Below are 113,576 nucleotides of genomic sequence, written 5' to 3'. Positions count from 1 at the left end.
CCGGCAGCTACGCACCTCCGCGCGGGTCATGTCGTTGCTGGCCAGCGGCCGGCACTACCATCGCGGGTGATCTGCGCGCCGAAACGAAATCTGCGCGGCGCTTCGGTTCTGCTGTGGTAGTGCCGGCCGCTGGCCGGCATCACATCCAGGCTGACCACGGCCGAAGCGCGCACGCGGCGCTGAACAACGAATGGCCGTGCCGAACATTGATTGGTAGTGCCGGCCGCTGGCCGGCATCACATCCAGGCCGACCACGCCCAAAGCGCGCGCAAGCGCCGCTGAACAGCGAATGGCCGCGCTGAACACTGAATGGCAGCGCCGGCCGCTGGCCGGCAGCTACGCATCTCCTCGCGGGTTCCTGCGGTTGCCGGCCAGCGGCCGGCACTACCCTTACGGATGCTCTGTGCACCGGAACGGGATCTGCGCTGTGGTAGTGTCGGCCGCTGGCCGGCATCACCCCCAGGCCGACCACGCATACGGATACTCGCCAATCTGCCCAGCAAGACCGGCGCGTACCGGATTCCCCAGGATGTACAGCGCCTGCCGCGCCAGCGACTCTTCGGTCCTCACTGCATGATCGAAGTAGCCGGGCTGCCACACCGTACATCGACGGCCCGCCAGGCGATTCAGGGAAAGGGCGCTTGACGATTTCATCCGGCGCGCGATGTCGGGAAGGTCAGCTGCACGTAGCTCGAACATCCAGTGGACGTGATCCGGCATGACGACCCATGCGTGTGACCGTACGAGCCCGCGCTGTTCGATGTAGTGGAACTGGTCGATTACACATGCTGCTGCAGCTTCGCTTTCAAGGAGCCGGCTGCGCTGGTGTGTCGTGGTTGTCAGAACGTAGACCTGGCCGATGATCGAGTGACGGCCCAGGCGAAGGCGATGGCTGCTCATGCCCCATGGTGGGTCGATCACTGCGCGTTGGCTGTCGGGCCATGGCTCGACAGTGGTTGGGAGATGTCTGAAGGTGAATGAGGTTGCCGGCCAGCGGCCGGCACTACCGGGGCTGTGGGTTGCCGGCCAGCGGCCGGCACTACCACTGCCGGCCCGCGGCCGTCGGGGCTCAGCCGCGCAGGGTGGCGCCACCGTCCACGTACAGGTCGCTCATCGCTACGTGCCCGGCCTGCTCGGAGAGCAGGAACATCACCGACTGCGCGATGTCTTCCGGCGTAGCGAGTTTGCGCAGTGGAATGCCGGCCTTGTAGGTCTCAAGGCTGCCGACGATCACCCGTTCGGCGCCGTGCTCGTCCTGCCACATGCCGGTCTGCATCGGGGTCAGCGTGGACCCCGGGGCGACGATGTTGCAGCGGATGCCCAACGGCGCCAGCTCCAGCCCGAGGCAGCGGGTGAACATCGTGGCGGCGGCCTTGGACGCGGCATACGCCGCCATGCCGTGCCGCGGCACGCCAGCCGCATTCGAGCTGACGGTAACGATTGCGCCCTGCCGGCGCGGTGACATCACCCGCGCCAGCGCACGACCGACATGGAACACGCCATCGGCATTGACCGCGAATACACGGCGCCAGTCGTCGTCGCCCGTCTCGGTGACACCGCCCACATGTAGTACGCCGGCCACGCTGGCGGCCAACATGATCGGTCCGATGCTGGACTCGACCTGGTCCACCAGGGCGTCCACCGCGGCGCTGTCGGTTACATCGAGTGCAAACGACGTCACCCGGGTATCTGACACGCGCGGCGCGTCGCGATCGGTCGCCACCACGGTGCAACCGGCCACGGCCAGAAACCGTACCAGTGCCTTGCCGATGCCGCCGGCAGCACCGGTCACCAACGCCACGCGGCCTTCAAAACCGGTCAACTGCATGTTGCAATCTCCTGCTGCTCGTCCCATTGGCGCAACCGCGCCGACAACCACGGCGCCAGCTGCGCCACCGCATCGCGGCCGGTCAGTTCTGCATGCAGAAACGGCAGTTCCAACGACTGCACCCTGCGCGCGTGTGCCCGCCACAACGCCGACTGCAACTGTGGCCGCGCCTGGTGATCCCGGCCCGCACGCACATGCACCAGCGTGCCATCGAACGGCCGGTGGATATGTTCACGGATCAGTCGATTGGTGCCGGTCACGGCGCGCACCACGCCATCGAGCACCACATCCGGCAAGCTGCCGAGTGCACTGCCACCACGTCGCAGGAACGCGAGAATGCGTTCCCGGCTGTCCAGTTCCGGATGCGCATCCGGGTCATGACCGGCAATCGCCAGCAGTGCCCGCAATGCAGCGATGGCATCGGGTTCCGGCTCGGCCCGCCAGCACTCGCTGGGATAGGCGTCCAGCAGCACCAGCTCTCCGACGTCGCGGCCGATCTCATGCAGCCGCACCGCCATCGCCTGGGCCAGGATGCCGCCCACCGACCAGCCCAGCAGATGCACCGGCCCCTTCGGCTGTAGTGCGACCACGCGCTGTACGTAATCGTTGGCCATCGCCTCGATGCTGCTCGGCAGTGGCAGCCGCGCGTCCAGTGCCGGCGACTGCAGGCCATACACCGGGCGGGCTGGTTGCAGTGCCCGGGCCAGGGTGCGGTAGTTCCAGGCGATGCCACCGGCCGGGTGCAGCACGAACAGCGGCGTGGACCCGGCCGCTTCGGTCGCGGCCAGCGCGATTACCGGCCCCAGTGCGTGATCGGCCAGCGCGGGCGGCTCGGCAATGCGAACTGCCAGCGCGGCCACGGTGGGCTGGGCAAACAAGGCACCCAGACCCAGATCACAGCGCCAGCGCTGCTCGATGGCCAGCAGCAGGTGCACCGCCGACAGCGAGTCACCGCCGAGACTGAAGAAGTCCGCATCCACCACCACCGGCGCCTCACGCCCAAGCGCCTGTGCGAACAGCAACGCCAGCTCCTCTTCCAACGGCGTGCGCGGCGCCAAGCCGGCAACTTCAAGTTGCGGTGGCTTCGGCAATGCGTTGCGGTCGAGCTTGCCGTTGGCGGTCACCGGCCAGTAGTCCACGCCGACAAACGCCGAAGGCACCATGTAATCCGGCACGCGCGTGGCCAGGTGGCTGCGCAGCATGACGGGGTCGGCAAGCGCGCTTGGCACATAGGCCACCAGCCGGGCATCGCCGGGCGCGTCCTGGCGCAGCAGTACTTCCACGCGCTCCATGCCAGGCAGCTCGCGCAGTGCCGCCTCGATCTCGCCCAGCTCGATGCGCAGGCCGCGCAGTTTCACCTGATGGTCGCTGCGGCCCAGGTACTCGACCGCGCCATCGGCGCGCCAGCGCGCCACGTCGCCGGTGCGATAGATGCGTTCGCCAGGCAGGAACGGATCGGCGAGGAAGCGCTCGGCGGTCAGGTCCTCGCGACCGAGATAGCCGCGCGCCAGCTGCACACCGCCCAGATAAAGGTCACCGGCCACACCGACCGGCACCGGCTGCATCCGCGCGTCCAGCACGTACAGGCGGGTGTTCCAGACCGGGAACCCGATCGGCACCGGCCGCGAACGATCCTGCGCCGACGCCGGCCAGTAGCTGACGTCCACCGCAGCTTCGGTCGGGCCATACAGGTTGTGCAGCTCGGCGTGCACACGCGCGTGGAAGCGGTCGCGGGACGAAGCATCCAGCGCCTCGCCACTGGTGAACACCCGTCGCAGCTGCAGCCCTTCGGAGGCCGGTGCAGCGAGGAAGGCATCCAACATCGATGGCACGAAATGCGCCGTGGTGATGCCATGCTCGCGGATCAGCCGCGCCAGTTCAGTGGGATCGCGATGCGCGTCCGGCCCGGCGACCACCAGCGTGGCCCCGCACAGCAGCGGCAGGAAGAACTCCCAGACCGAGACGTCGAAGGTGGCCGGGGTCTTCTGCAGCACGCGGTCATCGGCGCGGATGTCGTAGTGCTCGCGCATCCACAGCAGGCGGTTGACGATGGCACGGTGTTCGATGACCACGCCCTTGGGCTCGCCGGTCGAGCCGGAGGTATAGATCACGTAGGCCGCATCGTCAGGTGCCGGATCGGCCCACGGTGCGGCAAAACTCAGCGCAGTCCACTGCTCCGGCGCGAGCACCGGTACGCCGGCCACGCGCGCCGATACGTCCGCCGCAGCCAGTACGCACACCGGCTGTGCCGAGGCGAGAATACGCGCCAGGCGCTCGTCCGGATGAGCAAGGTCCAACGGCAGGTAGGCCGCGCCTGCGCGCAGCACCGCGACCAGCGCGGTCACCAGCTCCAGCGAGCGCGGCAATGCCACCGCCACCACGCTGCCCGGGCCGACATCCATCGCCCGCAGCTGTGCCGCCAGCGCGAAACTGCGCGCTTCCAGCGCTACGTAGTCCAGCGTAGTGTCGCCGAACACCAGCGCAGGCGCGTGCGGGTCCCGATCCATGCCCTGCTGCAGCAGTTCAACCAGTGTGGTCTCAGGAAGCGCGTGCGCGGTGGCATTGAATTCCTGCAGCACCTGCTGCGCCTCCTCGGGCGTTGCCAGAGGCACGGCTGCGATATCGTCAGCCTGCAGTGCCGCCGACACGAAATGCAGCAACCGTGCCGCGTGTGCCTCGACATCCTCGCGACTGTACAGCGCGGGATTGGCCTCGATCTCCAGATCCAGCAGACGCTGGCCATCGCCACGGAAGCCCAGCGTCAGGTCATCCACCGGCCCGGTGCAGAGCACCTCCAGCGTCGCCTGCACGCCCGTCAGCGCCAGCGGCTTGTAGAACGGCTGCACATTCACCATGGGACCGTGCAGGCGCTGCTGCGCGCCCACCAGGCCCAGATCCCGGCGCAGTTGCTCGCCTCGGTAACGGCCGTGCTTGCGCCCTTGGCTGAGCTGCCGGCCCAGGCTGCGGGTAAAGGATTCGACGCTGCCCTCGCCGGCGGCCACGCGCAGCGGCAACACATTCATCACCATCGCCGGTACCCGTGCCGACGCGTTGCCGAGCCGGCCCATGTAGGGCACGCCCAGCACCACTTCATCGGCCGCGCTCATCCGCCGCAGGTACTCGGCCGACAACGCGGCCAGCACGTCTGGCCAGGGCTGCAACCAACGTACCGATGCCTGCAGCAACTGCTCACGGAATGCCGCATCGAGCGGCTGCACCCAGCGCAGCGCGTCGTCACTGGCCGCGAGCGTACCGGCCAGGCCCATGCCCGCCGGTGCACCCTGCATGTGCTCGCGCCACCATTGCCCGGCCTGCGTGCGGCGCGGGTCGGCACGATAAGCAGCATCGTCGGCCAGCACCCCCGCCAGCCCCGGCAGAGGCTCACCCGTACGACCGGCATACAACGCGCACACGCGATCAGTGAACAGCGCCATGCCGTAACCATCGGCCGCCAGGTGATGCACGCGCAGGTACCAGACCCAACGCTGCCCGCCCAGTTCAAGCAGCACCTGCTGGCTGATCCGGTCCCGGGTGGGATCGACCGGGCTCAGCCGGTCGGCGTGCATCAGGTTGCGTGCCGCAGCGGCGGGATCCGCCTCGGTAGAAACATCGCGCACCGAAAGCAACGGCACGTGTGCCGTGTCATGCCACTGCAGCGGCTGGCCATCGGCACCTTCGGCAAAGCGCAATGCGAAGGCCTCGGCCTCGCAGGCAGCCTGGTCTGCGGCTGCGACGAACGCGGCCACGTCCAGCGGGCCGTCGATCCATACCGCGTGCGCGGTATTGAATGACGGATTGTCCGGTGCCAGCCGCTGTGCGAACCACAGCCCGGCCTGGGCCTCGGTCAACGCCACCGGCGTGGCCAGCGCTGCGGCGTTCATGCGTTCTGCGCGGCCTGCAGTTGCTGCACCACACCCCACCACTGGCGCAGCGTGGTGTGCTCGGCCAACTGCGAGAACTCGAGCGGAAGGCCGGTGTTGCCCCAGGCCAGGACCAGGCCGAGCATGCGCATTGAATCCAGGTCCAGGTCGATCAGGTTGTCGTCGTCACCGATCTCGGCCGGCGTGCACTCCAGCACGCGCGCTACGTCGGCGCGCATCCGCTCCAGATCCAGCGCCTCACCCATGGCAGCCATCACAGCACCTCCAGCAGCTGATCGGTGGTCATCGGCACACCACAGGTGCGCGCGATCCAGTGCAGCGCCTGATCGTGATCGGCACGCGAGAAGTCCGCCACCGCATCGGCGGCGATGAAGGCCTCGATGTCACGCTGGAAGGCCTCGACCACGGTCGCGGTGCAGCCGATATGGGCGTACACGCCCGTCACCAGCAGCTGGTCACGGCCGCGCACCCGCATCAGCGTTTCAAGGTTGCTGCGCTGGAACGCGCTGTAGCGGTGCTTCACCAGCACGTGCTCCCCTGGCTGCGGTGCCAGTGCTTCGATGATGGGTTCGTGATCGGCGCTGCGGCGCATGCCCGGCCCCCACAGGTCAGCCTGAAGGCCACGGTCACGGCGGTCCTGGTCGCCATGCTGAGCGGTGTAGAACACCGGAATGCCGTGCGCGCGGCAATGCGCCAGCAGGCGTGCGATGTTGTCCACGGCCGGCCGCAGCGGCGCCTTGCCGGCGTCGAATGCGGCCAGGAAGTAACGCTGCATGTCGTGCACCAGCAGCGCGACACGATCGCGCCGGGGGCGCCAGGGGCCACGCGCCTGCGGCAGTTCAGCGGCAGTCGGCAAGGGGTAATCGGTGATACGGGGCAGCGCCATCAGCGCGTTCCTCCTGTCTGTTGCAGATGACGCGCACGCAGCTGCGCGCGCAGTTCGCGGCGGCTGATCTTGCCGACCGCGGTGGTATCGAAACTGTCGACGAACACGACCTGGTCGGGCACCTTGAACGCCGCCAGGCCGCGCCCGCGCATCCAGGCCTTCAGTGCCGGGGCCTTGAGCGGCTCGCCCTGCGCGATCACGAACGCACAGCTGCGCTCGCCCAGATACTCATCGGGAATGGAGACCACGGCGGCGTCAAATACGCCGGGGTGCGCCAGCAGATGATCTTCGATCTCTTCGGCAGAGATCTTCTCGCCCGCCCGGTTGATGTGGTCACCCGCACGCCCCTGTACCACCAGGTAGCCACCGGGCAGCTGCTGCACACGGTCGCCGGTACGATAGAAGCCGTCGTCGGTGAACGAGCGCGCATTGGCCACCGCATCGTTGTGGTAGCCGCGGATGGTGTACGGGCCACGGGTGAGCAGATGCCCTACCTCGCCTTCGGCCACCGGCTGGTCATGGTCATCGACCACGCGCACTTCATCATCCGGACTGATCGGCCGGCCCTGGCAGGCGACGATCAGTTCCTCCGGGTCATCCAGCCGTGTGTAGTTGACCAGGCCTTCGGCCATGCCGAACACCTGCTGCAGCGTGCAGCCAAGGCCGTCGATCACCCGTCGTGCGGCTTCCGGCACCAGTTTGGCGCCGCCCACCTGCAGTACCCGCAGGCTGGACAGGTCATGCCTGCTGGTGGCGGCGGCCTGCGCCCACAGCAACGCCAGCGGCGGCACCAGCCCACAGCAGGTCACCCGCTCCCGTGCGATCAGCGGGAAGGCCGCATCCGGGCCGGGGCCCGGGCTGAGCACCACGCGGGCGCCGGCGTACAACGCGCCGAAGAAACCGGGCGAGCTCATCGGGAAATTGTGCGCGGCCGGCAGCGCGACCAGATAGACGCTGTCGCGGTCGATGCCGCAGATTTGATTGCTGGCACGGAACGAATAGATGTAGTCGTCGTGCGTGCGTGGAATCAGCTTGGACAGCCCAGTGCTGCCTCCGGAAATCTGCAGGAACGCCACCGACTGCGGGTCCGGATCGGACGGCAGCTGGCTGCGATCGCCCTGCAGTGCCTCCAGCGCGATGAACTCCGCCGCATCGCCGTCGATCACCACATGGCGAACCGCCGGCACTTCGGCCTGCAGCGCCCTTGCCAACCCGCGATGATCGAAGCCATCGTGCAGTGCGCTGGTGATGTAGGCACTGGCTTCGGCCTTGTTGGCGAAGTGCACCAGCTCGGTGATGCGGTGCGCCGGCAACGCATACACCGGCACCAGCCCGGCACGGAACAGGCCGCAGACCGTGGCGATGAAGCCTGCCGTGTTGCCCAGCTGCACCAGCACCCGCCCCCCTGGCTGCAGGCCCAGCGCCAACAGGCCGGCGCCGATCCGCCCGGCCTCGTGCCACAGCTGTGCATAGCTCAGGCGGACGTCGCCGGCGACCACCGCGATGTCATCGGCATAGCGTTCTGCACGCTCGCGCAGGAAACCCGGGAAGGTCTCGCCACGCCAGTGACCGGCTTCGCGATAGCGCGCCACCAGCGTGTCGGGCCACACCTGCTGCAGCGGCAGGCGGGAAGCGTCAGTGGAGGTACTCATGCGGCAGGCTCGATGGCGGGCGCGGATTCATGGACACCCAGCGCGTTCAACAGGGCAGCGAACTTCGCTGCGGTTTCGGCCACCTCGGCCTCGGGGTGTGACTCGGCGACGATGCCGGCACCGGCATACAGGCGCAGCTGCGTGCCCTGCAGGCGCGCGCAGCGGATCGCCACGTACCAGTCGCCGTCACCCTGCGCGTCCAACCAACCCACGGCGCCGGCATAGAAGCCACGCGGCACCGGTTCCAGCTCGCGGATGCGCTGCAGCGCCGCCAACCGCGGCGTACCGCAGACCGCCGGCGTAGGGTGCAGCTGCGCCAGCAGTTCGGCGGCTGACGTCTGCGGATCCTTCAGCGTGGCGTGGATGCGGGTGCCGAGGTGCCACATGCTGGCGGTGGCATGCAGCACCGGGCGCGGCTGTGCATCGATGTGGCTGCAGTACGGTGCCAGGCCTTCGACGATGGCTTCGACCACGTGGCGGTGCTCGTCGTGGTCCTTGGTCGAGGCCAGCAGCGCCTGCGCCGCATGCTCGTCCTCGGCGGCATCGGCACTGCGCCGCGCGGAACCGGCCAGCGGATGCGACAACAGTTCGGCGCCTCGCTTGCGCAGCAGCAGTTCCGGCGTCGCGCCCACCAGCCAGGCCGGCGCCTGGCCCAGCTCCACCGGAAGCGGCACCGCGTAGGTCGCCACCGACGGATCCGCGCCCAGGCGTGCCAGCAGCACGTCCGGAGAAAGCGCCTGGCGGGTGCGTGCCAGCAGGCTGCGCGCCAGCACCACCTTGTGCAGGTTCTGCTCGGGCGCACGCAAGGCCTGCACTGCCGCAGCGACTGCAGCGGCATAGTCCTGCGGCACAGGTTCGGCCCGCAGGGCGCCGTCCAGCGGCGGTGCGGCCTGCGGCTGCAGTGCCAGCGCCGGCAGCAGGCGCTCGGGCTGGTACAGCGCATCGTCGGCACGCGGCTCGAACGGCACCGCGCCAACCAGCAGGCCCGGGCCGCCACGCTGCTGGGCAAAGAACGCCGAAACGCGTTCTGCCAACGTCGCCAGTGCACCGGCTGGCAACGTGGCGCGGCAACCGCGGGCGTGCACGTGCTGGCCGGCATGCTGCAGCAGGAACAGCGACGCGTCGTCGGTGCTCTGCTGTGGTGCTGGCGCAGCCTCCGGCCACGCGCCCTGCATCAGGGAATCGTTCATGGGGTCTCCTTCATCCGATGCGCTGCAGCCAGCGCGCACAGCAACAGCAGCAGCGCGCCCACCAGCAGGTAAGGCAGGCTTGGCCCGCCGCGATACAACAGCGTGCCGAGCATCGGCCCGGCCACCATGCCCAGCCCTTGCGCGGCCGCCACGGTGCCTGCGGCGGCGCCCTGCTCGTGCGCCTCTACCGCATCGGCGGCCAGCGCCTGGAACGAGGGGAATACGAAGCCCATGCCGAACGCAGCCAGCGCATACGCCGCAGGCAATTGCCAGGCCTGCTGCACGCCCGCCACCGAAGTGAAGCCGATGCCGGAAATGAGAGCGCCGAGGACGATCCAGCGACGTGGATGCACCTCCAGCTTCATCACCAGCGCCTGCGCCAGGATCAGGCCGACGCCAACGGCGGTGAGTGCAATGCCGGCCATGCGCGCGCCGGTCGCCGCATCCAGACCCAGGCGATCAATTGCGAAGAAGCCGACCGTGACCTGCGCGATGGTCACCGAGACCATGGCGATGAACGCTGCCAGCTGCGGCAGGCACAGGCGCGCGTCGAGGCGGCTCATCGGCGTGCGGCGCTGTGCGGACGCGCCCACCACGGGCGGTGTAGCCGGCAGGCGCCAGGCCAGCAATGCCAGTGCCAGCAACGGAAGCAGCGCGGCCACGTACAGCGCCAGCGACAGGTTCGTATAGGCCAGCCAGCCCGCGGCGGCCGGGCCGAGCACCATGCCCAGCGCGTTGGCACTGCCCAGGCGGGCGAGGAATTTTGCACGCTGTCCGGTGGGTGCCCTGTCGGCGATCAGCGCCGCTGCGGTAGGAGGCACAGCCGCGTAGAACAGGCCGATCAGGCCACGCGCACCGACCAGCACCAGCACTGACACCAGCACCGGCGGCACTGCCTGCAGGGCGACATCGATGAACACCGCCAGCGCGATATAGACCACGGTGTAGGCGCTCATCGCCAGCATCAGCACGCGTTTGCGGCCGATGCGGTCGCTGAGCTGGCCCCAGGGGCGCGCGGCCAGCATCCACAACACGCCCGCGGCGGTGACCGACAGTCCGGCATGCCACTCGGACAGCCCGAGCATGCGGACCACCGGACCGATCACAGCGACGAAGGACATCATCGCCATGGTGCCGATCAGGGCAGCCAACACCAGCGCCGGCAAGCCGGGAACGACGGGACGTGCGTGCATGAAACACCAGCCGTAACAGGAAAGGATTGGCCGGGCGCGTCTGCACGCCCCGCCCGGCACCCGCCCCACTCAGGACCGGATGCCACCCTCAAATGATAACGGCTCGTATTTGCATTTGATACCCATTCTCTTGAATGAGCATGCAACAGTGGGTTCAGCGCATTGCACGCAGGCCCAGCAGGCCACGGCGCTTGAACCACCACTCCAGCGGCAGCGTCACCAACGGCGGGATGGCCGCCAGCAGGGCCAAGGCACTGGCCCACCACGGCCAGCGCAGGCGCACCGCCGCAAACAGCGTGACCGCCACGTACACCAGGAAGGCCACGCCGTGCAGGGGCCCGAACAGCTTCACCAGCGCCACGTTGGTCATGGGGCCATACTTCATCCACATGCCGATGAGCAGGCCGGCCCAGGTTACGGCCTCGATGAAAGCGACCGCTGCGAACAGGCGTCCGGTCGGGTGCATGGGGGAACGTTGGGTCACAAGGGACTCCGGCATCGGGATATCAAATGCAAATGATACGCAGATGCACGCCGCGGCAGGTAGCGCCGGGCCATGCCCGGCGGGCGCACCGTCATCAGCAACACGGCGTGTCCACCAAGGTGGACACCTACCGAAGCACATCCGGCAGCACCTGCTCTCCAATTTCGCGCAGCACCGCGTCCATCGGCCTCCCGTTGTCGACCAGGTTGAACATCACGTGCCCCACGCCCTGCGCATGCACGCGCAGCAGGTAGTCACGCAAGCCGTCGCGGCCGACCTTCAGGCCCAGTGGCAGCGGCTCGGGCGGTGCGTGCGGATCGGCCTGCAGATCCAGCAGCATCGACTGCACGAACGGCTTGCCTGGCCCAGCGCCTTGCGCCTGCGCCTGTTGCCACAGGCCGATGCGCCCTTCCTGCGCGGCCTCTTCGCGGTGATAGGTGGCCCAGCCTTCGGCTTCGCGTGCGATCCACTGCAGGCTCTGCCGCGCAGTGCCCACCACCAGCATCGGAATGCGCGTGGCCGGGGCCGGCAGTACGTCGAAGCCACCGGTGGCTTGCACTACCGCGACCCTTTCTTCAGCCTCCGGTGACAACGCCGCGCGCAACAAGGTCCAGCGCTCACGGAACGTCGCCGCCCTGCCCTCCAGGTATTCGCCGAATGCCGCGAACTCTTCCGGCCGATCGCCAGACCCGAGGCCCAGCACGAAGCGGCCGTCGCTGATCCGGTCCAGGCTCAAGGCCGACTTCGCCACCTGCAGCGGATGGCGCAATGGCAGCACGATGGCCGCGCTGCCGACCACGATGCGCTCGGTCGCCGCAGCCAGCATGCCCAGCCACAGGAACGGGTCGTCCAACGCGCTCGTTGTCGCGTCCGGACCCTGCGGCACCATCAGCGGCACGTCGCGCGTCCACAACGCGGCAAAGCCCAGGTCATCGGCCAGTCGCGCGATACGTCGCGCCTCACGCGGATCGGCCAACCCATGCGACGCCACGGGCGTCATCAGGCCCAGGCTCAGACCCTGCTGCGGAAACAAGGCAGCGTACGCGGGATTGAAATCACTCATGCCGCCAGCTTAGCGTGAAGGCCTGCGGCAACAATGACGCGCCGCCCACCACCGGAAGAACACTGCATGCCGACGATCCGCCCTGCCCACGTCGATGACCTGCCCGCGATCAGCACGGTGTGCCTGGCTGCCTTCACTGCGGCGGTCGCACCTTCGCTCAGCGCGGCCGGCATCGCCACCTTCGGCAGCGTCGCCGCGGCCGAAGCGTTCGGCGCGCGCCTACACGGCGACAACCACATCCTGGTGGCCGAGCAGGACGGCCGCGTCGTCGGCGTGATCGAACTGAAGGAAGGCCGCCACCTGGCGATGCTGTTCGTCGATCCCAGCTACCAGGGCCAAGGCATCGGCCATGCTTTGTTCGACGCGGTGCTCCCGCAGGTGCGCGAGCCGGTGCTGACCGTGCGCGCCTCACTCAATGCAGTGCCAACCTACCTGCGCTATGGCTTCGTGCTGGACGGCGACGTCGGCGAGTTCAATGGGCTGGTGTATCAGCAGATGGTGCGGGCAGCGGCCTGAAGGCATCCGCCGGCCAATACCCGGCGTGCGTCATGCCCTGCGGCACGCCCGTCATGAGCAAACTGAATCAGCAGGCTCCCCGGCCGTTCCTACAATGGCCTGTCACCCTGCCCTTCGAGATGCTGCCGATGCGCGTCGCGCTTTCTATGTTGCTGCTGGCTTCGGCGTTGAGCGCCTGCACCCCGGCCCCGGTTTCCATCGCCAACTCCGCCGAGGTGCCCGCGCCGGCCAAGGCAATCGCCTGGCGCCAGGGCGATGTCGATGATGCCTTCGCCGAGGCCGCCGACAGCGGCAAGCCGGTGCTGCTGTACTGGGGCGCCGTCTGGTGCCCACCGTGCAACCAGCTCAAGGCGGGCCTGTTCAAGGACCCGGCCTTCATCGCGCTGACCAGCAAATTCGTTCCCGTCTACCTGGATGGCGACGAGGAAGGTGCGCAAGCCTGGGGTGAGCGCTTCGGCGTACGCGGCTATCCGACCCTGATCGTGCTGGACCCAAAGCGCAACGAAATCACCCGCGTGGCCGGCGGCAATGATGCCACCGAACTGACCCGGGCACTGACCGTCGCCGCAGGCCGCCGCAGTGCTGTTGCCGCCACCTTGGCCACCGCGTTGGCAACGCCGGACCGACTGGCCGCAGAAGACTGGCAGGTGCTGGGCGACTACGGCTGGGAAGTGGACGCCAACCGCCTGGCCGGCGAGCGCAGCAGCGAGGATGTGCTGCGCCAGTTGTCCAAGGCCGCACCCGACGCTGCCCTGCAGCGCCGCTTCGCCCTGCTGGCCTTGGCAACGGCCGAAAAGCCCGATGCCTCGCCCACCGAAGTACGCGAGCTGCTGCAGGCCGTGCTGGCGCAGCCCGCCGAAGTCCGCCGCAACCGTGAGTTGCTGGGCTATGCAGGCGTGCAGCTGGTCAAGCAGGCCAGTGCCGGGCCGGCCACCAGCAACACGCTGGGACAGCAGCTGCTGGTGGCATTGGAGCGGGCAGACGCCGAGCGCGGCGACCGCGCCGACGACGCATTGTCGCGTGCGTTGACCGAAGTGTCGCTGGCCCGCCAGCAGCAGCCGAAGGGCGCATTGCCCGCGGCCCTGGTTGATCGGGTCAAGCAGCGCGTGGCTGCTGCCGACGCTGCCGCCACCGATGCGCATGCGCGCCAGGCCACGATCAGCAGCGCGGTCTACGCACTACGCCAGGTCGGCGACGACGCAGGCGCCGAGTCGCTGTTGCTGGCGGAACTGAAGCGCAGCGAACAGCCGTACTACTACATGCCCGAGCTGGCCGAACTGGCCGAGCAGCGCGGCGACACCGCCGGTGCGCTGGAGTGGTTGAAGCGTGCCTACGACGGTGCGCAGGGCCCGGCCACCCGCGTGCAGTGGGGCGTGCTGTATGTGGAAGGCCTGCTGAAGCTGGCACCGGACGATGCACCACGCATCGAGCAGGCGACCGCCTCGCTGATCGCCGAGCTGGAGGCACAGCCGTCGGGCTACCACCAGCGCACCCGCCAACGCTTCGAGCGCTTGGCCGGGCAGTTGAAGGCGTGGAGCGGCAAGCACCAGGGCGCGGAGACGCTGGCGCGGTTGCAGCAGCGGATGCAGCAGGCGTGCGGGGAGCAGGTGGATGGCGCCTGCAAGGATTGGTTGAGTTGAGTTGATGAAAACGCCGGCGGCTGGTTCGCCTGCCGGCGCCTTTGTTGATACCGGTTGTGGCGGGGGAAGGGGCTGGCCGGGACACGCCGTAATCCCATCCTTGGGGGCTCGATGGCGCCATCCATGGCGCCAACGGTCCCGGCCAGCCCCTCCCCCCCGCCACCGGACCGTTTCCTGCGAGCGCGGGCAGCACTTCAGCGCGCCGGTGAGGTTCGAAAAGCGGGTTCTGGTAGTGCCGGCCGCTGGCCGGCAACCCGACCTTGCCGGCATGCCGGCCAGCGGCCGGCACTACCATTTCGCTCGTGCTGTCCTGCAGGAAGAATCAAAGCGATGAACGCGCACGCACCTCAATCCCGCCCCTTGACCTCAACCAATGTTGAGGTGCGATAACAGTCTCCCCACGGCCAGCCCTCTGGCCTTCCCCACGGAGATTGCTTCGATGTCGTACTCGCTTCCCCCGCTCCCCTACGCCTACGACGCCCTTGAGCCGCATTTCGATGCGCGCACGATGGACATCCACCACAGCAAGCACCACCAGGCCTACGTCAACAACCTCAACGCCGCCATCGAGCAGGCCGGCATCGCCGAGCAGCCGGTCGAGGCGCTGATCGCCAACCTCGATGCCGTGCCCGAGGCGCAGCGCGGCGCCATCCGCAACAACGGCGGCGGCCACGCCAACCACAGCCTGTTCTGGACCGTGCTCAGCACCAACGGTGGTGCGCCCGATGACGAACTGGCCGCCGTCATCGACCGTGACCTCGGCGGTTTCGATGCTTTCAAGGAGGCCTTCACCAAGGCGGCGCAGACCCGCTTCGGCAGCGGCTGGGCCTGGCTGACCAGCGATCGCGATGGCCGCCTGCAGGTGGAAAGCAGCGCCAACCAGGACAGCCCGCTGATGGGTGCAGCCGTAGGCCTGTCGGGCAACACCCCGATCCTCGCACTGGATGTCTGGGAACACGCCTACTACCTGCACTACCAGAACCGTCGCCCGGACTACATCGGTGCGTTCTTCAACATCATCAACTGGGCCGAGGTCGGCCGGCGCTACCGCCAGGCCAGGGCCTCATGAGCGGCGAAACGCTGCCGTACGCCGGGCCGTGGGCGGGGGTTTTCCCCGCCCCGGCCCCGGTGCCGTCGGTCGAGATGCCGCCGCGGGCCCTGCGGCGGCTGCTCGGCCACTTTCCTACCGGCGTGGCCATCGTCTGCACCCGCGATGCGCAGGGCAAACCCATCGGCCTGACCATCAATTCGTTCGTGCCGGTGTCATTGCAGCCGCCACTGGTGCTGTGGAACCTGGCGTTGCATGCGCAGAGCCTGTCCACCTTCCAGCGCGCCACCCGCTTTGCGATCAGCGTGCTGGCGGCCGACCAGGAAGCGCTGGCCCGGCGCTTTGCCGATCCGCAGGTCCGCAACCGCTTCGACGGCCTGGCATTGCTGGATGATGACGAGGATGCCCCACCACGCATCGCCGGTGCGGTCGCCCACCTCACCTGTACCCGCCACGCACAGTGGCCGGTGGGTGATCATCTGCTGCTGGCTGGCCGCATCATCGAAGTGCACGAGAACGGCGGCGCGCCGCTGCTGTTCCATCGTGGCCGCTTCCAGCCCGGCCCCACCGAACTGCTGGTGGAGGTGCGCGGATGAACATCGAAGCCCTGGAATGCATGCTTGCCAACGGCAAGGACGGCGCGCTGCTGCGCTTCGGCCTGGGCAAGGGTTGGCTGGATGCGGGCAACCCGGTGCGCGCGGCCACCCATCTGGGCCGGTGCGTGGTGCTTGATCCGCAGTATTCCGCGGCGTGGAAGCTGCTGGGCAAAGCCTGGCTGGCCAGTGGCCAGCCGCAGGCGGCGCGCGAAGCATGGCAACGCGGCTTGAGCGTGGCCGGCAGCAAGGGTGACCAGCAGGCACACAAGGAAATGCAGGTGTTCCTGCGCCGCCTGGACCGCGAACAGGCGGCCCTGGCGAAGGCGGGCTGAGTCGATCAGCCCGCGTTGGCCGATGCCGGTGCGGACATGATGTCCGGCATCGGCAGGCGGCGCGGCTTGCTCGGGAAAGCGTGGCGCAGGATGCGCCAGACCACCTGGCCGAACTGCTTCGGCAGCGAGCCGTTGTTGTAATGCTGGCCGTAGCGCCGGCAGATCTCCTTCACTTCCTTGGCGATGGCCGCATAGCGGTTGGCCGGCAGGTCCGGGTAGAAGTGGTGCTCGATCTGGTGGCTGAGGTTGCCCGACAGCACATTGATCAGGAAGCCGCCGCTGATGTTGGACGATCCGCGCAGCTGGCGCAGGTACCAGTGACCGCGCGATTCATTGCGCAGGCATTCCTTCGGGAAGGTTTCCGACTCGGCGGTGAAGTGGCCGCAGAAGATGATCACGTAGGTCCAGATGTTGCGCAGGCCGTTGGCCACCATGTTGCCCAGCATCACGGTGAGGAAGAACGGGCCGGCCAGCAGCGGGAAGAACACGTAGTCCTTCAGCACCTGGCGGGCCATTTTCCGCGCCACCGGGCGGGTCTGCATCCACATCGCACGGCCACTGATGCGGCCCTTCAGCCAACGGCCCAGGCGCAGGTCCTGCGCGGCCACGCCCCACTGGAACAGCAGCGCGAAGATCGGCGCGATGATCGGCTGCAGCAGGTAGAACGGCTTCCAGCGCTGTTCCGGGAAGATGCGCAGCAGGCCGTAGCCGATGTCATCGTCCATGCCACGCACGTTGGTATAGGTGTGGTGGCGGAAATTGTGGGTCTTGCGCCAGTTGTCGGCGGTGGCAACGATATCCCACTCGTAGGTGTTGCCATTGAGCTTGGGGTCGCCGGTCCAGTCGAACTGGCCGTGCATGACGTTGTGGCCCAGCTCCATGTTCTCCAGGATCTTCGACAACGCCAGCAGCAGCGTGCCAGTGATCGCGGCCGGCCACAGCAGCGGCATCCAGAACAGCGGCGAGAATGCTGCCAGGAACAGCAGGCCACGGCCACCCACGCCGAACCATCGCACGGCGGCAGCCACGCGGCGGATGTAGCGGGTATCGGAGGCGCCGAGGCTGCCGATCACACGGTCGCGGATCGCATCGAGTTCCTCACCGAAGGCATGCATCTCGGCGGTGCTCAGGGCACGGTCGGTAGCGCGGGTCATGGCAGGCGTCCTCAGAGATCCAGAGTCAGGTCGGTGGTCGGTGCGCTCACGCAGATCCGCACCGGCTGTGCCGATTCGGACTGCAGGTCGCCGGTGCGAAGGTGGCGGGTGGCGCCACTGACGCGATCACAGGTGCAGGTGTTGCAGATGCCCATGCGGCAACCGTGCTTGGGCTTGATGCCATGCGCTTCCAGGCTTTCCAGCAGCGAGCGGCCTCGCGGCACGCTCAGCTGGCGGCCACTGCGCGCAAGCGTCAGCGACACCTCGCCTTCGCTGCTGGCATCGCGCAGCGGCGCCGGCGGGGTGAAGGCTTCGGCCTGGAAGCCAGCCACCTGGTGCGCCAGGCGTTCACGCGCAGCGGCAACGAAGCCATCCGGACCGCAGGCCAACACATGGCGCTGCGCCAGCGGCGTGTCATCGCCGGCCACCTGCAGATCATGGGTATCGATGCGCGCGGCCGGCGCCTCACCCTCGCGGGTGGTCAGCAGATGTACGCGCAGGTTCGGATGCGCCGCGGCCAGCGCCTGCAGTTCATCACGGAACTGCAGATGGGCGGCGGTGCGCTCCCAATAGAACAGGTCCACCGGTGCTGCCAGCGGGCGCTGGCAGGCGTCGCGCAACAGGCTGCGCATCGGCGTGATGCCACTGCCGGCAGCCAGCAGCAGCACCGGCGCCGCGGCCGGCATATGGAACTCGCCGAAGGCGGCATCGAGGCGGAACAGTTCGCCCGGCTGTGCATGGTTTACCAGATGCTGGCTGACCCGGCCGCCATCGATCGCCTTGACGGTGATCGCCAGCTCGCGCCGACCCAGTGCGGTAGGGCTGTAGCTGCGCTGCCACAGGCGCCCCTCAATCTCGACGCCCAGGGTGACGTGCTGGCCGGCGCGCATGCCGGCCCAGTGCCGGTTGGTGCGCAGGACCAGGGTCGCCGCGCCCTCGCCGGCCGGCTCGCGCCGGACCAGTCGGGCCACCGGCTCGCGCAGGGTCCACAGGGGATTGAGCTGGCCCGCCCAGAAATCGAACAGCGACGGCGAGACCCAGCGGTACGGAGAGAACAGGGACGGACGGACGACAGCGCTCATGGGCGCACTATACGGGCGCACATACACCTGTGTATACATGTGTATATTGAACCGGATTGGGTATGATTCAGCCTCGCCCCACCGGAACCCCCATGGCCGCCGCCACTGCCTTGTCGACGTCTGAAGATGCCAACAGCCCGGCCCGCCGTACGGTGAGCCGCGAGGATCTGCTGGCCGCCGCCCTGAAGCTGATCGGGCCGCACCGCAGCCTGTCCACGCTCAGCCTGCGCGAAGTGGCACGTGAGGCCGGCATTGCGCCGAACAGCTTCTACCGGCAGTTCCGCGACATGGACGAACTGGCCGTGGCGCTGATCGACGCCGCCGGCCGCTCGCTGCGCACCATCATCGGCGAGGCCCGCCAGCGCGCCACGTCTACCGCCACCAGCGTGGTGCGCGTTTCCGTGGAGACCTTCATGGAACAGCTGCGCGCCGACGACAAGCTGCTGCACGTGCTGCTGCGCGAAGGCGCGGTCGGCTCGGACGACTTCAAGCATGCGGTCGAACGCGAACTGCACTATTTCGAAGAAGAGCTGCAGCACGACCTGGTGCGCCTGGCTGCACTGGACGGCGCCGTGCTGCATGCCCCCGAACTGGTGGCCAAGGCCATCACCCGGCTGGTGTTCGCGATGGGTGCCACCGCCATGGACCTGCCGCCGGAGAAGGATCCGGAACTGGTCGAACAGATCTCCACGATGATCCGCATGATCATCGTCGGCGCCCGGACCCCCGCCGCATTCCGCCGCGGCTGACGATCCGACCGCGCCTACACGGCAACTCCATCCTATGGACATGACCACCGGCAGGGTTGCGGTCGTTTTATGTAATGTTATAACACATGCATGATCTGACTCGACTGGTACCCAAAGCGTAATTGCCTCAGCCTCGTTATATAGCACTTGCTATATTAATAAGCCACCGCTTTCATATGCGTCAGCCAGGTCGCCCTCGCCGCCTTTCTTCTCCCAAGGACGACGCCCTCATGCCCGTTGCCACGCCCCTCTTCCATCGGCTGCCCCTGGCCGCCGCCATTGCCCTGACCGTGCCGCTGCCTGCACTGGCCGCCACCTCGAAGCCCACCGAGCTGGACCGCGTGCAGGTCAAGGTCAGCACCGCCACCCGCAGCGAACGCCTGCTATCCGATGTCCCGATCCGCACCGAAGTGCTGCGCAAGGAAGACATCGCGCTGCGCGCGGCCACCGACTTCTCGCGCGCCGCCGAGCTGATCAACGGCCTGCGCGTGGAAAGCAACTGCCAGAACTGCAACACCAGCGAAGTGCAGCTGCTGGGCCTGCCCGGTGCCTACAACCAGCTGTTGTTCGATGGCATCCCGCTGTTGTCCACGCTGGGCAGCGTGTACGGCCTGGAACAGATCCCGGCCGGGTTCGTCGACCGCGTCGAAGTGGTCAAGGGCGGCGGCTCGGCGCTGTACGGCCCGGATGCGGTGGCCGGTGTGATCAACCTGATTCCGCCGCTGCCGGCGCGCAGCGGCGGCCATGTGCAGGCCGGCGTGGATGTCCTGAAGGGCACACCGCAGAAGAATGCCGACGTGCGCCTCGACCTGGTGGCGAAAGATGCCGACGCCGGGCTTTCAGTGATTGCCCAGCGCAACTGGAACAGTGGCATCGACTACAACGGTGACGGCTACACCGAGATCACCCGCAAGAACCTCAAGGTCGGCGGGCTGCAGGCCTGGTACGCGCCCACGCCGGGCACGCGGCTGCGCCTGGACCTGCAGGTGACCGATGAAACCCGGCGTGGCGGCAATCGACTGGATCAGCCCGAATACCTGGCCAACATCGCCGAATCGCTGGATACGAAATACCGGCGCGGCAGCGTATCGTGGGATCAGGAAGTCAATGCCGACGTCGATTTCCGCCTGGCCTACGCCTTCGCCGACATCGACCGCGACAGTTTCTACGGCGGTCTTGGCGACGTGGTTACCGATCCGTCTGCACCCGGCCATGACCCGTCGCAGCTGGATCCCAACGTGGCCGGCAGCGCGGCCTCGCGTTCGTGGCGCCAATACGGCCGCACCCACAACCCGCTGCACTACATCGACAGCCAGTTGAACTGGCGGCTGGGCGCGCACGCGCTGGCCTTCGGCGTGCAGTACAAGCACGAGGCGCTGCGCGACGACAACCGCACCGGTGACGGGCAGCGCCTGGCGGTGCTGGAAGATGCAACCTTCCACAACCTGGGCACCTTCATCCAGGACGAATGGAGCCTGCGTGACAACGTCGACCTGGTACTGGGCGCACGCGTGGACAAGAGCTCGGAACTGGACAGCGCGGTGTTCTCGCCGCGCATCGCCCTGGCCTGGCAGGCCACGCCCAACCTGAAATGGCGCGCCGGCATCGCCACCGGCTTCCGTGCACCGGAGATCTTCGTCGAGGACGTGCACGTCGATACGCTGGGTGGCGAGCAGGTGCGCGTGCGCAACACCGATGGCCTGAAGGAAGAGCGCGCGTTGACCACCCTGTTCGGCTTCGACTGGCGCTCGGACCCGGCCAATCCAGTGTGGAGCTGGGATGCTACCGCCTCCTATGCACGCATCCGCGACACCTTCGCGCTGGGCGAGATCCAGCGCGGCGATGACGGACAACTGAGCCAGCTGCGCTACAACGCCTCCGGCTCCAACGTGCTGGGGGCGGAAACCAACCTCGGCTGGCAGCCGTCGCCGCAGTGGCGCCTGACCGCCGGTGCCTCGTGGTACCGCTCGCGCTTCCGCGAACCGCAGCGCATCTTCGACGACACCGGCGACGGTGGCGACACCATCATCGAAAGCCGCGACTACCTGAAGACCCCGCGCTGGACCGGCCTGGCGCAGCTCAGCTGGATGCCCGCCGAGCCGTGGGAAACCTTCGTCGCGCTGCGCCATACCGGGCCGATGTCGGTGCTGAACAACCGGTTGGGCGAGCTGCACCGTACGCGTTCCTTCCTGGTCACCGATCTTGGTGCTCGCTGGCACCGCCATCTGGGCGCGCAGGCGCAGCAGGAAGTGTCGGTGGCCGCGGGTGTCAAGAACGTGTTCGATCAGCGCCAGAAAGATCTGGAAGTGGGCGCGCTGCGTGACAGCGACTATGTCTACGGGCCGCGCTTCGCGCGTTCGTGGTACGTCAACCTGCGCTATGCGTTCTGAAGCTCTGCGAGCGTTGTTGCTGGCCTGTGCCGTGCTGCTGGCCGCACCCGCAATGGCTGCGGACCTGCACGCGCAGGTCTCGGCCTCGCTGATGCGGCCGGAACAGCGCTCGCTGCGACCGATGCAATGGACACAGCCGCCGAAACTGGTGGCGCTGTACTTCGGTGCCGACTGGTGTGCACCGTGCCATGCCTTCGTACCCACGCTGCGCAGCGTGCGTGATGCCCTGCGCCAAGCCGGCGCCGATACCGAAGCGGTGTACGTCAGCCAGGATGAGAGCGAGAGCGCGCTGCGCCGCTACATGCACGCGCAGGACATGCCGTGGCCGGTGCTTGACCCGCGCCGCGCTGCGCGCATGCCGGCCCTGCAGGCATTGGCCGGGCTGGCACCGCCGAATCTGGTATTGATCGATGCCGACGGCACGGTGCTGGCCAATGGCTGGCAAGGCCGGCGCTATGAAGGCCTGCAAGCGGTGTTGAAGGAATGGACGAAACGGGCCTGCGCGCAGGAACAGGCGCGCTGCCCCAACGGCGCCATCCAACCACGGTAGCGCCGGGCCATGCCCGGCGAAAGGCATGAACACGGCGACGCGCCCGCCGGGCATGGCCCGGCGCTACCGATACGGCGCCTCGCCCTCGGCCTTGCGCACGAACGCCTCGAACAGCGCCAGCGTCTGCTCGCTCACATGGTGCTCGATACCCTCCGCATCACGCCGTGCCGTGTCAGGGTCCACGCCCAGCGCCAGCAGGAAACGCTCCACGGTCTGGTGCCGCTGGCGGCTGGCATGGGCCAGCGCCTCGCCTTCCGGGGTCAGGAACACGCCGCGATACGGTCGCTGCACCACCCAGCCATCGCGGGCCAGGCGCCGCAGCATCTTCGCCACGGTGGGCTGGGCCACGCCCAGGCGGGTGGCGATGTCGACCTGGCGGGCCTCGCCGCCGTCGGCCAGCAGGTCCGAGATCAGCTCGACATAGTCCTCCACCAGCTCCATCCGGTGCGCTTCGCGCACTTGCCGGAAGCTCTCGACCTGGCGCTCAGCCTCGATCAAGGGGGTGCTTTTCAGCGATGTCGAATCGTCGGTCTTGCCCACGCCTGCGCCTGTCCTTCCGGTCTACTCCGGGTTTGAAACTGAATTCTGGACCAGTAACGCGATAAAGACGATTGTTTCACATTGCTAATGACTATAGCAGGAGCTATATTCGAACCCATGAACACCCTGGCGCCCCACGACCCTTCGGCCTCCACCCCGGCCAGCCTGGGCGCGCTCAATGCCTCGGTGGCGGTACCCGACAAGGGGCACTGGTGGTTCCGCCTGCTGGCCTTCCTCGGCCCGGGCTACATGATCTCGGTCGGCTACATGGACCCAGGCAACTGGGCCACCGACCTCGCCGGCGGTTCGCGCTTCGGCTACCTGCTGCTGTCGGTCATCCTCATCTCCAACCTGATGGCGGTGATCCTGCAGGCGCTGTCGGCACGGCTGGGCATCGCCACCGGCATGGATCTGGCGCAGGCCTGCCGCGCGCGGTACCCGAAGCCGGTGAACCTGGCGCTGTGGGCGCTGTGCGAGGCAGCGATCATCGCCTGCGACCTAGCCGAGGTGATCGGCACCGCGATCGCATTGAAGCTGCTGTTCGACCTGCCGCTGCTGTGGGGCGCGGTGATCACCGCGCTGGATACGCTGCTGGTCCTGCTGCTGATGAACCGCGGCTTCCGTGCGCTGGAAGCCTTCGTGATCGCGCTGCTGATGGTGATCTTCGGCTGCTTCATGGTGCAGATCGCGCTGGCCGCACCGCCGGTGATGGACGTGCTGGGCGGATTCATTCCGCGCGCGCAGGTAGTGACTGATCCGCACGCGCTGTACATCGCCATCGGCATCATCGGCGCCACGGTTATGCCGCATAACCTGTACCTGCATTCTTCCATCGTGCAGACCCGCGCCTATCCGCGCACCGACGAGGGCCGTCGCAGCGCGCTGCGCTGGGCGGTGACCGACAGCACCCTCGCGCTGACGCTGGCACTGTTCATCAACGCCAGCATCCTGATCCTGGCGGCGGCGGTGTTCCATGCCAATGGCCGTTTCGATGTGGAAGACATCGAGCAGGCGCACCAGCTGCTGGCGCCGATGCTGGGCGTGGGCGCGGCGGCGACACTGTTTGCGATTGCCCTGCTGGCCTCGGGCCTGAATTCGACAGTGACCGCCACGCTGGCCGGCCAGATCGTGATGGAAGGCTTCCTGCACCTGCGCCTGCCGCCGTGGCTGCGTCGGCTGATCACGCGCGCACTGGCGATCATTCCGGTGGTGGTGGTGATCCTGCTGTTCGGCGACCAGGGCGCGGTGAAGCTGCTGGTGCTGAGCCAGGTGGTGCTGTCGATGCAGCTGCCGTTTGCGATCATCCCGCTGGTGCGGATCGTGACCGACAAGGTGACGATGGGTGCGCTGGTGGCACCGCGCTGGCTCGGCGCGATCGCCTGGGTGATCGCGCTGGTGATCGTGGTGTTGAACGTGAAGCTGCTGGTGGATACCTTCAGCGGAGCCTGACGCCAAACCACGGACCCTGCCCCGGTAGATCCACGCCATGCGTGGATGCCCTTGTAGAGTCGAGCCATGCTCGACTCATCGCTCACCGCGCGAACGGCAGCCGAGCATGGGCTCGGCTCTACAAATGCAACGCGATCGCGGCCTCGATCTGCTGCGGTGACTGGAACCCTGCCAGGCGCGTGCGCTCATCACCGTCACGGAACAGGGACAGCGTCGGCGTCTGCCGCAGTCCCAGCTCCCTGAAGAACGCCTCACCCAGCACCTCCAGCTGCACGCGCAGCAGGGTCGTGCCCTGCCCCGCCACGCTGTTGGCCACGCGATGCAACGACATCTCCAGCATCCGGCAGCCCGGGCACTGGTCCTTGTGGAAATCCACCAGCACCCGCGGATGTTCGGCCAGCAGCTGCTGGAACTGCTCAGGCGTGGTGGCGTCGATGATCTGCATCGGTGTTGCTCCAGTAGTGGGCCAGGACCGTATCGGTCCAGGCGTCGATGGCTGCGGCGTGACGCTCGCCATGCGGCATCTGCTCGATCTCGAGCGGCGGATAGTCGCTGCGGAAATAGCGGATCAGCCGGTGCACGGCGCCGCAGTAGTACTCCTGCCCCCACTGCGTTTCACCGGTGCCGAACACCGCCAGCTGCCGTGGCCGCTCGCCGCGCTCGGCGATGCCGGCCACCCATGCCTTCATCTCCGCCGGCGTGCGGCCGGCGTTGTCGGTCCAGCAGCCCAGCAGCACCAGGTCGGCCTCATCGGCCGCCAGCGGCGGTGCCTGGCGCAGGTCGTCGGCCTCCTGCCAGTACACCGCATGACCGGCAACGCGGCAGCGTTCGGCAATCTGCCGGCCGAGTTCGCGGGTGTTGCCGCTCAGGGAGGCGACCACCACCAGGATGCTCAGCACGGCGCCAGGCTCAGAGATCGTCGAAGCCGTTGCCGACGTTGGTCTTCTTGTAACTTGCATTGCGCATCTCGAAGAAGTCGGTCTTGGTCTCGGTGAAGTTGTCGGCGTAGGCCTTGATCCACGGCATCACGTTGTCGGTGGTGTCGATGTACAGGCGCTCGATGCCGAGCATGCCGGCCATCTTGTTGGCGCGGTACTTCACGTAGCGCACCATCTCGTCCACGTCGATGCCGTCGATACCATCCAGCACCTCCGACGACCACTGCGTCTCCAGCTCGATGGCATGCTCGAACGATTGGTGTACGTAGGCGGTCAGCTCGTTGGTCTGCAGCTCCGGGTTTTCGCCGACGATGGCGCGGATCACCTCGCTGATGAACTTGGTGTGGGCCAGCTCGTCGCGGTTGATGAAGCTGATGATCTTGCCGGTGCCGTTCATGCGGTTCTGCCGCACCATGTTGTAGAAGTACGCGAACCCGGAATAGAAATTGATGCCCTCCAGGATCGAGGACTGGATCAACGACTTGAGCAGGGTCTCGGCGGTCTTCTCGCGCATGAAATCGTCATACGCCCCCATGATCGGCGCATTGCGCTTGATGATGGTCGGGTGGGTGCGGGCGATCTCGAAGATGCGGTTCTGGTTCGGCAGGTCGGTGATCGAGGCCAGCACATAGCTGTAACTCTCGTTGTGGATCACTTCCTGCTGGCCGATGATCGCGGCATTGGCGTGCGCGGCCGGGTCGGTGATGTACTCGGCGACGTTGTAGATGAAACGGGTCTGCGGTGAGTCGAGCGTGGCCAGCAGGCCGATGATCGAATCGTAGGCGTTCTTTTCACGTGCGTTGAGCTCGCCGTACTGGCGGGCATCGAGCTTCATGTCGACCTCGTCGGGAATCCAGAAGTTGGTCGACAGCTCCTTGTAGGCCCGATAGAAGGACGGATACGGGATATCGTTCCAGTTGAGGATGCCGCTGGTACGGCCGTTGATGATGCCGGTGCTGCGGTTGGGATGGCGCGGTTCGAGGATCTTGATGCGGTCGAGGGGGGTTGCCATGGTCTTACCTGCAGGGGGTAGCGCCGGGCCATGCCCGGCGGAATGTGCGACGGCCGCGCGATGCGCTCGCCGGGCGTGGCCCGGCGCTACCGTGGATGGTCAGCTGGCGCACCACTCGCAATCGCTGATGTCGATGTCGTTGGAGCGCACGTAGTAGGTGGTCTTCAGGCCTTCGCGCCAGGCGCTCAGGTGCAGCTCCAGCAGGGTGCTAGCGCGGATCGTGCTCGGCACATACAGGTTGAAGCTGATCGACTGGTCGACATGGCGCTGGCGGCGCGCGTTCTGGCGCACGCTGGCGAACTGGTCGACCTTGTACGCCCCCTTCTCGTAGTACGGCCAGGTTTCCAGCGACAGGCCCGGAGCCGCCACCGGCCGCCGGAAGTCCTTCTTTTCCTCGTAGTAGAACGCGCTGTAGATAGGGTCGATCGACGCGGTGGAACCGGCAATCTGCGCGGTGCTCATGTTCGGCGCGACGGCCAGCAGCCAGCCGTTACGCAGGCCGTGCGTGGCAACCTCGCGGGCCAGGCTGTCCCACGCGGCGCCGCTGTAGCCGCGGTCACTGAAATAGCGTCCGTTGTGCCAATCGCTGCCGGCGAACATCGGGTAGCTGCCCTTCTCCTTCGCCAGCTGCGCGCTGGCCTGGATGGTCAGGAAGTTGATGCGCTCGTAGAGACGGTCGGCCAAATCCTCGGCATCCGGTGACTCCCACTGGATCGCCTGCTGCGCCAGCAGGTGGTGCCAACCGAACGTGCCCAGGCCGATGGCGCGGTACTTGCGGTTGGTGATGGTGGCCTGCGGCACCGGCAGCGCGTTGAGGTCAATCACGTTGTCGAGCATGCGCACCTGGATCGGGATCAGGCGCTCCAGCACGTCGGTGGCCAGCAGGTCGTCCGGCGCACTGATTGCCCGGCCGAGGTTGATCGAGGACAGGTTGCAGACCACGAAGTCACCGGCGCGGCGCGTGGTGACGATCTGGTCGCCGCTGACGATCTCCTGGATCATCCGCGTCGGGCTCATGTTCTGCAGGATCTCGGTGCATAGATTGCTGGAATAGATCATGCCCGCGTGCTTGTTCGGGTTCCGGCGGTTGACCTCGTCGCGGTAGAACAGGAACGGATTGCCGGTCTCCAACTGGCTGAGCATGATCCGCTTGAACAGATCGATCGCCTTCACCGTTCGGCGGCTGATGCGCTCATCGGCCACCAGTTCGGCATAGCGGTCGCGGAAGCTGCCCGCGCCGCGCGTCTCATCGTAGAAGTCCTGCAGGTACCAGCCCTTGGCCTGCTTCACCTCGTGCGGGTCGAACAGGTACCAGTCGGCGCGGCGCTCGACCGCTTCCATGAACAGGTCGGGCACGCACACCGAGGTGAACACATCGTGCGCGCGCAGGCGCTGGTCGCCGTTGTTCAGGCGCAGATCCAGGAAGGCCTCGATATCGCGGTGCCAGATGTCCAGGTACACCGCCACCGCGCCCTTGCGCTGGCCAAGCTGGTCGACCGACACCGCGGTGTTGTTGAGCTGCTTGATCCACGGCACCACGCCGCCGGAGGAATTGGCCACGCCCCGTATCGGCGCGCCGCTGCTGCGCACATAGCCCAGGTAGGCGCCGACGCCGCCACCGTGCTTGGACACGCGGGCGATATCGGTGTTGGAGTCATAGATGCCCTGCAGGCTGTCGTCCACCGTGTCGATGAAGCAGCTGGACAGCTGGCCGCCGACCTTGCCGGCGTTGGCCAGGGTCGGCGTGGCCACCGTCATGTACAGGTTGGACAGCGCCCAGTACGCCTCACCGACCAGCTGCATGCGCCGTTCGCGCGGCTTTTCCTCCTGCATCAGGTACAGCGCAATGGTCAGCCAGCGCTCCTGCGGCAGTTCGTAGACCTCGCGGCTGCGATCGCTGGCCAGGTAGCGCGTGGCCAGCAGGTACAGGCCGTTGTACGCGAACAGGCGGTCGCGTTCCGGGTCGATCATCTCGCCGGCCTGCTGCAGCTCTTCCTTGGAATAGCAGCGCAGGATGTCGTTGCTGTAGATGCCGCGGTCAGCCAGGCTCTCCTGCAGGCCCACATACGAACCGTACTTCAGGCCGACATCGTAGAAGCGGTTGCGGCTGGCGCGCTTGTACAGGCGACGCAGGTAGATGCGCGCGGCAAACTGTTCCCACTCGGGTGCAACCAGGTCCACGCGCGATTCGGCCTCACGGATCAGCAGATCGACCAGGTCGTCGGCGCTGATGCTCGGTTTGCGCTCGACCATCGCCTGCACCACGCGGCGATAGTCGCTCACGTCCAGCTGCGGGAACTCGGCATGCACGGCGTCGATGCTGCGCTGCAGGCGCTCGGCCTCGAACGGCAGGCGGCGGTTGCCGGCCTCCTTGGTGATCCAGGTCGGCACGCGCTCGCCACCGGCGCGCAAGGCGTCGCCGGCGCCGGCCAGATCGGCCACGCGGAAGGTACTGTCGGTCATGGTGGTGGAACTCCAGGCTCGCACGCGCGTTGGCGGTCGATGCCATGGCGGCCCTGAACGCGATACCGGCGCACGGGGCGAACGGGTGGATTGCCAGGGCACGGGAACGTAGGTCGTCGGCATCTGCCTGCGCCTGCGGCCGGTATCCGGGCCGTGGGGGCGACCTGCGTCCGCACGATGGCGGCCGCGTCGACACGGCAAGCCTTCAGGGGCGGGCCGCGGGACGTTTGCTGCATGTCCGGCGGCGGCGGCTGACCGGGAGTGACGGCCACAACATAGTGGGGACATCTCGAACCGTCAACACAAGATGCGGTAATCAGCACATGTCGCGACGATCAGTCGCAGGATGCCGTGTTGCAGCAGCGACGCCTTGTCGACATGCCCTGCGTCCCCAGTTCGGTACAACATCCACTTTCCCCGGAACACCGCCCATGCGCGCTGCCCAGTACTCCTCCTTCGGCAACCCGGCCGACGTCCTCGCCATTGCCGATGCCGCCCTGCCCGAGCCTGGTCCCGGCGAGGTGCGCATCCGCACCGTGCTGGCCTCGATCCACAATCACGACCTGCTGACCGTGCGCGGGCTGTATGGCTACAAGCCGACGCTGCCGGCGATTGGCGGCAGCGAAGCATTGGGCGTGGTCGACGCACTGGGCGACGGCGTCGACGGCCTGCAGATCGGCCAACGCGTCGCCGCAGCCTCGGTACACGGTACCTGGGCCGAAGCGTTCATTGCACCGGCACGCATGGTCATTCCGATGCCGGAGGCGATTCCGGACGAGATGGCCGCACAGTTGATCGCGATGCCGCTGAGCGCGCTGATGCTGCTGGAATTCCTGCACGTCGAGCCGGGCCAGTGGATCGTGCAGAACACCGCCAACGGCGCGGTCGGCAAGTCGCTGGCCATGTTGGCAAAGGCGCGTGGCGTGCATGTGGCCAACCTGGTGCGCAACGCCGATGCGGTCGCGCAGTTGCAGGCGCTGGGCATCGATCATGTGTTCGACACCTCGGTGGACGGCTGGAAGGATCGCGTTCGTGAAGCGACCGGCGAAGCACAGGCGGCGGCCGCCGTGGATTCCATCGGCGGCGACGCCAGCGGTGACCTGGTCGACCTGCTCGGCCACCACGGCACGCTGGTGTCGTTCGGGGTGATGAGCGGCGAACCGATGCGCATCCCGGCCGGCGGCCTGATCTACAAGGAGGCCACGGTGAAGGGCTTCTGGGGCAGCAAGGTCAGCCAGGCGATGGCCGTGGAGGACAAGCGCCGGCTGGTTGGCGAACTGCTGAAGCGTGCGGCGAGCGGCGAACTGACCTTGCCGGTGGAGCAGATCTTCGCGCTGGACGACATCGCCCAGGCGGCGAAGGCCGGGGCCGGTTCGGGCCGCAACGGCAAGGTGCTGCTGCGGCCTTGATGGGCTGGCATTGCCTTCTGTAGAGCCGAGCCATGCTCGGCTGTTTCCGGCCAGTGTGTGGAGCCGAGCGTAGGCTCGGCTCTACAGGGGCGTGCGGACCAACGGTCCGCACCCACCAAAGATCGGTCCGGCACCCACCGAGTGGGTCTGCTCCAACGGAGGCACCGACTTTCGTTAAGAACCTGTGATGTATAACTGAATGCGCTTTCGTCATTGGAAGGCGCATGTACCTGCATGCGGTACTGACGGCTCCTCCCCCGTTCGGCGTTGTCGCTTCCATGTACCGCACCACCCTGAACCTGCTTGCCGGCGCCATCGCGCTGAGCCTCACCGCTGGCACTGCCAGCGCCGCTGAAACCGCCGATGCCGGCAAGGACAGCACCACCCTCGGCGCCGTGCTGGTGACCGGCTCCAACATCAAGCGCAGCGATACCGCCGGGCCGAACCCGGTGCAGATCGTCAGCCGTGAACAGATCGAGCAGACCGGCCGCTCCACCCTCACCGACGTGCTGCGCAACCTGTCGGCCAATGCCGGCAACAGTTTCGACGAGCAGTACACCGGCAGCTTCGCCGCAGGCTCGGCGTCGATCGGCCTGCGCGGCCTGTCGCCGAAGAACACGCTGGTGCTGGTCAACGGCTATCGAGTCTCCAACTTCGGCTTTGCACTCAATACCCAGGACACCTTCGTCGACCTCAACGCGCTGCCGATCAGCGCGGTGGAACGCATCGAAGTGCTGAAGGACGGCGCCTCGGCGGTGTATGGCTCCGACGCCATCGCCGGCGTCATCAACATCATCCTGCGCAAGAACTTCCAGGGCGTGGAAGTGGGCGGCGGCTTCGGTACCGCCACACAGGGCGGCCTGGACGAACGCAAGGCCAACCTGCTGGCCGGCTTCGGCGACCTGGAGCAGCAGGGCTGGAACGTGCTGTTCGGGCTGGACCTGCTCAAGCGTGATCGCCTCGACGCCGACCAGCGCGCCTATACCCGCAGCGGCGATTTCCGCGACAAGCCCGGCGGACGCCTGGCCGGCTGGTCCACCGCCGGTGGCAATTGGCTGTCCAACCCGCGCGCGCCGCAACCGTTCGCCAACTGCCCGGATGGCAGCCAGCTGCGTCCCTACAGCGATTTCGGCAGCACCCTGCCCGGCCAGGCCTGCGCCTTCAATGCACAACCATTCAAGACCCTGCAACCCGGCGCCGAGCGCCTGCAGGCCTCGTTGAGCGCGACCTACCGCTTCAATGACAGCGTGGAGGCCTTCGCCGATGTGCTGTACAGCCACAACGAGGCCGACCAGATCTTCAGCGCGCCGCTGACCGTCGGCCCCGGCCTGCGCGCCTACAACCCGGCCACCGGCACGCTGATCGACGTGCCGGCGGTGCTGCCGGTCGGCCATCCCAACAACCCTGGCAGCACGCCACTGCCGTTCGAGTACACCTTCTTCGACCTCGGCCCGCGCCTGAAGGACAACACGCAGGTTTTCTACCGTGCCCTGGCGGGCGTGCGCGGCAGCGGCGAACGCTGGGACTGGGAAGTGGCAGCGCTGACCTCGCAGAGTGCACAGCGCGAGTACGTCGACAACTTCGTCAATCGCTATGCGTTCGAGCAGATCCTGCGCGATGGCAGCTACAACTTCCTCAACCCGTCCAGCACACCGGGCGCGCTGGATGCACTGCGCCTGCAGACCAAGCGCCCCGGCTGGTACAAGCTGCACGCGTTGAATGTGAAGGCCTCGACCTCGCTGTGGGAGATGCCGGCCGGTGCGGTCGGCTTCGCCTGGGGTGCCGAGTTCCGCAAGGAATCGCTGGACGCGCGCACCAGTGCGCAGGTGCTGTCGGGCACCGAACTGCGTCCGGCCATCAACGTGGTCAATGGCGAACGACAGGTCAGCGCCGCCTATGCCGAACTGAGCGTGCCGCTGCACCGCACGCTGGAACTGCAGGTTGCGGGCCGCGGCGACCACTACGATGACTTCGGCAAGGCGTTCTCGCCGAAGGTGGCATTGCGCTGGCAGCCGCTGGACAGCCTGCTGCTGCGTGGTTCGTTCTCGCGTGGCTTCCGCGCCCCCTCGCTGCCGGAGATCGCGCCGGGCCAGACCGTCAGCTACGGCTCGGTGATCGATCCGCTGGATCCGCTGCAACCGGGCGGCAGCCGTGGCGTGACCAATATCCGCACCGGCAACCCGGATCTGAAGGCGGAGCGCTCGCGCAATTTCAACGTGGGTGCAGTGTGGTCGCCGGATGGTGATACCAGCATCGGCGTGGACTGGTACCGCATCGAGCAGGACAACCTGGTCAAGCCGGACAGCGCGCAGTTCATCGTCGACAACCCGACGCTGTTCCCCGGTCGCGTGCAACGTGATGCGCAGGGACGCATCCAGTTCATCACCAACCAGTACGCCAACCAGGGCGAACTGACCACCTCGGGCCTGGATCTGGACGCCAGCCGCATCTTCCGTACCGACGGCTGGGGCAACTTCACCGTGGCCGGCAGCTGGACCCACCTGCTCAGTTTCAAGCAGCCGCTGGTGGCCGGCCAGTCGCCCTATGACGGGGCCGGCAACAACCGCCACGGCGCGCTGCCGCGCACCCGCGGCACCACGTCGCTGAACTGGGCGGTCGGTGACTGGAGCAGCACGCTGAGCCTGCAGTACGTGAGCGGCTACGACCAGCGCGTGGCGACGGCGACCAGCAACCCGGGCCTGCGCGACCGCGTCAAGCCGTACCACCAGCTGGACCTGTACGTGGCGTACGAAGGGATTGCCAACACCACGCTGTCGCTGTCGGTGCTGAACCTGACCGACAAGGACCCGCCGTTCGACCCGGCCGGTGGCTCCAACGGCTTCGACATCAGCCAGTACAACCTGCGCGGGCAGTTCGTCTCGCTGGGCGCTCGTTACAGGTTCTGATTGCGACTGTAGAGCCGAGCCATGCTCGGCTGCTCTTCCGACACCGAGGAGCCGAGCGCGGGCTCGGCTCTACAGGGGGTGCGGACCAACGGTCCGCACCCACCGCATCACCGGCTCAGGTGCAGGAACTGCAGGTGCCGTTCGTACTGGCTGATGATGTCGTTGATGATCTGCTTTCGGCTGTATCCCACCAGGTCGTAATCCTGGCTGCCTTCGAACAGGTGCACCTCGGCGCGGTAGTAGCGCTGGTTGCGCAGCTGCTGCGCGGCAAACGACGGGGTCAGGTAGCCGCTCAGGATCACCCGGTACAGGAAGTCCTGCTGCTCGCCGTGGTTCACCGTCAACTCCATGTCGCCGGCCTCGAAGCGCGTGGCCACGTCCCAGCCCTGCCCGCGCAGCTGCTCGGCCACCGCCTCCATCGCCGGCTTCACCGTGTCATCCATGAAGCGGTAGACCTGGTCGCGCACCGGGAAGTGCATGGCCTGGCTCAGGCGCTGGCGCCAGCCCTGGTGATGGCGATCGTCTCCGATCAACGGCGATGGCCGGTACTGCAGCGCGCGCTTGCGGTGCGATTCGTCACTGAAGGCGCGGGTCAGCCCCCACATCATCAACAACAGGATCGCCGAGAACGGCAACGACGCCAGCACCACCGCCGATTTCAGTGCGTCGATACTGCCGGCCAGCAACAGGCCCGCGGTCAGCACCGCGATCACCGTGCCCCAGAACACCCGCAGCCAACGCGGACCATCATCCTCGGGTGCGCCGCCATGCGAGGACAGCGTGGACAACACCACCGCCCCCGAGTCAGCGGAGGTCACGAAGAAGATGAAGCTCACCAGCACCGTCACCGCGATCACCGTGCGGCTCCACGGGTAGCCATCCAGCAGTGCATACAACACGGTCGGTGGGTCATCCACCGCCAGCTGCGCCAGTTGCTGCTGGCCGTGGTGGAGCACCTGGTCCAGCGCGCTGTTGCCGAAGATCGACAGCCAGGCCAGGGTGAAGCCGAGCGGGATCAGCAGCACCCCGAACACGAATTCGCGGATGGTGCGGCCACGTGAGATGCGCGCGATGAACAGGCCGACGAACGGTGCCCAGCCGATCCACCAGGCCCAGTAGAACACCGTCCAGCCGCCCAGCCATTCCGGTCGGCCGCCATAGGCGTACACATCGAAACTCTTGCCGACCACGCTGCCCAGGTAGTCGCCCAGGTTCTGCATCAAGGTGCTGAACAGGTACTGCGTCGGCCCGGCAAACAGCATGAACAGCACCAGCGCGATCGCCAGCAGCATGTTGATGTTGGCCATCCAGCGCACGCCCTTCTCCACGCCGGAGACCGCCACGGCCACTGCCGCACCCATCATCGCCACCACCAGCATGATCTGCACCAGGTTGGAATGCGGGATGTTGAACAGGTGCGCCAACCCGGCATTGAGGTGCAGCACGCCGAAGCCCATGTCGGCACCGATGCCGAATACGGTGGCGACGATGCCCAGCGCATCCACGGTGTAGCCGATCGGGCCATTGATGCGCTTGCCGATCAGCGGGTACAGCGCCGAGCGCAGGGCCAGTGGCAGGTTGTGGCGATAGGCGAAGTAGGCCATCGCCATCGCCGCCAGCGCGAACACGCCCCAGCCGTGCAGGCCCCAGTGCAGGAACAGCAGCTGCATGGCCTGGCGCGCGCCAGCCTCGCCTGCGGCCGGATCGCCCTGCGGCGGCTGCAGGTAGTGGGTCAGCGGTTCGGATACGCAGAAGAAGAACAGGGTGATGCTGATGCCGGCGGCGAACAGCATGCCGGCCCATGAGAGGTAACTGAACTCCGGCTCGTCATGGTCGGCACCCAGCTTGATGCCACCGTACTTGGACAGCGCCACGCCCACCACGAACACCAGGTACAGGGTCATGGCCAGCAGGTAGTACCAGCCGACGTTGAGGGCGGCCCAGTCCTGTGCCTTGAGCAGAAGGCGGCCCGCGCCGAGCGGAAACAGGCTGACGAACAGCGCGAACGCCACGACAACGATCGCCGCGAAGGCGAACACAGGCCGAAGGGTGCGCACCGGGGATTGTTGCGGCTCCAGTACTTCCATGGGGCGGCGTTCTCCGGTAGATCAAAGGGTTAGCCGACCGATTCTGGCTGAACCGCAGTGGACAGAGCATGAAGTTGCGGCCTGTGGTCGCAGGCCCGTCCGCTCATTCCGTGGTATCACGCGCGCGCTGCGACGCACCCTTGCTTGCGCGGGCCGCGCGCACCGCCTGCGGCGCGGCCACGCGCATCCTGTCCGATCACGACATTACATGCACCGCACACAGCTTGTTGCCATCCGGGTCACGCAGATAGGCCAGGAACACCTGCCGACCGGACATGTTGCGGACGCCGGGCGGATCTTCGATGGCGGTACCACCGTGAGCCACTCCAGCTTCCTGCCAGGCACGCACGGCCTCTGCACTGCCCAGACTGAAACCGATGGTGCCACCGTTGGCATGGCACGCTGGCTGCCCATCGATCGGCGCGGTTACACCGAACATCCGCCCATCCTTGAAGTACAGCAGCCGTCCCTTCTCGTCGAATACGCCCGCACGCGCGGCCATCGCAGCGAACAGGGCGTCGTAGAAGCGACGCGCGGCATCCATGTCGTTCGTTCCTACGGTGATGTGGCTGAACATGCGGGCACTCCATGTGGAAAACCGCAGTGTCGATGAGCGCGGGCGACTTCGCAAATCGCTGCATCATCGCCGCCCCGCTCGCGACCGGGCGTGCTGCTACTTGGCGGTGCTGAGCAGCAGTACCGCCGCCGTGACCAGGGCGATGCCAACCCAGCCGATCAGCCGCAGGCGGTTACCGAACAGCAGGCGGCCGCAAGTGGCGGTACCGATCACGCCGATTGCACCCCACATCGCATAGGCGGTGGCCAGGTCCATGTAGCGCACCGCCTGGCCCAGCAGGGCGAAGGCGATCCAGACCATGACGACCGCGCCGACGCCCCAGCGCCAGCGGCGGAAGCCCTCCGACTTGGCGACCATCATGTTGGCGGCAACGTCGATCAGCGCGGAACAGATCACGAAAAACAGGGCCAGGGTATTCATCAGTGCGCCTCCCCGAGGGTGACACAGACGATGCCGACCACCGCCAGCACGAGGCCGGCCAGCTGCTGCAGCGACAGACTCTCGCCAAACACGGTGAGGCCGACCACGGTCAGCAGGGTCAGGCCCAGGCCTTCCCACACCGCATAGGCGACACCGACCGCGATGCGGCGGACCGACAGGGCCAGGAAGTAATAGGACAGCGCCAACGCGCCGGCCATGATCAGGTAGCCGGTCCAGCCACCATCGCGGGCGGCATGGGCCATGAACGAGGTGCCGACCACTTCGGCAACGATCGCCACGGTCAGGCAGGCCCAGGCGACCAGCGCGCCACGGGCGGGAACAGTACGGGACATGTGAAACTCCTTGCGGGACGCGGACAGCGCCCCGCCCTCAGTAGATCCACGCCATGCGTGGATGCCCCGCAGACAGGGGCGACGGCGGACAGTATCATCGCCTTTTACGGTCGATTCAAAATGGATACCATCGATAGGAGCGATGGATCAATGCCCTATTCCCCTGAATCCCTGCAGGCGTTCGTCGAAGCGGCCGCGCTCGGATCGTTCTCGGCGGCGGCGCGTCGCCTGCGCAAGACCCAATCGACGGTCAGCACCGCCATCGCCCACCTGGAGGCGGACCTGGGCGTCAGCCTGTTCGACCGCAGTGGACGCTACCCGCAGCTGACCGAAGCCGGGCGCCAGGTGCTCGCCCATGCCCAGGAAATCCTCGCCGCCGATACCCGCCTGCAGCAGTTGAGCGTGCGGCTGGCCGCCCCGGTCGAAGCGCGGCTGACCGTGGTGTTCTCCGACGTGTATCAGCTCGACCCGGAGCAGCGCGTGTTGCAGCGCTTTGCCGAAGCGTTCCCCGAGATCGAACTGGAATGGCTGGATGCCGAAGGCGAAGACGTGCTGGAACTGGTCGGCAGTGGTCGCGCAGCGCTGGGCCTGCTGCCGCGCCAGGAAAGCTACCCGGACGGTCTGGTGGCACGGCCGTTGGCCCATCACAGCGAACTGTCGGTGTATGTGGCGCGCGACCATGCGCTGGCCGACGCCGGCCGTCGCGCAGCTTCCCAGCTGGCACGGTACCGGCAGGTGCGATTGAGCGCGGAGGTCGACCATGCGCGGGCGGTTACCGGGCTGGCGTGGACCGCCACCGACTACCTGATGGTGATGGAGATGGCCGAGGACGGCATCGGCTGGGCCGAGCTGCCCCGCGCATTGGTGCAGCGCTACGACCGCGGGCAACTGGTGGAACTGACCCTGCCCGGGTGGCCGCGGCGCATCCACAGCGACCTGCTGTGGCGCCGCGACACGCCGCCGGGGCCAGCGGCGCTGTGGTGGGCCGACGCGTTGGGGTGAGGTAGCGCCGGCCGCTGGCCGGCAATCCTGTTGTCGCGTGGTTGCCGGCCAGCGGCCGGCACTACCGGTCAACGATGGGCGAGCGCGTAATCCAGCGACGCGCACACCGCTGCCACCTGGGCGTCGTTGCACTGCTGCGGGGTCGCCCGCGGGCTGTCCGGGTAGACCTCGGTGGTGGTGGTGTAGGTCGCACCGGTGATGCCGGCACACAGGCCCAGCTTCACCAGCGGGTACTCGATCACGCCGTGGGCCACCACCGGCGAACCGATGATCTCGCCCTTGTCGTCGGCCGGCGCGATGTGGGTGACCTTCTCCACCGCGGCGATGACTGCCTGCTGGAACGCCGCCTGCGGGTTCTCGCTGTCGTCCACCAAGTAGAAGCCATCGGGAATCAGGCCCGGCTCGAACGGTTTGCCGTCACGCGCGGCCAGCGCCGGGCGGAACTCGCTCTCGTCGCTGTCGGTGGTCTCGTGGAGGTCGATGTGCAGCACGAACTGGTCCTTGATCGGTGCGATCAGCTCCATCAGCGCGGTCGACTCGCGGGCCGGGCCATCGGCGCGGAAATTGCGGTTCGGGTCGATCGCATCGAAGTTCCAGCGGTTGATGCGCTCGAAGCCCCACGGATTCACGCACGGCGCCACCAGCAGATTGGCCTTGCCGGCGTAGTCGGCGGCGTGCTTTTCGAGGAATTCCAGCGCGCCCATCACGCCGCTGGTCTCATAACCGTGCACGCCACCGGTAACCAGGGCAGCCGGCAGCACCGGGTTCCAATCGCGGCTGCGCAGGGCGAACAGAGTGTAGGTCTCGCCAGCGTAGTCGAGCTGGCCATAGGCCACCTTGTCGAAGCGCGATGCCAGCGCCTCGATGCGGGGCAGCACCTCCTCGTCATAGCGACGCAGGCGCTGCTGGCGGCCACGCCACACCTCCCGTTCCGCCGCTCCCCACGGCTGGCCAGGGGTTCCGACGGGGTAGAAAGCGGCTTGGGACATGGCAGATCTCAGCGAGTCAGTAAGCAATCGCCCACTCTATCACCGGGGCATCGGCATGAACCGGAGGCGCATTCCAATAGCGAATGGAATCAGCAATAATTCTCATTTACGACCTTCCACAGCCTGCACCGATGCCCATCCTCGCCCTGCAACCGCCCCGCCTGCCCCTGGCCGCCGCCCTCGCCCTGTGCCTGCTCCCGACCACCCGTGCCTTCGCCCAGGACGGCGCCACCACGCTGGACAGCATCCAGGTCGCCGGCAGCTGGCTGGGTACCGGCCTGCATGACAGCGTCAAGCGCTTTGCCGGCGCGCGCACCCTGGTCGACCGCCAGCGCATCGAGGCCAGCGGCGCGGCCAGCATCGGCGATGCCATGCGCCGTATTCCGGGTGTGCAGGTCACCGACAACTCCGGCACGGCCGGCAGCTCGGTCTCGCTCAACATCGGCGTGCGCGGACTGACCGGGCGCTACTCGCCGCGCTCGACCGTACTGCTGGACGGCGTTCCGCTGGCGGTGGCGCCGTATGGCCAGCCACAGCTGTCGTTCGCACCGGCCAGCCTGTCCAACATCGAATCGATCGACGTGGTGCGCGGCGGCGGCGCGGTGCGCTACGGGCCGCAGAACGTCGGTGGCATCATCAACTTCAGCACCCGCGCCATTCCCACCGAGGCCGGCCTGCACGGCGAAGCCGGCGTGCGCTACACCGCCTACGACCATGGCGGCGGCGACAGCGCCCAGTACAACGCCTTCCTCGGCGGCACCGGCGACAACGGCTTGGGCGCAGCCCTGCTGTACTCCGGCCAGGACGGCCGCGGCTGGCGCCAGGGCAGCGATGACCGCTTCAACGATCTCGCACTGAAGTTCGCCTACGCCATCGACGAACAGCAGGAGCTGCGTGCCAAGCTGTCCTACTACGACGTGCGCTCGTTGACCCCGGGCGGCCTGACCCGTGCGCAGTACGAGGCCGATCCGTTCCAGACCACCCGGCCGACCGATTTCTGGAAGGGCCACCGCACCGGCATCGACCTGGGCTACACCAACACGCTGTCGGCCAACAGCGAGTTCGAGGTGCTGGCCTATTACAACGAGAGCACCCGTGCCAGCTCGCTGATCAACGCCGCCAACACCCAGTTGACCGTGCAGCCGCGCGACTACCGCGTGCTTGGCATCGAGCCGCGCTATACCCAGCGCCTGCACTGGGGCAGCGCGGTGCATGACATCACCGCCGGCTACCGCTTCCTGCGCGAGCGCGGCAACGACCGCAGCTACACCGTCGCCCGCCGCACCGGCGCGGCCAGTGCCACCACCCGCTTCGACAACGCCACCGACGCGCACGCCTTCTACATCGACGACCGCATTGCGATCGGCCAGTGGCGGATCACGCCGGGCGTGCGCATGGAATGGATCGACATGGACCGCCGCCAGGCCGGAGGCACGGCGACCTTCAGCAGCCGCAACGACAAGGCCCTGCCCTCGCTCAACATCGCCTACCTGCTGACGCCGCAGCTGACCGTGTTCGGCAACTACACCACCTCGTTCGGACCGGTACAGAACATCCAGCTCAATTCGCAGACCGCCAGCAATCCGCTGAACCCGGAAGTGGCCAAGACCACCGAGCTGGGCGCACGCTGGCAGGATGGGGCACTGCGCGCGGAAGTGACCGTGTTCAAGATGCGCTTCGACAACCAGATCCTGCAGGTGCCGGGCATCACCCCGCCCACCTTCCAGAACATTGGTGCCACCGACCACAAGGGTGTGGAGAGCGCACTGGAGTACCACTTCGCCGAGGACGGCGCGCTGGCCGGGCTGGAGCTGTACGCCAACTACACCTGGACCAAGGCGATCCAGCAGTCCGGCGACAACCGTGGCCTGGACGTGCCGTTCTACTCGCGCGACACCGACAGCATCGGCGCCCGCTACGCGCTGGCCGGCTGGACCTTCAACGTCTCCAGCACCCACCAGAGCGGCCAGTTCTCCGACGCCGCCAACACCTGGGCCGAGAGCGCTGACGCGCGCGTGGGACGCGTGCCGGGCGTACGCCTGTGGAATGCCCAAGTGGCCTGGCAGGTGCCGGGGCTGGGTAACAGCGAGATCGCGCTGGGCGTGAACAACCTGGCCGACAAGCGCTGGTACACCCGCAACGTCGATGGCAACGCAGGCCGCATGGTGGCCGCGCCGCGCACCTTCTACGTACAGGGCCGCTACCGCTTCTGAGCCGGTAGCCGCCCGATGCGGTGACGGTGGCGCTCACGGTGGCGGCGTATCATGCCGCCACCATGTCTTCGCCCGTTCCGCCATCGCGCCTGCATCTGGCCTTCCAGGGCCTGCGCCTGCGGCTGCGCGGCAGCGACCTGTGGTTCATCGCGCTGGCGCTGCTGGTTGGCCTGATCGCCGGCTACCTGACCCTGCTGCAGTCGGGCATCGCGCGCTGGCTGCAGGGCACGTTGTATGGGCTGGACGACGGCATGCGGCTGAGCTCCCTGCCCTCGCTGACCTGGACCGCGCTACTGGTGCTGCCACTGGGCGGGCTGCTGGTCGGCCTGGTCAGCCTGGCGGCGACGCGACTGAAACGGCCACTGCTCGATGCGGTGGAAGCCAATGCGCTGCACGGCGGCCGCATGTCGATGCGCGACAACCTGATCGTGCTGACCCAGACCCTGCTGTCCAACGGCTGCGGCGCGTCGGTCGGCCTTGAGGCTTCGTATACGCAGATGGGCGCGGGCAGCGGCTCGCAGCTGGGCCGGGTGATGCGCCTGCGTCGCAACGACGTGCGCATCCTGGTCGGTGCCGGTGCCGCCGGTGCCATCGCCGCTGCGTTTGGTGCGCCGCTAGCCGGTGCGTTCTACGCCTTCGAGATCGTCATCGGCGCCTACACCCCCGCTGCGCTGGCACCGGTGGCCGTGGCCGCACTGGCCGGTGCGTTCGTGGCCGATCAGGCCGGCATCGAGGCTTACCTGCTGCCCGCCGCTTCGACCATAGACGTACGCGCCGCCGACTACGCCATTTACGGACTGCTGGGCTGCTGCTGCGCGATGGTCGGCATTGTCATCATGCGCCTGATCGCGTCCATTGAAGGGAGGGTCAAGCGCAGCCCGTTGCCGCTGTGGGGCCGCCCGGTGGTGGGTGGCCTGCTGCTGATCCCGCTGGCCCTGGCCAGTCCGCAGGTGCTGTCGTCCGGCCATGGCGCGCTGCACCTGGACCTGACTACCCACCTGCCGTTGATCTGGATCGGCGGCCTGCTGACCCTGAAGTGCCTGGCCTCGGGCATCTCGCTGGGCTTCGGCTTCCGTGGCGGCCTGTTCTTCGCCTCGCTGTTCATGGGCACCCTGGTCGGCGCCCTGTTCGCCGGCCTGCTGGCGATGGCCACCGGCGTGCCGGTAATCGACGCCACGTCCGCCGCGCTGGCCGGCATGGCAGCGTTGGCCGCGGCGGTGGTCGGCGCGCCAATGACCATGGCCATGCTGGTGCTGGAAGGCACGCACGATTTCCTGCTGACCAGCGTGGTGATGAGCGCGGTACTGGTGTCCAGCACGCTGGTGCGGCAGTGGTTCGGCTACTCGTTCTCGACCTGGCGCATGCACCTGCGCGGCGAGACCATCAAGAGCGCCCGCGACGTGGGCTGGGTGCAGAACCTCAACGCCGGCCGGCTGATGCGCAAGGGCGTGGCCACTACTCCGGCCGATCTCGATGCCGCCGCGTTCCGCCAGCGCTTCCCGCTGGGCTCGGGCAGCCGGGTGATCCTGATCGACAGCGAGGGCCACTACGCTGGCATCGTGCAGATTCCACGGGTCTACGGCGATGGCGTGAAACCGGAGACCATGATCGGCGAGCTGGCCGAGAACCGTGACGTTTCACTGTCGCCGGCCGCGGACGTGGTCAGCGTGATGCAGCGTTTCGACCAGACCCAGGCCGACGAACTGGCGGTGGTCGGCGCCGACGGCCAGGTGCTGGGCGTCGTCTCCGAAGCCTTCGTGCGCAAGCGCTACGCCGAGGAACTGGACAAGCGCCAGCGCGAGCTGATGGGCGAGCGCGTCGAGGACACCGACTGACCCCGCAAAAAGGGGACGGAGGGGATTAAGTCGTTTCTGGCACGCTGACTAACCACGCGTGACGTGGACCGCTGGAAATCCACGCATGGCGTGGATCTACTGTCACCTCGACCGGGTAGACTCCGGCCATGCGCTTCATTGAGACCTTCCAGGCCGGTCCCTTCGCCGACACCGTGGTCAGCCTGCTGGCCGCCTTCGTGCTGGGCACGCTGATCGGCGCCGAGCGCCAGTACCGGCAACGCACCGCCGGCCTGCGCACCAATGTGCTGGTGGCCGTCGGCGCCGCTGCCTTCGTCGACCTCGGCATGCGCATCGCCGGCAGTGCCGAGGCGGTGCGGGTGATCTCCTACGTGGTCTCCGGCGTCGGCTTCCTCGGCGCCGGCGTGATCATGAAGGAAGGCATGAACGTGCGCGGCCTGAACACCGCCGCCACCCTGTGGTGCTCTGCGGCGGTGGGCAGCTGCACCGGCGCGGACATGCTGGCCGAAGGCGTGCTGCTGACCGTGCTGATCATCGCCGGAAACACCCTGCTGCGGCCGCTGGTGAATGCGATCAACCGCATTCCGATCAATGAGGCCGCCACCGAGGCGACCTACGAAGTGCGCCTGAGCGTGGATGCCGAAGCCGTGCCGCGCGTGCGCGAGCGGTTGGTCGACGCGCTGGAAGCAGCGCAGTATCCGGTCGGTGATGTGCAGCTGGTCGAGCATGCCGACGCGCCTACCGATGTGATCGCGGTGCTGGTCAGTACGGCGGTGAGTGCCGATGAGCTGGACGTGGTGCTGGCGCGGATGGAGCACGTGCCGGGCGTGCTGCATGCCACCTGGGAAGTCAGTACCCGCGATTGATTCCATCCACGCATGGCGTGGATCTACCGAGGTCGTGGTGAAGTAGATCCACGCCATGCGTGGATGCATCTCTCACCGACCCGCCATGCGCTGCTGCGCACGCAGCAGTTTCTGGAACGAACCGCACTTCCGGGCGTCCTCCGCCTGCGGGCAGGCCGCCGCGCGTTGCAGGTGCCGGCGCACCCGTTGCAGCCGGGTGATCTGCCGCTGCAGCACATCGGCCTGCGCCAGCAGGGCCTCCCGGTCCAGGGAGATGCACCCGCGCTGCAGTGGCAGCGATGCCCCGATCTGCTGCAGCGACAGACCGGCCGCCTGGCCGAGGCTGATCAACGCGAGCCGTTCCAGCACCTGCTCGTCGTACTGCCGGCGCAGGCCGCGACGGCCCAGTGCCTGCAGCAGCCCAAGTTGTTCGTAGTAGCGCAGGGTCGAGGCCGGCACGCCGCTGCGCTTGACCACCTCGCCAATATCCAGTTCGCGCACGGGCTTGACCTCAAGTGACCTTCAAGCGCCAACCTATGGGCAACTACCCACCGAGGCAAGGCCATGGCCAGCACCCCCCCCCTTGATCAGAACGCCCTGTGGAACGGCCCTGGCGGCCAGGTCTGGGTTGCGCAGCAGGCCCTTCTCGATGGCCTGTTTCAGCCGATGGCCGACCTGCTCGTGGCCGAACTTCCGGAAACCGTCACGCAACTGCTCGACATCGGCTGCGGTACCGGGGCCAGCCTGCTGGCATCAGCCGCCGCACGCCCGTCGGCGCACTGCACCGGCCTGGACATCTCCGCGCCGATGCTGGCGCTGGCCCGTCAACGCGCCGAGGCGGCAGGGCTGGACGCAGACTTCATCGTCGCCGACGCACAGCAGCATCCGTTGCCCACCGCGCACTTCGACTGGATCCAATCTCGGTTGGGCGTGATGTTCTTCGAGGATACCGGTGCGGCCTTCGCCAACCTGCACCGCGCCACGCGGCCCGGTGCCGGCCTGCGTTTCATTGCCTGGCGCAGCGCTGACGAGAATCCATTCATGACCACGGCCGAGCGCGCGATCGGCGATGCGCTTGAGCTTCCGCCGCGCGCACCCGGTGCCCCGGGACAGTTCGCCTTCGCAGATGGCCAACGCGTGCAGCGCCTGTTGCAGGCTGCCGGCTGGAAGGATGTGGAGGTGGTTGCGGTGGACCTTCCGTGTTCGATCGCACGCGATGAGCTGCCGACCTACGTCGGCCAGCTGGGCCCGGTGGGCCAGGCGCTGCGGGCGCTGCCCGAAGCGGAGGCCGCCGGGCTGCGCGACCAGGCGCTGGCAGCATTCACACCATTCATCGAGGGCGATCGGGTCCGCGTGGGTGCTGCCTGCTGGTTGATCCGCGCACGCGCATGACACAGAAAAGGGAACGGAGGGGATTAAGTCGTCCATGTCCCTGCCGTGCCGGGAACGACTTAATCCCCTCCGTCCCCTTTTTCTTCTACAGTGCCTCGCCGGCGTCGGCCAGGCGCGATTCGATCAGCGCATACCACTGCTGCAACACGTCGATGAGCATGTCCAGTTCGGCGTCGGTGCGCTGTGCGCGACCACTGCGCAGGCAGGCCTGGGCTTCCTGCAGCTGGGCAAGGAAGCCGGCCACGGTGTCTGCCTGCAGGATCAGGCCTGGCAGGCGCCGCCCGGGAATGCGTACCACGGCATGGTTGCCGAGCTGGCCGTACACGCTGAGTGTGGTTTCCGTCTTCATGGAAAGAGGCAGGAATTGAGCGTTCATCGCGTGCACCGTTAGAAAACCTGAGCCGCAGGCAGGCGTGGACGACGGGGGAGACGTTGCCACGCCTGCCGGCGGTCAGGGGGGACTCGGGACCGGGGCCTGGCCCCGGTGAGGGGATTTCAGCGCGGCTGTGCCACTCCGGCGATCTGCACGCGACGGTTTGGCGCCAGGCAGGCGATCAGCTCGCGCCGATTGCGCTGCTCGCACTGCACGATCGGCTCGGCCGCGCCGCGTCCTTCGGCGCTGATGCTGGCTGCAGGCACGCCGCCCTGCACCAGCGCGCTGCGCACGGCCTCGGCGCGGCGCTGCGACAGGGTCTGGTTGTAGCTGGCACTGCCGATACGGTCGGTGTAGCCGGTCACCCGGATCGACTGCACCTGTGCGGCTTCACGCACCTGCGCCAGGATGCCCTGCACCGCCTGCTGGCCCTCGGCGCTGAGTACCGCGCTGTCGAAGCCGAACAGCGCGTCGGCAGACAGCCGCAGCGGCTGTTCTGGCAGCGGTGCCGGTGCCGGTGCCGGCGGGGCCGGTGGCCGCGGCGGCTCCAGCACGGCCGCGCACGATTCCGGCTTCCAGTACCCCGCCTGGGCAATGCCCTTGCTGTCAAAGCGGACCTGGAACTGGCAGGTGAAGTACTCCGCGCCCTGCGCGGTGCGGAAGTTGAACAGGTAGTTCCACTCGCGCACGCCCCACATGCCTTCATTGAAATGCGGCGTGCCCAGCAGCGTGTACAACTGCCGCTTGCTCATGCCCGGCGCGAAGCGGCGCAGGTCGGCGACGTCCGGATAGATGCCTTCCTTCAACGAGGCCCTGGAGGCCTCCGGGAACTGCACGGCGGTGGCTTCGGCAGGACCGTCCGTGGCCGGCGCATGGCTGCGGCAGGCGGCCAGCAGGCCCATCCCCAGGATCAGGCCCAGCGTAGCGGCATGTTGGCCGGCGCGGGCGATACGATGCTGTTTCATGTCATTCCCCCTGTAGACGTTTCCGCGGTACCGGGCCGCGCGTGCGGCCCGGCGGCGGAGATATCACCACTGGATGCCGGCACCGACGGCCACGCCGGCCTCGCCACGGCTGTTGGTGGAGCCGCTGAACTTGTAGATCCAGCGCCCTCCCTCGGAGACACCGGAGATACCGACCGCCACGCCCGACTCGCCGTTGTAGCTGCCGGCAGCGACCGAGGCCATGTTGCGGCCCGCTTCGCTGGGCTGCGGCAGCGCTGCGGTGGCCATCGCCGAGGCGATACCGGCCGAAGCACGGTTGTCGGTCTTGCGCAGGTCGCGCTCGAAGCCACCCATGCGCTCGTCGGTGTAGGCCTTGGACCAGTCCAGGGTCTGCGCCATCCCCGACTTCAGCTGATCCACGTTGACCGCGTCGGTACCGGCGGTGCCGGCGGCGACGTTGCGCACCGTGGTCGGGCCGCTGTTGGTGCTGCCCAGCGTGACACTGTTGTAGTTGGTCGCACCGTTCACCGTGGTGTCGTAGCGGATCGTGCCCTGCTGCGAGGCCTGCAGCTGGCGCACGTTGACCGCATCGGTGGCCTGCGAACCGTCAGCCACGTTGACGACCTGGCGTTCGGCGCCGCTGGCACCGACCGAGACCGTGTTGGCCCGGTTCGCCACCGAACCCGCCCCCAGCGCCACCGAGTTGTCGGCCTGCGCCTGCGAACCATTGCCCAGCGCGGTCGAGTTGGCACCGGCGGCGGTGGAGCCTGCACCACCGGCGGCCGAGTTGGCACCGCTGGCGGACGGATCGGCCAGGTTGTTGGTGTTGTTGGCGCGGAAGCTGCCGGCCACGTTGGTGATGTTCTGGATCTTCTGGTCGGTGTACTTCTTCGACTCATCGATGGCGTAGTTCACACCATTCTTCAGCTGGCCGACATTGGTTGCGTCGTAGGTGTCGGAGCCATCGGCAACGTGGGTGATCTTGCGCTCGCTGCCGGTGCTGCCGACCGAGACCTCACCGGCCGAGTTGCTGGCGCCGGTCTGGCCGTAGGCACCGGTGTAGCCGCTCTGCGCACCAACGCTGGCCACCGAACCGGCACCCAGGGCGACGCTGTTGCCTGCACTGGCGCTGGCACCGTTGCCGACCGCCACGCTGTTGGCACCGGCCGCACTGGCCTGCGGGCCGACCGCCACCGCTTCCGCACCGGCCGCGGTGGCTGCGGCCGCCGTCGAGTTCACCGCCAGGTAGGCACTGCCACCGCCACCGTTGGTGATGCGCTGGTTGAGGACCTTCAGCGAGCCATCGACGGCAGTGAAGGCGGCGGTGACGTTGTTGTAATCGCCGCTGCTGAAGGTGCCATCGGTGGCGATGCTGGAGATGCTGAACGTCGGCGCGGTCCACGCGTTGGTGGTGCCGTTGTAGGCAGTGGTGCCGCCGAAGTAGTTGGCGATGGTGCTGTGGGTGCTGAACAGCTGGTCGCCGGTGATGGCGTCGCTGCTGCCGGCCAGGATGCTGCCGGCGGCGACGTTGGTGATCTTCACCGCACCGCTGCCGGTGCCCGTCAGCGTCACGCTGTTGAGCACGTTGCCGCTGCCGTCGACGTCGTACTTCACGGCCAGCTTGTCGATCTCGCCGGTCTGGTCGGCCACATTGGCCAGTGAATTGCTGACCGCGTCGAAGGCGGTACCGACGTCGTTGTAGCTGCCCTTGGTCACGGTGCCGTTGGCGGCAACGTTGTTGATCGAATAGGTCGGCGCGGTCAGTACGCCGCTGGCGTTGACCGCCGCGCCACCTCCGAGGTGGGTGGCAACGGCCTGGTTGGCCGCAAACAGCTGGGCACCGTTGATGGCCTCGCTGCTGGTGGCACTGACCTGGCCCGGGCCCAGGTTGCGCAGCGTGGTGGCGGTGCCGCTCTGGCCCAGCGTGGCACTGGCGTAGTTGACGCTGCCGTCGCCGTTGAGGTCATAGCGCAGGGCGCCCTGCTCCGAGGCCTGCAGCTGGCCCAGGTTGACCGCATCGGTCGCTGCGGTACCGGCCGCCATGTTGGTGACCTGGCGCTCGGCACCGGCGGCACCGATGGATACGCTGTTGGCACGGTCAGCCAGGCTGCCGGCGCCCACCGCGATGCTGTTGGAGGCGGTGGCGCGGGCATTGGTACCAACCGCGATCGAGTCGGCGCCGGTGGCCACGGCCTCGGTACCGGTCGAGTTCACCCGCAGGTACTTGGTACCGCCGTTGCGGATATCGGTGATCTGCGTGTTGAGGTTGACCAGCGAACCATCCACCGCCGCGAAGGCATCGGTGGCGTTGGTGTACAGGCCCTGGGCGATGGCGCCGGTGGTGGAGATCGTGCTGATCTCGAACAGCGGCGCAGTGAAGGCACCGCTGGCCGGATCGAACGCGGCGCGGCCACCGAAGAAGCTGGCGATGGCGGCGTTGGTCGCAGCCAGTTGGCCACCGTTGACTGCTTCCAGGCTGCCCGCGGTGACCGCGCCGCCGGCCAGGTTGCCGATGGTGGTGGTGCCAGTGCCCGCGCCAAGCGTCACCCGACGGTAGTTCGGGTTGCCGGCACCGTCCAGGTCGTAGGTCACCGCAGCTGCCGCCACATCATCGATCAGGCTGATGGCGCCCTTCAACTGGGCCACATTGACCGCATCGGTGTTGACGCTGCCGGCAGCCACGTTGGTGATCTGGCGCTCGCCGCCACCGGCGGTGCCCACCGATACTTCGCCGGCCGAGACCTGCGGTGCAGTGAGGCCATAAGCGCTGTAGCTGGCCTGCGCGCCGCGCAGTGCAGCCGAACGGTAGCCCAGTGCGACCGAGTTCGCCTGGTTGGAGGTGGCTTCAGCACCCAGCAGGGTCTGGCCGTTGGCGGTACCGACGGCACTGTCACCGACGATCACCGAATGGCCCATGCGCGCAGCGTAGTCTGCGGTCGGGACGCCGGTCGGGTTGGTGGGATCGTTCACGCCATCGCCCGGGAAGGCAACGTTGGCATCGACCCTGGGCAGTTCGTGCCGTGCATTGGCGCCGATCACCACTTCCTTCGAACCGTTGGCGAAGGCGCCGTCACCCATCAGCACCTGGTAGTCCTGTGCCGCGTTGACGGCCCAGCAGGAGATGTCGGCCAGCGCGATGTCCAGGCACTTCGCCGCCCATTCCGGCGAATCCGTTGGCAGCAGCAGCCCGAGCAGGCCACCCGGATTGCCGTTGTTGATGTTGTAGATGTAACTGTCCGAGGTAACGCCGCCAATGAGCGTCAGGTGCGAGCTGCCGCCGGTGACGGCGCCGCCGAGGCCATTGAGGGTGCTACCGACCGGCGACAGGTTGACCACCGGCAGGCCCAGCACATTGACCGTCGAGTAGGTCTGCATCACGTTGGCGTTGCTGAGCTTGAGATTGCCGTTGCTCAGGTAGCCGTCGCCGCCGAAAAGGCTGCTGGTGGTCGGCCCGATGAGCTGGCCGACATTGCCGACCAGGCCACCGGTGCCGATGATCAGGCCCGCGTTCGGGTCGGCCGGCGCCGGCGCCTTTGGGCTGGTGGGCGGTATGGCCGAGGGTTGAGTCAGGCCGAGCCCGCCAAGCGTGCCGCCGACCAGGCCGCCTACGGCACTGCCGAGATTGCCGATGGTGCCGTTGAGGTTGCCGTTGAGCAGGTTGCCTACGGCACTGCCGACATTGCCCAGCGTATCGCCCAGCAGGCCACCCAGGCCGCCGAGGCTGCCACCTGTAGCGCCATTGAGGACACCGCCGACGGTGCTGCCCACCGCACCCGCTGTATTGTTGAGCGAGCCGCCCACGGCACCGCCAACGGCACCGACGGTGCCAACTGCATCGTTGAGCGCGCCACCGACGGTGCTGCCGACCGAACCGACCGTGCCGTTGAGTGCACCACCCACGGTGCCGCCAACTGCGCCAACCGTACCAACAGCCCCGTTGAGCGCGCCGCCGACGGTGCTGCCGACCGAACCGACCGTGCCGTTGAGTGCACCACCCACGGTGCCGCCAACTGCGCCAACCGTGCCAACAGCCCCGTTCACTGCACCACCCACCGCGCTACCGACAGTTCCAACGGTGCCATCGAGCGTGCTGCCCAGTGCTTCGCCTACCGTTCCAACCGTGCCGTGCAAGGCGCCGCCGACCGCACCAACCGTGTTGCCTACGGTGCCATCAAGCACGCCACCTACGGCGCCGCCTGCCGCGCCGACAACGCCGCCCACCAGGCCATCGACGCCCAGCGCGCTGTTCTGCGCCGCCACGGTCGCTTGGCCGGCCAGCTTCAGATTGCGGTCGGCCACGACTTCGTGGCCACCCGGCGCCTGCACGCGCACGTTGCCGGCAACACCGGTATCGAAGGCCGCGGTGATCGCACGATCATGAGTCTCGCCCGGCAGCTCCTCCTTGGCCGGCAGCGTGACCGCCGCCGTCGCCTTGACCTGCCCCTGGCCGTCGATCTGGTGGCCCGCCAGCTTCAGCTGCGAATCCACCTTGCCGTCAACGGACGCCTTGAGGCCGGACAGCGAGCCAGCCGGTGCGCCAGCAACAGCGGCGGCCGCCTTGGCACCGGTATCGATCGAGGCCACCTGGGTACCGGCGATGCCAACGCCGGCCTTCGCCTGGGCATCCGCAGCCACACCGAGCGGCGCATGCGCGGACGGCGCAACGTTGGCCGCCAGCGATGCATCAATCTTCGCCACATGGGACGCTGCATGACCCAGCCCGACATTGGCGCGGACATCGGCAGCCAGCGCAGGAACCGCGACCTGCTTCGGCGCAGCGCTCGCCGCCAGCTTCACCTGCACGGTGGCCGGCAGCACGTCGCGTACGATCGGCAGCGAGTTCGTACTCAGCTGCAGGCCGACACGCGCGTCAGCGCTGATAGCCGGACTGCTCTGCGCCTGGCGCGATGCGGCAGCCAGCGCCACTTCCGCGTCGACCTTGACCGGCATCGGCTGCGCGTACTTGGCTGCGAGCGCCTGCAGGTCGCGCAGCGACTGATTGGATTCGGTTGCGCCTGCATGCCCGCTGGCCAGCGCACACAGCAGGGCCAGGGCCAGTGCGGTCGGCATCAGCAGTGCACTGCGCGGATCGCGGGCGGCGCTGCCGCCGCTGTCGCCGGTGGCCAGTTCCGAGGCCACAACCAGAGCATTGAGCTGGCGGTTCCATACACGCCGGTAGATGCGGTTCATGAGCATTTCCCCCGTAGGCGAACAACTGGAATGTCAGTGGACTTGCCGTTAGGCAGGTGACTGACATTTCAGCGTTTGCAACGGCGGTGGCGCACTTCAATCCGGCACGGCAATCGCGCATTCCGGCAAATCCACGGCCGGAATCGGCAGCCGTCTACGCAGAAGCGGCAGCATGATCGGCAAACGGATGCGCAATTCCGGCATAAATGCCGTGGAAACCCTTGCGGGACCTTGGCTCAGGCCGGCTGGCCGATCTGCGCGGGCGCGCGCATCAGGGTATCGCGCGGCAGTTCGCCGAATACCTTGCGATAATTGTCAGCGAAGCGCGAGAGGTCCCAAAGCCCGCAGCTGAGCGCGATGGCCTTCACCGAGCGGCGGCTGGAATCGGCCATCGACAGGCTCCGGCAGGCGGCACACAGGCGCAGCATGGAGAGGTACCGGTTCGGCGAAGTGCCGAACAGGTCCTCGAATGCATAACGCAGGCCGCGCTCGCTGACGCCAGCGGCATCGCAGATTTCATTCATGTAGATGTTGCGGCGCAGGTTGAGCCGCATGAAATTCTCGGCACGCTGAGCAATCAGATAATGTGTGCGCCGCGCACGGCTGCAGCCCGGGCGGTCGGCGGTACCCGCGCCCAGCAGTGCCTGCACATGCTCATGCAGCAGCCGCTCGGCTTCTTCCGGCTGCAGGCCGGAACCCTGCCCCAGCTGCAGGTGCAGCTGCTGATAATGGCGCGCCAACGGCGCTGCTTCGTTGGCCAGGCTGAACAACGAGAGTGCCTGCCCAGCCGGTGGCGTGCTGCGCAGGCTCAGTTCGGTCAGCTTGCGCTGCACGCGCGCCGCCGGCACCAGCATCAGCGTCATGTGCGTGCCCGGGCTCAGGGTGAACTCGCTGATGCCCTCCGGCATCACGGTCAACGCCATACCCGCCGCAAGCGGTACACCATGGCACCAGCTCAGCGTCTCATCGGTGGCGTGCAGATAGCCGAGCATCGCCCAGTCCGGCGGCAGCATGAATCGTCCACGGCAATGGAATCCACAGCTGATGCTGCAGAACAACGCCTCCTCGTGCACGCGTGAAGCGAAGGCCGCCCGTGGCCCATTGCCATCGAGCAGTAGCAGTTCAACATCACATACACGAAGCACGCCGCTCAGCGTCGCCAGGTCGATCGACCGCAGGCCGCTGTCGTCGCTGTCTCCTACCCCACCATCGACCATGACAGTGTCGTCCCCCGATTATCCGTCGTGCGATACGGCCCCCACTGCCTGACAGGGCGCGCACCTCTCATGGAATCTCTTCCATCACCGGGATGCGCGCCGCCAACGCACGCACCCCAAAAGAAACGCGAGTACTTGAATACGAGTATGCCCGATAATTCAGCGGGGTAAACATCTGCCCCGCGTTGAACAGGATGGATACAGACGTGAAAATCATGCTGACGTGATTGGCACAGTTCTCGCATTCGATTGAAACCAAAATCACATTATCTGCACGTCGATGAATCGTTGTGCGAGCTAACGGATTTCCGTCACAGAACCCGCGTGAAAAATTAAGGACCGAAGGGATTCTGCCGAATTTGCATATAGGTTCCGGTTGCAGCCGGCCGCCATTCAGGCAAAGTCGATAACACGGTGATCCGGTCTTTGATAATGACCGCACCCAGGGGGACAGCATGACCATGCACGTATCGCTCGACACGTCGACCACCGGCCCCGCGCCGCGCGGTCGCGGTTGTGCGAACGGCGTCCCGCCTGGAAGCGATCACCCTGCTTGAGCACAGCGGGTCCATCCCGCCTTGCCTCCTCCGCCAGGACGTGCGGAGGTCCACGGACGATCCCGGCGGAGCCGGGCCACCGCCCAACAGGTGTCCTGTAGCAGACAGGTAGAGGGAGACAATCGTCATGAACGCATCGATCCGCAAGTTCCTGAAGGAAGAAGATGGTGTCACCGCGCTCGAGTACGGGCTGCTGGCCGCTGTGATTGCGGGAGTGCTGATCGCACTGGGCAGTACGCAGATCCAGACATTCTTCAGCACGCTCTTTGAGAATCTCACCAAGCTTGCCAACAAGGCTTCAGGCAGCACGCCCGCCTGAGCCGCCTCCTGGATTGGATCAGGGACAGCAACTGCTGAGCGTCCACTGACGGGCGACGGAGTGTGCGATGACACTGCTGGGTTTATTGGCCATCGGCGTATGCCTGCGGATCGCGATCAGCGATCTGTACGCCCGGCGGGTGCCCAACGCCTGGCTGCTGTCCGCATGCGCGATCACCGTTGTCGTGCTCATCGCCGGACAGTTCAACGCGCCGCGCCTGCCGTGGGCTTCCCACGTTGCCGGCGCGGCGCTCGGCCTGGTCGCATTGCTGCCGTTCCATGCGTTGCGCTGGATGGGCGCCGGGGATGTCAAGTTCTTTTCCGTGCTGGGATTGATGCTGGGCTGGCAGACACTGCTGCCGATCTGGATCGCGGCCAGCCTCGCAGCGGGCGCACATGCCGCGTTGGTGCTGGCGTCACGCCGGGTGGGTCCAGTACTGCCCATCGGCCTGCAAGCCCAGCTGAACCGGGCCAGTTCGCAGTGGCATTCACACCCGGCGCTGCGCGACATGCAGAACGCCCGCCAGGGACGCCATGGCATTCCCTATGCAGCCTACCTGGCCGTGTCGGCCATCGCCTGGATCCTCATCACTACGTATGGAGGTGTGCCATGAACACCCCCAACCCGCACCGGCAACGTGGTGCAGCCAGCATCGAGTTCGCCTTGATGCTCATGCTGGGCCTGCTGCCACTGCTGCTGTTTACGTTCTCCGGCGTGATGATCATGGCGGCCCAGCAGACGCTGGCAACCGCTTCGGCCGAGGGTGCGCGCGCATCGCTGCGCTATGGCAGCGCCAATGAACGTCGTACCGCGGCGTGTATTGCGGCGCGCAGCTCGATGCAGTGGCTGCTGAACTTCTCCGGGCAGTCCGTCGACTGCAGCAATGGGGGAAGCAACGCCATCCTGGTTTCCGCGCAGGCGCCCTGCGCCGGACTGGCCAGCGCCCAGTGCATGACCGTGACCGTCAGCTACGACTACGCAAGCCATCCCTTCCTGCCCGGCACCGCCACGCTCTACAAGTGGGTAATGCGGGCTCCCATCCGCAGCGTGGCGGTCGCGCAACTCGACCTCGGCAGCGGCAACTGACGATCGCTACAGGAGACGGTTCCATGCTCAAGTTGACCCGCATCGCCGCCGTCGCCCTGATCGGGTTGGCCGTGCTGCTGGCGGTCATCGCCCTGATGATCGGGCGCAGGCAAGCCGCGCCGGCCACGGCTGCCCCGGCCGCGCAGAGCGAAGCCCAGGCAATCACCGTGGTGGAGGCGGTGGCGCGACTGCCGGCCGGCGAACCCATTTCTGCCAATGGACTGCGCCTGGCGCAGCGCAGCGCCCCGATTGCCGGTGCCGCCTCCAGCATTTCCGCCGTGGTGGGAAAGGTGCCGGTGCAGGACATTGCCGAAGGCACGGCAATCAGCAGCAATGCGCTTGCGCAGGGATTCTCGCTGCAGCTGCGCCCCGGAGAGCGCGCACTCGCGGTACCGGTTGACGAGTTGGTGGGTGCCGGCAACCGCATCGTGCCGGGCGATTTTGTCGACGTGTTCCTCAACCTGCGCAACGCCCAACCCAACGCCAGCGGGCCGGCCGATGCAGCACAGACGCGCCTGCTGTTGTCGCGCCTGCGCGTGCTCAGCTATGGCCAGCAGGACATCGCCCTGGCCAACGCTGGCGCTGTCGCCAGCACTGAAGCCGATGCGCGCAACGATCCACGCGCCGCCGACATCACCGGAAGCAGCAGCACCCAGAGCACGGGCAGCGAGACCACCCAGCCGGCACGCAGCGCGGTACTGGCGGTACCGGTGGCCGACGCCAACCGGCTGTTGCTGGGTGCGCAGCAGGGCAAACTGTTCCTGGCCCTGCGCAACCCTGCCGATCCCGGCCAGCCCGATCTGGCGCTGTTCCCGCAGGCACGCGGTGTGATCGATCCGCTGCGGGGGCTGGATGCGGAACAGCAGCTTGCGCTGCAACGGCCGGAGAATCACGCCTACGCCGGCATCGACGGTGATGCATTGGCCGGCCGCAGCAACACGCCGGCCCGCAGCACCCAGGATGCCCCGGCACGCATACCCGCCCCCCGGCGCAGCGCCCCGCGCGCATCGGGTATCGAAATCATCCGGGGTGACAGCTCCGCCCCCCGTGGTTCCCTTTGACCTGCATCGAGCGCATCCATGACCGAACGTCGCCGCAGTCCACGCCCTTCCCCCCGCCAGCGCTGGCTGGCCCTGCTGCTGGTGCTGCTGGCACCGGCGACGAGCGTGGCCGCCGACGACCTGGTACTGCAGACGCGCGAGCAGCGCCCCTGGCCCCTGCCGGGTGACCTGGAGCGGGTGGCCATTGCCGACCCGGGCGTGGCCGATATCGTGATGCTGCGCGGCCAGCGCCAGGCACTGCTGGTCGGCAAGGCACCGGGCACCACCACGCTCCTGCTCTGGCACCGCAAGCAGGCCGAGCCACAGCGCCTGCAGGTGCGGGTACAAAGCGCGGTGCAGGGCGCGGCCGACGCGGGCGCGAACGGACTGGTGTTCACCCAGCAGGACAATCAGGGCCTGCTGCAGGGAAGCACCGACAGTGTGCTGTCGCACATGCAGGAACAGAAGACCGCCGCGATGGCCCTGGGCAAGGACGGACTGCTTGCCGACGCATCGACGGTAAGCAGCGGCGGCGTCGTGCAGGTCGAGGTCAAGGTGGTCGAATTCAACAAGACCGCTCTGAAGCAGATCGGCATCAGCTTCCAGAACCGCAATGGCAACTTCGCCTACGGATTCGCCCGCCCGGGCGGCCAGCTGCCGGGCAACACCGGCATCCTGCCCGGCATGCAGGAAGGCAACTCCAGCAACGAAGCCGAATCGCCCATTTCTTCGGCGTTCCGCCTGGTGTTCGGCTCGACCAAGGGCCTGTGGAATGCCGACGTCGACCTGCTGCAGAGCAATGGCATGGCGCGCGTGCTGGCCGAACCTACCCTCGTCGCATTGTCCGGCCAGAGCGCCAGCTTCCTTGCCGGCGGCGAGCTGCCAATCCTGGAGCCGCAGGGGCTGGGCACCACCACGATCACCTACAAGCCCTTCGGCATCGGCCTGACCGTGACACCGACGGTACTGGCGCCGAACCGCATCGCCTTGAAAGTCGCGCCGGAAGCCAGCGACCTGGACTACAGCAACGCCATCGCGCTCAATGGCGTGCAGATTCCATCGATCACCACCCGCCGCGCCGACACCACGGTCGAGCTGGGCGATGGCGAGAGCTTCGTGATCGGTGGCCTGGTCAGTTCCAACGTGGTTTCCAGCGTCGGCAAGATTCCGCTGCTGGGTGACCTGCCGGTCATCGGCTCGTTCTTCCGCAACTTCGACTACAAGCGCCAGGACAAGGAGCTGGTGATCATCGTCACGCCACGCCTGGTGAAGCCGCTGGCCCGCAACACCGAACTGCCACTGCCCGGCGACCGCGAAGCCAAGCCGCACATGCCCGAATGGGGTGCCTGGCTGCTGGGTCCAATCAGCCAGGACCCGGTACCCGGCTTCTCACGCTGATTCCATGATGCCTGCGATACCACGCCCATGCCCTACGCCACTGCCCAGCCGCTGCATCCGCAAGGACCGCCGATGAACCTGGTCCTGTACGGAATGGATCGCGAACTGCTGCCCCGGCTGGCGGCCAAACTGCCGCCGACCACCACCCTGCACTGGCAGGACAGCAGCGCCCCGACCTCCGCCCAGGACCTGCACCGCGGGCCGCAGAACCTTGTGCTGCTCGACTTCCGCCCCGAGCATGCCGCCGCCTCCAGCGTGCTGGCGCAGCAACTGCAACAGACAGAACCGGACCTCGCACTGGTTGCCGTCGGTGCCACCAGTGCCGGACAGGTAGAGGGCGTCGTCATCGCACTGCGGGCGGGCCTGCGTGACGTACTGGACCTGGACAGCGACAACGCCGGTGTCGAGGCCGCACTGCGTCGTGCCCTGTCACCACGACCAGCTGCCGCCGCGCAGCACGCGCACAAGGCGCGCCTGATCGTCCTGCTGGGCGTGCGCGCCGGGGTCGGCACCAGTACGATGGCCGCGCACCTTTCGGTGCTGGCACAGCAGACCCGTGCGCTGGCACAGGGCGAGGCAGTGCAGCAGGACGGCCTGCTGATGGAACTGGCCCAGCCTTCGGGTGACCTTGCGCTGTACCTCAACCTGGACAGCCGCTTCCATTACGAAGACGCGCTGCGCAACGCCAGCCGCATCGACGCCACCCTCGCCCGCACGGCCATGGCCCGGCACGATTCCGGGCTGGTGCTGCTGGACCGCGCCAGCGGAAGCGACGCGGTGCCGCCGTCCGATCCGGGTGCGCTGCTGCAGCGCCTGCGCACCGTGTTCGCCAGCGTGCTGTGTGATGCCGGCGGTTGCCCGGTGCGCCAGCTGCCACCGCTGCTGCTGGACCAGGCCGACGAGATCTGGCTGGTCACTGATGCCTCGATCGCCACGCTGGTGTCGCTCGATCAGGCACTGAAGCACCTTGCCGGGCAACGCGAACGCGAGAAGCGGCTGCAGCTGGTGATCAACCGCCACGATGACAGCAGCGGAATGAGCCCGGAGCAGATTGCGCGCCGCTTCGAGGTGCCCCTGCTGGCCACGCTTCCCGAGCGCCCCCGCGTGCGCCTGTCAGCGAGCCAGGGCCACCTGCTGCTGCAGGATGCGCCGCGTGACCCCTATCTGCGTGCCCTCGCCCCACTGGTTTCGCGCCTGGACCCGGCCGCTTGCCGGGTGCAGGCGCAGGGCCTGCGGGAAAGACTCTCCCTTGCCCTGGGTGGATCGCAATGGAAGACAAGGTAACCCCTTTCCCGCATGCCGTTGCCCGGCCGGTGCTGCCCGAAAGCACGCCGGGCCATCAGCCGTTCGCGCAGACCGAGCAGTACCAGAAGGTGCTGTCGGCAGCGCATGAGCACCTGCTCAACAGCATCGAGGACGAGCGCATCGACATCGATTCCTGGGCGCCCGACACCATCGCCCGCTGGGTGCAGGTGCAGACGGTGGGCTTCATCCAGGAGTGGCGCATCCCGATCAACGAAGAAGAGATGCAGGTGGTCGCCGACGGCCTGGTCAAGGAGCTGACCGGCTTTGGCCCGCTGGACGACCTGCTGCACGACCCGTCCATCGAAGACATCCTGATCAACGGTTTCAAGGATGTGCATGTTTCCCAGGGTGGCCAGCTCAAGCGGGCCACCCAGCGATTCACCGACGATACGCACCTGCTGCGCATCCTGCGACGTATCCTGGCCCCGCTCGGGCGCCGCCTGGATGACTCCAACCCGATGGTCGATGCGCGTTTGCCCAACGGCGGCCGTCTCAACGCGATCATCTCGCCGCTGGCCGTGGACGGACCGATGGTGTCCATCCGCAAGTTCCGCAAGGATCCATTCACTCCCGATGAACTGCTGGCCAAGGGCACCTTCGACGAACCGATGCACGCCCTGCTGAAGGCGATGGTGCTGGGCCGCTGCAACATCCTGGTATCCGGCGGCACCAGCTCCGGCAAGACCTCGCTGCTGAACGCCCTGGCCAGCTACGTCCCCGCGAACGAGCGCGTGATCACCGTCGAGGACACCGCAGAACTCTCGCTCAACCACCCGCATGTGGTCCGCCTGGAAAGCCGCATCGGTGGCGCCGAAGGCCATGGCGCGGTGAGCATCCGCGATCTGGTCCGCAACAGCCTGCGCATGCGCCCTGATCGCATCGTGGTGGGCGAGGTGCGTGGCGCCGAGGTGCTGGAAATGCTGCAGGCCATGAACACCGGCCACGACGGTTCGATGGCCACCATCCACGCCAATTCACCACGCGACTGCCTGTACCGGATCGAGATGCTTGCTGGATTTGCCGGCTTCCAGGGCAGCGAGGACAGCCTGCGCCGGCAGATCGCCAGTGCCATCGACTTCATCGTGCAGATCTCGCGCCTGGGCAGCGGCCGCCGCGTGCTGGTATCGATCACCGAGATCACCGGTGTCAGCGACAACCTGATCACCACCCAGGAAATGTTCCGCCACGAACTGCAGATCGACGGCAACGGCAAAGAGATCGATCGCTGGGTCGGGCTGGGCTTCCATCCACACTCGCACAAGCTGGAGCCGTTCCGCCAACAGCTGCGCGAATCGCTCTACGGAGACTTCTGAGCATGGGAACCGGCGCGCTGCTGGGCATGTTGAGCATCATCGCGGTGCTGCTGGCGCTGGCAGCCTGGCTGTGGGGCACGGCCAGCAGCCGTGAACAACGCCAGGTTTCAATGCGGCACGCCGAGCAGCAGCTTTCGCGCGGAAGCGCCGCGGGTGGGGCACCCGCCGGGCCGTCCGTCACCGCTGCCAACGATCCGGCGCGGCCCGCCAGCACCGGGCGCCGCGTGCTGCCGCTGGATGGCCTGCTGCAGCGCGCAGGGCTGCAGACCGGCTGGAAAATCCCCATCATGCTGCTGGTACCGGGGCTGGTACTGTCGGTGGTAGCGATGGCGCGGCTGGGCACCGCGTGGATGTTTCCGCTGACCCTGCTGCTGTACCTGCTTGGCTGCTGGCTGTGGGTGATGCGGCGGACCACGAAGCTGCGTGCGCAACTGCTGCATCAGCTGCCGGACTTCCTCGACAACCTGGTGCGGCTGACTGCACTGGGCAACAGCCTGCAGGCCGCGTTCCAGGTTGCGTCGATGCAGACCAGCGCGCCGTTGCGCGGGCTGCTGGACACCACGGTGCGCTTTGCGCGCAGCGGCATGGAGTTGGACCGTGCACTCGCGCAGGCCGCGCAACCCTATCGCATGGAGGTGCTGAAGGTGTTGTCGGTGGTGATCGGTGTCAGCGTGCGCATCGGCGGGCGCTCCGACCAGATCCTGCAGCGCATGGGTGATTTCATGCGCGACCTGGAACAGGCGCAGCAGGAGCTTTCGGCGACGACCTCCGAGACACGCATGTCTGCGTGGGTGCTGGGCCTGCTGCCACCGGCCTGCGCGGTGCTGATGGCGATCGCCAGCCCGGACTTCTTCCAGCCGGTGCTGCACGATCCGCTTGGCCACAAGATCCTGCTGCTTGCACTGGGCATGGAGCTTGTCGGCGGCTTCCTGCTGTATCGCCTGGCCAGATCGCTATGAACCCCCGCCCAGCCGGAGACGACCGATGAGCGCCAGCGCCTGGTTCGCCCTCTCCCTGCTCGTGCTGGCTGCCGGCATCGCCCTGCTGGGTATCGGCGGCTGGATACGCAGCCATCGTGAGCAGCGTACATCGGCCACGTTGAAGACCGCCCTGCAGCCGCGCGAGACGTCCCGTGACACCGAACCTGCACGGCACGATTCGCTGGGCTGGCTCGAACGCTTCGGCCGTGCCCTCAGCGGCGGCCGCCTGGAAACGGCATTGCTGGCCAATGAAGATCGGCTGCTGTTGGATCTGGCCGGGTGGAACACCCGTCGCGGTACGGCCATCTACCTCGGCCTGCGCCTGCTGCTGGCCGTGCTGGTGCTGGCACTGGTGCTGACATTCAGCAGCGTCACCGGGCTGGCCAGGATCATGGTGATCATCGGTGCCTTGGCCGCTGGACTGCTGTTGCCCAAATTCGTTCTCTCTTCCTGGGTGAAGCGGCGCCGGCGTGCAGTCGAAACCGAGCTGCCGCTGCTGATCGACCTGCTGCGCCTGCTGCAGGGCGTAGGCTTCAGCATGGACCAGAGCCTGCAGACGCTCGGCGACAAGCTTCGCGATGCATTGCCGGTACTCGGCAGCGAACTTCAGGAGGCCAATGTCGCCTATACCCATGGCCGCACGCGCGCGCAGTCCCTGCGGCGGCTGAGCGAAGTCTATGCCGACGATGACCTGACCAGCCTGATGCAGCTGATCCTGCAGGTGCATGCCCATGGCGGTGCGGTGCAGGAGCCCCTGCGGCAGTTCAGCCTCCGCCTGCGCGAGCAGCGTCGCAACACGTTGAAGGAAAAGGTCGGCAAGCTCTCGGTGAAGATGACCGTGGTGATGATGCTGACCCTGCTGCCAGCGTTGATGCTGGTGCTCGCCGGGCCGGCGCTGGTCGCGCTGGCCACTACCCTGTCCAAGATGGGATCGCCCTGATGCCTGCCCTGCGCACCTCCTGCCTGCTGCTTGCCCTCGCTGCCATCACCAGTGGTTGTGGGTCGACCACGCCGAAGTACCTGCGCGCGCCCAGCCTGGCTGCGCCCGAACCGGCACCGCAGGACAGCCGCAATGCGTACCTGGAGTTGATCGAGCGCATGCAGCAGCAAGGCGCGTGGTATGCCTCGCTCGCCCACGTCGACGCCTTCCGCCAGCGTTACGGCGACCCGCCGGCATTGCGGCTGCTGCAGGCCGATGCGCTGCGAGAGACCGGCCAGGCCGATGCCGCGATCGCACTGTACCGCGCGCTTTCCAGCGGCCCCCAGGCCGCCGCAGCCGCGCATGGGCTCGGCCTGATCGCCGCGCGCCGAGACGACGACGCCGGCAGCGAGCAGGCGCTGGCGCGGGCAACCCAACTGCAACCGTTGAATACCAGCTATCTCGGCGATCTGGGCTATGCGAGGCTGCGCGCCGGGCAGTTCGAGCGCGCGCGCGAACCCTTGGCCAAGGCCCTGGAACTGTCCCCAGGCAATGCCAAGGCCACCGCCAACCTCGCCCTGTGGGCGGTGCTGCGTGGCGACACCGCCACCGCCGAGCGCCTCGCCCAGCAGGCCAACCTCAACAAGGACACCCGGCTCAGCATCCAGCAGCAGGCGGCGCAGATCCGGGCCCGCCTGCAGCAGCGCCAGGCCGCAGCGGCTGCTGCGGCGGTCGTGCCGCCCCCTGTGCGCGCTGTCGACAGCGACGCGGCCAACAACCCGCGCGGCGTCACGCGACTGGCGGCGGAACCGCGCCGCGACAGCCGCGACGAACGCGACCCACAGCGCCTGCCGCCCTCGATGCTGGAACGCTTCAGCGCCTCCGACCACCCGAACGGAAACACACCATGACCGCGACGCCCCTGGCCCGACGCCTGCTGCCCGCTCTGATCTGCCTGCTGCCGGCCGCCGCAGTGCAGGCGCAGCAACAGCCGCTCACCGGACAGATGCTTGGCGGCAGCACACCGGCAGCGCCGGCTGCGCAGCCGCTGCAGTCCGAGTCATTGCCCGCCGTGGACCTGGCGGCCCGGCCCGTACCAGTGCCGCAGGCGGCGCCTGCTGCAGTGGACATCACCTACGGCAACGGTGCAACCGCGCGACCCGGCCGCAGCCAGATCGGTGATACCGCGCGCAACCTGTTCCGCCTGCAGGCGTCCGGACAGCAGGCCGGGCAGCACCTGCCGATCCTCGGCGACCAGGCGACGCTGAGCTACGCACGCTACATGAAGAGCTTCGAACACGAGATCCCGGACTTTTTTGAGACCGATGTCGCCAAGTCCAAGGGATCATCCTCATCCGGACGCTGAGGTAGGCCATGAAACGCCCACGCCAGTTCAGTTTCAGCCGCGCACGGGGCGGCATGTCGATCACCATGATGCTGGTCATGCTGGCGTTGCTGGCGATGCTGGGCCTGATCGAGATCGGCTACCTGTTCTGGGCCAAGCGCGATGCGCAGAAAGTTGCTGATCTGGCCGCACTGGCCGGAGCGCAACGACTGGAGCTGTGCAGCTCGGACAACAGCGACAACAGCGCTGCGCGGCACAGCGCACTCACCCAGAACACGTTCGAAGGGAGCCTGCAGATCCGCTGCGGCAACTGGAGCGCCAACCGCACCACCGCCAACCGCTTCGTCACCACCATCGATGCCAGCAACCCGCGCAATGCCGTGCAGGTCGTCGCGCAGCGCAGCGTGCTGCCGTTCTTCGGGCAGAACACCACCCTGCCCACCGTCAGCGTGGAGGCCGTGGCCCGCCGTTCCGAACCGACTGCGGTGTTCGCGGTCGGTTCGCAGCTACTGCGCACCAATGGCGACTCGGTACTGTTGTCGACCCTGCGCCTGGTCGGCCTGGATGTGACCAACGCCACCGTGCTCTCCTATGACGGCCTCGCCCAGGCCAACATCACGCCATCGGGCCTGCTCAAGGCGTTGAACATCCCGGTCAGCGCCAACCTCAGCGTGGCCGACTTCAACCGCCTGCTGTCGGTCAACAAGGTTTCGCTGGCGCAGCTGGTCGACGCCACCGCCACCGTGGTCGGCCGCGACTCCACGGTGGGCGTGCAGCTGCGCGCCCTGTCCGACCTGGTTGCCACCCAGCTGGACATCAACAAGCTCAACATCGTGCTGGGCAGCCAGTCCGGCGGCGGCGGCCTTTTCGCCGAAGTCGTCTCGCCCGACGGCACGGTCGGCAGTGCACTGGAGTCACAGATCAACGTGCTCAACCTGATCAACACTGCGATCTCCATCGCCAACGATGGCAACGGCGTGGCGGTCAAGGGGCTGGACCTGCTGGGCATCAAGATCCAGGCCGGCGTGGTCGAGCCGCCATCGATCGCCATCGGCGGTGTCGGCAGCCGCGCCTACAACGCGCAGGTAAGGCTGGTGGCAGACGTGGACAGCAACAACCTGTTCGCACTGGGGCCACTTCTGAACCTGCTGGGCACGCGCCTGCACCTGCCGCTGCATGTCGATGTCGCCAACGGAATGGGAACGCTGACCGGAATCCAGTGTGGCGCCAATCCACCCAGGGCCACCATCCAGGTGGATTCGTCGGTCCTGCGGGCCTGCGTCGGCAACGTCGATCCATCGCAGCGTTTCTCGAAGAACAATGTCTGCGACGCGACGCTGAACAACGAACAGCTGCTGAAACTGCTCGGACAACCCCTGATCAACGACAAGATCACGCTGCCGGCCCTGACCAGCTCGCAGAACCTCACCCTGGCCGCTGGCGAAACCGGCTCGACGCGCATCAATCCACTTGCTCTCGGCAACGCAGTATCCGACCTTGTCAATGAGCTGCTGCGCGTGCTGTCGGGCATGCTCAGTTCACCCAAGCAGGGCATGAGTGCCAACGACACAGCCAAGGCCCTGGCCGACCGTTACCTGCAGGCCACCTTCCCGCCGAACACCCGGTATGAGGTGGACAAGTTGATTCCACTGCTGCGCGATGGCGACGCCAGCCGGCAACTGGCCCCGCTCAACAGCTGGACCGTACCCGGAGGCCTGCCCTACGCCTGTGGCCTGCTGAACCTGTCCACCTGCCACAAGGACGGTCCGGTCTGGGATGCGTTCAAGGTGACGGTCACCGGTCAAGGACTGGGCGTGCTCGATGGACTGCTCGGCTCGCTGGTGGGCGGCCTGCTGATCAACCGCTGCGACAGCCTGCTGGGCAACCTGATCGACTACAACGGCTGCGTGCGCAACAACCTGGCCTCGTACATACAGACCGCGCCGGCCGGGTTCCTTGACGGCACCGGCGGCACCGGCGTCACCAACCCCGATGGCACGGTCAGCTGCAGTGGCCTGCTGTGCACGCTGCTGAAGCCGATCCTGTCCGCCTTGCGCCCGGTCCTCAACAGCGTCGGCACCTTGCTGACCAACCTGCTGGCCAGCGTGCTGGGCCTGGAGCTGGGGCGCACCGACGTCAACGTGCAGTCGATCCAGTGCAGCGCCGCACAGCTGGTCTACTGACCCGTGACGGGCGCCCTTGGCGGCGCCCGCGCACATGCTAGACTCCCGGCGGGGAACCACTTTCATCTCAACCCACACTCATCCGTGGATGGTCTAGACATGCGAGAAACTTCAGGGGGCGCGGTCTTCGCCCGGCGCGCGTACGGCGCGGCACTGCTGGCCGTGAGCATGATGCTGGTGGCACCAGCGGCGATGGCTGCCCGTGGCGACCGCGAAGCTGCCGCAGAGCCGGCCGCTCGTAGCGCACCGGTGGTGCGCAATACCGTTGACGAGCTCAAGCAGCTGATGGATGCCCGCCAGCTGACCGAGCTGCGCACCACCTACAACGGCAATTACGGCGCCAGCCTGCTGTTCAACGCCAACACCCTGACCTACTACGTCGCCCTGTTCCAGGAGAAGAATTTCTGGCGGGTGATCAAGACTGACGCCGTCGACAACGCCGAGCGTGTCTACCGCACCTTCGCGCAACAGTCCGAGCAGCTTGCCCAGGTCTACATCGACACCACCCGCCTGGAAGCCGGCAAGCGCTATACCGAGCGCCTGGTGGCCTACAACGAGGAACGCCTGCGCACCCTGCAGCAGGAAATGGAACAGCAGCAGGCGCAGTCGGCCCAGGTCAGCGCGGCCCTGCAGCAGGCCCAGCAGCAGGCAGTCAGCCTGAGCAGCGACGTGCAGAGCACGAACAGCCAGCTGGACGCCCTGCAGCGCCGCATCCAGATCCTGCAGGCCGAACAGGGCAACCCGGAGCTGAGCCTGCCCAAACCTGACAGCGTGCCCTCGCCGGCACCGGCGACGGCCAGCGACGGTCGCTGAGGTCCGGCACCTGGCATCTGCTCTCAACGGCGCCCTTGGGCGCCGTTGTCGTTTCTGGCACCTGGATTCAACGGCACGCGTCATGCACCGCATCATCCAGCTGCCGCCGCTGTACGAAGTCCAGGCGCTTGGCCTTGGCGAGCACCTTCCCGCGTTGCTGCCGCGCGTGCTCACAGGCGGCGGGATCGGTGCTGATGGGTATCAGAGCGGCCCGCGCACGCCCCTGCTGCACCACACGCGGACGGCTTGAGGCCGAGCTCGCTGGCTTGGCCACGGTCGCACCTGTCGAAGGCGGCTCCGGCGGCACCTCCCAGCGCCATTCCGCACGCCCCTGGCACGGCGTCTGCTGGTAGACAGGATGCGGCCCGTCCACGCATTTGTAGACGTTGGTCCGGGCGTGCGCCGCCGTGGTCAGCAGCAGGCACACCCACAGGCTCCAGAACGCATGCGACATTGCAGGCTCCTCGACAGGGCAGCCGCCATCGTCAATGCCGGAACGGCTTCGTGCCAGAGCGATATGCGTCACATCCCGCGCAATCCAGCACAGCCGTGCAAGTCGCCGCTCTGGCGCTGCGCTGTACTGCCGGAGGCACCGGCACAACTGCCAGTGCCTTCCCTCCCTTCCGCCAAGGAAACCGCAATGAGCAACTTCGTCACCGTCGCCGACGGCGCCCGCATTTTCTACAAGGATTGGGGTACCGGCCAGCCGATCGTGTTCGCCCACGGCTGGCCGCTGTCGTCCGATGCCTGGGACCCGCAGATGCTGTTCATGGGCCTGAACGGCTTCCGCGTGATCGCTCACGACCGTCGCAGCCACGGCCGCTCCAGCCAGACCTGGGACGGCAACAACATGGACACCTACGCCGATGACCTGGCCGCAGTGATCGAAGCACTGGACCTGAAGGATGCGATCCTGGTCGGCCATTCCACCGGTGGCGGCGAAGTCGCCCACTACATCGGCCGCCACGGCAGCAAGCGCGTGGCCAAGGTGGTGCTGGTCGGCGCGGTGCCACCGCTGATGCTGAAGACCGATGCCAACCCGGCCGGTACGCCGCTGGAGGTGTTCGACGGCATCCGCAAGGGCACGGGCGGTGACCGCTCGCAGTTCTTCAAGGACCTGACCACACCGTTCTTCGGTGCCAACCGCGATGGCAATACCGTCACCCAGGGCATGCGTGATGCGTTCTGGCTGCAGGGCATGCTCGGTGGCGTCAAGGGCCAGTACGACTGCGTGCACGAATTCTCGGAAGTGGACTACACCGAAGACCTGAAGAAGATCGACGTGCCGGCGCTGGTGGTACACGGCGATGACGACCAGATCGTGCCGTTCGATGCTTCGGCCAAGCTGTCCTCGCAGATCATCAAGGACGCCGAGCTGAAGGTGTACACCGGCGCGCCGCATGGCCTGACCATCACCCACGCCGACCAGTTCAACGCCGACCTGCTGGCGTTCGCACGCAAATGATGTCCCGCGGTGGCGCCCCAGGGCGCCGCCGCTCCTTCGGTAGTGCCGGCCGCTGGCCGGCAACCCGATCATCCATCGTGATCACGCGCAGCCGGCCAGCGGCCGGCTCTACCACCTGCGGGTCAGATGTCGGTGTGGTGATGCGGCACGGCGGCAGGCAGCGGGTCATGCCCACCCACGAAGTGACGTACCACCGGTGCGCGCTCACCGCGATGCAGTTCCCGCAGCACTTCCTGGATCGCCTTGTCGTCGGCGGTGATGCGCTCGTGCTGGCGCAGGTGCTCCAGCCACGACGGGGTCACGAAATACTCCAGGTGGATGCCCGGGCTGGCCACATCCTCGACCACGCCCCAGACCACGGCCCCATCGCGGCGGCGGATCGTGCCCAGCGCGCGCATCTGCGCCTGGAACGCGGCACGATCAGCATCGTCGATGCGGTACTCGATGGTGACCAGCACCGGGCCGCGATCATTCGACACCGGCACCGACAGCTCTGGTGCCGGCCAGTGCCCGGCCGGACGCAGGTTCAGGTCTTCGGTACCGGCGATGCGCACACGCCACACCAGCAATCCGCCGATCACCGCACCTGCGGCAGCCACCAGCAGCGCCAGCTCCGGCGAGGTGCGCTGTGCGAGCGCGCCCCAGCTCAGGCCACCGGCCGCCATGCCAGCGGAGAACACCATGATGTACAGCGCCAGTGCACGCGCACGTACCCATGCCGGAACCGCAGTCTGCGCAGCGATCTGCAGCGACGACAGCACGGTGATCCACGCAAATCCATTGACCAGCATCACCGCCGGAAGCACGTACCAGCTGCGGGTCAGCGCCAGCCCGACCAGGCTCAGGGCCAGCGACAAGGTCGCCAGAAGTACCAACAGGTCACGATCCAGCTGCGCACGCAGCTTCGGCAGCAGCAGCGCACCGCCCACTGCGCCGATGCCGATGCAGCCCAGCAGCATGCCGTACTGCCCCGCCCCGCCATGCATCTGCCCACGCACCACCACCGGCAACAGCGCGTTCATCGCCGCGGCAAAGAAGAAGAAGCCGACCGACTTGATCAGCACAGCCTGCAGCCGCCCGGCGCGGCTGGCGTAACGCAGGCCCGCCTTCAAGCCGGCACCGAAACCTTCCGGTGGCAGCCTGGACTGCTTGGGATCACGCGTCCAGCCCCACACGACGAACAGCATCGCGGCGAAGGTGATGGCGTTGAAGCCGAATGCCCACACCGCACCCAGCTGCGCCACGATCACGCCACCAATGGCCGGGCCGATCGAGCGCGCGATGTTGATGCCGATCGAGTTCAGCGCCACCGCCGAGGCCAGCATCGGCTGCGGTACCAGCTCGGAGACAATGGCGGCCTGCGCGGGCATTGCCATCGCCGCACCACAGCCCATGCAGAAGGTCAGCAGCACCAGCAACTGCGGGGTCAGCATGTCCATCGCAGTCAGCGCCGCCATCGCTGCCGCGACCAGCAGCATCCAGCCCTGGGTCGCCAGCAGGTACCTGCGGCGATCAACGATGTCGGCCAGCGTTCCGGCGGCCAGCGCCAGCAGCACGATCGGCACAGTGGTGGCCGACTGCACCAGGGCCACCATCAACGGCGAACCGGTGCGTTCGGCCATCACCCAGGCGGCGGCTACATCATTGACCCAGGTGCCGATGTTGCTGGCCAGGATTGCCAGCCAGATCGAACGGAACATCTGGATCTTCAGCGGGGACCAGGCGCCTGCGGCCTGTGTGGAGTGTTGCGACGCGGTTGCGTTCACCATTGCCATGCTCCAACGATCGAGGCGAACAGCGTGTCCTGGCCTCCGGCCTGCTTCAGTGCAGGACCGGCGTCGACCCAGGCCAGCTGCAGCTGCCATTGCCAGTGTTTGCTGGCCTGCCAGCGGGTTTCAGATTTGTACTGGGTGCCGATGCGGCGCGCGCCACCGGCGCTCCCCGGCAACGCCAGCAGCGGTGCCGGTGTGGTGTAGACCGCATCGGCACGACGCTGCTTCCACGCCATCTGTACGCCCAGTTCCGTGGTCACCGCATGATGCAGGCGCAGGGTCAGGGTCGGTTGCAGGTCCATCAGGTTGGCCGGGGCCAGCAGGCTGGCCTCGCTGAAGTAGGCCGATTTAGGGAACAGTGCATTGAAGGTTCCCAGGCGGCCGTCATGCAGCTTGCCGTCGCCACTGGCGATATCCGCCTTCAGCCCCAGCCTCGGTTGCAGCGGCCGCTCGGTCCAGCGCCAGCCGGTGTCGGTGGCGAGCGTCCAGGCGCGGACATCCAGCGTGCCGGCAACCGTCTGCAGTTCACCGCCCTGCGCCACCAGCTCACTGTTCCAGTCCAGCAGACCTGACTGGCCGAACCAGCGCGCACCGAGTGTCTGCCGGCGCTCGGTACCGGAGCCCGCCGCAAAGCGCGCGCCTTCACGACGGTAGTCCAGCAGGTACAGATCCCATTGCCCTGGGCCACGACCCCGCGCGGTGGTCGCATACGCGCCCCACAGGTGGGCACCGCGTTCGCCGCGGTCATCAAAGGCGCCGGGTCGGTTCTCCAGCGGTCGCAGCGCCATCAGGTCCAGCGTGCCGAGGCGGCCTTTCCAGCCTGCACGGGCGCCATCGAATGCCAGCCGGATGTTCGGCCCATCGCGCACCGACAACAGCCGCGAACTGCCATAGCCGGCTTCCTGCCGACCGAGTTGCAGATGGAACCCACCGCGCTGCCAGCGCCAGTAGGCCTGCTGCACGTCCAACGCGCCACTGTCGGTACGGCCCGGGCCGCCTGCCTTGCCATTCTCGGCATGCACGCCCAGCTGCAGCCGTGCCTGCCAGTTGTCCTCGACATAGGTGGCCGACGCCAGTGCACGCAGCAGGCCGTAGCCGTCTTCACTGCCGCCGATACCGAATCGGGCCGGGTCGTAGTACATCCCCCTGAGGCGCAGCGAGGCGTCCCATTGCAGTTGCCCGCCGCCCACGTCGGTGCAGCGGCCGGTGTCACAAGCCAGCGCCATCCATGGCATGGCCAGCAGCGCCAGGCTCAGAACGCGAAGCACGAGCATCCCATCGCACCCCAGAAGGCGCTCAGGTCGTCAGTGGGCGCCGCATGCAGCGCGGCATGGCCGTGAGCACCATGCGTACTGCAGGCCACACCGTGATGGTGGCGATGCGCGGCGGCCAATCCGTTGGCGGCGCCGCCAACGTGGTAGCCACCGAAGCGGTTGACCGGCGACCAGTCCGGCATCGCCGGTGGCAGCTGCGGCGCCAGGCCGGCGTAATCCCCGTCGGCATGCACGATGCGGCCGCCGACCACGGTCAGCAGGCTGGTGATGTCGGCGATCTGCGCGTCATCAACGCGGAAGAAGTCGGCCGAGAGCAGGATGAAATCAGCCAGGCGGCCAGCTTTCAGCGTGCCCTTCACCGCTTCGTCGCCGGAGAACCAGGCACTGCCCTGCGTCCACAGGCGCAACGCCTGCTCGCGTTCGAGCAGGTTCTCCTCGCCATACAGCGCCAGGCCGCCCACGGTGCGCCCGGTCACCAGCCAGGACAACGCCACCCACGGGTTGTAGCTGGCCACGCGGGTGGCATCGGTACCGGCGCCGACCGGTACACCTTCGGCCAGCATGCGCTTGACCGGCGGCGTATGCCGCGCAGCCTGTACGCCATAGCGCTCGACGAACGCCTCGCCCTGGTAGGCCATGCGGTGCTGCACGGCGATACCGCCACCCAGCGCACGGATGCGCTCGATGTTGCGTGGGGTGATGGTCTCGGCGTGGTCGATGAACCAGTGCAGGCCATCGAACGGCACCTCGCGGTTGACCTGTTCGTACACGTCCAGGATGCGCGTGATGCTCTCGTCGTAGGTGGCGTGGATGCGGAAGGGCCAGCGCTTCTCGACCAGCAGCTTCACCACGTCGTGCAGTTCCGGCTCCAGCTCCGGCGGCAGTTCCGGGCGCGGCTCGTTGAACAGTTCGAAGTCGGCGGCGGAGAACACCAGCATCTCGCCCGCGCCGTTGTGGCGCAGCAGGTCATCGCCCTGGCGCGGCTGCAGGATCTCGCTCCAGCCACGGAAGTCATCCGCCTCCTTCCCCTTGTTCTGGGTGAACAGGTTGTAGGCGATGCGCACCGTCAGCTGGTCATCGCGATGCAGCTGCTCGATGACCTGGTAGTCCTCGGGGTAGTTCTGGAAGCCACCGCCGGCGTCGATCACCGAGGTGATGCCAAGCCGGTTCAGTTCGCGCATGAAGTGGCGCGTCGAGTTGGCCTGGTACTCGATCGGCAGGCGCGGGCCCTTGGCCAGCGTCGCGTAGAGGATCAGCGCATTCGGCTTGGCCAGCAGCAGCCCGGTCGGGTTGCCCAGCGAATCGCGCACGATCTGCCCGCCCGGCGGATCCGGCGTGTCCTTGCTGTAGCCGCACGCACGCAGCGCGGCGCGGTTGAGCAGCGCGCGGTCGTACAGGTGCAGCAGGAACACCGGCGTATCCGGCGCGATGTCGTTGAGCTCCTGCAGCGTCGGCAGGCGCTTCTCGTTGAACTGTGCGGCGGTGAAGCCACCGACCACGCGCACCCACTGCGGTGCAGGGGTGCGGTCGACCTGGGCCTTCAACATGTCCAGGGCGTCGCCCAGCGAACGCAGGCCGTCCCAGCGCAGTTCAAGGTTGTAGTTCAGGCCACCACGGATCAGGTGGGTATGGCTGTCGTTGAGGCCAGGCAGCAGGCGCCTGCCCTGCGCGTCGATCAGCGTCGCTTCATTGCCCCAGCCGCGCATGATCTCCTCGTCGCTGCCGACGGCGACGATGCGGCCCTCCTGCACGGCCAGTGCCTGGGCGTGCGGCTGCTGAGGGTCGAGGGTGGTGATGCGGGCATTGCGGATGACCAGGGTGCTCATGCGACGCTCCTTGGAAGTGGAATCGAGTGCGGCAGCGGCGCGACCGGCCAGGCCGAGCGCAACCGCGGCGCCGCTGGCCAGCATCACGGTGCGGCGGCCGTGGTCGAGGGGATCGTGACTCATGCGAGGTCTCCCGGAAGGCGATGGACGTCCAGTGCCCAGGTGCCGGGCCCGGCCAGCGCGATGGCCAGCAGTACCGTGGTCCACATCAACGGGTACTCACTGCCACCGCGCATCCAGAACCAGCCCCTGGGCAGGGCCAACAGCACGGTGAAGCCGATGAAAGCAGCCGCTGCAAGCGCGGCAATGCGGGTCTGCCATCCCAGCAGCACGGCCAGCCCGGACAGCACCTGCAACAGGGCCAACAGCAGCGGCAACGGCGCCACTGCCGGCAGCCCGAAACCGCGCAGCTCGGTGGCGAAGCCGGCCAGCCCCGGTCCGCCGAACCAGCCAAACAGCTTGCCCAGCGCGTGCGGCAGCAGGAAGCCTCCTGCCGCCACGCGCAGCATCAGCAGGGCCAGGTCAAGGCCATGACCGGCCAGCATGCTCAGTGCCCGCCTTCCTGCGCGCCGAACATGCGCTTGGCATACTGGATGCCGATGCCGTAGCCGCCGGCGTGGTCGCGGGCGATGCCGGTGGTCAGGTCGTAGGTTTCACCCCGCGCCCAGTCGCGCTGCAGCTCGAGCAGGTACTGCACGCTGGTCATCGGAACCGCACCGGCCTGCACCATGCGGGTGATCGCACGCTCGTGCGCTTCTTCGCTGACATCGCCACAGGCATCGGTGATCACGTAGACCTCGAAGCCCTGCGCCAGCGCAGACAGCGCCGGACCGACGATGCAGACGCTGGTCCATAGGCCGGCAAGCACCAGCCGACGCTTGCCGATGCGGTTGATCTCGTCGATCACCGGCCGGTCTTCCCAGGTATTCATCGACGTGCGGTCGAACACCGGCTGGCCGGGGAAGATCTGCAGCAGTTCCGGGAACATCGGCCCGGAGAACGACGCTTCGGCGACCGTGGTCAGCACCACCGGCACCTTGAACCCCTTGGCGCCCTTGCTGATCAGCGACACGTTGTTGCGCAGCGTGGAGATATCGATGGTGTGGGTGGCGAACGCCATCTGTGACTGGAAGTCGATCAGCACCAGGGCATGGTCGGTGGGCGACAGCAGGGCCGGGGCGGGCGTGGCAGTGGCATGGGTCATGGATGGACTCCGTTGGAAACACGATCAAGGGGAAGCGACAGGGCGGCATCGCCGGCCAGGTACTGGCCGGGGCTGCAGCCGGTCTCCGCGCGGAAGCTGCGGACGAAGTGGCTCTGGTCGAAGAAGCCCAGCTGCTGGGCCAGGCACGCCATCGGCAACCGCGCGCCAGGCAGCAGCTGGCGTGCGCGTTCGATGCGGCGACGGCGCACATAGCGCAGCGGGCTGGCGCCGGTGCCGCTACGGAACAGGCGCACAAGGTGGAAGCGGCTGACGCAGGCGACGGCCGCCAGTTCGGTGACCCGCAGCGGCTGCGACAGATGCTCATCGACATAGCGCAGGGCGCGCTGCAGTGCGGCGGCCTGCTGCGGTGCCAGTGGCGCGGCGGGCGGATCGGGCGGAGTGACGGTGACCATGCGGGGCGCCGCGAGGGGGTGCCCCATGGTGCGTGGCCGTTGCGCGATGCCCTACCCCCGTCGGTCGAGGCCGGCACCTACCCGAATGGGGGAGGCCGACGGCCGAGCAGGCGGCGCCCGAACAGGCACGCATCCAGTGAATAGGCCCCCGGCCCCACAAGCAGCAGCGCCGGCGGCAACGCCACCAGTGGCCAGGGCGCCTGCTGCGCGAACAGGCCCACGGCCGCCGTGAGCGCTGCCAGTGGCGTCAACATACCCAGTGCAAGCATGGCCGCTGCAAGCAGGCACAACGCCGACCACCCACTGCCCTGAGCATCCGGCGCGCACAGCGCGGCGGTCACGCACAGCCGGAACCACAGCAGGCCGATGCCCGGCCCCCGATCAGGGAACATCACGAACAGGCGCTGCATGGCCAGGTTCCAGGAGGAGATGCCGGCGTGATAGCCGACCGCAGCGGCCACCGCCTACCCCGTTCGGGTCACCCCGGGCTGCCCCACACCTGCCAGAATGCGCGCCATGCGTGGCCGCCCCTTCCCGTTCCTGCGTCGCCTGCCGGCGCTGCTGACGTGCCTGCTGCTGTTGACCGCCCTGCCCGCCCTCGCCGTGCAGCGCCCGCCGGTGAGCGGCGGGCTGCCCGATTACGAACATACCGCCTGGCGTGTCGGCCAGGGCGCCCCAGGCGATATATGGGACATTGCCCAGGACCGTGAGGGCCTCTTGTGGCTGGCTACCGGCTCGGGCCTGTACCGCTTCGATGGCCGTCGCTTCGAACGGCAGGCAGCGCCCGTCGGTAGCCAGTTCCCGTCCACCAACATGGTCACGCTGGCGCATGCCGCCGACGGCGCCCTGTGGATAGGCTACTTCCAGGCCGGCATCAGCCGCTTCGCGCAGGGACGGCTGCACAGCTACGGCCGTGAGCAGGGGGTGCCGGTCGGCGTGGTGCCGCGCTTCAGCCAGGATCGCGATGGCCAACTCTGGGCGGCGATCAATGGCGGGCTGCGCCGCTTTGACGGACACCGCTGGCAGCCACTGCCGGCCGCTGCCGGCCTGCCCGAGCACCGTGTGCAGTGGGTGCTGCACGACAGCCGGGGCAGGTTCTGGGTGCTGGCCGGCCTGAAGATCTGGATGCGCGCGGCGGGCCAGACCGCGTTCGAGGACACCGGCATCGCGGTCTCGCAGATGGCGACGCTGGCCGAAAGCCCGCAGGGTGAAGTGTGGCTGGCCGACCGGGTGCGCGGCACCTCGCCACTGGCGAACGCGCAGGGTCTGCTGGCAGACAGCGAACGTGAGGCACGGCGGCTGCCGGAACTGGTCGCTGCGCGCCTGCAGTTCACTGCCGATGGCGCGCTGTGGGCCACGATGAGCCCGCACGGCGGCGTCGCCCGCATCACCTTCGACGGCACCCGGGCCGTGCGAATGGAACGCTTCGATTCGCCGCAAGGACTGACTGCCACATCGGCAGTGCCGATCATCGTCGATCGCGAAGGCAATCTCTGGGTCGGCACCAATCTCGGCCTCAACCGCTTCCGCGCACGCAGCGTGCACGCCCTGGTGGTCGGCCCGAGCGATCCCTACCGCTCGCTGGTACGGGCCAGCGATGGGCGCGTGTATGGCTATGGCGAAGACCTCAAGCCCTACGACCTGCGGCGCCCCCTGCTGGATGGCAGCGCCACGCAGCTGCAGGCCGCCGCTCGGCAGGCACCCACGCCGATCTGGCAGTTCGACTGGGTCAACCTCGCGCGCACGGTCGCCGGCCACACCACATTGATCCCGCTGCCGGCGCCGTTCACCGGGCAGCCGCTGCATGCCCTGTTGTTCCCCGATGACGGACAGGCCTGGGTCTGCGCCGGAGAACGCGGGGTGCTGCACTACCAGCATGACCAGTGGCAACGTGAAATCCGCCTGCCAGAGCAGGCCTGCTCATCGCTGGCGCTGGATGCCGATGGCCAGCTGCTGCTCGGCTATGCCGATGGCCGCCTGCGCCGCCTGGGTGCGAATGGCACCGAGAGCTTCGACTCCGGGGACGGCCTGTCGGTAGGGCCGATCACCGCGATGCTGCACCACCGGGACCTTCTGCTGATCGCCGGCGAGGCCGGGCTGGCAGCACGCCTGGGCAATGGCCGTTTCGTTCCGGTGCGCACTGACATGGCCGGCGTACTGGAAGGCATCACCGGCATGGTCACCGATGCACATGGATACCTGTGGCTCAACGGCAGCCGTGGCCTGGTTCGCCTGGAAACCGGCCTGCTGCGCCGCGCCGTGCGCAGCGGCCTGCCGGTCATGCCACGCCTGTTCGACGCAGCTGACGGCATGCCGGGCATTGCCCTGCAGAGCGGACCGATCGCCACCGCAACGCTGGCCGACGACGGCCTGCTGTGGTTGGCCACCAACCAGGGCCTGGCTTGGCTGGACACCACCCGCTCGCACGTCAATACGATGGCTCCCAGCGTGCGCATCGGCGAGGTGCTGTATGGCAGCGAGCACGCGCCGCTACGCGATGGTCTGCGCCTCCCGGCCGGCACCAGCCAGCTGCAGATTGACTACGTGGCGCTGTCGTTGGCACGTCCGGAGCGCAACCGATACCGCTACCGCCTGTCGGGCGTGGATGACGGCTGGCAGGACGCTGGCAGCAGCACACGTGCGTATTACACCAACCTCGCGCCCGGCAGCTACCGGTTCGAGGTTGAAGCCGCCAACGAGGATGGCATCTGGAGCACCGCACCGGCCAGCCGCAGCTTCCGCATCGCTCCCACCTTCATGCAGACCCTGTGGTTCAAGCTGCTATGCACCGCCGCCGTGCTTGCACTGCTGGTGCTGGCCGTACGCATCCGCAGCGGCCAGCTGGCAGCCTTGTTCCGCGCGCGCCTGCAGGAGCGCAACGGCGAACGCGAACGCATCGCGCGCGACCTGCACGACACCCTGCTGCAGGGTAGCCAGGGCCTGATCCTGCGCCTGCACGCGATCAGCCAGTCAGCGCAGACGCAGGAACCGGTGCGCAGCCAGCTTGAGTCAGCGATGCAGCTGGCCGAGCGCAACCTGGCCGAGGGTCGCGAGCGGGTAAATGCGCTGCGCGAGGCGCCGTTCGCGGGCCGCGACCTCGCTTCGGCGCTGGCCGACGTGCACGCCGAATACGCCGGGCATGGCATCAATCCCCTGCGCCTGACCGTGGAAGGCGCGACGCCACCGCTGCAGGCCGACGCGGCCGAAGAGGTGTTCCTGATCGGGCGCGAGGCCATCCGCAATGCGCTGCGTCATGCCAACGCCAGCGCCATCGAAGTGGAACTTTCCTACGGAAAGCGCTGCTTCCTGCTGCACGTGCGCGACGATGGCGTGGGCATCACCCACGAAAATGCCGGCCATGGCCATTGGGGCCTGCAGGGCATGCGTGAGCGCGCCCAGCGCCTCGGCGCGGAACTGCAGCTGTGGACCCGCCCCGGGCTGGGTACCGAAGTCGCGCTGGCAGTTCCGGCCCGGCGGCTGTATCAGCGCCGCCGATCGCGTTGGCATTGGCCCTGGAGTAGAGAAAACCATGACTGAGTCCCCTGCCCCGATCGGCGTGCTGGTGGTCGACGACCACCCGCTGCTGCGTGATGGCCTGGCGGCACTGCTGGGCGCTCATGCCGACCTGCGCCTGCTCGGCGAAGCCGCCGATGGCGAAGAAGCCATCGCACGCTACCAGCAGTTGCAGCCTGACGTCGTGCTGATGGACCTGCAGATGCCCCGCCTGGATGGTGTGGAAGCCATCGTGCGGATCCGCGCGCTGGACCCACGCGCCCGCATCATCGTGCTGACCACCTATCGCGGTGACGTACGTGCGGTGAGGGCACTGCAGGCCGGCGCCAGCGCGTATCTGCTCAAGGACATGCTGCGCCACGAACTGGTCGACACCATCCGCATGGTGGCCGGTGGCCGCCGTGCGCCGATTCCTCCAGCGGTGGCCGCCAGCATCGCCGCGCATGTGATCGAAGACCGCCTGTCACCGCGCGAGACCGAGGTACTGCGGCACGTGGCCGGAGGGCTGTCGAACAAGCGCATCGGCGAGCGCATGCAGATTTCGGAGCAGACGGTGAAGGCGCACATGAAAAGCCTGATGGACAAGCTCGGCGTGGGTGATCGCACCCATGCGGTCACCCAGGCGCTGCGGCGCGGCATCATCAGCCTGGACGACAGCGGGCACGATTAGGGGGGGGGTTCGGCAGGGCCTGCAGCCCTGCACCCGCGGTAGTGCCGGCCGCTGGCCGGCAACCTCAACAGCAAAATCAAAAGCGGGCTCTCCGTGGGATGGCGCGGCGGTGTCGGACTGCGGGGACGCTGCAAGTACGTCCCTGTAAGCTTGGCAGCCGCATCCATGCGGCTGACACCCCGCACTCCGACACCGCCCCACCTCTGACAGATTCCGATGGCGGTTGGTAGGTGTCGACCTTGGTCGACACTTCTGTCAGATATCGAAATCAATCAGGGGTCAGATCCGTTTTCCGAAGGAAAACGGATCTGACCCCAAGAGCCATTCCAACAGACCGCAGGAACCTGTCGAAGGCGGGGTGGGTCCGGTTGCGGGGGCGTGAGCGCCATGGGCCCGAGGCATGCCTCGGGCGGGTTGGGCAGGACGCCCAACCCCGGTCTTGCCGTGTGCGCAGGACAGCGCACACGAGCAAGGCGCGACCGAGCCCCCATGGGTGAGGGCGCTTCGCTTGCGAAGCATTGCTTCGCAAGCGCCCGAACGCCCAGCCGCCAGCGGCTGGGCCGGACTGGGGATTCACGGCGTCCCCCGCAACCGGACCCACCCCGCCTCCCTACAGTAACCCCGCTGTTGCTGTTGCTGTTGCTGTTGCCTCCAGCAGGTGCAGGGCTGCAAGCCCTGCCAAACACCCCCCTACTTCAAACGCAGCAGCAGGCTGCTGCCCGCACACACCACCGCCAACCAGGCCACGCCGTGCCATCCCCATTGCGCCAGCGCCAAGCTGCCCAGCGCACCGCCGGCGGCCATGCCGATGAACATGCCGGTGAACAACAGCGCATTGAGCCGGCTGCGTGCCGGCGGTACCAGGCCGTAGACCAGGGTCTGGTGCGCCACCAGCGCCGACTGGAAGCCGAAGTCGAACAGCAGCGCACTCACCACCAGCAACGGCAGCAGCGCGGCGGCCGGCAACCAGGCTTCGGCCAGCAGCAGGCCGAAGCCCAGCAGCGCCACCGCAATCGCCAGCCGTGCCACCGCATGGCACCCCAGTCGATCAGCAAAACGGCCGGCAAACGGCGCGGCCAGTGCACCGGCCGCACCCGCAATACCAAACGCACCCGCCGCCGCACTACCCAGCCCCAGGCGGGCATGCAGCATCAGCGCCAGGGTCGACCAGAACGCGCTGAATCCCACGGCCAGCAGCGACTGGCTGGCCACCGCGCGGCGCAGCTGCGGCTGCTCGCGCCACAACGCCAACAACGAACCCAACAACGCCGGATAGCGCAGCGTGCTGGTCGGCGCGAAGCGCGGCAGCGCACGCGCCATCACCGCGCCCATCGCCGCCACCGATACCGCCGCCAGCACGAACTGCGTGCGCCAACCCCACGCTTCAGCCACCACGCCACTGACCACCCGCGACAACAGGATGCCGAGCAGCAGGCCGGTCATCACCCGGCCGACGATCTGGCCGCGCTGCGCGTCCGGCGCCAGCACCGCCGCTGCGGGCACGATGTCCTGCGCCAGGGTGGCCGTCAGCCCGACAAGCAGGCTGGCCACCAGCAGGCCCGGCAGCTGCCCGGCCATTGCTGCTGCGCCCAGGGCGAGCGCCAGCAGCGCGGACTTCAACAGGATCAGGTGGCGGCGGTCAAAGCGATCGCCCAGCGGTGCCAGCAGCAGGATGCCCAGTGCGTAGCCGAGCTGGGTCAGGGTTGGCACCAGGCCGGCGGCGCGCTCACCTGCGTCAAGGTCCTGGGCTATCAGGCCCAGCATGGGCTGGCTGTAATACAGCGACGCGACCGAGAAGCCGGCACCGGCAGCCATTGCCAGCACCAACGGGGTGGAAGGCACGGTCGCCGGTGCGGCCGCAACAGACAGCGAGGGGGTAGACATGGGGGAGCCCGGATAGGAAGTGGGCGTATCCTGCCTGTATTCGCCAGACGTCTGTAGTAGGCTCTGGTACATATATTTCATACGCCACATGCATGAATGACCTCGCCACCGGCGCTGATCGCCTGGATCTGCTGCGCACCTTCCTGCGCATCGTCGATGCCGGCAGCCTGTCTGCTGCGGCCCTGCAGCTGGGCACCACCCAGCCGACGGTCAGCCGACGCCTGCAGGCACTGGAGCGACAGCTCGGCCTGCGCCTGCTGCAGCGCTCCACCCACGGCCTGCAACTGACCGAGGACGGCCTGCGCTGCCAGCGTCATGCACAACGCGTGGTCGACGAATGGGAGTCGCTGCAGGCCGAACTGAACGGCGAACCGGAAACGCTGCGCGGACGCCTGCGGGTGATGGTGCCGCATGCCTTTGGCCAGGCGCAGCTGCTTCCGACCATGCTCGCGTTCCTCGCCCAGCACCCACAGCTGAGCCTGGAGTGGATCCTGGAAGATCGTCGCCCGGATTTCATCGCCGAAGGCATCGACTGCGCGGTGCGTGTGGGACCGGTCGACGAACCGCGCATGGTGGCACTGCCGCTGGCCGAAGTGCCGCGCATCGTCGTGGCAGCGCCCTCGCTGGTGGACGCCACGGCGGTCAGTACGCCGGAACAGGCGCAGGCACTGCCATGGATCTCGCTGGTCACCTACTACCGCGAACGCCTGCTGCTGCATGACGCGCAGGGGCGCGCGCATACCCTTTCGATCAGCCCGCGCCTGCTCAGCGACAACCTGTTCGTGGTGCAGCAGGCTGCACGCGCCGGGTTGGGCGCAGCGGTGGTCTCGGCCTGGCTGGTGGCCGACGACCTCGCCCAAGGGCGTCTGGTGCAGCTGCTGCCGGACTGGCAGGCGCCGGCACTGCCGGTGCATGTCGTGTTTCCTGCCGCGCGCCAGCAGCCGCCGCGGCTGCGCGCCTTCATCGATGCGATGAAGGCCGCACTGCCGCAGCTGCATGGCATGCGGCCGGCACCGCGTTAGGTCATCGGCCGCATCATCCACGCATGGCGTGGATCCACTGCTGATCGCGGGTATGGATGCCCGTACGGCAACCGGTAGATCCACGCCATGCGTGGATTCCGCCCCGCCCCACCCTCAATTGGCCTTCGCCGCCTCGGCATTCCACGCCGCGACCTTGGCCTTGGTGTCGGCCAGCATCCTGTCCAGCGCGGCGCGGTCATACACGTTGCCGCGCAGGATCACGCTGTCGATCTTCTCGGTGGCGGCGATGTCCTGCAGCGGGTTGGCGGTCAGCAGCACCAGATCGGCAGCCTTGCCCTGCGCGACGCCACCGTAGCGGTCCATCTGGCCGAACCAGGCCGGGCCGGAACGGGTGGCGGCCGACAGCGCCTGCGGCGCGCTCAGGCCTTCCTTCACGAACAGCTGCAGCTCCTGGTGCAGGGCGATGCCCGGGAAGTTGAACGAGTTGAGGAAGCCCGCATCGGTGCCGGCGATGATCGTCACGCCGGCTTCCTGCAGCATCGGCAGCACCGCGGCCACCTGGTGGTACTGCGCGTGGCGCGCTTCGATCTGCGCCGGCGTCGCCTTCGCCGCGCGGTCCACGCGCCACTGGTAGGTCGCGCGCAGGCCCGGGCCGATGTAGGCCAGGTACGGGTCGTTGGCGTGGTCATCCTGGTCGAGGAAGTCGAGGATGCGGCCGCCGTTGAGGGTCGGGGTCACGAATACGCCACGCTTGGCGAAATCACGGTAGGCCCGCATTGCGGTGTCACGGTCGAAGCTGGCGTCGAGGCGGCGGTTGGCTTCGGCACGGTCGATGCGGCCAGCTCCGAAGTCGGCGGCAATCTGCGCCTCGTCCTTGCTGCCGGCCTTGAACGCGTAGTCCAGGTGCTCGATCGAGGCCAGGCCGGCATCGACCGCCTGCTCCACGGTCAGTGCCATCGGAATATGCCCCGAGGCCTTGAAGCCGGCCTTTCGCGCAGCGCTGGCCGAGTACAGGAACAGTTCCGGCTTCAGCGTGCTGTCGGTGATCTTCACGAAATCGACCTTGTCATGCTGCAGGCGGGCGATCGCCTTGTCGGCGTCGGCCTCGCTGCCCACTTCGATCGTGCCCTTCCAGACCGGCTTGATGCCTTCGATCTTCGCGCCGGAACTCAGCAGGCGCGGGCCGAACAGCGTGCCCTTGGCGATTTCGCCACGCCACTGCAGCACCTGCTCGGGCAGATCGCCGGAACAATCACGCACGGTGGTGATGCCGTGCGCGATGTACAGCGGCAGCAGTGCCTTGTTCTCTTCGATCAGCGCCGGGCCACCGCCGAAATGCACGTGCATGTCCCACAGGCCCGGGATCAGGTACTTGCCCTTGGCATCGATCTGGCGGGCCGCGCTCCACTGGCTGCGCAGCTGCGCATCTGGACCGACGGCGACGATGTCCTCGCCGCGGATCACCACGCTCTGCCCGGCCAGGGTGCTGGCGTGCTCGACATCGACCACGGTGGCATTGCGGATCAGCAGGTCGGCGCGCTCGGCGGCAGACGCCGACAGAGGTGCTACCGCAAGGAGGATGGCAAGGGACAACGGACGGGAACGGAACATGGACAGCATCCTGATGGGCACGCCCAGCGTGCGGGTGGAAGGGGTTTGCATTCAGCGGAGCGCGCCGTGCTGGCGCAGCAGGGTCTCAATTCCGGCATAGCCGCGCTGGCGCGCGTGCGTCAGCGGCGTCACGCCATCGCCGTCGGCAAGCTCCGGGTCGGCACCGGCCTCCAGCAGCAGCTGCACGATCTGCACGTGGCGCGCACCGCCATCGCCGAGCAGGATCGCTTCCAGCAGCGCGGTCCAGTGCAGGCGGTTGACATGGTCCACCGCCACGCCCGCGCGCAGCAGCGTACGTACGGTGGCGACGTGGCCACGCTCGGCGGCCGGAATCAGCGCGGTGCCGCCATAGCGGTTGGTGCTGCGCAGATCGGCGCCATGCGCCAGGGTCATCGCCAGGATCTCATCCAGGCCCCGCGCGCCGGCGTACAGGTAGGCGCTGTCCTGCATCGCGTCCTTGGCATTGACGTCGGCACCGGCTTCGATCAGCTCGCGCGCGGCCTCCACGTTGTTGCCATGCGTGGCCAGCAGCAGCGCGGTGCGGCCCTGGCCATCGCGCGCCTCCAGCGTGGCGCCCTCCTCGATCGCCTGTCGCACCGCATCGGCGTCGCCGCGGCTGGCAGCATCCCGCAGGCGCGCGTCTGCGTCGGCCCGGGACATGGCGGTGCAGGCGGGGGTGACCATGGCCAGCAGGCACAACAGCAGCGCGCGCGCGAAGGGCGCAGGCCAGCCAGCGGAATGATGGACGCGCATGACAGTATCTCCTCGTGTCCGTCGCCACGGAACGCCGTGCGACGGTAGCAACAGCCGCGCATTGCCGGCCCCTGCCCCGCATGGTAGAAGTCGGACTGGGTATCCAGAAGTGAAATGTTCAAATGCAAGACAGTGCCAAATCGAATAGAACCCTGTTCGAACTGGACCTGCTGCGGGCGCTGGTGATGGTGGCCGACTGCGGCAGTTTCACCACGGCGGCCACGCGCCTGCATTCGACCCAGTCCACGGTCAGCCAGAAGGTGCGGCGGCTGGAGGAACTGGCCGGGCATCGCCTGCTCGAGCGCGGCCACCGCGATGTACACCCCACCGACGCCGGCCACACCCTGCTCGGCTACGCGCGGCGCATGCTCGACCTGAACGAGGAAATGGCCCAGGCACTGGCCGGTGCGACGGTGGAGACCGCCGTCCGCATCGGCGTGCCCGAGGATTTCGTCAACCCGCAGACCACGCGCATGCTGGCCGCTTTCAGCCGCCGCCATCCGCAGGTGAAGCTGGAGATCAGCAGCGGCCTCAGCCGTGACCTGGCGCAGGGCTTCGACCACGGCGAGCTGGACCTGGTGCTGGTCAAGCAGCGCCGCAACAGCCGCCAGGCGGTGCATTGCCGGCGCGAGCCGATGCACTGGATCGACAGCCTGCGCAGCAGCTGCCTGCAGCAGGACCCACTGCCGCTGGTCACGTTTCCGCCGCGCGGCCTGTACCGCGACGAGATGATCCACGCCGTGGAAGCGCTGGGCCTGCGCTGGCGCATCGCCTTCACCAGCTCATCGCTCAGTGGCATCCAGGGCGCGGTGGCCGATGGCATCGGCATCAGCCTGCTGCCACGCCGTGCAGTCACCCGCGAGCACCGCATCATCGATGGCGAGCGCGACCTGCCGGTGATCGACAACTACGAGATCGGCCTGCTGCATCGCGCCGACGCCGATGATGCGGTGCGGGCACTGGCCAGCGAGCTGTGGCGGCAGGTACAGCGCGAACCGGACTGACCACAGTAGATCCACGCCATGCGTGGATGCCTTTCGCGCATCACGCATCGAAACATGGCCACTCCGGCCGTACGACGGGCAACAATCGCCTCGTAGAGTGCCTGTTGTTTCCGTGCTCCACGGCGCCTTGCCATGTCCGACGAAATTCCCACCCGTTTCGATCCCCTGCCTGCTGCACTGCAGACGCATCTGCAGCACCAGCGCTCGCTGATCGCCGCGCGCGTGGCCGCCAGCTTCCCGACGTTGCCGGTGCAATGGCCGCTGGCCCCCAGCACATTGCAGCGCGTGGTCGATGCCGGGCTGATCGACCGCGCCGACTGCGGTGGCTGGGAAGCACTGGGCGTGGCATTCGGTGACACTCTGGCCCAGCGTGTGCCGGGCCTGACCTGGATGCAGGTGACCGATGCCTGGGGCATCGACGCGGTGCTGCGCTATGCCGACAGCAGCCTGCAGATCGGCGCCAGCACCCTGCTGCTCAAGCGCGTGGAGCAGGGCGAGATCATCGACATCGCCCACCTGCTTGCGTGGCTGGAAGAGTTCGTCGCTACCCGCGCCGACGATTACGCCTGACGGCATATCGGGGTAGATCCACGCCATGCGTGGATGAATGAGACCGCGCGATGGTGCCGTCCACGCCATGACGCGGATCTACAGCCAGCGGCCGTCGACCACCACCCTGCGCTCCACCGGCACCCCGGCCACGGCGGCCGGGCCGTGGTCGGCACGCACGGCCACGAAGGTCGCCGGCCGGCCTTCGGCAATGCCATGCTGCGGCAGGCCGATCACCTGCGCGGCATGGGTGGTGACCATGTCCAGCGCCAGCATCAGGTCGGCGTCGGTGTAGAACCCGGAACGGTAGCCCAGCAACATCGCGCGCTGCAGCAGGTCGCCATTGCCATACGGCCACCAGCAGTCGCGGATGTTGTCATTGCCTGCGAACACGCGCACACCGGCATCATGCAGCGCGCGCAGCGGCGGGAACGGATGATCGCCCGGCGCGTTGCTCATGATCGCCACACCCGCCGTGGCCAGTGCTTCGCCCACCTGCAGCGCGCGCGCCAGCGGCACGTCGCCCAGCGAATAGGCATGGCTGACCGCAACCCGCCCCTGCAGGCCGGCAGCCCGCGTCCGCGCCGCGATGCGCAGCAGCTGGGCCAGGCCGGTTTCGCCGGGCTCGTGCAGATGGATGTCCAGCTGCACGCCGTAACGCTCGGCCAGGCCGAACAGCAGCGCCAGCTGGCCTTCGGCATCACCATCGAGCGTGGTCGGGTCGATGCCGCCGAGCACCTCCACGCCCGCGGCAAGCGCCTGCTCCAGTACGGCGGCGGTGCCGGGACAGGACATCACCCCGGCCTGCGGAAACGCCACCAGCTGGATCCGCATGATGTCGGCGCAGCGCAGTGCCGCCTCGCGCACCGCTTCGAGATGGCCGAGACCGGTGCTGCCGTCGATATCGACATGGCAGCGCATCGCCACCGTACCGAAAGCACTGCATTGGCGGATCAGCGCCTCGGCACGGTCCACCATCGGTGCCGCACCCGCCACCGCCGCCTTCTCCACCGCCAGCCGCTCGCGCAGGCTGTTCACCGGCTGGTGCGGGTGCCAACGGTCGCCGACGAAGCTCTTGTCGAGGTGAATGTGGCCGTCGACCAGCCCGGGCAGCACCGCGAAGCCCTGCAGGTCGACGCATTCCGCCCCGTCGGCTGGCGCCGCCTCGCCATTAAGCCCGCTGATGCGGCCATCACGGATATGGAAATGCAGTGGCGCACCGTCGCGGTCGACACCGCCATGGACGAACTGGAGGGTCATCGGGAACTCCCGGAATGCCAAGAATGGCGCCATCGTGCGCCTCGCCGCAGCCATCGGCCAACGAAATATCTGGATGGCACGCATTCACCAGAACGATGACTGCCCTGCGACAACCGGTCGCAGCCACGCCGTGCACGCCCCTGAACGGGTAACATGGGCGCCTGTTTCCGCTGTGATGCCGCATGGGCCCGTCCGACCGCCACGATCGTCTCCGCCGCTGGCAGGCCGCGTCCCTGCTTGCCGCCGCCCCGATCGCCAGCCTGTCCGCCACTGATGCGGCGGCCGCTGCGCCGCTGCAGTCGCCGCCGGGCCAGCAGCGCATTGCCCCGGCTGCACTGGTCGAGCGCCTGCACCAGCGCGTGCTGTCCGGGCAGAGCGCCACTGCCACGCTGGAACACTGGTGTGCCGAACATGGCCTGGCCGAACAGGCGCGGGTCCGCGCGGTGCGTGTGCACGGCCAGGACAAGCCTGCCCCCGCCGATGTGCTGCAGGCGCTGGGTGTGAAGCCGGGTGCCGACCTGCGCTATCGCCGCGTGCAGCTGGTCTGCGGCAGCCGCGTGCTGTCCGAGGCCGACAACTGGTACCTGCCCGGCCATCTCAGCCCGGCCATGAACCAGGTGCTGGACAGCACCGACGAACCCTTCGGTCGCGTGGTCGGCCCGCTCGGTTTCCAGCGCCAGACCTTGGCCGACCAGACGATCTGGCCGCCGCGGGGCGAAGGCGACCGCGGCGTGATCCTGGAGGTGCGTGCCCTGTTGCGCGACCGCCAGCAGCAGCCTTTCAGCTACGTCATCGAGTCGTACCTGCAGCAGGCACTGCCCTAGGCCGCCGGCGCGCGCCATCACAGCGGATAGGGACACAGCAGAAGGCCCGGCATTGCCGGGCCTTCTGTCTGCCCGCCCGATCAGCGGAACCGGTAGTCCAGCTGCACCCAGTACTGGCGGCCATACGGGTCGTAGTTGCCGACCGGGTAGAACGGCCAGCCGCCACCGTTCCTGTCCGCCGGCGGGCGGCTGTCGCGCAGGTTGTTGACGATCACGCCCACCGACAGGTTCTCGCCGAACTGGCGGAACACGCTGGCGTTGTACGTCATGTACGGCGCGATGCGGCCACTGCCATCGGTCTTCGGCAGCGAGCCGAAGCGGTTGCCGTACAGCGTAGTGGTCCAGTCACCCTGGTTCCAGGTGATGCTGCCGTTGGCCTTGCTGCGCCACTGGTAGTCATCCAGCGAATTGCGGATGTCACGCTCCGGATCATCGGAGAACTGCCGGTACTTGTGCTCCAGCACCACGGTGTAGGCCAGGCGCGTGGTGAACCGGCCATAGTGGCCGGCATCGAAACGCCAGTTGCCCTTCAGGTCCAGGCCGCGCACCGATTCGGAGGCCGCGTTGATCGGGTTGATCAGCACGCGGGTTACCTGGTCCGGCTGCACCGTGGCATTGGACGGGTTGCGGATCACCCGCGACAGCGCGTCCTGGCACAGCGGTGAACCGATATCGCGTGCTTCGCCACCCAACGTGCGGCCCAGGCGGCAATCGGCTTCATCACGAAGAATACGGCTGGTGTCGAGGCTGGTGACCTCATTGTCGATACGGATGTCGTAGTAGTCAGCACTGAAATCCAGCCCGGACAGCGGCGACCAGACCACGCCGAAACCATAGGATTTGGCGGTTTCCGGCTGCAGCTGTGCGTTGGCGCGGTTGCTGTAGTCGATCGACAGGCCGTTGTAATCGCAGTTGTCATACGACTGGCCTGCGGTGCGGCAGCGCCAGTAATCGGTCATGCCCGGGTTGTAACCACGCGTCTCGGTCGCGAACACGTAGTTCATGTCCGGCGCCCGGAAGCTGGTGGCAGCGGTACCACGGATCAGCAGGCTCTCGATCGGGCGGAACTCGACGCCGAAGCTCCAGGTCGCCTTGCCGATGTGCTCACCACCGGCACGGTACTGGTCATAGCGCCCGGCCAGGGTGGTGGTGAGCGACTGCAGCAACGGCAGCTGCAGCTCCACGCCGGCAGCATAGCGGTCGCGCTCGCCACCGGCACCAATACCGGCGCTGGTGTTCCAGAATTCACCGGTGCCCAGTCGCGGGTCCGGTCGATTGCGATAGCCCTGGCTGCCAGCCTCGACCACCGCGGCCAGCGCAGCGTCGCCACCGGGCAGTGCGAACAGCCGGCCGTTGACGCTGGCGCTGAAGGTCTGCAGCCACGCCGCGTTGCGGCTCTCCTGGTAGCCGGACAGGCTCTGGTACTCGTTCGGGCTCAGCGGCTGGAACAGGCGCGCCGGATCCGGCGCATAGACCTCTACGCCATTGCGCACGCCCAGCTTCGGGCCAAGCAGGTATTCGTTGATACCGGCCAGCAGCACCGGGCGGCGGGTGCGGTTCTCGTAACGCGAGCGGCTGTACACCGCCTCATAGTCCCAGCCACTGTCGCCGATCTGGCCGCGCGCGCCGACGTTGAATGACCACGAGTTTTCCAGGAAGCGGTTGGCGTTGCGCGGCAGGCCACCGATTTCCTCGGGCGCAAAGCGGCGGTACCAGCTTTCCAGGTTGCCGGTGGTCTGGTTGTAGAAGTAGTTGCGCGCCGAGGTCCAGGTGGGCGCACGGGTGTTGTTGGTGATGCGTGCACTGCCCACGGCCAGATCGGCGAACAGGTCGGTGGTCTCGTTGACGTGGAAGGTCAGCAGGCCGTAGCCGTTGAGGTTGCGCTTCTCGGTCTGCACCGTCCAGTAGCTGGCGGCGGCCTCGTTGCTGCCGCAGTACCAGCCCTGGCGCGGGTTGAAGGCACGGAACACGCTGCCGCCATAGATGTCCGACGCCGCGTCGCAGCCATTGGCGCCCGGATCGATGTTGCGACCGGTAGCGGCGTTGCGGCGATACGCGATCGCGGTCGCCTGCGGCGCCTTGCCGGCGGGGTCATCATCCAGCGAGTCCATGAAATCGCGCTGGCGCGCATGGATCGCCTTGCGCACGTCGAACTCGAAGCCGAACAGGGCATCCCAGCGCTCGCCGGAACTGCCACCGACCACCTGCGCGCGCTGGTTGTCACCCCCGCCCTGCTGGGTGCCGCCGGCCCGCACGTTCACGTCCACGCCCTCAAAGCGGTCCTTGAGGATGATGTTGACCACACCGGCGATGGCATCGGAGCCGTACACCGCCGACGCACCGGCCGCCAGCACCTCGATGCGCTCGATCAGCGCACTGGGGATGTTGGCCAGGTTGACCACGTTCACCGAGCCCTCGTAGGCCAGCGGATAGTCGGCCTGGCGGCGGCCGTTGACCAGCACCAGCGTGCGGTTCGGGCCCAGCCCGCGCAGGTTGATGGTGTTGGCGGCCGGGGTGAAGGTATTGCCGAAGTCCTCGCCCTGCACGTTGCCGGTGTTCTCGGTCAGCGCGCTCAGCGCATCGAAGGCATTGCGGTAGCCCTGCGCGTCGATCTGCTCGCGGCTGATCACCGTCACCGGCGAGGGCCCCTCGACACTGGCGCGCGGAATGCGCGAGCCGGTGACCTTCACTTCCTGCAATGTGGTGGGCGCGCTTTCCTGCGCGAAGGCCGGCAGCGAAACCAGCATCAGGGACGACAGTGCGAGCACCAGCGGACGCGGGCGCAGCGCCTTGGGGGAGGCGGACATGGGCTTCCTGGGGGGAGTTGGGCGGGTGGTAGCGGGAGCGGCCTGTGGGGCACATAACGATCCCGTAACGAAAGTGTCCTGAATGGGTGGTTTCAACGGAAATGACCAGGCCTGATGGCCTTATGCCTGAACCGAATCAGTCCCCCGGCGCCGCTCACCGCATTTTTGCAATGTTTTGAATGGTGCCGGGGGGCGGGCGCGGCCATCGTGCCGGGGATGATGATCCCGTATCCCACCCCGCTTCTCCCCCCGTTGCGGCCGGTGCTGCGCCGTCACCTGCTGCAGCTGCAGGCCGCACCGGTCACCCTGCGCCCGTTCCAGCGTACCGACCTGCCGCGCTGGCGCCTGTTCGATGATCGCCGCCGGCGCGGCCGACGCCATCCGGCGGGTATCGACGAGGAAGCCCGCTTCCTGGCCCACATGCACCGCTCGCGGCTGGAGCAGGACAACGATCAGCTGATGCTGGGGGTATTCCATGACGAGCACGGCACAGTACTGGACCAGTTGCATGTCCGCCTGCAGTGCTTGCAGACGCGCTGCGCCGAGCTGTTGTCGCTGCAGCATTGGCACCCGCACGCGGATGCAGCGCTGCGGGCGCTGTGCCCGTTCCTTTTCGAGGATGTGGGTGTGCACCGCCTGTTCGTGATGCTGCCACCGGACTGCAGCAGCCCGTTCGCCACTGCACTGCACGCCTTCGGCTTCGAACAGGAAGGGCTGCTGCGCGACCATCACCTGGATCTGGACGGTTGGCAGGATCGCCAGCTGCTGGCGCTGACCGCGCCGGTCTGGCGCAGCCGCCAGCACCCCCAGGGTTAGCGGACCCGCTCCAGCGATGCACCTGCGCCGGTCAGCACTGCGCAGGCGTGGTCCTGCAGCTCTTCAGCGCTGGCCTCGTTACCGGTGCCGGGGTCCACACGGGTGGCCAGCAGGATGAAGCCGGGGCCACCCTGCACGGGTTCCCGGCCGGCCACCACCAGGCTCCACTGGCCCACGTCGCCCACGCCGGCGAGGTCATAGGCCAGCAGATTGAGCGGATTGGCGGTCAGTTCCGCGCCCGGCAACAGGCGGGCCTGGTACTGATGACCACGCAGCGGCACCGGCAGCGGTGCCCAGCGGCTGCCCAGGGCAGCGGCATGCGCGTCCAACGCCTGCAGCACGTCGGCACGCAGGCAATCCACGTGGATGTGCAGCTGGTGCTGCGAACGGCCGTGCGGCGAGTTCAACGCCAGGCTCGCGACGTTGCGCGGCAGCGGTTGCCGCAAGGCCTGCTCGGTGTGGCTGCGCGCCTGCCAGGCCGCAGCGAAGTAGTTCGGTGCACCGCGCTGGTACAGGCTGCGGCTCTCGATACCGCTGACCTTGTCCAGCGGCATCAGCAGGAACTGGTAGTCGCCGTGCGCGTCCTTGACCAGCACATCGCGGCGGTCTGCGGCCGGCTCCACCCGCAGGCAGTCACCCCGCGGCCCTCCAGCGCCACGGCAGTCACGCTCGATCAACCGCCACAGCGCATCGGCATGAGCCGGTGGCGGCGGCGCGCTTGCACAGGCAGACAAGAGCAGAAGGGACGGCAGCAGGAAGGGGCGCAGGGACACGGAAACAACTCACGGAACAGGCACGGCACACAGCGCCGCGCTGCATTCTAGCCAGTGCGCTGCTGCAATCAGTAGGTGCCGAACGGCACTTCAACCACGATCGGTGCCTCGCCCTCACCCGCCTGCAGGCTGTAGCGATCCAGCGCGCCGTCGTCATCGGCGTGCGGCTGACGCTGGAAATGCAGCGGATAGCGAATGTCCCCCAGGCGGACGGCGCTGCCGTCGGCCTCCAGCGCGGCACCTTCGGGAATAAGCAGCCCGCCCAGGTCGCTGTAGGCGCCAGGCACGTCGGCGAAGCTGTAGTCGGCCAGTTCGTCCACCCGTTGCATCGCATAGACGTGCGGCACATAGGGACGTACCGGGCTGCGGCCATTGCTCAGGTCGGTCACCCAGGCCTGCGGCAGGTGGTACTGCTCACGCAGCGCGGCCACCCCCAGCGAGGGGCTGGCCACCTGCAGGCAGCACACCGTCCGCTTGCCTTCACGGTCGAGGATAGCGAAACGGTCGCCACGGGTCGCCGCCTGCGGCAGCATGGCAAAGGCCAGATTACGCTGCGCAGGCTCGTAGCCCGCTTCGGTCTGCAGGTTGCGCCAGGCGCCGAACACCGGGGTTTCGACCGCCGCAGGTTCCGGATCGGCAGCGGAGGCGGCAGACGCCACGCCCAGCAACGACAGCGCCAGCGCCAGCGCCAGCGCCGTCATCGTCTTGTTCTTGCCGCGGAAACTGCCTGACGTCATACCGTACCCAACACCTGCGCCGGAAGGGCCCGGCCTGCCTGCTGGCGTACTGCCAGCCATTGCTCCCACTATGCAATGACCACGCTGTGCCGGCAATGACCGGATCGCTGACGCCTTTCGCACGCCCGGTGCTATCGTTCCCGTCATCTTCCCCTGCGCAGGAGCGCTCGCATGTCCGCATTCCGTCTGTCCCTGTTGCTGCCGGCCTCTGCCCTGCTGCTGTCGGCCTGCGTCAGCACCCCTGGCCCGGAAGTCAAAGGCAGCGGCCGCTGCGACGCCAGCCAGCTGGGCTGGGCGATCGGCCAGCCGGCCAATGAGCCCAACATCCGCCGCCTGTCCCGCGAGAGTGGTGCCGGCCTGGTCAACCCGATCGGCCCCAGCACCATCACCACCAAGGACATCCGCCAGGACCGCCTGCGCGTGTTCGTGGACAAGGACAACGTCATCACCGCCACCCGCTGCGAGTAAGCGCCGCCACAGGCTTCTGTAGAGCCGAGCCCACGCTCGGATGCTCTCTGGTCCGGCCACGCGAGAACCCGAGTCGAGCATGGCTCGACTCTACATTTCAGGGTTCGGTATAGCCGGCACAGTCCGGCAGCGCCTGGTCCGGGTGGAACATGCCCTCGCGGAAGTGGAACAACCGCGTATAGGTGCACACCGGATCCTGCTCGGTGCGCAGGTCTTTCTTCTTCAGCGGCCCCTTGGCCAGCGAATCCTCGAAGCGCGAAACACCGGCCGGGAACCGGGTCGCCACGGTCTGGTAGCGCAGCACCGGCATACCCTCGGCAGCCGTGTCCAGCGCCAGCTTCGCCGAGAAGCCGTATTCGTCGTGGCAGGCACCGGCGCGCTGCTTGCTGTCCTGCTCGCTGAAACAGGCGCGGATCATCGCATTGCCCAGCCATGGCACGGTCAGCACGTCGTCGTCCACCTGGATGTCGTCCTGCAGGTGGCGCACGCGTGCCAACTGCAGCGTGGACGCATCGGCACCTCCACCGGAGTACATGGTGCTGAACGTGACGATGCCGCCCACCAGCACATTCTGGCGGGCGCGCTGCTGCGGGTCGGTCACCGGTTCATCGCTGCCCACGCCAGGGGCCAGCCGCACGATCCATGGCCACAGCGACAGCTCGCTTTCCTGCGGCACGTCGATGCTGACGTGGTAGGTGTGCGGCTTGCCCCGGCCCTGCACCTTCTCAAGCACTTCCAGCACGCTCGGCCGGTCACCCTCCTCGGCAACCGGTTGCACGCGCATGCACCAGTTGCCGTCCCGCGTGCAGTCATAAAGCCCCGACGGTCCAGTCTCACTCGCGATCAGCACCTGCCCCAGCGGCTCCATCACATTGCCGGCGGTATCGCGCTGCTGCGGCAGGATCGCGGACTGGGCCAGCGCCAGCAGCGGGGTCGCCAGCAATGCAGTGCAGAGGGTGGCGCGGGCGAGAACGGTGGGCATCGAGGAGATTCCTGCTGATGAATCCGGATGGTAGCGCAGGAAAATCGGGAAAACTGCGAGCCAGCCCATTCAACGGACACCCGACTGCCCTCTTCTATCAGAGCATCAATCCAAACTACGCCCCACCAGCACTTCGTAGAATTGCCGGGGGAGCGAAGCCGTCATCAGTTGGCGACTCGAGATTCTCACCATCCCAGCTTGCCTGACTGATCCACTCCACCGCCTTTTCAGCGAACTCAGCGAAAGTGGGAGCGAGAAGGTACTTGGTGTCTTCATCCGCACCAAAGGCAATCACCTGTCATTCACCACCGTCAATGTCGGGATCGAAATCCAATCCCATGTGATTGCCGCCACCATCGTGAGTCAGCGGTATCCAACGCGCATTGGTGTACATCGGCTTCACCACCCCCGCGGGACTCGACCTCATGAACTCCGCGCAGTCCTCGTTCATGCCGTCGGCCTCAATCTCACGCCAACCGTGCCACTGCCGCCTGATCTCCATGGACGAAAGCATTTGACTCCCGAACAGAAGCCCGACCCCATCCTGCCCATCGTGAATCATCAGCAACTGCCTTAGCAGATCTGGCAAAGCGACTCCAAGCTGAGCCTCCAGTTCAACCAACTCGCTTTCGGAGGCTCCCGGCCGCAACTGCGCTTCATCCAGACAACTCTTCTCGCGAAGCGACGCTTTGATGAATGCCCATATCTGATCTGCAGTCTGCATTGGTCCTGTATCCCCCCAGCCAAGACCTCAGCCTAGTGCCAACCCGATCAGTGAGGAATGCAAGAAGTCCGAATTTTCAGATGGTGCGCCGCTAGTGCCCACTACAGTCGCAGCCACCCCACCCCTTGGCCTTCGAGGTCTGGCCGATGCCCGGGTTGAACGTATTGCTCGGGTCCAGCTGCCTGTAGAAGCCCGCCAGCGCAGGCTTGGCAGGGTACAGGTGGCCGACATTGTGCTCGGCCGGATACTCGGCGCCACGCTGGTCCAGCAGCGCCCACATCGCATGCTCGATCGCCATCGGGTCTTCACCTTTGCGCGCGATGTAGTCCTGGTGGAACACGTGGCACAGGAAGTGGCCGTAGTACAGCTTGTGCAGCAGGCGCGCGTCGATATCCGCCGGTAGCTGCTCGAACCAGTCGGCATCGTCGCGTCGCAGCGCGATGTCCAGCGCGACGATGTCCTGCACCTGGTCACGATGCACTTCACGGTAGCGCACCGCGGCACCGGCCACGGCAAAGCGATGCAGGAACGCCTTGCGTCCCTCCTCCGCCGTGCAGTGGAAATAGCCGCCTTCGTGGCCGGCGAAGAAGCTGCGCAGCCAGGCCTCGGTTTCCGCAGCGTCCTGGGCAGAGACCTTCAGCAACAGGTGATGCTCGTAGCGCTGGCGAAACTCGCCCATGCGCTTGGGCAGGTGCGAGGGCAGCAGGCCCGTCAGCACCTGCATCACACGGTCGGTCACGCCGCGCAGGCCCAACCGCTCGAACCAGCCATCGACACGGCTCTTCAACGCGAACGCGGCGGGCACGCGGGAAGTGCCAAGGCGGTCGATCAGCAGGAAGCTGTCCTTGCCGTAGCGCTCGCCGATATCATAGGCATCGCGGTGGATGTACTCGCCGGCAATCGGCAGGCGCTCGAAGCCGGTCAGCAGCTGGCGACGGATCGCGGTGAGGCTGTCGGTGCGGTTGCTGCCTATATAGAAGACCTCTGCAGCCTCTTTTTCGAAGGTGTCCAGGCGCACCGCGAACACTGCCAGCTTGCCGGCAGATCCCGCTGCCTCGAAGTGGCGGCTGGGGTCGGCATTGAAGCGTGCCGGGGTATCGGCGTCGACCTTGCGCACTTCCTCGGCATAGCGTGGGTCGGAAGCCGCACGGCCGTCGCCATCGCCCACGTCGGCGGCCGTGTAGTCACCGGCCTGCAGGCGCTGCAGGATCTGCTCGGGCGTGTCACCCAGCGCGATGTCCAGATGATTGACCAACTGCAACCGGCCCTCCGCGTCGACCTGCGCGTAAAGTGCCAGCTCGGTATAGGCCGGGCCACGTCGCACCAGCGCACCGCCGGAGTTGTTGCAGATGCCGCCCAGCACCGAGGCACCGATGCAGGACGAGCCGATCACCGAATGCGGTTCGCGACCCAGCGGGGCCAGCGTCTGCTCCAGGCGGTCCAGCGTGGCACCCGGCAGGCACAGCACCTGGCGGCCTTCGTTCAACAACTGGATGCCGGTCAGGCGCAGCGTGCTGACCAGCACGATCGGCCGGCCATAGTCATCGCCGTCCGGGGTCGAGCCGCCGGTCAGGCCGGTGTTGGCCGCCTGCAGAATGATCGCCGCGCCGCCCTGCACCGCTGCCTGCAGCACGTGCCACAGTTCCAGCAAAGTACCCGGACGCACCACCGCCAGTACCGGGCCATCGCCGAAGCGGTAGCCGCGACGGAAGCGGCGCGTGGCCTTGTCACCGGTCAGTACATGGCGACCGCCGACCGTATCGCGCAACTGCGCCAGCACCGCACCGTGGTCACTCATGGCAGGCTGGCCAGCGAATCGCGGCCGATGTCGGCGATGCGGCGCGCGCCGGTCAGCGTCATCGCCACGCGCATTTCCTTGGCGATCAGGTCCAGCAGGTTGGCCACCCCGGCTTCGCCCTGCGCAGCCAGCGCATAGACGAAGGCGCGACCCAGCAGCACGGTATCGGCACCCAGCGCCAGCATGCGCACCACGTCCAGGCCGGTACGGATGCCCGAATCGGCGAGAATCTTCAGGTCGCCCTGCACCGCGTCGGCGATGGCCGGCAGTGCGCGTGCGGTGGACAGCACGCCGTCCAGCTGGCGGCCACCGTGGTTGGAGACCACGATGCCATCGGCACCGAACTTGACCGCATCACGCGCGTCGTCCGGGTCGAGGATGCCCTTGATCACCATCGGCCCCTTCCAGAATTCGCGGATCCACTCCAGGTCCTTCCAGGAAATGGAGGGATCGAAGTTGCTGCCCAGCCAGCCGATGTAGTCCTCCAGCCCGGTCGGGTTGCCGCGGTAGGTGGAGATGTTGCCCAGGTCATGCGGGCGCCCGAACAGGCCCACGTCCCACGCCCAGTGCGGATGGGTGATGGCCTGGCCGATACGGCGCAGCGAGGCGTTCGGGCCGCTCATGCCGGAGTGCGCATCGCGGTAGCGCGCGCCCGGCACCGGCATGTCCACGGTGAACACCAGCGTGGTCACGCCCGCGGCCTGCGCCCGCTCCAGCGCGTTGCGCATGAAGCCACGGTCGCGAAGCACATACAGCTGGAACCACATCGGCCGCTGGATGGCCGGTGCCACTTCCTCGATCGGGCACACCGATACGGTGGACAGGGTGAACGGGATGCCGCGGCTGTCGGCCGCGCGCGCCGCCTGTACCTCACCGCGCCGGGCATACATGCCGGTCAGGCCGACCGGCGCCAGCGCCACCGGCATTGCCAGCTTTTCGCCGAACAGCTCGGTTTCCAGGCTCAGGTCGGACATGTTGCGCAGGATGCGCTGGCGCAGCGCGATGTCGGACAGGTCGGAAACGTTGCGCTTCAGCGTGTGCTCGGCATACGCGCCGCCATCGATGTAGTGGAACAGGAACGGCGGCAGCCGGCGCTGCGCTGCGGCACGGTAATCGGTGGAGGCGGAGATGATCATGGGGTCAACCGTGTGGGGAAGGCAGGCGCGAGGCCCGCGCACGCCGGGCTTCGTTGTCATCGAGGGTGCGCAGCGTGGTGTGCACGAATTCGAGGTGGGCATGCGCGGCGGCGCGCGCGCGTTCGGGGTCGCCCGCCAGCACCGCGTCCATCATCTCGCGGTGCTGGTCGGACAACGGCGAGAAGGTCCTCGCCGAGGTGTAGAGCTTTTCGCGGCTCTGCGAGATGTTGGTCTGCAGCAGTTCGAACAGCCCGCGCATCACCTGCAGCAGCACCAGGTTGTGCGAGGCCTCGGCGATGGACAGGTGGAAGGCCGCGTCGGCCTCCGCCTCGCCGGTGGGGTCGTCCTTGCCGTGCGCGTCCATCATGGTCTGGAAGGCCTGTGCGATGCGCGCGCGGTCCTCGTCGGTGGCACGCAGCGCCGCATGCCAGGCGGTGGCACCTTCCAGCGCGTGGCGGATCTCCAGCACGTCGAAGCGGTATTCCGGGTCGCCCTGGAACAGCGGCAGGTACGGCGCCAGCGGTTCATCCAGCGCCTGCCGCGCGCGTGCCGCAGGCTCGGCCACGTAGGTGCCGCCACCGACCCGTGCGGTCAGCAGGCCCTGGCTGGCCAGCTGCGCGATGGCTTCGCGCAGCGCGGTGCGCGAGACCCCCAGCTGCACCGCCAGGGTGCGCTCGGCCGGCAGCCGGTCGCCCGGCCGCAGCTGTTGTTCCTGCACCAGGCCGCGCAGCTGCGCAGCCACCTTGTCCGAAATACGTTGCGTGCTCATGGCGCCATTGTGGCCCGAAGCGCGCAGCGGGTGGTCGGCCAGCCGCGCATGGCTCAGGGAATCATCCAGGTCAGCCAGTAAGCCTGGGCCAGGGTGATCAGGCCGACCATCGTGGTGAAGATCAGGCTGTGCTTGACCGTGAAGCGGAACAGATCCGATTCCTTGCCGGCCAGGCCGACCGCCGCGCAGGCAATGGCGATCGACTGCGGCGAGATCATCTTGCCGGTGACACCACCGGTGGTGTTGGCCGCTACCAGCAGCACGTCGGACACGCCGATCTGCTGTGCGGTGGTGGCCTGCAGTGCCGAGAACAAGGCATTGGACGAGGTGTCCGAGCCGGTCAGGAACACGCCCAGCCAGCCCAGAAACGGTGAGAAGAACGGGAACGCGTCGCCGGTGTGCGCCAGTGCCAGCGCCAGCGTCGCCGACAGGCCCGAATAGTTGGCGATGAAGGCGAAGGCGAGCACCATGCCGATCGAGTAGATCGGCATGCGCAGCTCACGCACGGTTTCGCCGAAGGTGCGCAGCGCCGAACGGGCCGGCATGCGCAGCGCGATGATCGCGATCACCGCAGCGAGGATGATCGAGGTACCGGTGGCCGAGAACCAGTCGAACTTATAGACGGCTTCGTAGCTCAACGGTGCATCCACGATCGGCGGCATCTTCTGCACCATCTGGTCCAGGCCCGGCACCGGGATCTTGAGTACCCAGCTTTCCAGCGGGCCATCCGCCGCGAACAGCGACTTGAACGGCTTGATGCTCCACAGCGTGACCATCGCGGTGAGGATCAGGAACGGCGACCACGCCTTGGCGATCTGGCCAACGCTGTAGCGGGGGGCTTCCAGTGCCTGTGCGGCCGCCTCGGCGCTGGTTTCGGTATCGAAGCGGAAGATCCGCACCGGCTTCCAGCGGCGCAGGAACAGGGTCAGGCACACCAGCGACGCCAGCGACGCGGTGATGTCCGGCAGTTCCGGGCCGATGAAGTTGGAGGTCAGGTACTGCGCGATGGCGAACGAGCCACCCGCAACCAGCACCGCCGGCCACGTTTCCCTGATGCCGCGCCAGCCATCCATGATCGCCATGATCCAGAACAGCACGATGATGGTCAGGAACGGCAGCTGGCGGCCGGCCATCTGGCCGATCTCGAATGCATCCAGGCCGGTGACCTGCCCGGCCACGATGATCGGAATGCCCATCGCGCCGAACGCCACCGGCGCGGTGTTGACGATCAGGCACAGGCCGGCGGCATACAGCGGCTTGAAGCCCAGCCCGACCAGCAACGCTGCGGTGATCGCCACCGGCGCACCGAAACCGGCCGCGCCTTCGAGGAAGGCGCCAAAGGCGAAGCCGACCATCAGCATCTGCAGGCGCTGGTCTTCGGTCACCGACAGGATCGAAGCGCGGATGATGTCGAACTGCCCGGTCTTGACCGAAACTTTGTAGAGGAACACCGCACCGATGATGATCCAGGCAATAGGCCACAGGCCGTAGACGAAGCCGAAACCGGCCGCGCCCAGCGCCTGGGCCAACGGCATGCGGTAAAACAACAGCGCCACACCAAGCGCGATGGCCACGGTGATCGTGCCGGCCAGCCAGCCCTTCATGCGCAGCACGGCCAGGGCAACGAAGAAGAACGCGATCGGCAGCAGCGCGATCAGGCTGGACAACCACAGGTTGCCGGCGGGGTCGTACAGGTGTTGCCAAGGCTGCATGAAGATTCTCGACTGGGAACGGAGGAGCCCACCGCAAGCGGTGGGTCGCCGTGGCCGTCGATCATTGGTATTACCATTGATGATTTCGATCAGACCACTTGTAGCAGATTTAACCGCCACTCCGACGACGAGCCTATTAGACCATAGGGCTAGCCGTCATATTGGTCCGACCATTACAAACTTCATGGTAGTGCCGGCCGCTGGCCGGCAACGCGACCTTCCCTACGAAATCCGCTTCTCCAACCGCCGCATCACCGCCAGCACCAGCACGCACAGCACGCTCACCCCGATCGCGATCACGTACTTGCTGATACCCACCGCAATCCCGATGGCCGCCGCCATGATCAGCGAGCTGGCCGTGGTCAGCCCGCTGACCTGGTCCTCGCGCGAGCCGCGCAGGATGGTGCCGGCAGCAACGAAGCCTACGCAGGCCACCACGGCCTCGATGAGGCGTACCGGGTCGACCTGCAGCAGGTCGCGGTAGCGCTCCTGCTGGAAATGTTCGGCCACCGAGTCGCCGAGGCCAACGATCAATGCTGCTGCTCCGGCAATCAGCATGTGCGTACGCAGGCCAGCGGCGTGCTTGCCCATCTCGCGCTCGACGCCGAGCACGCCGCCGAACAGCATCGCTGCGGCAACGCGCAGCAGGATCGAGACATCCTGGGTAAGTTCCATGGGAAAGCTCCGGAATTTTCCCGGAGCGTCGCGCGACGATCGTGGGACGGCGGTGAAGGCGATGGCACGCCTTCTTCACCGCACGCTTTCATCCACGCATGGCGTGGATCTACTGACCGCATTCGCTCACTGCGCCAGATAGCCACCATCGATGGCATAGTACGCGCCGGTCGCGAACGAGGCATCGTCGCTGGCCAGCCAGGCTACCAACGCGGCCACTTCCTGCGGCGTACCCAGCCGCTTCAACGCATGCCGCCCTTCCAGCGTGGCGCGCACCTTCGGGTCCATTTTCTCCAGCAGTGGCGTGCCGATGAAGCCCGGACCCACCGCGTTGACACGGATGCCGTCGCCCGCATGTTCCCACGCTGCGGTCTGGGTCAGCCCGACCACGCCGTGCTTGGCCGCCACGTACGCGGTGGAACCGGCATAGCCCACCTGGCCCAGGATCGAGGCCATGTTGATGATGCTGCCGCCCGTGCCGGCCGCGCGCATGGCCTGGATCTGCGCACGCTGGCACAGGAACACGCTGGTGAGGTTGACATCGATCACGCGCTGCCAGCCATCAATCGGATAATCGCCGCTGCTGGTCGCCGGCCCGCTGATGCCGGCGTTGTTGACCGCCACATGCAGGCCGTCGAGTTCCTTGATGGTGCGCTGCACCGCCGCCTCCACCGCTGCATCGTCGGTGACGTCCAGCGCGATGCCAATCGCCTGTGCACCAGCATCGCGCAACTGCGCCACGGTGGCATCCACCGCATCCTGCTTCAAGTCCCAGACCGAGATCCGCGCGCCGGACGCCGCCAGGGTCTGCGCCACAGCCAGGCCTATACCGGACACGCCGCCGGTCACGATCGCGGTCTTGCCGGTGAGCTGGTAGTCAATCATCTGCGTTCTCCATCAGTGGGGGTATCGAAGTGGCCTGCAACAGCCAACCGCCCCACCCTACGCGCGCGCCCGTGACGGCCAGGCTGACATCGCATCTTCAGGTGATCGTTCCAGCCATAAGACCTCAACTGAAGTTTATGTATGGAATTACGTACGGATATGCATGCAAAACGCCGGCGTATGTTCGGCGGCATTTTCACTTTGGCCGTAATCGCCAATCGTTTTGACCCTATTGAGGTCAAAAGCGCGCGAATCGCGGCGACAATGGGAAACACTTCCAGTTTCTTCGACACATCCAATTCAACCTGTGTTTGCGCAGAGCGATGTCCCGATATTTCACTTTTGCTGATTACCGCCACTTCGGCGAACGCCATGGCTACGACTACCGGATCGAAGGGAGTGAACTGCGCGACGACCAATGGGCAGGGCGTGGCGACGTCCACGAGCAGTCACTGCGCGGTGGCCTGGGCCTGATCGCCTCGGACGTGCACAACCGGTTCACCTACACGGCCACCGCTGTGCACGGTGCCGGCCTGACCATCCGCCTGATGCTGCAGGGCGAAGTGGATGTCCAGTTTCCTCGTCGCAAGGGGTTCACGCTGCGCGCCGGCACAGGCATGACCACAAGTCACCATGAACCTGTTTCCATGGCCGGTCTGCATCCTGGTGGCAGCCACCTGCGCGGGGTCAGCTTGAGCGTACCGGCCGATCTGGACGTGGACATGCTGCGCCTGCCGGCACTGCAACGGGTCCTTCATTCCCCTCTGCAGTGCCGCCACTGGGCCATTCCGCATGCCTTGCTGCCAACGCTCGCCCAATTGTTCGACAGTCCCTGGCAGGACGACATCGATGCGCTGTGGCGCGAAGGCGTGGCCCTGCAGGTGTTGGCCGTCGGCCTCCAGGCCGAGGATATGCAGACCGAGCATGTACGCACACTGCGCGCCGGCCAGCGCGAGCGGCTGGAGCGCGTGCGTGCCTACCTGCATGACGACCCCAGCCATGCCCACAGCCTGATCGAACTGGCCCAGCTGGCCTGCATGAGTCCCAGTTCGCTGCGCCGCCACTTCGCACAGCAGTATGGAAGCTCGGTGTTCGACTATCTGCACGAACAGCGCATGCGCCACGCCGAACAGGGCCTGCGCGAGGACGGCTGGACAGTTGAACAGGCCGCTGCGGCCTGTGGTTACCGCCATCCCAGCAACTTCGCTGCGGCGTTCCGCAAGCGTTTCGGACTGGTGCCCAGCCGCTGGCGCACGGGCCCATCGAAGGTGGACTGAAGGCCCGGGCCCTGGCAGGTGTCGACCTTGGTCGACACGCTCCTGCGCCATCGCGGATGCCGGCCAGCGGCCGGCACTACCAACGCCGCCGGGCATGGCCCGGCGCTACCGACACCGCACATCCCTGGGTAGCGCCGGGCCATGCCCGGCGTCACCCTGGCCGCTTCAATACACCGGCAGATCGATGTAGCTCGCCTGTGCCGCGCTATGCCAGACGCGCTGCGTGGCCTTCTGGTAATCGCCCGGCCTGGCCAGGTAAATATTCGGCACGTAGGTCTGCGGGTTGCGGTCGTACAACGGGAACAGGCTGGACTGCACCTGCACCATCACCCGGTGGCCCTTCTGGAACGTGTGGTTGGCGTTGGGCAGATCGAAGCGATACGGCAGCACCTGGTTGGCGGCCAGAGGCTTCGGATCGGTGAAGCTCTCGCGGTAGCGGCCACGGAAGATCGCCAGCGACACCGGCAACTGGTAGCCCCCCATCTCCGGCGTGGACGCTTCCTGGTCCGGATACACGTCGATCAGCTTCACCACCCAGTCGCTGTCGGTGCCACTGGTCGAAGCCTGCAGGTGAACCACCGGCGCGCCGCCGATGCGCAGCGGCGCGGTCAGCGGTTCGGTGATGAAGGTCAACACGTCCGGGCGCCCATCGACGAAGCGCTGGTCCTTGACCAGCCAGGTGGTCCACATGTCGCGGTCGCCGAAGCGGACCGGGCGCGGCACGAACGGCACCGGCTTGGCCGGGTCGGACACGTATTCCTCGAAGTCGCCCTCGCCCGCCGCCGGTGCCTGGAACGCCAGCTTGCCGCCGGCGCGCAGGTACAGCGGCTTGCTGCTGGCGGAACAGCCCTTGTCACAGCTGCGCGGCCAACCCTTCAGGCGGTCCCAGTGGTTTTCGCCGGTGTTGTAGATCAGCACCGGTGGCGTATCGGCCTTCGGCGCGCCATCCACCAGGTACTGGTCGAAGAAGGGCTTGAGCACGTCGCGGCGGAACTGCAGCGCGGTATCGCCGTCGAACTTCAGCGCACCCAGTTCGCTGCCGCTGTAGTTCACCTGGCTGTGTCGCCACGGGCCCATCACCAGGTAATTGCGGTTGTTGCCGCTATCGCGTCCTTCCATCGCCTGGTAGGCGTGGTTGGCACCCCACATGTCCTCCTGGTCCCACAGGCCCTGCAGCCACATGGTCGGCACCTTCAGCGGTGTCTTTGCCATCACCGCGTCCAGCGCCTGGCCCTGCCAGAAGCCGTCGTAGGCCGGATGCTCGACCAGCTTCTTCCACCAGGTCAACTGGTCAACGCCGGTGAAGCGCGCGTAGTCGCCAGCCGAACCGATCCGCAGGAAAGTGCTGTAGTCGTCATAGCCGAGGCTGGGCAGCGGCGTACCCTTGCCGCGCTTCTCGGTCTGCATGGCGAAATAGTTGAAGTTGACCTGGCGGAACGCACCGTAGTTGAGCCAGTCGTCGCCCATCCAGCCATCAACCATCGGGCTCTGCGGTGCGGCCACCTTCAGTGCCGGGTGCGGGTCGGTCAGCGCCATCACCACGGTGAAACCCTCGTACGACGAACCGAGCATGCCGACCTTGCCATTGCTCTCCGGCACGTTCTTCACCAGCCAGTCGATGGTGTCCCAGGCGTCGGTGGAATGGTCGACTTTGGTGTTGTTCAATGGCCCGCGCAGCGGCCGGGTCATCACGTAATCGCCTTCGGAGCCGTACTTGCCACGGATGTCCTGGAACACGCGGATGTAACCGCCGTCGACGAACACCTCGTCGCCCTGCGGCAGCAGGTCGCGCATGCGCGGCGAATCACTGCGGCTGGCGCGGCCAGCGGCATCGTAGGGCGTGCGGGTCAGCAGGATCGGGGCATTGCGGGCGCCCTTGGGCACCACGATCACCGTATACAGCCTGGTGCCATCACGCATCGGCACCATCACCACGCGCTTGTCGTAGTCACGACCGACATCGGGGGCAACGAAGGGCTTGCCGCTGATGTCCGGGGTCATCGGCGGGGTATCGGCGGCCAGCACGGTGCTGGACAGGCAAAGGGCAATGGCTACAGCGACGGCACGCACACGCATGGACAACCCCTCCCGGCAGGAAAGCCTCAAGCCTACTCCTGCCTTGAGCCGTGAGGTGTGGGCGGGCTTTGCATTCTGCGGCGGATGCAGGCAGGACTGATGGCACATGTGCCCGCGGTGCCGCCGCGCTCGCCAACGACCGGTAGTGCCGGCCGCTGGCCGGCAACTTCATGATCCTGCGGCGCGTTACGACGGTTGCCGGCCAGCGGCCGGCACCACCGATCAATCTGCCGTTACCTCATGCAGCGCCAGCCAGCACCAGCGCCCCTGTTCTTGCCTCAGTACCGCCAGCGACTCCCGCCATGCGGGTGCGCCACCGTCGATCGAATGACCTTCGCGATAGCGCAGCACCGCCAGCGGTGATATCGCATCCACCGCCTGCACGGCTTCGATGGAAATCTGCAGCCCCGGCCGCGCGCCATGGCCACCCGCGAACAGCGCCTGCACGGCATTACGGTCCAGCCTACGACCCGCGATGCCGACCATGCTGAAGTCCGCGCAGAAATGCGCCATCAGATCATCCAGCGCATCCGCAGCCACCTCGGCCCGGAACCAGGCCTGCAGTTTGTCGTGCAGGTGGTGGATTTCATGTTCTGCGGTCGTAGCCATCAAGTGTTCTCCGGTTGCGAAAGGGTGATCCTCTGCGGCCGACGCAGCAACGCCATCGGCAACAGCGTCATTGCGGCGGCCAGACCCAGAGCCACGCTGGTGGCGCGTGCTGGCAGCCACTGCATGGCCAGCGCCAGCAGCAGCGCAATGGCGGCAGTACCCAGGCAGAAACTGAGCTGACGGTTGAGGTTCCAAAGGGCACTGGCATCGCCCAGCGCTTCACCCTCCACGCCGTGGAAAGCCAGCGTCTGCGCGGTGCTGCTGCACAGGCTGCCGCCGGCGCCCATCAGCGCGAACAGCAACCCGGCCAACGCGAAGGCCGGCTGCGGCAGCAGCGCCATCAACAGCAGGCCGCTGGCCTGCAGGAGCATGCCCGCACGCAGTACCGTGGCCAGGCCGAAGCGCGCCAGCAGGCGCTTGCTGGCCGTGATCGCAATGGCCGAGGCCAGCGCCCAGGGCAGCATCAACCCGCCGATGCGTGCCGCGCTGTAACCGGCCTGGTGCAGCTGGAGGGTACTGACCAGCTGGCTGCCGATGAACACACCGGGCACTGCCAGATAGACCAGCATCGCCAGGCGCAGGCCCCGACGGGACAGCAGCGACCAGCGCAGCAGGGGCTGCGTCTGCTGCCGTGCATGCCGCAGGTGGGCCGCCGCCAACAGCATTGCGATCAACAGCAGTACGGCACCGGCGGCCCGATGGCCGGGTTCACCCAGCCAGGTCAACGCCAGCAGCAGCGCGCCCAGCGCCAGCATCGCGGTGGACAGCGCATAGGCCTGCAGGCGCGGCGCACTGCGCGCGCCATCGGCCGGCAACCAGGCCAACACCAGGCTGATCGCCACCACCGCAAACGGCAGGCTGGCCCAGAGCACGCCGCGCCAGGACAACCACTGCACCAGCAGCCCACCGAGCGCGGGCGCCAGTGCCGGCACCAGCAGCGCCACCAGCAGGATGCGGCGGGTCAGCGCGCCACGCTGGTCGGACGTGCATTGTCGGTACGCTGCCGCCTGTGCCACCGGAATCAGCAGGCCACCGGCCAGCCCCTGCAGCAGGCGCCAGCCCAGCAGCCAGCCGATACCGGGTGCTGCGCCGGCCAGCGCAGCGGCAACCGCGAACAACAGCAACGCCACCAGCAGCAGGCGACGCTCACCACAGCGCGCGGCCAGCCAGGGCGCCAGCGGGATCACCACGCTCAGGCCCAGCATGTAGGCGGTGCCCACCCAGGCCAGGGTGCTGATATCGGCGTGCAGCTCCGCTGCCAATACCGGATAGGCCACCGTGGCGATGAACATGTTGACCAGATCCAGAGCGAACACCAGCAGGAAGATCGCCTCATGGCGCAGGCGGGGAGACGGCATCGGCGGCGCTCCAACAGGGAAGCGGCCAGCATGCCGTGCGGGCCTTGTTGGAAAAACACGACAGCAACTGCAACACTGTCAAATCCACTTTGACAATGAATTGCCATGGTCAGCCTCGATCGCTTCGATATCTTCCGCGCCGTGGTCGAGGCCGGCAGCCTGACCGCTGCGGCTGATCGCCTCGGCCTCAGCCGCGCGGTGGTCAGCTTCAACCTGAAGCGGCTGGAGCAGGAGCTGGGCGTGACCCTGCTGTTGCGCAGTACCCGCCACCTGGCCCTGACCGAGGCCGGCGAACAGTTCCTGCAACACTGCGTGCAGGCACTGGATGCCGCACAGGCAGCCATCGATGCCGCGCGCCGCGACCAGCACCAGCTGCAGGGTGTGCTGCGCCTGACCACCACGCCGGAGTACGCCCAGCTACGCTTGATTGCTGCGTTGGAGGCGTTTCGTGCTCGGCACCCGGCCCTGCAGCTGCACCTGTCGACCTCACCGGCACCGGCCGACCTGATTCCCGAGCGGTTCGACCTGGCAATCCGTCTTGGCCGCCTGCCGGATTCGGGCCTGCACGCCAGCGAACTGGAACGCCATCCACTGTGCCCCGTGGCGGCTCCGTCCCTACTGGCACGCCTGCCCTCTGCCGATGCTGCCGACGACCCCGTGCAGCTGGGCGCCCTGCCCCGCCTCGGTTACCCGCGCCTGGCCGACGTGCCGGTGATCGCGCCTGATGGCAGCGGCGCCCTGTTTGCCACCAACCCGGGCAACGCGGTGGTACGCGTGGATGGTGCCAGCAGCCTGCGCGCGTTCGCCCTGGCCGGCGCCGGGGTCACCGTGCTGCCACGCTGGCTGATCGAGGACGACCTGGCCCAGGACCGGCTGCGCCCGGTGCTGCGCCAGCACCGGTTCCCGCAGCAGAGCGTGTACGCGGTCTACCCGCACAGCACGCAGCCCTCACCGAAGGTGCGGCAGCTGATCGATTTCCTGCGTGGGTGGTCTGAAAGCGGGCGCGGGTAGCCTCCTGCGGCCAATCGCCAGGCCGCAGTGAAGTTACAGAGGGTACGAGCCTCCACGAACATCGCCAACCCAGCTATCGAACAAACTCCCCGGTGTCAGATCGTCACTGTGTGAGAACTTTGGTTCATACGACATTTTCGCCCGCATCTCATTGCTCCCCACAACGTAGTGAATGCGGATCTCAGTAGGCATCTCAGCGCCGAACTGATTGCACTTTTCTTCAAGCGCATCTATTTCATCCAGCCCAGCATCAAGCACCCAAGCCAAGCTCTCATTCAACGAGTCATACATCCCACCTCCAGATTTTCGGACGTCATTCAGCTGTTCCTTCTCCACCACAGAACCGTTGAGTCTGTAGAAGAAATCAAACATTGAAATCCCATCTTCACTCGCAACGAAGATGAATACTTCGTCAGCCGTCGCACCGGCATAATCGAGCGCGAGTCGAACCATGCTCGCCTGAGCGTCTGAAACGTGTTCCTCAAAGATCTTGTTCATTGTTCGATCCTCGTAGCACTCGCTTGAATTGGCACTGATACTGAGTTGACCGAGTGAGTGCACTCCGTGCTGCTCGGCTCGAGATCACACCTGCTGCAGCCTTCGCTGGGCTGATGCCGCCACCATCTCGTCAGGGTCACCCGTTAGCAGCTCCAGGACCTCCCTGGATACCTTTGGATTGCAGGCGATTCGGTGACGGACGCTTGCATCGGAATCCCTTGCAAGGCGTGACATCAATGCTGGATCCAGCCGGCGCTTGCTCGCAATTTTCCAGCGGACATCTACGTCATCGCTGGCAGCCAACTGCTCGATGATGGCTAGGGGAATCGTTTTGTTTCCGGCAACGCAACGCGCCAGCTCCGGATAGGTCGACAGGATATCGCGCCACGTCTGATCGTCAGCGTGCCGCAAAGCGAACGAGGTATCCGACTCGTTTTCACACAACCGTTTGAATTCCCATGCGCTCGCGATCATTCGCTGGCCCTCCTGCGCCAGCCTTCCAGTATTGGCTGACCGGCAATTGACCTCCAGTGGCAGAAGCGACATGACTATCCGCCCCGGCGCCTGCTGTTCCATCGTCCGCCGGGCATGGCCCGGCGAGCGCAGCGGCACCCCACAAACAGAAACGGCCCCTTTCGGGGCCGTTCCTTCAAGCATCAACAACCCGCAGTATCAGCGCAGCACCTGCTCCACCAGCTGCACGTCCACGCTCTGCAGCGGCTCGGCCGCATTGCGCGACAGCTGCACCTGGTAGGTGCCGCCGTCGATCTTCCACTGGCGGGCCTGCGCATCGTAGTGCGCCAGCGTCTTCGGCTCGGCTTCGATGCGGATGCGGCGCTGTTCGCCCGGCTGCAGGGTCACCTTGTCATAGCCGATCAGGCGGATCGGCGTGGTGCTGCCGGCCGGCAGCTTCAGGTACAGCTGGGCCACGTCGGCACCGGCGCGCTTGCCGGTGTTGCGAATGTCCACGCTGGCGACCAGGCGCGAGCCTTCCACACTCACCTTGAGGTTTTCATAGGCGAACGAGGTGTAGGACAGGCCATGACCGAACGCGAAGGTGGGCTTCAGGCCCTTGGCCGCCATCCACTTGTAACCGACGTTGGCACCTTCGATATCGAAATCGAACACATCACCGAACGGCTTGGCCGGCTTGAAGCCGAGGCCGTCGATGTGCGGGCGCGGCAGCTGCGATTCGTCCACCACCCAGGTCACCGGCAGGCGGCCGGACGGATTGACCTGGCCGGTCAACAGCGCGGCAATGCCTTCGCCACCGCGGATGCCCGGGTACCAGGCCTGCAGCATCGCCGGCACCTGCGCCAGCCATGGCGTGCGCACCGGGCCATTGGTTTCCAGCACCAGCACGGTCTTCGGGTTGGCCTTGGCCACCGCCGAGATCAGCGCGTCCTGGTTGTCCGGCAGCTGCATGTCCGGCAGATCCACCGATTCGGCGGCCCACTGGGTGGCGAACACGATGGCCACATCCGCCTGCGCGGCCGCCTTGGCCGCGGCGGCGACGTTGGTGCCGTCCACGTACTCGATGGTCGCGTCCGGACGCGCTGCGCGCAGCGATTCCAGCGGCGAGGACGGGTGGAAGATCACCGGGCCCGGCCAGGTGGTCGGCAGCACGCCCGGCACCGCATTGGTGCCCTTGGCGGTCACGCCCACCATCGACGAACCACCGCCACCGATCACGCCCTTGTCGGCATGGCCGCCAATGATGACGATGCGCTTCACCGTGTCGGCCAGCGGCAGCAGGTTGCCTTCATTGCGCAGCAGCACGCTGCCCTCTTCCACCGTGCGCTGGGCGACGGCGAAGCCGGCCTCGGCATCCACCTTCTGGTGCTGCGGCGGGTTGTCGAAGTTGCCATGCAGGAACATCGTGCGCAGGATGCGCGCGACCATGTCATTCAGGCGCGCCTGCGGCACCACGCCGCCATGCACGGCCAGGCGCAGCGGTTCATCGAAGAACACCGCCGCGTCGAACACCTCACCGGCCGACTGCTGGTCCAGGCCGGCCAGCGCAGCCTTCGAGCCACTGTGCACGCCGCCCCAGTCGGACATCACGAAACCGGGGAACTTCCATTCCTGCTTCAGCACCTGGTTCATCAGGTAGCCGTTCTCGCAGCCGTAGGTACCATTGATCTTGTTGTACGAGCACATCGCCACGCCCGGGCGGCCGGCTTCGAGCGCGATCTCGAAGGCCAGCAGGTCCGACTCGTGCATGGCCTGTTCGCCGATGCGCACGTCGTGGAAGTTGCGCCGGGTCTCCATGTCGTTCAGCGCGAAGTGCTTCATCGAGGAGATCACGTGCTGGCTCTGCACGCCCTGGATCAGCGCGCCAACCATCGAGCCGGCCAGCAGCGGATCCTCACCGGCATATTCGAAGTTGCGGCCGTTGCGTGGGTCGCGCTGCAGGTTGACGCTGCCCGACAGCAGGATGTTGAAGCGCTGCTGCCATGCCTCGCGGCCCATGGTCGCGCCGCCGGCGAAGGCGACTTCGCGGTTCCAGCTGGAGGCGGTGGATGGGCCGGACGGCATTGCGGTGGCGAAATCGCCCGGGCGGATGCCGCCCGGATTGGTCACGCCGACACCGGCATCGGCCGACTGCTGCGACGGGATGCCCAGCCGCGGTACGCCCGGCACGAAGCCGGCCGAACCGACCGCACCTTCCGGCAGCGGGCCACCGTCTTTGCCCAGCCCGAAGTAGCTGTGCAGCATCTGGAACTTCTCATCCTCGGTCATCGCCTTCAGCAGCAGCGCAGCGCGCGCATCGGCGTTGAGGGCGGTGTCCATCCATGGCTTTTCGCCGTGCTTGTCGGCGGCATAGGCCAGTGTCAGCAGGGTGGCGCGCAGGGTGCTGCCCTCCATCTTGAACGGTGCGCTGCTGGCGGCCTGGAAGCCGTCGCTGAAATAGCTGGCATCGGCTTCCAGCGCCACACGCGCCGGATCGAAGCCTGCGGCCTTGGCCGATTCACCGGCCACTGCGCCGAGCAGCACCGCCGGGGCGCCCAACCGCGAACGGGTGACCAGCGCCGGCAGCTGCGCCGCACCTGCACCGGCATCGGTATAGACCGCCACGGTATGGCGGCCATCGTCCAAGCGCAGGTAGTTCAGGCCTGGCTGGTCGGGGCCGGATTCGGCGGCGATCGGCAGCCGGGTCAGCACGGCCTGGCCGCGCTGGGTCTGGCCGTCGTCCTTGCCGGCGGCAACGAAGCGGTATTCATAGCCCAGGCCGTCGGCCAGCACCTGCAGCGGATCGACCTGGCCGATGCCGCGCTGCACCTGGCGCACGCTCACCGCGTCCACCTTCAGGCTCTTCAGTTGCGCCGCCAGGGCCGGCATCGCCTCGGCGTTGGGCGCCTGTTCCAGGGTCAGCACAGTGAACGCGGCGGGGTCGGCCCAGGCCGGAGCGGCCAGTGCGGCAGACAGGGCCAGAGACAGTGCAAGCGGTTTTGTAAACGTTTTCATCGGCAGGCGTAATTCCGTTGCCAAGGCAATCGGTCCAGGGAAAGTGCCGCCGAAGGGTGCAGCGTTCATGCCGCGCAGGGGTTGCCGGGCAACGTCCCGCAGGCCGAAGGGCGGGCCGGTCTGCGCGCGGGACCCTCCTCCCGGCGTGACAACCTGCCTGCCCGGGCCGCGCAGGGCGACCCAATCCTGTGAAGATTGTGCGAGGGCGTTCACACCTGTCAACAGGACCTAAGTCACAGGGGCAACCTGGCCCGCAGTTATCAGGCCATCACTGGCGGTCATCAGCGCGCCGCGCAGGGCTGCCGATAATGCAGGTCCCTGGCCACGAATCGAGCCCATGAACGTACATCGCGACTTCGACCATCTCTGGCGCGACCGCTGTGACACCTCCAGCCAGCGCGCACCGCGCGTGCTGATCCGGGTGTTCGTGGCTCCGGGCGAGCTGGAGCGCAGCGTGGCCTTCTACGAGCAGTTGCAGGGCGTGGTGGCCGATGCGGGCTTCCCGTTCCCGGAAGCCGGGCTGCGCCTGGCCATGGTCGGCGCCTTCCTGCTGATCGAAGGCAGCCAGGCGGCGCTGGCCCCGTTCACTTCGACCACGGGGACACTGCTGGTCGATGACGTTCGGCCCTATCACGACAAACTGGTCGCGGCTGGCGCCGAGATCATCTTCCCGTTGCAGGTGGTACCGACCGGGGCGGCGTTCAACGCGGTGCATCCCGATGGCACGGTGGTCGAGTACGTGCATCACCGGCCCGACCCGCACGGCCGGTGAGGGTGCGCACGGCCGGGCTGCGCCCGGCACCCGCGGTAGTGCCGGCCGCTGGCCGGCAACCTCAAAAGCAAAGGCGGCTATCCGTGGGGTGGCGGGGTGGGTCCGGCTGCGGGGGGCGCTGCAAGTACGTCCATGTAAGCTCGGTCGCCGCTTGCTCGTGTGCGCTGTCCTGCGCACACGGCAAGACCTGGGTTGGGCGTCCTGCCCAACCCGCCCGAGGCATGCCTCGGGCCCATGGCGCTCACGCCCCCGCAACCGGACCCACCCCGCCTTCTACAGTCTCTCGCGACCTGCAGTAGATCCACGCCATGCGTGGATGCTCTTCGTTTCATTGTCGAATTACTCGATTCCGATGGAGATTCATCCACGCATGGCGTGGATCTACAATCCCGTCATGTCTTCCCCCGCCCTGCCCTGGAACGGCACGTTGCTGCTGGATGCGCACGCCGCCGTACTGCACGGTCATGCCGGTGACAGCGCTTCGCATGCGCACTACGCCCATCAACTGCTGTTGAGCGACGGTACGTCCTGGCACATCGAGATCGATGGCGTGCAGCAGCAGGGCCAACGGCTATGGCTGCCTTCGTTCCAGCCGCACGCGATCCTGTCAGCGCCGGAAGCGGGCTGTACGGTGTTCCTTGAGCCGGCGCATGCCGATCCCGAACAGATCCAGCGGCACCTGCATGCGCTGCCGGGTAACGCGCTGGCGCTGCACGACTGGCTGCCACGGCTGAGCCGCCCGCAACCGCTGGACCGCCGCGTGCAGGCGGCACTGGCCCGTATCGCCCAGCACCTGCCTGGCCCGGTGCCGGCTGCCGACATCGCCAAAGCGGCGCACCTATCGACCAGCCAGCTGCACCGGCGCTTCCAGTCCGAGCTGGCAGTGACCTTGCGCGGCTGGGTGCTGTGGCAACGGCTACGCACTGCGCTCACGCATCATCTGAGCGGTCACAACCTGACCGACAGTGCGCATGCCGCTGGATTCGCCGATCTGGCCCATCTCTCGCGCAGCCTGCGCCGCATGTTCGGCATCGGTGCCGCGCAGCTGCAGGGCCTGCAGCTGCACGCGGCCTGACATGTTCAATCATTCGCGCCTGCGCAGGCCTTCCGGCAACTCCGGTACCTCGCCATGCGGCAGTTCGCGGAACGGCGCCAGCAGCTGCCCCGGATAATCGCGCGGATAGTCCGGTTGGCTGCCGATGCCGAGGTCGCGTTGCTGCAGCCGATAGCCCGGTGCATCGAAGGCGGTCCCCAACAGGTGATCCCATGCGGTCAGGAACAGGCCGAAGTTGACGTCGCCGGCGGTGCCGTAACGCATGTGGTGGAAGCGGTGCAGCGGCGCCCATGCCATCACCCGGCCCAGCACGCCGGGACGCATGTCCACGTTGGAGTGCTGCAGCAGCAGCTGGATGGCAATGGCGAAGGCCAGCACCGCAGCCACCGGCATCGGCAGGCCCAACAGCAGCAGCGGCAGTACGCCACCCACCGCTTCGGCCGCCTGGTGCAGCGGGTGTTTCATCAGCCCGTTGAAGCCGTACATGCGGGTGACGCTGTGGTGCACCGCATGCAGCCGCCACAACCAGCCGATGCGATGG

99 protein-coding genes (1 of these 99 only partly in view) are annotated in these 113,576 nt (G+C 67.2%); 42 read left to right on the top strand and 57 right to left on the bottom strand.

All coding sequences use genetic code 11. The features are described from left to right. Positions 1-453: 453 nt before the first annotated feature. The 10 genes from AC5P9W_RS12925 to AC5P9W_RS12880 form a co-directional block, all read right to left on the bottom strand. On the bottom strand, positions 454-900 hold the full coding sequence (locus AC5P9W_RS12925; RefSeq protein ID WP_111102401.1) for an REP-associated tyrosine transposase: 447 nt from the start codon (positions 898-900) through the stop codon (positions 454-456). 169 nt (positions 901-1,069) lie between these two features. Continuing rightward, positions 1,070-1,828: a 2,3-dihydro-2,3-dihydroxybenzoate dehydrogenase gene (locus AC5P9W_RS12920; RefSeq protein ID WP_206621426.1), complete on the bottom strand. Its 759-nt coding sequence runs from the start codon at positions 1,826-1,828 to the stop codon at positions 1,070-1,072. After that, positions 1,819-5,709: an enterobactin synthase subunit F gene (locus tag AC5P9W_RS12915; RefSeq protein WP_206621425.1), complete on the bottom strand. Its 3,891-nt coding sequence runs from the start codon at positions 5,707-5,709 to the stop codon at positions 1,819-1,821. Before AC5P9W_RS12915 ends, AC5P9W_RS12920 begins: the two co-directional genes overlap by 10 nt. Beyond that, positions 5,706-5,963: a phosphopantetheine-binding protein gene (locus tag AC5P9W_RS12910; RefSeq protein ID WP_019659922.1), complete on the bottom strand. Its 258-nt coding sequence runs from the start codon at positions 5,961-5,963 to the stop codon at positions 5,706-5,708. Before AC5P9W_RS12910 ends, AC5P9W_RS12915 begins: the two co-directional genes overlap by 4 nt. Next, positions 5,963-6,595 (bottom strand): isochorismatase family protein, encoded by a 633-nt coding sequence (locus AC5P9W_RS12905; protein WP_021204249.1) that lies wholly within the window; start codon positions 6,593-6,595, stop codon positions 5,963-5,965. Before AC5P9W_RS12905 ends, AC5P9W_RS12910 begins: the two co-directional genes overlap by 1 nt. After that, positions 6,595-8,247 (bottom strand): (2,3-dihydroxybenzoyl)adenylate synthase, encoded by a 1,653-nt coding sequence (locus tag AC5P9W_RS12900; protein ID WP_495219293.1) that lies wholly within the window; start codon positions 8,245-8,247, stop codon positions 6,595-6,597. Before AC5P9W_RS12900 ends, AC5P9W_RS12905 begins: the two co-directional genes overlap by 1 nt. Continuing rightward, the gene (locus AC5P9W_RS12895; RefSeq protein ID WP_207049992.1) at positions 8,244-9,437 is read right to left on the bottom strand and encodes an isochorismate synthase; all 1,194 of its coding nucleotides are present in this window, start codon (positions 9,435-9,437) and stop codon (positions 8,244-8,246) included. Before AC5P9W_RS12895 ends, AC5P9W_RS12900 begins: the two co-directional genes overlap by 4 nt. Then, entirely contained in the window at positions 9,434-10,630 is a 1,197-nt protein-coding gene (locus AC5P9W_RS12890; RefSeq protein WP_021204252.1) for an MFS transporter, read from the bottom strand. Before AC5P9W_RS12890 ends, AC5P9W_RS12895 begins: the two co-directional genes overlap by 4 nt. A gap of 154 nt (positions 10,631-10,784) precedes the next feature. Continuing rightward, positions 10,785-11,096 carry a DUF3817 domain-containing protein gene (locus AC5P9W_RS12885; RefSeq protein ID WP_010485221.1) on the bottom strand — a complete coding sequence of 104 codons (312 nt, stop codon included), beginning with the start codon at positions 11,094-11,096 and terminating at the stop codon, positions 10,785-10,787. A gap of 145 nt (positions 11,097-11,241) precedes the next feature. Next, on the bottom strand, positions 11,242-12,177 hold the full coding sequence (locus tag AC5P9W_RS12880) for a TIGR03571 family LLM class oxidoreductase (protein WP_111102409.1): 936 nt from the start codon (positions 12,175-12,177) through the stop codon (positions 11,242-11,244). 66 nt (positions 12,178-12,243) lie between these two features. Between AC5P9W_RS12880 and AC5P9W_RS12875 the strand changes: the two genes are divergently transcribed. The 5 genes from AC5P9W_RS12875 (at position 12,244) to AC5P9W_RS12855 (ending at position 16,309) form a co-directional block, all read left to right on the top strand. Continuing rightward, positions 12,244-12,693, top strand: a complete 450-nt coding sequence (locus tag AC5P9W_RS12875; RefSeq protein WP_111098083.1) for a GNAT family N-acetyltransferase — start codon at positions 12,244-12,246, stop codon at positions 12,691-12,693. 119 nt (positions 12,694-12,812) lie between these two features. After that, complete coding sequence (locus AC5P9W_RS12870) at positions 12,813-14,333, top strand: thioredoxin family protein (RefSeq protein WP_111098082.1); 1,521 nt, start codon at positions 12,813-12,815, stop codon at positions 14,331-14,333. Between the two features lie 439 nt (positions 14,334-14,772). Continuing rightward, complete coding sequence (locus tag AC5P9W_RS12865) at positions 14,773-15,402, top strand: superoxide dismutase (protein ID WP_206621420.1); 630 nt, start codon at positions 14,773-14,775, stop codon at positions 15,400-15,402. Further along, positions 15,399-15,977 (top strand): flavin reductase family protein, encoded by a 579-nt coding sequence (locus tag AC5P9W_RS12860; RefSeq protein ID WP_021204258.1) that lies wholly within the window; start codon positions 15,399-15,401, stop codon positions 15,975-15,977. Before AC5P9W_RS12865 ends, AC5P9W_RS12860 begins: the two co-directional genes overlap by 4 nt. Next, a complete protein-coding gene (locus tag AC5P9W_RS12855) occupies positions 15,974-16,309 on the top strand; it encodes a tetratricopeptide repeat protein (protein WP_021204259.1) in 336 nt (111 codons plus the stop codon). The genes AC5P9W_RS12860 and AC5P9W_RS12855 overlap by 4 nt, the downstream gene beginning before the upstream one ends. A gap of 5 nt (positions 16,310-16,314) precedes the next feature. Here AC5P9W_RS12855 and AC5P9W_RS12850 read toward each other — a convergent pair whose 3' ends face one another. Together AC5P9W_RS12850 and AC5P9W_RS12845 are read right to left on the bottom strand one after the other, a co-directional pair. Beyond that, positions 16,315-17,463, bottom strand: a complete 1,149-nt coding sequence (locus AC5P9W_RS12850; RefSeq protein ID WP_021204260.1) for a fatty acid desaturase family protein — start codon at positions 17,461-17,463, stop codon at positions 16,315-16,317. An 11-nt stretch (positions 17,464-17,474) separates the two neighbouring features. Beyond that, on the bottom strand, positions 17,475-18,545 hold the full coding sequence (locus tag AC5P9W_RS12845) for a ferredoxin reductase (protein WP_050563255.1): 1,071 nt from the start codon (positions 18,543-18,545) through the stop codon (positions 17,475-17,477). 92 nt (positions 18,546-18,637) lie between these two features. On the opposite strand from AC5P9W_RS12845, the gene fabR reads away from it, so the two are divergent. The 3 genes from fabR to AC5P9W_RS12830 all read left to right on the top strand — a co-directional run bounded on the left by fabR (position 18,638) and on the right by AC5P9W_RS12830 (position 22,234). Further along, entirely contained in the window at positions 18,638-19,294 is a 657-nt protein-coding gene (gene fabR / locus AC5P9W_RS12840; protein ID WP_021204261.1) for an HTH-type transcriptional repressor FabR, read from the top strand. Positions 19,295-19,524: 230 nt separating this feature from the next. Beyond that, positions 19,525-21,684, top strand: coding sequence for a TonB-dependent receptor (locus AC5P9W_RS12835; protein ID WP_206621419.1), 2,160 nt, complete (start codon positions 19,525-19,527; stop codon positions 21,682-21,684). Further along, positions 21,674-22,234 carry a thioredoxin-like domain-containing protein gene (locus AC5P9W_RS12830; protein WP_206621418.1) on the top strand — a complete coding sequence of 187 codons (561 nt, stop codon included), beginning with the start codon at positions 21,674-21,676 and terminating at the stop codon, positions 22,232-22,234. Before AC5P9W_RS12835 ends, AC5P9W_RS12830 begins: the two co-directional genes overlap by 11 nt. Before the next feature lie 63 nt (positions 22,235-22,297). Here the strand turns inward: AC5P9W_RS12830 and mntR are convergent, their stop codons facing one another. Then, the gene (gene mntR, locus AC5P9W_RS12825) at positions 22,298-22,774 is read right to left on the bottom strand and encodes a manganese-binding transcriptional regulator MntR (RefSeq protein ID WP_021204264.1); all 477 of its coding nucleotides are present in this window, start codon (positions 22,772-22,774) and stop codon (positions 22,298-22,300) included. Positions 22,775-22,891: 117 nt separating this feature from the next. Here mntR and AC5P9W_RS12820 point away from each other — a divergent pair, with 117 nt between their 5' ends. Continuing rightward, positions 22,892-24,223 (top strand): Nramp family divalent metal transporter, encoded by a 1,332-nt coding sequence (locus AC5P9W_RS12820; RefSeq protein ID WP_021204265.1) that lies wholly within the window; start codon positions 22,892-22,894, stop codon positions 24,221-24,223. 118 nt (positions 24,224-24,341) lie between these two features. Here the strand turns inward: AC5P9W_RS12820 and AC5P9W_RS12815 are convergent, their stop codons facing one another. From AC5P9W_RS12815 to AC5P9W_RS12800, 4 genes are all read right to left on the bottom strand, one after another. Further along, the gene (locus tag AC5P9W_RS12815) at positions 24,342-24,668 is read right to left on the bottom strand and encodes a thioredoxin family protein (RefSeq protein ID WP_005409967.1); all 327 of its coding nucleotides are present in this window, start codon (positions 24,666-24,668) and stop codon (positions 24,342-24,344) included. Further along, positions 24,640-25,119 carry a flavodoxin gene (locus AC5P9W_RS12810; protein WP_031270765.1) on the bottom strand — a complete coding sequence of 160 codons (480 nt, stop codon included), beginning with the start codon at positions 25,117-25,119 and terminating at the stop codon, positions 24,640-24,642. The genes AC5P9W_RS12815 and AC5P9W_RS12810 overlap by 29 nt, the downstream gene beginning before the upstream one ends. 13 nt (positions 25,120-25,132) lie before the next feature. Continuing rightward, the gene (locus tag AC5P9W_RS12805; RefSeq protein ID WP_495219292.1) at positions 25,133-26,173 is read right to left on the bottom strand and encodes a ribonucleotide-diphosphate reductase subunit beta; all 1,041 of its coding nucleotides are present in this window, start codon (positions 26,171-26,173) and stop codon (positions 25,133-25,135) included. A 99-nt stretch (positions 26,174-26,272) separates the two neighbouring features. Beyond that, positions 26,273-28,636 (bottom strand): ribonucleoside-diphosphate reductase subunit alpha, encoded by a 2,364-nt coding sequence (locus AC5P9W_RS12800; RefSeq protein WP_206621416.1) that lies wholly within the window; start codon positions 28,634-28,636, stop codon positions 26,273-26,275. A 431-nt stretch (positions 28,637-29,067) separates the two neighbouring features. On the opposite strand from AC5P9W_RS12800, the gene AC5P9W_RS12795 reads away from it, so the two are divergent. After that, complete coding sequence (locus AC5P9W_RS12795) at positions 29,068-30,045, top strand: zinc-binding dehydrogenase (RefSeq protein WP_111098134.1); 978 nt, start codon at positions 29,068-29,070, stop codon at positions 30,043-30,045. A gap of 278 nt (positions 30,046-30,323) precedes the next feature. Continuing rightward, a complete protein-coding gene (locus AC5P9W_RS12790; RefSeq protein WP_111102435.1) occupies positions 30,324-32,951 on the top strand; it encodes a TonB-dependent receptor in 2,628 nt (875 codons plus the stop codon). A 107-nt stretch (positions 32,952-33,058) separates the two neighbouring features. Here AC5P9W_RS12790 and betT read toward each other — a convergent pair whose 3' ends face one another. From betT to AC5P9W_RS12770, 4 genes are all read right to left on the bottom strand, one after another. Then, entirely contained in the window at positions 33,059-35,038 is a 1,980-nt protein-coding gene (betT, locus tag AC5P9W_RS12785) for a choline BCCT transporter BetT (RefSeq protein WP_188250239.1), read from the bottom strand. Between the two features lie 196 nt (positions 35,039-35,234). Further along, on the bottom strand, positions 35,235-35,615 hold the full coding sequence (locus tag AC5P9W_RS12780; RefSeq protein ID WP_021204273.1) for a VOC family protein: 381 nt from the start codon (positions 35,613-35,615) through the stop codon (positions 35,235-35,237). Positions 35,616-35,711: 96 nt separating this feature from the next. After that, positions 35,712-36,035 carry a DMT family transporter gene (locus AC5P9W_RS12775; RefSeq protein ID WP_021204274.1) on the bottom strand — a complete coding sequence of 108 codons (324 nt, stop codon included), beginning with the start codon at positions 36,033-36,035 and terminating at the stop codon, positions 35,712-35,714. Beyond that, positions 36,035-36,388 (bottom strand): SMR family transporter, encoded by a 354-nt coding sequence (locus tag AC5P9W_RS12770; protein ID WP_019659945.1) that lies wholly within the window; start codon positions 36,386-36,388, stop codon positions 36,035-36,037. The genes AC5P9W_RS12775 and AC5P9W_RS12770 overlap by 1 nt, the downstream gene beginning before the upstream one ends. Positions 36,389-36,538: 150 nt before the next feature. Between AC5P9W_RS12770 and AC5P9W_RS12765 the strand changes: the two genes are divergently transcribed. Beyond that, positions 36,539-37,390 (top strand): LysR family transcriptional regulator, encoded by an 852-nt coding sequence (locus AC5P9W_RS12765; protein WP_021204275.1) that lies wholly within the window; start codon positions 36,539-36,541, stop codon positions 37,388-37,390. 68 nt (positions 37,391-37,458) lie between these two features. Here AC5P9W_RS12765 and AC5P9W_RS12760 read toward each other — a convergent pair whose 3' ends face one another. Further along, entirely contained in the window at positions 37,459-38,379 is a 921-nt protein-coding gene (locus AC5P9W_RS12760) for a M14 family metallopeptidase (RefSeq protein ID WP_021204276.1), read from the bottom strand. Positions 38,380-38,510: 131 nt separating this feature from the next. Here AC5P9W_RS12760 and AC5P9W_RS12755 point away from each other — a divergent pair, with 131 nt between their 5' ends. The 3 genes from AC5P9W_RS12755 (at position 38,511) to AC5P9W_RS12745 (ending at position 43,272) form a co-directional block, all read left to right on the top strand. Beyond that, positions 38,511-40,592, top strand: a complete 2,082-nt coding sequence (locus tag AC5P9W_RS12755; protein WP_495219291.1) for a TonB-dependent receptor family protein — start codon at positions 38,511-38,513, stop codon at positions 40,590-40,592. 62 nt (positions 40,593-40,654) lie between these two features. Continuing rightward, on the top strand, positions 40,655-42,427 hold the full coding sequence (locus AC5P9W_RS12750; protein ID WP_050584657.1) for a chloride channel protein: 1,773 nt from the start codon (positions 40,655-40,657) through the stop codon (positions 42,425-42,427). Between the two features lie 128 nt (positions 42,428-42,555). Next, positions 42,556-43,272: an MgtC/SapB family protein gene (locus tag AC5P9W_RS12745; RefSeq protein ID WP_010485159.1), complete on the top strand. Its 717-nt coding sequence runs from the start codon at positions 42,556-42,558 to the stop codon at positions 43,270-43,272. A 72-nt stretch (positions 43,273-43,344) separates the two neighbouring features. Here AC5P9W_RS12745 and AC5P9W_RS12740 read toward each other — a convergent pair whose 3' ends face one another. Further along, positions 43,345-43,752: a MerR family transcriptional regulator gene (locus AC5P9W_RS12740; RefSeq protein WP_188250237.1), complete on the bottom strand. Its 408-nt coding sequence runs from the start codon at positions 43,750-43,752 to the stop codon at positions 43,345-43,347. A 63-nt stretch (positions 43,753-43,815) separates the two neighbouring features. Between AC5P9W_RS12740 and AC5P9W_RS12735 the strand changes: the two genes are divergently transcribed. Further along, positions 43,816-44,643, top strand: coding sequence for a class I SAM-dependent methyltransferase (locus AC5P9W_RS12735; protein WP_021204280.1), 828 nt, complete (start codon positions 43,816-43,818; stop codon positions 44,641-44,643). An 85-nt stretch (positions 44,644-44,728) separates the two neighbouring features. Here AC5P9W_RS12735 and AC5P9W_RS12730 read toward each other — a convergent pair whose 3' ends face one another. The 4 genes from AC5P9W_RS12730 to AC5P9W_RS12715 all read right to left on the bottom strand — a co-directional run bounded on the left by AC5P9W_RS12730 (position 44,729) and on the right by AC5P9W_RS12715 (position 52,367). Continuing rightward, positions 44,729-45,019 (bottom strand): DUF6959 family protein, encoded by a 291-nt coding sequence (locus AC5P9W_RS12730; RefSeq protein WP_019659952.1) that lies wholly within the window; start codon positions 45,017-45,019, stop codon positions 44,729-44,731. Positions 45,020-45,138: 119 nt separating this feature from the next. Then, complete coding sequence (locus AC5P9W_RS12725) at positions 45,139-45,981, bottom strand: OmpA family protein (protein ID WP_021204281.1); 843 nt, start codon at positions 45,979-45,981, stop codon at positions 45,139-45,141. Positions 45,982-46,044: 63 nt separating this feature from the next. Next, complete coding sequence (locus AC5P9W_RS12720; protein WP_495219290.1) at positions 46,045-51,150, bottom strand: YadA-like family protein; 5,106 nt, start codon at positions 51,148-51,150, stop codon at positions 46,045-46,047. A gap of 236 nt (positions 51,151-51,386) precedes the next feature. Next, positions 51,387-52,367, bottom strand: a complete 981-nt coding sequence (locus AC5P9W_RS12715) for an AraC family transcriptional regulator (protein WP_021204283.1) — start codon at positions 52,365-52,367, stop codon at positions 51,387-51,389. Positions 52,368-53,051: 684 nt separating this feature from the next. On the opposite strand from AC5P9W_RS12715, the gene AC5P9W_RS12710 reads away from it, so the two are divergent. The 13 genes from AC5P9W_RS12710 to AC5P9W_RS12650 all read left to right on the top strand — a co-directional run bounded on the left by AC5P9W_RS12710 (position 53,052) and on the right by AC5P9W_RS12650 (position 65,625). Continuing rightward, on the top strand, positions 53,052-53,243 hold the full coding sequence (locus tag AC5P9W_RS12710; RefSeq protein ID WP_021204284.1) for a Flp family type IVb pilin: 192 nt from the start codon (positions 53,052-53,054) through the stop codon (positions 53,241-53,243). Between the two features lie 67 nt (positions 53,244-53,310). Next, on the top strand, positions 53,311-53,856 hold the full coding sequence (locus AC5P9W_RS12705) for an A24 family peptidase (RefSeq protein WP_058982314.1): 546 nt from the start codon (positions 53,311-53,313) through the stop codon (positions 53,854-53,856). Continuing rightward, positions 53,853-54,329, top strand: coding sequence for a TadE/TadG family type IV pilus assembly protein (locus AC5P9W_RS12700; RefSeq protein ID WP_021204286.1), 477 nt, complete (start codon positions 53,853-53,855; stop codon positions 54,327-54,329). Before AC5P9W_RS12705 ends, AC5P9W_RS12700 begins: the two co-directional genes overlap by 4 nt. A gap of 23 nt (positions 54,330-54,352) precedes the next feature. Next, entirely contained in the window at positions 54,353-55,390 is a 1,038-nt protein-coding gene (cpaB, locus tag AC5P9W_RS12695; RefSeq protein ID WP_111102425.1) for a Flp pilus assembly protein CpaB, read from the top strand. 18 nt (positions 55,391-55,408) lie between these two features. After that, positions 55,409-56,767, top strand: a complete 1,359-nt coding sequence (locus AC5P9W_RS12690) for a type II and III secretion system protein family protein (RefSeq protein WP_111102426.1) — start codon at positions 55,409-55,411, stop codon at positions 56,765-56,767. A gap of 27 nt (positions 56,768-56,794) precedes the next feature. Beyond that, positions 56,795-58,051 carry a CpaE/TadZ family protein gene (locus tag AC5P9W_RS12685; RefSeq protein WP_019659961.1) on the top strand — a complete coding sequence of 419 codons (1,257 nt, stop codon included), beginning with the start codon at positions 56,795-56,797 and terminating at the stop codon, positions 58,049-58,051. Then, positions 58,036-59,385, top strand: a complete 1,350-nt coding sequence (locus AC5P9W_RS12680; protein ID WP_019659962.1) for a TadA family conjugal transfer-associated ATPase — start codon at positions 58,036-58,038, stop codon at positions 59,383-59,385. The genes AC5P9W_RS12685 and AC5P9W_RS12680 overlap by 16 nt, the downstream gene beginning before the upstream one ends. A 2-nt stretch (positions 59,386-59,387) precedes the next feature. Next, a complete protein-coding gene (locus AC5P9W_RS12675; protein WP_495219289.1) occupies positions 59,388-60,344 on the top strand; it encodes a type II secretion system F family protein in 957 nt (318 codons plus the stop codon). 25 nt (positions 60,345-60,369) lie between these two features. Beyond that, complete coding sequence (locus AC5P9W_RS12670) at positions 60,370-61,305, top strand: type II secretion system F family protein (protein WP_164145122.1); 936 nt, start codon at positions 60,370-60,372, stop codon at positions 61,303-61,305. Beyond that, positions 61,305-62,195, top strand: coding sequence for a tetratricopeptide repeat protein (locus AC5P9W_RS12665; RefSeq protein ID WP_197575857.1), 891 nt, complete (start codon positions 61,305-61,307; stop codon positions 62,193-62,195). The genes AC5P9W_RS12670 and AC5P9W_RS12665 overlap by 1 nt, the downstream gene beginning before the upstream one ends. Beyond that, a complete protein-coding gene (locus AC5P9W_RS12660) occupies positions 62,192-62,650 on the top strand; it encodes a DUF3613 domain-containing protein (protein ID WP_188250231.1) in 459 nt (152 codons plus the stop codon). Before AC5P9W_RS12665 ends, AC5P9W_RS12660 begins: the two co-directional genes overlap by 4 nt. Before the next feature lie 8 nt (positions 62,651-62,658). Then, complete coding sequence (locus tag AC5P9W_RS12655) at positions 62,659-64,812, top strand: TadG family pilus assembly protein (RefSeq protein WP_188250230.1); 2,154 nt, start codon at positions 62,659-62,661, stop codon at positions 64,810-64,812. A 99-nt stretch (positions 64,813-64,911) separates the two neighbouring features. Beyond that, positions 64,912-65,625 carry a DUF2968 domain-containing protein gene (locus tag AC5P9W_RS12650; RefSeq protein ID WP_019659968.1) on the top strand — a complete coding sequence of 238 codons (714 nt, stop codon included), beginning with the start codon at positions 64,912-64,914 and terminating at the stop codon, positions 65,623-65,625. A 67-nt stretch (positions 65,626-65,692) separates the two neighbouring features. On the opposite strand, the gene AC5P9W_RS12645 is transcribed toward AC5P9W_RS12650, so the two are convergent. Beyond that, on the bottom strand, positions 65,693-66,079 hold the full coding sequence (locus AC5P9W_RS12645; RefSeq protein ID WP_197575858.1) for a hypothetical protein: 387 nt from the start codon (positions 66,077-66,079) through the stop codon (positions 65,693-65,695). 186 nt (positions 66,080-66,265) lie between these two features. Between AC5P9W_RS12645 and AC5P9W_RS12640 the strand changes: the two genes are divergently transcribed. After that, entirely contained in the window at positions 66,266-67,090 is an 825-nt protein-coding gene (locus AC5P9W_RS12640; RefSeq protein ID WP_197575859.1) for an alpha/beta fold hydrolase, read from the top strand. 122 nt (positions 67,091-67,212) lie between these two features. Here the strand turns inward: AC5P9W_RS12640 and AC5P9W_RS12635 are convergent, their stop codons facing one another. The 7 genes from AC5P9W_RS12635 to AC5P9W_RS12605 all read right to left on the bottom strand — a co-directional run bounded on the left by AC5P9W_RS12635 (position 67,213) and on the right by AC5P9W_RS12605 (position 73,989). Beyond that, positions 67,213-68,859 (bottom strand): MFS transporter, encoded by a 1,647-nt coding sequence (locus AC5P9W_RS12635; protein ID WP_111098149.1) that lies wholly within the window; start codon positions 68,857-68,859, stop codon positions 67,213-67,215. Then, on the bottom strand, positions 68,853-70,136 hold the full coding sequence (locus AC5P9W_RS12630) for an alginate export family protein (protein ID WP_021204295.1): 1,284 nt from the start codon (positions 70,134-70,136) through the stop codon (positions 68,853-68,855). Before AC5P9W_RS12630 ends, AC5P9W_RS12635 begins: the two co-directional genes overlap by 7 nt. Further along, a complete protein-coding gene (locus AC5P9W_RS12625; protein ID WP_197575862.1) occupies positions 70,115-71,962 on the bottom strand; it encodes an amidohydrolase family protein in 1,848 nt (615 codons plus the stop codon). Before AC5P9W_RS12625 ends, AC5P9W_RS12630 begins: the two co-directional genes overlap by 22 nt. 119 nt (positions 71,963-72,081) lie before the next feature. Then, entirely contained in the window at positions 72,082-72,507 is a 426-nt protein-coding gene (locus AC5P9W_RS12620) for a DoxX family protein (RefSeq protein ID WP_111102432.1), read from the bottom strand. 2 nt (positions 72,508-72,509) lie between these two features. Beyond that, positions 72,510-73,166 carry a hydrolase gene (locus AC5P9W_RS12615; RefSeq protein ID WP_197575860.1) on the bottom strand — a complete coding sequence of 219 codons (657 nt, stop codon included), beginning with the start codon at positions 73,164-73,166 and terminating at the stop codon, positions 72,510-72,512. After that, positions 73,163-73,606, bottom strand: coding sequence for a helix-turn-helix transcriptional regulator (locus AC5P9W_RS12610; RefSeq protein WP_021204299.1), 444 nt, complete (start codon positions 73,604-73,606; stop codon positions 73,163-73,165). The genes AC5P9W_RS12615 and AC5P9W_RS12610 overlap by 4 nt, the downstream gene beginning before the upstream one ends. 50 nt (positions 73,607-73,656) lie before the next feature. After that, positions 73,657-73,989: a hypothetical protein gene (locus tag AC5P9W_RS12605; RefSeq protein ID WP_019659977.1), complete on the bottom strand. Its 333-nt coding sequence runs from the start codon at positions 73,987-73,989 to the stop codon at positions 73,657-73,659. Between the two features lie 97 nt (positions 73,990-74,086). Between AC5P9W_RS12605 and AC5P9W_RS12600 the strand changes: the two genes are divergently transcribed. Beyond that, positions 74,087-77,116 (top strand): sensor histidine kinase, encoded by a 3,030-nt coding sequence (locus tag AC5P9W_RS12600; RefSeq protein ID WP_495219288.1) that lies wholly within the window; start codon positions 74,087-74,089, stop codon positions 77,114-77,116. Beyond that, positions 77,109-77,762, top strand: a complete 654-nt coding sequence (locus AC5P9W_RS12595) for a response regulator (RefSeq protein ID WP_019659979.1) — start codon at positions 77,109-77,111, stop codon at positions 77,760-77,762. Before AC5P9W_RS12600 ends, AC5P9W_RS12595 begins: the two co-directional genes overlap by 8 nt. Before the next feature lie 690 nt (positions 77,763-78,452). Here AC5P9W_RS12595 and AC5P9W_RS12590 read toward each other — a convergent pair. Beyond that, entirely contained in the window at positions 78,453-79,646 is a 1,194-nt protein-coding gene (locus AC5P9W_RS12590; protein WP_031270809.1) for an MFS transporter, read from the bottom strand. A gap of 92 nt (positions 79,647-79,738) precedes the next feature. Here AC5P9W_RS12590 and AC5P9W_RS12585 point away from each other — a divergent pair, with 92 nt between their 5' ends. After that, on the top strand, positions 79,739-80,668 hold the full coding sequence (locus tag AC5P9W_RS12585; RefSeq protein WP_206621739.1) for a LysR family transcriptional regulator: 930 nt from the start codon (positions 79,739-79,741) through the stop codon (positions 80,666-80,668). A gap of 114 nt (positions 80,669-80,782) precedes the next feature. On the opposite strand, the gene AC5P9W_RS12580 is transcribed toward AC5P9W_RS12585, so the two are convergent. Both AC5P9W_RS12580 and AC5P9W_RS12575 read right to left on the bottom strand, forming a co-directional pair. Then, entirely contained in the window at positions 80,783-82,240 is a 1,458-nt protein-coding gene (locus AC5P9W_RS12580; RefSeq protein WP_206621738.1) for an amidohydrolase family protein, read from the bottom strand. A gap of 51 nt (positions 82,241-82,291) precedes the next feature. Then, positions 82,292-82,993 (bottom strand): ankyrin repeat domain-containing protein, encoded by a 702-nt coding sequence (locus tag AC5P9W_RS12575; RefSeq protein WP_134731522.1) that lies wholly within the window; start codon positions 82,991-82,993, stop codon positions 82,292-82,294. Positions 82,994-83,115: 122 nt separating this feature from the next. Between AC5P9W_RS12575 and AC5P9W_RS12570 the strand changes: the two genes are divergently transcribed. Further along, on the top strand, positions 83,116-83,997 hold the full coding sequence (locus tag AC5P9W_RS12570; protein WP_111102359.1) for a LysR substrate-binding domain-containing protein: 882 nt from the start codon (positions 83,116-83,118) through the stop codon (positions 83,995-83,997). A gap of 132 nt (positions 83,998-84,129) precedes the next feature. Next, positions 84,130-84,567, top strand: coding sequence for a DUF3806 domain-containing protein (locus tag AC5P9W_RS12565; protein ID WP_111102360.1), 438 nt, complete (start codon positions 84,130-84,132; stop codon positions 84,565-84,567). 78 nt (positions 84,568-84,645) lie between these two features. Here the strand turns inward: AC5P9W_RS12565 and AC5P9W_RS12560 are convergent, their stop codons facing one another. Next, a complete protein-coding gene (locus AC5P9W_RS12560; protein ID WP_495219287.1) occupies positions 84,646-85,806 on the bottom strand; it encodes an amidohydrolase family protein in 1,161 nt (386 codons plus the stop codon). A gap of 182 nt (positions 85,807-85,988) precedes the next feature. Between AC5P9W_RS12560 and AC5P9W_RS12555 the strand changes: the two genes are divergently transcribed. Continuing rightward, the gene (locus tag AC5P9W_RS12555) at positions 85,989-86,630 is read left to right on the top strand and encodes a hypothetical protein (protein ID WP_478434105.1); all 642 of its coding nucleotides are present in this window, start codon (positions 85,989-85,991) and stop codon (positions 86,628-86,630) included. An 80-nt stretch (positions 86,631-86,710) separates the two neighbouring features. Here AC5P9W_RS12555 and AC5P9W_RS12550 read toward each other — a convergent pair whose 3' ends face one another. Then, positions 86,711-89,437 carry a TonB-dependent receptor plug domain-containing protein gene (locus AC5P9W_RS12550; RefSeq protein ID WP_111102362.1) on the bottom strand — a complete coding sequence of 909 codons (2,727 nt, stop codon included), beginning with the start codon at positions 89,435-89,437 and terminating at the stop codon, positions 86,711-86,713. 216 nt (positions 89,438-89,653) lie between these two features. Between AC5P9W_RS12550 and AC5P9W_RS12545 the strand changes: the two genes are divergently transcribed. After that, entirely contained in the window at positions 89,654-90,253 is a 600-nt protein-coding gene (locus AC5P9W_RS12545) for a GNAT family N-acetyltransferase (protein ID WP_111099213.1), read from the top strand. On the opposite strand, the gene AC5P9W_RS12540 is transcribed toward AC5P9W_RS12545, so the two are convergent. Beyond that, on the bottom strand, positions 90,250-91,026 hold the full coding sequence (locus AC5P9W_RS12540; protein WP_058981810.1) for a CDP-diacylglycerol diphosphatase: 777 nt from the start codon (positions 91,024-91,026) through the stop codon (positions 90,250-90,252). The two genes, AC5P9W_RS12545 and AC5P9W_RS12540, sit on opposite strands and share 4 nt — an antisense overlap. A 68-nt stretch (positions 91,027-91,094) precedes the next feature. Further along, on the bottom strand, positions 91,095-91,763 hold the full coding sequence (locus tag AC5P9W_RS12535; RefSeq protein WP_180877654.1) for a decarboxylase: 669 nt from the start codon (positions 91,761-91,763) through the stop codon (positions 91,095-91,097). A 171-nt stretch (positions 91,764-91,934) separates the two neighbouring features. Between AC5P9W_RS12535 and AC5P9W_RS12530 the strand changes: the two genes are divergently transcribed. Beyond that, positions 91,935-92,231, top strand: coding sequence for an I78 family peptidase inhibitor (locus AC5P9W_RS12530; protein ID WP_010485066.1), 297 nt, complete (start codon positions 91,935-91,937; stop codon positions 92,229-92,231). A gap of 97 nt (positions 92,232-92,328) precedes the next feature. On the opposite strand, the gene AC5P9W_RS12525 is transcribed toward AC5P9W_RS12530, so the two are convergent. The 8 genes from AC5P9W_RS12525 to AC5P9W_RS12490 form a co-directional block, all read right to left on the bottom strand. Continuing rightward, a complete protein-coding gene (locus AC5P9W_RS12525) occupies positions 92,329-93,213 on the bottom strand; it encodes a hypothetical protein (protein WP_495219286.1) in 885 nt (294 codons plus the stop codon). Positions 93,214-93,511: 298 nt separating this feature from the next. After that, a complete protein-coding gene (locus AC5P9W_RS12520; RefSeq protein WP_241745013.1) occupies positions 93,512-93,937 on the bottom strand; it encodes an SMI1/KNR4 family protein in 426 nt (141 codons plus the stop codon). A 91-nt stretch (positions 93,938-94,028) separates the two neighbouring features. Then, the gene (gene dld, locus AC5P9W_RS12515; RefSeq protein WP_111102363.1) at positions 94,029-95,735 is read right to left on the bottom strand and encodes a D-lactate dehydrogenase; all 1,707 of its coding nucleotides are present in this window, start codon (positions 95,733-95,735) and stop codon (positions 94,029-94,031) included. Continuing rightward, complete coding sequence (lldD, locus tag AC5P9W_RS12510; RefSeq protein ID WP_111102364.1) at positions 95,732-96,871, bottom strand: FMN-dependent L-lactate dehydrogenase LldD; 1,140 nt, start codon at positions 96,869-96,871, stop codon at positions 95,732-95,734. The genes dld and lldD overlap by 4 nt, the downstream gene beginning before the upstream one ends. A gap of 4 nt (positions 96,872-96,875) precedes the next feature. Beyond that, on the bottom strand, positions 96,876-97,640 hold the full coding sequence (gene lldR / locus AC5P9W_RS12505) for a transcriptional regulator LldR (protein WP_005417039.1): 765 nt from the start codon (positions 97,638-97,640) through the stop codon (positions 96,876-96,878). Between the two features lie 53 nt (positions 97,641-97,693). Continuing rightward, positions 97,694-99,352, bottom strand: coding sequence for an L-lactate permease (lldP, locus tag AC5P9W_RS12500; RefSeq protein ID WP_111099219.1), 1,659 nt, complete (start codon positions 99,350-99,352; stop codon positions 97,694-97,696). 222 nt (positions 99,353-99,574) lie between these two features. Then, complete coding sequence (locus tag AC5P9W_RS12495; protein WP_005413774.1) at positions 99,575-100,027, bottom strand: MgtC/SapB family protein; 453 nt, start codon at positions 100,025-100,027, stop codon at positions 99,575-99,577. A gap of 126 nt (positions 100,028-100,153) precedes the next feature. Next, positions 100,154-100,912: an SDR family NAD(P)-dependent oxidoreductase gene (locus AC5P9W_RS12490; protein ID WP_495219285.1), complete on the bottom strand. Its 759-nt coding sequence runs from the start codon at positions 100,910-100,912 to the stop codon at positions 100,154-100,156. Positions 100,913-101,235: 323 nt separating this feature from the next. Here AC5P9W_RS12490 and AC5P9W_RS12485 point away from each other — a divergent pair, with 323 nt between their 5' ends. Further along, positions 101,236-102,189, top strand: a complete 954-nt coding sequence (locus AC5P9W_RS12485; protein WP_058981829.1) for a helix-turn-helix transcriptional regulator — start codon at positions 101,236-101,238, stop codon at positions 102,187-102,189. 165 nt (positions 102,190-102,354) lie between these two features. Here AC5P9W_RS12485 and AC5P9W_RS12480 read toward each other — a convergent pair whose 3' ends face one another. From AC5P9W_RS12480 to AC5P9W_RS12470, 3 genes are all read right to left on the bottom strand, one after another. Continuing rightward, positions 102,355-104,265: a CocE/NonD family hydrolase gene (locus tag AC5P9W_RS12480; RefSeq protein WP_329842051.1), complete on the bottom strand. Its 1,911-nt coding sequence runs from the start codon at positions 104,263-104,265 to the stop codon at positions 102,355-102,357. Positions 104,266-104,487: 222 nt separating this feature from the next. Next, a complete protein-coding gene (locus AC5P9W_RS12475) occupies positions 104,488-104,874 on the bottom strand; it encodes a DUF4440 domain-containing protein (protein ID WP_134735614.1) in 387 nt (128 codons plus the stop codon). Next, on the bottom strand, positions 104,874-106,232 hold the full coding sequence (locus AC5P9W_RS12470) for an MFS transporter (protein WP_329842052.1): 1,359 nt from the start codon (positions 106,230-106,232) through the stop codon (positions 104,874-104,876). The genes AC5P9W_RS12475 and AC5P9W_RS12470 overlap by 1 nt, the downstream gene beginning before the upstream one ends. A gap of 105 nt (positions 106,233-106,337) precedes the next feature. Here AC5P9W_RS12470 and AC5P9W_RS12465 point away from each other — a divergent pair, with 105 nt between their 5' ends. Then, the gene (locus AC5P9W_RS12465; protein ID WP_111099226.1) at positions 106,338-107,243 is read left to right on the top strand and encodes a LysR family transcriptional regulator; all 906 of its coding nucleotides are present in this window, start codon (positions 106,338-106,340) and stop codon (positions 107,241-107,243) included. Between the two features lie 33 nt (positions 107,244-107,276). On the opposite strand, the gene AC5P9W_RS12460 is transcribed toward AC5P9W_RS12465, so the two are convergent. The 3 genes from AC5P9W_RS12460 to AC5P9W_RS12450 form a co-directional block, all read right to left on the bottom strand. Continuing rightward, on the bottom strand, positions 107,277-107,741 hold the full coding sequence (locus AC5P9W_RS12460) for a hypothetical protein (protein WP_329842053.1): 465 nt from the start codon (positions 107,739-107,741) through the stop codon (positions 107,277-107,279). 84 nt (positions 107,742-107,825) lie between these two features. Then, a complete protein-coding gene (locus AC5P9W_RS12455) occupies positions 107,826-108,404 on the bottom strand; it encodes a hypothetical protein (protein WP_134955606.1) in 579 nt (192 codons plus the stop codon). A 9-nt stretch (positions 108,405-108,413) separates the two neighbouring features. Beyond that, positions 108,414-111,209 (bottom strand): beta-glucosidase family protein, encoded by a 2,796-nt coding sequence (locus AC5P9W_RS12450; protein WP_164145356.1) that lies wholly within the window; start codon positions 111,207-111,209, stop codon positions 108,414-108,416. Positions 111,210-111,546: 337 nt separating this feature from the next. Here AC5P9W_RS12450 and AC5P9W_RS12445 point away from each other — a divergent pair, with 337 nt between their 5' ends. Together AC5P9W_RS12445 and AC5P9W_RS12440 are read left to right on the top strand one after the other, a co-directional pair. Continuing rightward, on the top strand, positions 111,547-111,981 hold the full coding sequence (locus tag AC5P9W_RS12445) for a VOC family protein (protein ID WP_134731497.1): 435 nt from the start codon (positions 111,547-111,549) through the stop codon (positions 111,979-111,981). Between the two features lie 370 nt (positions 111,982-112,351). Continuing rightward, positions 112,352-113,056 (top strand): AraC family transcriptional regulator, encoded by a 705-nt coding sequence (locus AC5P9W_RS12440; protein ID WP_019660224.1) that lies wholly within the window; start codon positions 112,352-112,354, stop codon positions 113,054-113,056. A gap of 9 nt (positions 113,057-113,065) precedes the next feature. On the opposite strand, the gene AC5P9W_RS12435 is transcribed toward AC5P9W_RS12440, so the two are convergent. Then, positions 113,066-113,576, bottom strand: partial view of a sterol desaturase family protein gene (locus AC5P9W_RS12435; RefSeq protein ID WP_227844431.1) — the 3' portion only. The gene runs 368 nt beyond the window's last position; only the last 511 of its 879 coding nucleotides appear in the window; its start codon lies beyond the right edge, outside the window; the stop codon is at positions 113,066-113,068.

This window comes from Stenotrophomonas sp. YJH_SMC_33, from assembly GCF_059372295.1.
Note: the sequence above shows the minus strand (reverse complement) of the source record. Positions and strands in the feature narration are given on the sequence as shown.

Excerpts from the sequence above, each read along its gene's own strand:
- AC5P9W_RS12710 (WP_021204284.1), top strand. The coding sequence starts at position 53,052 with ATGAACGCATCGATCCGCAAGTTCCTGAAGGAAGAAGATGGTGTCACC.
- AC5P9W_RS12820 (WP_021204265.1), top strand. The coding sequence starts at position 22,892 with ATGAACACCCTGGCGCCCCACGACCCTTCGGCCTCCACCCCGGCCAGC.
- AC5P9W_RS12570 (WP_111102359.1), top strand. The coding sequence starts at position 83,116 with ATGCAAGACAGTGCCAAATCGAATAGAACCCTGTTCGAACTGGACCTG.
- fabR (WP_021204261.1), top strand. The coding sequence starts at position 18,638 with ATGGCCGCCGCCACTGCCTTGTCGACGTCTGAAGATGCCAACAGCCCG.
- AC5P9W_RS12705 (WP_058982314.1), top strand. The coding sequence starts at position 53,311 with ATGACACTGCTGGGTTTATTGGCCATCGGCGTATGCCTGCGGATCGCG.
- AC5P9W_RS12470 (WP_329842052.1), bottom strand. The coding sequence starts at position 106,232 with ATGCCGTCTCCCCGCCTGCGCCATGAGGCGATCTTCCTGCTGGTGTTC.
- AC5P9W_RS12605 (WP_019659977.1), bottom strand. The coding sequence starts at position 73,989 with ATGCAGCGCCTGTTCGTGATGTTCCCTGATCGGGGGCCGGGCATCGGC.
- lldD (WP_111102364.1), bottom strand. The coding sequence starts at position 96,871 with ATGATCATCTCCGCCTCCACCGATTACCGTGCCGCAGCGCAGCGCCGG.
- AC5P9W_RS12530 (WP_010485066.1), top strand. The coding sequence starts at position 91,935 with ATGTCCGCATTCCGTCTGTCCCTGTTGCTGCCGGCCTCTGCCCTGCTG.
- AC5P9W_RS12525 (WP_495219286.1), bottom strand. The coding sequence starts at position 93,213 with ATGCCCACCGTTCTCGCCCGCGCCACCCTCTGCACTGCATTGCTGGCG.
- AC5P9W_RS12520 (WP_241745013.1), bottom strand. The coding sequence starts at position 93,937 with ATGCAGACTGCAGATCAGATATGGGCATTCATCAAAGCGTCGCTTCGC.
- AC5P9W_RS12805 (WP_495219292.1), bottom strand. The coding sequence starts at position 26,173 with ATGGCAACCCCCCTCGACCGCATCAAGATCCTCGAACCGCGCCATCCC.
- AC5P9W_RS12465 (WP_111099226.1), top strand. The coding sequence starts at position 106,338 with ATGGTCAGCCTCGATCGCTTCGATATCTTCCGCGCCGTGGTCGAGGCC.
- AC5P9W_RS12580 (WP_206621738.1), bottom strand. The coding sequence starts at position 82,240 with ATGTTCCGTTCCCGTCCGTTGTCCCTTGCCATCCTCCTTGCGGTAGCA.
- AC5P9W_RS12670 (WP_164145122.1), top strand. The coding sequence starts at position 60,370 with ATGAGCGCCAGCGCCTGGTTCGCCCTCTCCCTGCTCGTGCTGGCTGCC.
- AC5P9W_RS12495 (WP_005413774.1), bottom strand. The coding sequence starts at position 100,027 with ATGGAACTTACCCAGGATGTCTCGATCCTGCTGCGCGTTGCCGCAGCG.
- AC5P9W_RS12890 (WP_021204252.1), bottom strand. The coding sequence starts at position 10,630 with ATGCACGCACGTCCCGTCGTTCCCGGCTTGCCGGCGCTGGTGTTGGCT.
- AC5P9W_RS12865 (WP_206621420.1), top strand. The coding sequence starts at position 14,773 with ATGTCGTACTCGCTTCCCCCGCTCCCCTACGCCTACGACGCCCTTGAG.
- AC5P9W_RS12535 (WP_180877654.1), bottom strand. The coding sequence starts at position 91,763 with ATGACGTCAGGCAGTTTCCGCGGCAAGAACAAGACGATGACGGCGCTG.
- AC5P9W_RS12485 (WP_058981829.1), top strand. The coding sequence starts at position 101,236 with ATGTCCCGATATTTCACTTTTGCTGATTACCGCCACTTCGGCGAACGC.
- lldP (WP_111099219.1), bottom strand. The coding sequence starts at position 99,352 with ATGCAGCCTTGGCAACACCTGTACGACCCCGCCGGCAACCTGTGGTTG.
- AC5P9W_RS12715 (WP_021204283.1), bottom strand. The coding sequence starts at position 52,367 with ATGGTCGATGGTGGGGTAGGAGACAGCGACGACAGCGGCCTGCGGTCG.
- AC5P9W_RS12600 (WP_495219288.1), top strand. The coding sequence starts at position 74,087 with ATGCGCGCCATGCGTGGCCGCCCCTTCCCGTTCCTGCGTCGCCTGCCG.
- cpaB (WP_111102425.1), top strand. The coding sequence starts at position 54,353 with ATGCTCAAGTTGACCCGCATCGCCGCCGTCGCCCTGATCGGGTTGGCC.
- AC5P9W_RS12910 (WP_019659922.1), bottom strand. The coding sequence starts at position 5,963 with ATGGCTGCCATGGGTGAGGCGCTGGATCTGGAGCGGATGCGCGCCGAC.
- AC5P9W_RS12725 (WP_021204281.1), bottom strand. The coding sequence starts at position 45,981 with ATGAAACAGCATCGTATCGCCCGCGCCGGCCAACATGCCGCTACGCTG.
- AC5P9W_RS12560 (WP_495219287.1), bottom strand. The coding sequence starts at position 85,806 with ATGACCCTCCAGTTCGTCCATGGCGGTGTCGACCGCGACGGTGCGCCA.
- AC5P9W_RS12735 (WP_021204280.1), top strand. The coding sequence starts at position 43,816 with ATGGCCAGCACCCCCCCCCTTGATCAGAACGCCCTGTGGAACGGCCCT.
- AC5P9W_RS12835 (WP_206621419.1), top strand. The coding sequence starts at position 19,525 with ATGCCCGTTGCCACGCCCCTCTTCCATCGGCTGCCCCTGGCCGCCGCC.
- lldR (WP_005417039.1), bottom strand. The coding sequence starts at position 97,640 with ATGAGCACGCAACGTATTTCGGACAAGGTGGCTGCGCAGCTGCGCGGC.
- AC5P9W_RS12775 (WP_021204274.1), bottom strand. The coding sequence starts at position 36,035 with ATGAATACCCTGGCCCTGTTTTTCGTGATCTGTTCCGCGCTGATCGAC.
- AC5P9W_RS12475 (WP_134735614.1), bottom strand. The coding sequence starts at position 104,874 with ATGGCTACGACCGCAGAACATGAAATCCACCACCTGCACGACAAACTG.
- AC5P9W_RS12795 (WP_111098134.1), top strand. The coding sequence starts at position 29,068 with ATGCGCGCTGCCCAGTACTCCTCCTTCGGCAACCCGGCCGACGTCCTC.
- AC5P9W_RS12640 (WP_197575859.1), top strand. The coding sequence starts at position 66,266 with ATGAGCAACTTCGTCACCGTCGCCGACGGCGCCCGCATTTTCTACAAG.
- AC5P9W_RS12875 (WP_111098083.1), top strand. The coding sequence starts at position 12,244 with ATGCCGACGATCCGCCCTGCCCACGTCGATGACCTGCCCGCGATCAGC.
- AC5P9W_RS12925 (WP_111102401.1), bottom strand. The coding sequence starts at position 900 with ATGAGCAGCCATCGCCTTCGCCTGGGCCGTCACTCGATCATCGGCCAG.
- AC5P9W_RS12480 (WP_329842051.1), bottom strand. The coding sequence starts at position 104,265 with ATGCGTGTGCGTGCCGTCGCTGTAGCCATTGCCCTTTGCCTGTCCAGC.
- AC5P9W_RS12755 (WP_495219291.1), top strand. The coding sequence starts at position 38,511 with ATGCCCATCCTCGCCCTGCAACCGCCCCGCCTGCCCCTGGCCGCCGCC.
- AC5P9W_RS12660 (WP_188250231.1), top strand. The coding sequence starts at position 62,192 with ATGACCGCGACGCCCCTGGCCCGACGCCTGCTGCCCGCTCTGATCTGC.
- AC5P9W_RS12635 (WP_111098149.1), bottom strand. The coding sequence starts at position 68,859 with ATGGTGAACGCAACCGCGTCGCAACACTCCACACAGGCCGCAGGCGCC.
- AC5P9W_RS12610 (WP_021204299.1), bottom strand. The coding sequence starts at position 73,606 with ATGGGGCACCCCCTCGCGGCGCCCCGCATGGTCACCGTCACTCCGCCC.
- AC5P9W_RS12700 (WP_021204286.1), top strand. The coding sequence starts at position 53,853 with ATGAACACCCCCAACCCGCACCGGCAACGTGGTGCAGCCAGCATCGAG.
- AC5P9W_RS12565 (WP_111102360.1), top strand. The coding sequence starts at position 84,130 with ATGTCCGACGAAATTCCCACCCGTTTCGATCCCCTGCCTGCTGCACTG.
- AC5P9W_RS12920 (WP_206621426.1), bottom strand. The coding sequence starts at position 1,828 with ATGCAGTTGACCGGTTTTGAAGGCCGCGTGGCGTTGGTGACCGGTGCT.
- AC5P9W_RS12460 (WP_329842053.1), bottom strand. The coding sequence starts at position 107,741 with ATGAACAAGATCTTTGAGGAACACGTTTCAGACGCTCAGGCGAGCATG.
- AC5P9W_RS12760 (WP_021204276.1), bottom strand. The coding sequence starts at position 38,379 with ATGTCCCAAGCCGCTTTCTACCCCGTCGGAACCCCTGGCCAGCCGTGG.
- AC5P9W_RS12595 (WP_019659979.1), top strand. The coding sequence starts at position 77,109 with ATGACTGAGTCCCCTGCCCCGATCGGCGTGCTGGTGGTCGACGACCAC.
- AC5P9W_RS12780 (WP_021204273.1), bottom strand. The coding sequence starts at position 35,615 with ATGTTCAGCCACATCACCGTAGGAACGAACGACATGGATGCCGCGCGT.
- AC5P9W_RS12870 (WP_111098082.1), top strand. The coding sequence starts at position 12,813 with ATGCTGCCGATGCGCGTCGCGCTTTCTATGTTGCTGCTGGCTTCGGCG.
- AC5P9W_RS12765 (WP_021204275.1), top strand. The coding sequence starts at position 36,539 with ATGCCCTATTCCCCTGAATCCCTGCAGGCGTTCGTCGAAGCGGCCGCG.
- AC5P9W_RS12545 (WP_111099213.1), top strand. The coding sequence starts at position 89,654 with ATGATGATCCCGTATCCCACCCCGCTTCTCCCCCCGTTGCGGCCGGTG.
- AC5P9W_RS12900 (WP_495219293.1), bottom strand. The coding sequence starts at position 8,247 with ATGAGTACCTCCACTGACGCTTCCCGCCTGCCGCTGCAGCAGGTGTGG.
- AC5P9W_RS12690 (WP_111102426.1), top strand. The coding sequence starts at position 55,409 with ATGACCGAACGTCGCCGCAGTCCACGCCCTTCCCCCCGCCAGCGCTGG.
- AC5P9W_RS12770 (WP_019659945.1), bottom strand. The coding sequence starts at position 36,388 with ATGTCCCGTACTGTTCCCGCCCGTGGCGCGCTGGTCGCCTGGGCCTGC.
- AC5P9W_RS12490 (WP_495219285.1), bottom strand. The coding sequence starts at position 100,912 with ATGATTGACTACCAGCTCACCGGCAAGACCGCGATCGTGACCGGCGGC.
- AC5P9W_RS12800 (WP_206621416.1), bottom strand. The coding sequence starts at position 28,636 with ATGACCGACAGTACCTTCCGCGTGGCCGATCTGGCCGGCGCCGGCGAC.
- AC5P9W_RS12815 (WP_005409967.1), bottom strand. The coding sequence starts at position 24,668 with ATGCAGATCATCGACGCCACCACGCCTGAGCAGTTCCAGCAGCTGCTG.
- AC5P9W_RS12630 (WP_021204295.1), bottom strand. The coding sequence starts at position 70,136 with ATGCTCGTGCTTCGCGTTCTGAGCCTGGCGCTGCTGGCCATGCCATGG.
- AC5P9W_RS12880 (WP_111102409.1), bottom strand. The coding sequence starts at position 12,177 with ATGAGTGATTTCAATCCCGCGTACGCTGCCTTGTTTCCGCAGCAGGGT.
- AC5P9W_RS12575 (WP_134731522.1), bottom strand. The coding sequence starts at position 82,993 with ATGCGCGTCCATCATTCCGCTGGCTGGCCTGCGCCCTTCGCGCGCGCG.
- AC5P9W_RS12620 (WP_111102432.1), bottom strand. The coding sequence starts at position 72,507 with ATGCTGGCCGGTCATGGCCTTGACCTGGCCCTGCTGATGCTGCGCGTG.
- AC5P9W_RS12860 (WP_021204258.1), top strand. The coding sequence starts at position 15,399 with ATGAGCGGCGAAACGCTGCCGTACGCCGGGCCGTGGGCGGGGGTTTTC.
- AC5P9W_RS12585 (WP_206621739.1), top strand. The coding sequence starts at position 79,739 with ATGAATGACCTCGCCACCGGCGCTGATCGCCTGGATCTGCTGCGCACC.
- AC5P9W_RS12655 (WP_188250230.1), top strand. The coding sequence starts at position 62,659 with ATGAAACGCCCACGCCAGTTCAGTTTCAGCCGCGCACGGGGCGGCATG.
- AC5P9W_RS12905 (WP_021204249.1), bottom strand. The coding sequence starts at position 6,595 with ATGGCGCTGCCCCGTATCACCGATTACCCCTTGCCGACTGCCGCTGAA.
- AC5P9W_RS12675 (WP_495219289.1), top strand. The coding sequence starts at position 59,388 with ATGGGAACCGGCGCGCTGCTGGGCATGTTGAGCATCATCGCGGTGCTG.
- AC5P9W_RS12665 (WP_197575857.1), top strand. The coding sequence starts at position 61,305 with ATGCCTGCCCTGCGCACCTCCTGCCTGCTGCTTGCCCTCGCTGCCATC.
- AC5P9W_RS12450 (WP_164145356.1), bottom strand. The coding sequence starts at position 111,209 with ATGAAAACGTTTACAAAACCGCTTGCACTGTCTCTGGCCCTGTCTGCC.
- AC5P9W_RS12590 (WP_031270809.1), bottom strand. The coding sequence starts at position 79,646 with ATGTCTACCCCCTCGCTGTCTGTTGCGGCCGCACCGGCGACCGTGCCT.
- AC5P9W_RS12895 (WP_207049992.1), bottom strand. The coding sequence starts at position 9,437 with ATGAACGATTCCCTGATGCAGGGCGCGTGGCCGGAGGCTGCGCCAGCA.
- AC5P9W_RS12855 (WP_021204259.1), top strand. The coding sequence starts at position 15,974 with ATGAACATCGAAGCCCTGGAATGCATGCTTGCCAACGGCAAGGACGGC.
- AC5P9W_RS12555 (WP_478434105.1), top strand. The coding sequence starts at position 85,989 with ATGGGCCCGTCCGACCGCCACGATCGTCTCCGCCGCTGGCAGGCCGCG.
- AC5P9W_RS12850 (WP_021204260.1), bottom strand. The coding sequence starts at position 17,463 with ATGACCCGCGCTACCGACCGTGCCCTGAGCACCGCCGAGATGCATGCC.
- AC5P9W_RS12685 (WP_019659961.1), top strand. The coding sequence starts at position 56,795 with ATGCCCTACGCCACTGCCCAGCCGCTGCATCCGCAAGGACCGCCGATG.
- AC5P9W_RS12730 (WP_019659952.1), bottom strand. The coding sequence starts at position 45,019 with ATGAACGCTCAATTCCTGCCTCTTTCCATGAAGACGGAAACCACACTC.
- AC5P9W_RS12915 (WP_206621425.1), bottom strand. The coding sequence starts at position 5,709 with ATGAACGCCGCAGCGCTGGCCACGCCGGTGGCGTTGACCGAGGCCCAG.
- AC5P9W_RS12750 (WP_050584657.1), top strand. The coding sequence starts at position 40,655 with ATGTCTTCGCCCGTTCCGCCATCGCGCCTGCATCTGGCCTTCCAGGGC.
- AC5P9W_RS12445 (WP_134731497.1), top strand. The coding sequence starts at position 111,547 with ATGAACGTACATCGCGACTTCGACCATCTCTGGCGCGACCGCTGTGAC.
- AC5P9W_RS12830 (WP_206621418.1), top strand. The coding sequence starts at position 21,674 with ATGCGTTCTGAAGCTCTGCGAGCGTTGTTGCTGGCCTGTGCCGTGCTG.
- AC5P9W_RS12615 (WP_197575860.1), bottom strand. The coding sequence starts at position 73,166 with ATGACCCATGCCACTGCCACGCCCGCCCCGGCCCTGCTGTCGCCCACC.
- AC5P9W_RS12625 (WP_197575862.1), bottom strand. The coding sequence starts at position 71,962 with ATGAGCACCCTGGTCATCCGCAATGCCCGCATCACCACCCTCGACCCT.
- AC5P9W_RS12650 (WP_019659968.1), top strand. The coding sequence starts at position 64,912 with ATGCGAGAAACTTCAGGGGGCGCGGTCTTCGCCCGGCGCGCGTACGGC.
- AC5P9W_RS12440 (WP_019660224.1), top strand. The coding sequence starts at position 112,352 with ATGGCGTGGATCTACAATCCCGTCATGTCTTCCCCCGCCCTGCCCTGG.
- dld (WP_111102363.1), bottom strand. The coding sequence starts at position 95,735 with ATGAGTGACCACGGTGCGGTGCTGGCGCAGTTGCGCGATACGGTCGGC.
- AC5P9W_RS12845 (WP_050563255.1), bottom strand. The coding sequence starts at position 18,545 with ATGAGCGCTGTCGTCCGTCCGTCCCTGTTCTCTCCGTACCGCTGGGTC.
- AC5P9W_RS12720 (WP_495219290.1), bottom strand. The coding sequence starts at position 51,150 with ATGAACCGCATCTACCGGCGTGTATGGAACCGCCAGCTCAATGCTCTG.
- AC5P9W_RS12550 (WP_111102362.1), bottom strand. The coding sequence starts at position 89,437 with ATGTCCGCCTCCCCCAAGGCGCTGCGCCCGCGTCCGCTGGTGCTCGCA.
- AC5P9W_RS12645 (WP_197575858.1), bottom strand. The coding sequence starts at position 66,079 with ATGTCGCATGCGTTCTGGAGCCTGTGGGTGTGCCTGCTGCTGACCACG.
- AC5P9W_RS12790 (WP_111102435.1), top strand. The coding sequence starts at position 30,324 with ATGTACCGCACCACCCTGAACCTGCTTGCCGGCGCCATCGCGCTGAGC.
- AC5P9W_RS12745 (WP_010485159.1), top strand. The coding sequence starts at position 42,556 with ATGCGCTTCATTGAGACCTTCCAGGCCGGTCCCTTCGCCGACACCGTG.
- AC5P9W_RS12680 (WP_019659962.1), top strand. The coding sequence starts at position 58,036 with ATGGAAGACAAGGTAACCCCTTTCCCGCATGCCGTTGCCCGGCCGGTG.
- AC5P9W_RS12885 (WP_010485221.1), bottom strand. The coding sequence starts at position 11,096 with ATGCACCCGACCGGACGCCTGTTCGCAGCGGTCGCTTTCATCGAGGCC.
- betT (WP_188250239.1), bottom strand. The coding sequence starts at position 35,038 with ATGGAAGTACTGGAGCCGCAACAATCCCCGGTGCGCACCCTTCGGCCT.